The sequence below is a fragment of the Candidatus Tisiphia endosymbiont of Mystacides longicornis genome (assembly GCF_964031095.1).
GTDB lineage: Bacteria > Pseudomonadota > Alphaproteobacteria > Rickettsiales > Rickettsiaceae > Tisiphia.
In genome coordinates this window covers 1,095,760-1,211,102 of sequence record NZ_OZ035004.1, presented here as the reverse complement: position 1 = coordinate 1,211,102, position 115,343 = coordinate 1,095,760, and the positions used below count along the sequence as shown (strand labels likewise).

General features: G+C 33.4%; 112 protein-coding genes, 2 tRNA genes, 1 other RNA gene and 3 pseudogenes (2 of these 118 only partly in view). 53 read left to right on the top strand and 65 right to left on the bottom strand.

Annotation, left to right across the window (positions count from 1 at the left end; translation table 11 throughout):
* From fmt to ACQH6S_RS06135, 14 genes are all read right to left on the bottom strand, one after another.
* Positions 1–413: the start of a methionyl-tRNA formyltransferase gene (gene fmt / locus ACQH6S_RS06200; RefSeq protein WP_425360225.1), read on the bottom strand. Its footprint begins 541 nt before the window's first position; only the first 413 of its 954 coding nucleotides appear in the window; it begins with the start codon at positions 411–413; its stop codon lies off the left edge, out of view.
* On the bottom strand, positions 410–937 hold the full coding sequence (gene def / locus ACQH6S_RS06195) for a peptide deformylase (RefSeq protein WP_341748842.1): 528 nt from the start codon (positions 935–937) through the stop codon (positions 410–412). Before def ends, fmt begins: the two co-directional genes overlap by 4 nt.
* Before the next feature lie 131 nt (positions 938–1,068).
* Entirely contained in the window at positions 1,069–2,925 is a 1,857-nt protein-coding gene (locus ACQH6S_RS06190) for a patatin-like phospholipase family protein (protein WP_425364428.1), read from the bottom strand.
* Between the two features lie 234 nt (positions 2,926–3,159).
* Positions 3,160–3,606: a DUF2335 domain-containing protein gene (locus ACQH6S_RS06185; RefSeq protein WP_094649503.1), complete on the bottom strand. Its 447-nt coding sequence runs from the start codon at positions 3,604–3,606 to the stop codon at positions 3,160–3,162.
* On the bottom strand, positions 3,593–3,766 hold the full coding sequence (locus ACQH6S_RS06180; protein ID WP_250310584.1) for a hypothetical protein: 174 nt from the start codon (positions 3,764–3,766) through the stop codon (positions 3,593–3,595). Before ACQH6S_RS06180 ends, ACQH6S_RS06185 begins: the two co-directional genes overlap by 14 nt.
* A 141-nt stretch (positions 3,767–3,907) precedes the next feature.
* Positions 3,908–4,315: a phage BR0599 family protein gene (locus tag ACQH6S_RS06175; protein ID WP_094649507.1), complete on the bottom strand. Its 408-nt coding sequence runs from the start codon at positions 4,313–4,315 to the stop codon at positions 3,908–3,910.
* Positions 4,316–4,426: 111 nt separating this feature from the next.
* Positions 4,427–4,945, bottom strand: a complete 519-nt coding sequence (locus ACQH6S_RS06170) for an IS630 family transposase (RefSeq protein ID WP_425360021.1) — start codon at positions 4,943–4,945, stop codon at positions 4,427–4,429.
* A complete protein-coding gene (locus tag ACQH6S_RS06165; protein WP_425360020.1) occupies positions 4,930–5,280 on the bottom strand; it encodes an IS630 transposase-related protein in 351 nt (116 codons plus the stop codon). The genes ACQH6S_RS06170 and ACQH6S_RS06165 overlap by 16 nt, the downstream gene beginning before the upstream one ends.
* An 8-nt stretch (positions 5,281–5,288) precedes the next feature.
* A complete protein-coding gene (locus ACQH6S_RS06160; protein WP_425364427.1) occupies positions 5,289–5,606 on the bottom strand; it encodes a baseplate hub protein in 318 nt (105 codons plus the stop codon).
* Entirely contained in the window at positions 5,603–6,193 is a 591-nt protein-coding gene (locus ACQH6S_RS06155) for a phage distal tail protein, Rcc01695 family (RefSeq protein WP_341759021.1), read from the bottom strand. The genes ACQH6S_RS06160 and ACQH6S_RS06155 overlap by 4 nt, the downstream gene beginning before the upstream one ends.
* On the bottom strand, positions 6,190–6,342 hold the full coding sequence (locus tag ACQH6S_RS06150) for a hypothetical protein (protein ID WP_157905688.1): 153 nt from the start codon (positions 6,340–6,342) through the stop codon (positions 6,190–6,192). The genes ACQH6S_RS06155 and ACQH6S_RS06150 overlap by 4 nt, the downstream gene beginning before the upstream one ends.
* Positions 6,343–6,509: 167 nt before the next feature.
* A complete protein-coding gene (locus ACQH6S_RS06145) occupies positions 6,510–6,686 on the bottom strand; it encodes a nucleotidyltransferase domain-containing protein (RefSeq protein WP_239832752.1) in 177 nt (58 codons plus the stop codon).
* 126 nt (positions 6,687–6,812) lie between these two features.
* Complete coding sequence (locus ACQH6S_RS06140) at positions 6,813–7,058, bottom strand: Txe/YoeB family addiction module toxin (RefSeq protein WP_341759019.1); 246 nt, start codon at positions 7,056–7,058, stop codon at positions 6,813–6,815.
* Positions 7,059–7,063: 5 nt separating this feature from the next.
* Entirely contained in the window at positions 7,064–7,360 is a 297-nt protein-coding gene (locus tag ACQH6S_RS06135) for a type II toxin-antitoxin system Phd/YefM family antitoxin (RefSeq protein WP_341748838.1), read from the bottom strand.
* A 121-nt stretch (positions 7,361–7,481) separates the two neighbouring features.
* Here ACQH6S_RS06135 and ACQH6S_RS06130 point away from each other — a divergent pair, with 121 nt between their 5' ends.
* Both ACQH6S_RS06130 and ACQH6S_RS06125 read left to right on the top strand, forming a co-directional pair.
* Positions 7,482–7,853, top strand: a complete 372-nt coding sequence (locus tag ACQH6S_RS06130) for an IS630 transposase-related protein (RefSeq protein ID WP_425364376.1) — start codon at positions 7,482–7,484, stop codon at positions 7,851–7,853.
* Positions 7,817–8,335 (top strand): IS630 family transposase, encoded by a 519-nt coding sequence (locus ACQH6S_RS06125; protein WP_425364377.1) that lies wholly within the window; start codon positions 7,817–7,819, stop codon positions 8,333–8,335. The genes ACQH6S_RS06130 and ACQH6S_RS06125 overlap by 37 nt, the downstream gene beginning before the upstream one ends.
* Before the next feature lie 102 nt (positions 8,336–8,437).
* Here ACQH6S_RS06125 and gp17 read toward each other — a convergent pair whose 3' ends face one another.
* The 4 genes from gp17 to ACQH6S_RS06105 are packed head-to-tail and all read right to left on the bottom strand — an operon-like array spanning position 8,438 to position 11,445.
* Positions 8,438–8,872, bottom strand: a complete 435-nt coding sequence (gene gp17, locus ACQH6S_RS06120) for a tail completion protein gp17 (RefSeq protein WP_239832760.1) — start codon at positions 8,870–8,872, stop codon at positions 8,438–8,440.
* Positions 8,862–9,200 carry a phage head closure protein gene (locus ACQH6S_RS06115; protein ID WP_094649739.1) on the bottom strand — a complete coding sequence of 113 codons (339 nt, stop codon included), beginning with the start codon at positions 9,198–9,200 and terminating at the stop codon, positions 8,862–8,864. The genes gp17 and ACQH6S_RS06115 overlap by 11 nt, the downstream gene beginning before the upstream one ends.
* Positions 9,201–9,219: 19 nt before the next feature.
* Positions 9,220–9,756 carry a head-tail connector protein gene (locus tag ACQH6S_RS06110; protein WP_425360223.1) on the bottom strand — a complete coding sequence of 179 codons (537 nt, stop codon included), beginning with the start codon at positions 9,754–9,756 and terminating at the stop codon, positions 9,220–9,222.
* 18 nt (positions 9,757–9,774) lie between these two features.
* Positions 9,775–11,445: a phage major capsid protein gene (locus tag ACQH6S_RS06105; protein ID WP_425360222.1), complete on the bottom strand. Its 1,671-nt coding sequence runs from the start codon at positions 11,443–11,445 to the stop codon at positions 9,775–9,777.
* 458 nt (positions 11,446–11,903) lie between these two features.
* Between ACQH6S_RS06105 and ACQH6S_RS06100 the strand changes: the two genes are divergently transcribed.
* Positions 11,904–12,167: a hypothetical protein gene (locus ACQH6S_RS06100; RefSeq protein WP_425360221.1), complete on the top strand. Its 264-nt coding sequence runs from the start codon at positions 11,904–11,906 to the stop codon at positions 12,165–12,167.
* A gap of 712 nt (positions 12,168–12,879) precedes the next feature.
* Here the strand turns inward: ACQH6S_RS06100 and ACQH6S_RS06095 are convergent.
* Positions 12,880–13,680 (bottom strand): polysaccharide deacetylase family protein, encoded by an 801-nt coding sequence (locus ACQH6S_RS06095; protein ID WP_425360220.1) that lies wholly within the window; start codon positions 13,678–13,680, stop codon positions 12,880–12,882.
* Between the two features lie 294 nt (positions 13,681–13,974).
* Between ACQH6S_RS06095 and ACQH6S_RS06090 the strand changes: the two genes are divergently transcribed.
* The 3 genes from ACQH6S_RS06090 to cydB all read left to right on the top strand — a co-directional run bounded on the left by ACQH6S_RS06090 (position 13,975) and on the right by cydB (position 19,944).
* Complete coding sequence (locus ACQH6S_RS06090; protein ID WP_425364426.1) at positions 13,975–16,236, top strand: tetratricopeptide repeat protein; 2,262 nt, start codon at positions 13,975–13,977, stop codon at positions 16,234–16,236.
* A gap of 46 nt (positions 16,237–16,282) precedes the next feature.
* Positions 16,283–18,841, top strand: a complete 2,559-nt coding sequence (locus ACQH6S_RS06085) for a UvrD-helicase domain-containing protein (protein WP_425360217.1) — start codon at positions 16,283–16,285, stop codon at positions 18,839–18,841.
* An 83-nt stretch (positions 18,842–18,924) separates the two neighbouring features.
* Entirely contained in the window at positions 18,925–19,944 is a 1,020-nt protein-coding gene (gene cydB / locus ACQH6S_RS06080; RefSeq protein ID WP_341749476.1) for a cytochrome d ubiquinol oxidase subunit II, read from the top strand.
* A gap of 142 nt (positions 19,945–20,086) precedes the next feature.
* Here the strand turns inward: cydB and ACQH6S_RS06075 are convergent.
* From ACQH6S_RS06075 to ACQH6S_RS06065, 3 genes are all read right to left on the bottom strand, one after another.
* Positions 20,087–20,850, bottom strand: a protein-coding gene (locus ACQH6S_RS06075; RefSeq protein ID WP_425364712.1) for an IS5 family transposase whose coding sequence is annotated in 2 segments (ribosomal slippage) — positions 20,087–20,493 and positions 20,493–20,850 — 765 coding nt in all. Because the reading frame shifts where the segments join, the coding sequence is not laid out codon by codon here.
* A 51-nt stretch (positions 20,851–20,901) separates the two neighbouring features.
* A complete protein-coding gene (locus tag ACQH6S_RS06070) occupies positions 20,902–21,660 on the bottom strand; it encodes a 16S rRNA (uracil(1498)-N(3))-methyltransferase (RefSeq protein ID WP_425364425.1) in 759 nt (252 codons plus the stop codon).
* A 338-nt stretch (positions 21,661–21,998) separates the two neighbouring features.
* Positions 21,999–22,232, bottom strand: a complete 234-nt coding sequence (locus ACQH6S_RS06065) for a hypothetical protein (protein ID WP_425364424.1) — start codon at positions 22,230–22,232, stop codon at positions 21,999–22,001.
* 386 nt (positions 22,233–22,618) lie between these two features.
* Between ACQH6S_RS06065 and ACQH6S_RS06060 the strand changes: the two genes are divergently transcribed.
* Positions 22,619–22,855: a DUF2312 domain-containing protein gene (locus ACQH6S_RS06060; RefSeq protein WP_094649130.1), complete on the top strand. Its 237-nt coding sequence runs from the start codon at positions 22,619–22,621 to the stop codon at positions 22,853–22,855.
* 17 nt (positions 22,856–22,872) lie between these two features.
* On the top strand, positions 22,873–23,781 hold the full coding sequence (secF, locus tag ACQH6S_RS06055; RefSeq protein ID WP_425360215.1) for a protein translocase subunit SecF: 909 nt from the start codon (positions 22,873–22,875) through the stop codon (positions 23,779–23,781).
* A 186-nt stretch (positions 23,782–23,967) separates the two neighbouring features.
* Here the strand turns inward: secF and ACQH6S_RS06050 are convergent, their stop codons facing one another.
* Positions 23,968–24,432, bottom strand: coding sequence for a type II toxin-antitoxin system RatA family toxin (locus tag ACQH6S_RS06050; RefSeq protein ID WP_094649132.1), 465 nt, complete (start codon positions 24,430–24,432; stop codon positions 23,968–23,970).
* Positions 24,433–24,454: 22 nt separating this feature from the next.
* Positions 24,455–24,541: pseudogene (locus ACQH6S_RS06045) on the bottom strand (DUF1674 domain-containing protein); the annotation flags it as partial.
* A 527-nt stretch (positions 24,542–25,068) separates the two neighbouring features.
* On the opposite strand from ACQH6S_RS06045, the gene ACQH6S_RS06040 reads away from it, so the two are divergent.
* The 4 genes from ACQH6S_RS06040 (at position 25,069) to ACQH6S_RS06025 (ending at position 30,865) form a co-directional block, all read left to right on the top strand.
* Positions 25,069–25,953 carry a M15 family metallopeptidase gene (locus ACQH6S_RS06040; protein WP_425360214.1) on the top strand — a complete coding sequence of 295 codons (885 nt, stop codon included), beginning with the start codon at positions 25,069–25,071 and terminating at the stop codon, positions 25,951–25,953.
* Between the two features lie 764 nt (positions 25,954–26,717).
* Entirely contained in the window at positions 26,718–27,473 is a 756-nt protein-coding gene (locus ACQH6S_RS06035; protein ID WP_425360213.1) for a M48 family metallopeptidase, read from the top strand.
* Positions 27,474–27,623: 150 nt separating this feature from the next.
* Positions 27,624–29,810 carry a tetratricopeptide repeat protein gene (locus tag ACQH6S_RS06030; RefSeq protein WP_425360212.1) on the top strand — a complete coding sequence of 729 codons (2,187 nt, stop codon included), beginning with the start codon at positions 27,624–27,626 and terminating at the stop codon, positions 29,808–29,810.
* 341 nt (positions 29,811–30,151) lie between these two features.
* Positions 30,152–30,865 (top strand): HD domain-containing protein, encoded by a 714-nt coding sequence (locus ACQH6S_RS06025; RefSeq protein ID WP_425360211.1) that lies wholly within the window; start codon positions 30,152–30,154, stop codon positions 30,863–30,865.
* On the opposite strand, the gene ACQH6S_RS06020 is transcribed toward ACQH6S_RS06025, so the two are convergent.
* Together ACQH6S_RS06020 and ACQH6S_RS06015 are read right to left on the bottom strand one after the other, a co-directional pair.
* Entirely contained in the window at positions 30,759–32,117 is a 1,359-nt protein-coding gene (locus ACQH6S_RS06020) for an MFS transporter (RefSeq protein WP_425364423.1), read from the bottom strand. The two genes, ACQH6S_RS06025 and ACQH6S_RS06020, sit on opposite strands and share 107 nt — an antisense overlap.
* 431 nt (positions 32,118–32,548) lie before the next feature.
* Positions 32,549–32,776 carry a palindromic element RPE2 domain-containing protein gene (locus tag ACQH6S_RS06015; RefSeq protein WP_425364422.1) on the bottom strand — a complete coding sequence of 76 codons (228 nt, stop codon included), beginning with the start codon at positions 32,774–32,776 and terminating at the stop codon, positions 32,549–32,551.
* 284 nt (positions 32,777–33,060) lie between these two features.
* Here ACQH6S_RS06015 and ACQH6S_RS06010 point away from each other — a divergent pair, with 284 nt between their 5' ends.
* The 3 genes from ACQH6S_RS06010 (at position 33,061) to ACQH6S_RS06000 (ending at position 37,844) form a co-directional block, all read left to right on the top strand.
* A complete protein-coding gene (locus ACQH6S_RS06010; RefSeq protein WP_425364421.1) occupies positions 33,061–33,693 on the top strand; it encodes a hypothetical protein in 633 nt (210 codons plus the stop codon).
* Between the two features lie 8 nt (positions 33,694–33,701).
* Positions 33,702–35,813 (top strand): RAP domain-containing protein, encoded by a 2,112-nt coding sequence (locus tag ACQH6S_RS06005; RefSeq protein WP_425364420.1) that lies wholly within the window; start codon positions 33,702–33,704, stop codon positions 35,811–35,813.
* A 180-nt stretch (positions 35,814–35,993) separates the two neighbouring features.
* Positions 35,994–37,844, top strand: coding sequence for an AAA family ATPase (locus ACQH6S_RS06000; RefSeq protein WP_425364419.1), 1,851 nt, complete (start codon positions 35,994–35,996; stop codon positions 37,842–37,844).
* Between the two features lie 624 nt (positions 37,845–38,468).
* Here the strand turns inward: ACQH6S_RS06000 and ACQH6S_RS05995 are convergent.
* The 8 genes from ACQH6S_RS05995 to ACQH6S_RS05960 form a co-directional block, all read right to left on the bottom strand.
* Positions 38,469–38,918, bottom strand: coding sequence for a type IV secretory system conjugative DNA transfer family protein (locus ACQH6S_RS05995; RefSeq protein ID WP_425360206.1), 450 nt, complete (start codon positions 38,916–38,918; stop codon positions 38,469–38,471).
* A 118-nt stretch (positions 38,919–39,036) separates the two neighbouring features.
* Positions 39,037–40,797, bottom strand: coding sequence for an ankyrin repeat domain-containing protein (locus ACQH6S_RS05990; protein ID WP_425360205.1), 1,761 nt, complete (start codon positions 40,795–40,797; stop codon positions 39,037–39,039).
* A 348-nt stretch (positions 40,798–41,145) separates the two neighbouring features.
* Positions 41,146–42,057 carry a signal recognition particle-docking protein FtsY gene (gene ftsY, locus ACQH6S_RS05985; protein ID WP_375333293.1) on the bottom strand — a complete coding sequence of 304 codons (912 nt, stop codon included), beginning with the start codon at positions 42,055–42,057 and terminating at the stop codon, positions 41,146–41,148.
* Complete coding sequence (locus ACQH6S_RS05980) at positions 42,054–43,037, bottom strand: L-threonylcarbamoyladenylate synthase (protein WP_425364418.1); 984 nt, start codon at positions 43,035–43,037, stop codon at positions 42,054–42,056. Before ACQH6S_RS05980 ends, ftsY begins: the two co-directional genes overlap by 4 nt.
* Positions 43,038–43,229: 192 nt before the next feature.
* Positions 43,230–45,326: a glycine--tRNA ligase subunit beta gene (gene glyS, locus ACQH6S_RS05975; RefSeq protein ID WP_425360894.1), complete on the bottom strand. Its 2,097-nt coding sequence runs from the start codon at positions 45,324–45,326 to the stop codon at positions 43,230–43,232.
* A 44-nt stretch (positions 45,327–45,370) separates the two neighbouring features.
* Positions 45,371–46,252 (bottom strand): glycine--tRNA ligase subunit alpha, encoded by an 882-nt coding sequence (locus tag ACQH6S_RS05970; protein ID WP_425360203.1) that lies wholly within the window; start codon positions 46,250–46,252, stop codon positions 45,371–45,373.
* Between the two features lie 292 nt (positions 46,253–46,544).
* The gene (locus ACQH6S_RS05965) at positions 46,545–47,003 is read right to left on the bottom strand and encodes a DNA polymerase III subunit chi (RefSeq protein WP_425360202.1); all 459 of its coding nucleotides are present in this window, start codon (positions 47,001–47,003) and stop codon (positions 46,545–46,547) included.
* 184 nt (positions 47,004–47,187) lie between these two features.
* Positions 47,188–48,687 (bottom strand): Npt1/Npt2 family nucleotide transporter, encoded by a 1,500-nt coding sequence (locus ACQH6S_RS05960; protein WP_094649768.1) that lies wholly within the window; start codon positions 48,685–48,687, stop codon positions 47,188–47,190.
* A gap of 352 nt (positions 48,688–49,039) precedes the next feature.
* On the opposite strand from ACQH6S_RS05960, the gene ACQH6S_RS05955 reads away from it, so the two are divergent.
* A complete protein-coding gene (locus ACQH6S_RS05955) occupies positions 49,040–49,771 on the top strand; it encodes an outer membrane protein (protein WP_425360201.1) in 732 nt (243 codons plus the stop codon).
* A gap of 404 nt (positions 49,772–50,175) precedes the next feature.
* Positions 50,176–51,417, top strand: coding sequence for an MFS transporter (locus tag ACQH6S_RS05950; protein WP_425360200.1), 1,242 nt, complete (start codon positions 50,176–50,178; stop codon positions 51,415–51,417).
* A 17-nt stretch (positions 51,418–51,434) separates the two neighbouring features.
* Here the strand turns inward: ACQH6S_RS05950 and ACQH6S_RS05945 are convergent, their stop codons facing one another.
* The 14 genes from ACQH6S_RS05945 to ACQH6S_RS05880 all read right to left on the bottom strand — a co-directional run bounded on the left by ACQH6S_RS05945 (position 51,435) and on the right by ACQH6S_RS05880 (position 61,898).
* A complete protein-coding gene (locus ACQH6S_RS05945) occupies positions 51,435–51,671 on the bottom strand; it encodes a GapR family DNA-binding domain-containing protein (RefSeq protein WP_094649222.1) in 237 nt (78 codons plus the stop codon).
* A 42-nt stretch (positions 51,672–51,713) separates the two neighbouring features.
* Positions 51,714–53,111, bottom strand: coding sequence for a palindromic element RPE1 domain-containing protein (locus ACQH6S_RS05940; protein WP_425360199.1), 1,398 nt, complete (start codon positions 53,109–53,111; stop codon positions 51,714–51,716).
* 77 nt (positions 53,112–53,188) lie between these two features.
* Complete coding sequence (locus ACQH6S_RS05935) at positions 53,189–53,716, bottom strand: pyrimidine dimer DNA glycosylase/endonuclease V (RefSeq protein ID WP_425364417.1); 528 nt, start codon at positions 53,714–53,716, stop codon at positions 53,189–53,191.
* 142 nt (positions 53,717–53,858) lie between these two features.
* Positions 53,859–53,981, bottom strand: a complete 123-nt coding sequence (locus tag ACQH6S_RS05930; RefSeq protein WP_133062932.1) for a helix-turn-helix domain-containing protein — start codon at positions 53,979–53,981, stop codon at positions 53,859–53,861.
* Positions 53,978–54,133, bottom strand: a complete 156-nt coding sequence (locus ACQH6S_RS05925) for a hypothetical protein (RefSeq protein ID WP_157905664.1) — start codon at positions 54,131–54,133, stop codon at positions 53,978–53,980. Before ACQH6S_RS05925 ends, ACQH6S_RS05930 begins: the two co-directional genes overlap by 4 nt.
* The gene (locus ACQH6S_RS05920; protein ID WP_425360198.1) at positions 54,120–54,365 is read right to left on the bottom strand and encodes a type II toxin-antitoxin system RelE/ParE family toxin; all 246 of its coding nucleotides are present in this window, start codon (positions 54,363–54,365) and stop codon (positions 54,120–54,122) included. Before ACQH6S_RS05920 ends, ACQH6S_RS05925 begins: the two co-directional genes overlap by 14 nt.
* A 262-nt stretch (positions 54,366–54,627) precedes the next feature.
* On the bottom strand, positions 54,628–55,125 hold the full coding sequence (nuoE, locus tag ACQH6S_RS05915; protein ID WP_094649218.1) for an NADH-quinone oxidoreductase subunit NuoE: 498 nt from the start codon (positions 55,123–55,125) through the stop codon (positions 54,628–54,630).
* On the bottom strand, positions 55,122–56,297 hold the full coding sequence (gene nuoD, locus ACQH6S_RS05910) for an NADH dehydrogenase (quinone) subunit D (RefSeq protein ID WP_341748793.1): 1,176 nt from the start codon (positions 56,295–56,297) through the stop codon (positions 55,122–55,124). Before nuoD ends, nuoE begins: the two co-directional genes overlap by 4 nt.
* 218 nt (positions 56,298–56,515) lie before the next feature.
* A complete protein-coding gene (locus ACQH6S_RS05905; RefSeq protein WP_425364416.1) occupies positions 56,516–56,767 on the bottom strand; it encodes a DUF3035 domain-containing protein in 252 nt (83 codons plus the stop codon).
* Positions 56,768–57,367: a signal peptidase II gene (gene lspA, locus ACQH6S_RS05900; RefSeq protein ID WP_341749474.1), complete on the bottom strand. Its 600-nt coding sequence runs from the start codon at positions 57,365–57,367 to the stop codon at positions 56,768–56,770.
* 174 nt (positions 57,368–57,541) lie between these two features.
* Positions 57,542–57,775, bottom strand: coding sequence for a hypothetical protein (locus ACQH6S_RS05895; RefSeq protein ID WP_425360196.1), 234 nt, complete (start codon positions 57,773–57,775; stop codon positions 57,542–57,544).
* A gap of 101 nt (positions 57,776–57,876) precedes the next feature.
* Positions 57,877–59,013: a molecular chaperone DnaJ gene (gene dnaJ, locus ACQH6S_RS05890; RefSeq protein WP_425360195.1), complete on the bottom strand. Its 1,137-nt coding sequence runs from the start codon at positions 59,011–59,013 to the stop codon at positions 57,877–57,879.
* Positions 59,014–59,282: 269 nt separating this feature from the next.
* Positions 59,283–61,172 carry a molecular chaperone DnaK gene (gene dnaK, locus ACQH6S_RS05885; RefSeq protein ID WP_425364415.1) on the bottom strand — a complete coding sequence of 630 codons (1,890 nt, stop codon included), beginning with the start codon at positions 61,170–61,172 and terminating at the stop codon, positions 59,283–59,285.
* 27 nt (positions 61,173–61,199) lie between these two features.
* Positions 61,200–61,898: a hypothetical protein gene (locus ACQH6S_RS05880; protein WP_425360194.1), complete on the bottom strand. Its 699-nt coding sequence runs from the start codon at positions 61,896–61,898 to the stop codon at positions 61,200–61,202.
* 454 nt (positions 61,899–62,352) lie between these two features.
* On the opposite strand from ACQH6S_RS05880, the gene rnpB reads away from it, so the two are divergent.
* The 5 genes from rnpB (at position 62,353) to ACQH6S_RS05855 (ending at position 69,442) form a co-directional block, all read left to right on the top strand.
* Positions 62,353–62,751: RNase P RNA component class A (gene rnpB, locus ACQH6S_RS05875), an RNA gene on the top strand.
* 199 nt (positions 62,752–62,950) lie between these two features.
* The gene (locus ACQH6S_RS05870; protein WP_425360193.1) at positions 62,951–64,399 is read left to right on the top strand and encodes a palindromic element RPE2 domain-containing protein; all 1,449 of its coding nucleotides are present in this window, start codon (positions 62,951–62,953) and stop codon (positions 64,397–64,399) included.
* A 110-nt stretch (positions 64,400–64,509) separates the two neighbouring features.
* Positions 64,510–65,841, top strand: a complete 1,332-nt coding sequence (locus ACQH6S_RS05865) for a hypothetical protein (RefSeq protein ID WP_425360192.1) — start codon at positions 64,510–64,512, stop codon at positions 65,839–65,841.
* 273 nt (positions 65,842–66,114) lie between these two features.
* A complete protein-coding gene (gene recJ, locus ACQH6S_RS05860; RefSeq protein ID WP_341748802.1) occupies positions 66,115–67,908 on the top strand; it encodes a single-stranded-DNA-specific exonuclease RecJ in 1,794 nt (597 codons plus the stop codon).
* Between the two features lie 187 nt (positions 67,909–68,095).
* Complete coding sequence (locus ACQH6S_RS05855; protein WP_425360191.1) at positions 68,096–69,442, top strand: methyltransferase; 1,347 nt, start codon at positions 68,096–68,098, stop codon at positions 69,440–69,442.
* Between the two features lie 364 nt (positions 69,443–69,806).
* Here the strand turns inward: ACQH6S_RS05855 and ACQH6S_RS05850 are convergent, their stop codons facing one another.
* The 4 genes from ACQH6S_RS05850 to ACQH6S_RS05835 form a co-directional block, all read right to left on the bottom strand.
* Positions 69,807–70,472, bottom strand: coding sequence for an ABC transporter ATP-binding protein (locus ACQH6S_RS05850; protein WP_425360190.1), 666 nt, complete (start codon positions 70,470–70,472; stop codon positions 69,807–69,809).
* A complete protein-coding gene (locus tag ACQH6S_RS05845) occupies positions 70,465–71,712 on the bottom strand; it encodes a lipoprotein-releasing ABC transporter permease subunit (protein ID WP_375333659.1) in 1,248 nt (415 codons plus the stop codon). The genes ACQH6S_RS05850 and ACQH6S_RS05845 overlap by 8 nt, the downstream gene beginning before the upstream one ends.
* A gap of 2 nt (positions 71,713–71,714) precedes the next feature.
* Positions 71,715–72,887: an MFS transporter gene (locus ACQH6S_RS05840; protein ID WP_425360189.1), complete on the bottom strand. Its 1,173-nt coding sequence runs from the start codon at positions 72,885–72,887 to the stop codon at positions 71,715–71,717.
* 443 nt (positions 72,888–73,330) lie between these two features.
* Positions 73,331–73,564, bottom strand: a complete 234-nt coding sequence (locus tag ACQH6S_RS05835; RefSeq protein WP_133062952.1) for a hypothetical protein — start codon at positions 73,562–73,564, stop codon at positions 73,331–73,333.
* Positions 73,565–73,978: 414 nt separating this feature from the next.
* On the opposite strand from ACQH6S_RS05835, the gene ruvC reads away from it, so the two are divergent.
* The 16 genes and pseudogenes from ruvC (at position 73,979) to rpoC (ending at position 91,820) form a co-directional block, all read left to right on the top strand.
* Positions 73,979–74,449, top strand: a complete 471-nt coding sequence (gene ruvC / locus ACQH6S_RS05830; protein ID WP_425360188.1) for a crossover junction endodeoxyribonuclease RuvC — start codon at positions 73,979–73,981, stop codon at positions 74,447–74,449.
* Positions 74,450–74,483: 34 nt separating this feature from the next.
* Positions 74,484–75,215 carry an RNA methyltransferase gene (locus ACQH6S_RS05825; RefSeq protein ID WP_425360187.1) on the top strand — a complete coding sequence of 244 codons (732 nt, stop codon included), beginning with the start codon at positions 74,484–74,486 and terminating at the stop codon, positions 75,213–75,215.
* A gap of 197 nt (positions 75,216–75,412) precedes the next feature.
* Positions 75,413–75,799 carry a 30S ribosomal protein S12 gene (gene rpsL / locus ACQH6S_RS05820; protein ID WP_341748806.1) on the top strand — a complete coding sequence of 129 codons (387 nt, stop codon included), beginning with the start codon at positions 75,413–75,415 and terminating at the stop codon, positions 75,797–75,799.
* 19 nt (positions 75,800–75,818) lie between these two features.
* Entirely contained in the window at positions 75,819–76,307 is a 489-nt protein-coding gene (gene rpsG / locus ACQH6S_RS05815; protein ID WP_094648754.1) for a 30S ribosomal protein S7, read from the top strand.
* A gap of 8 nt (positions 76,308–76,315) precedes the next feature.
* Positions 76,316–78,391: an elongation factor G gene (fusA, locus tag ACQH6S_RS05810; protein ID WP_341748807.1), complete on the top strand. Its 2,076-nt coding sequence runs from the start codon at positions 76,316–76,318 to the stop codon at positions 78,389–78,391.
* Positions 78,392–78,716: 325 nt separating this feature from the next.
* Positions 78,717–78,792, top strand: a tRNA-Trp gene (locus tag ACQH6S_RS05805).
* A 19-nt stretch (positions 78,793–78,811) separates the two neighbouring features.
* Complete coding sequence (gene secE, locus ACQH6S_RS05800) at positions 78,812–79,012, top strand: preprotein translocase subunit SecE (RefSeq protein WP_094648770.1); 201 nt, start codon at positions 78,812–78,814, stop codon at positions 79,010–79,012.
* A gap of 5 nt (positions 79,013–79,017) precedes the next feature.
* A complete protein-coding gene (gene nusG / locus ACQH6S_RS05795) occupies positions 79,018–79,566 on the top strand; it encodes a transcription termination/antitermination protein NusG (RefSeq protein WP_204839942.1) in 549 nt (182 codons plus the stop codon).
* Between the two features lie 200 nt (positions 79,567–79,766).
* A pseudogene (locus tag ACQH6S_RS05790) lies at positions 79,767–79,922 on the top strand (palindromic element RPE1 domain-containing protein); the annotation flags it as partial.
* 58 nt (positions 79,923–79,980) lie between these two features.
* Positions 79,981–80,415 carry a 50S ribosomal protein L11 gene (gene rplK / locus ACQH6S_RS05785; protein WP_094648771.1) on the top strand — a complete coding sequence of 145 codons (435 nt, stop codon included), beginning with the start codon at positions 79,981–79,983 and terminating at the stop codon, positions 80,413–80,415.
* Between the two features lie 3 nt (positions 80,416–80,418).
* Positions 80,419–81,147, top strand: coding sequence for a 50S ribosomal protein L1 (gene rplA, locus ACQH6S_RS05780; protein WP_425364414.1), 729 nt, complete (start codon positions 80,419–80,421; stop codon positions 81,145–81,147).
* A 17-nt stretch (positions 81,148–81,164) separates the two neighbouring features.
* Positions 81,165–81,674, top strand: coding sequence for a 50S ribosomal protein L10 (gene rplJ / locus ACQH6S_RS05775; protein ID WP_094648758.1), 510 nt, complete (start codon positions 81,165–81,167; stop codon positions 81,672–81,674).
* Between the two features lie 32 nt (positions 81,675–81,706).
* The gene (gene rplL, locus ACQH6S_RS05770; protein WP_341759345.1) at positions 81,707–82,075 is read left to right on the top strand and encodes a 50S ribosomal protein L7/L12; all 369 of its coding nucleotides are present in this window, start codon (positions 81,707–81,709) and stop codon (positions 82,073–82,075) included.
* 22 nt (positions 82,076–82,097) lie between these two features.
* The gene (locus ACQH6S_RS05765) at positions 82,098–82,220 is read left to right on the top strand and encodes a palindromic element RPE2 domain-containing protein (RefSeq protein ID WP_133062913.1); all 123 of its coding nucleotides are present in this window, start codon (positions 82,098–82,100) and stop codon (positions 82,218–82,220) included.
* A gap of 1,015 nt (positions 82,221–83,235) precedes the next feature.
* The gene (rpoB, locus tag ACQH6S_RS05760) at positions 83,236–87,342 is read left to right on the top strand and encodes a DNA-directed RNA polymerase subunit beta (RefSeq protein WP_425360185.1); all 4,107 of its coding nucleotides are present in this window, start codon (positions 83,236–83,238) and stop codon (positions 87,340–87,342) included.
* 329 nt (positions 87,343–87,671) lie between these two features.
* Positions 87,672–91,820, top strand: a complete 4,149-nt coding sequence (rpoC, locus tag ACQH6S_RS05755; RefSeq protein ID WP_410525736.1) for a DNA-directed RNA polymerase subunit beta' — start codon at positions 87,672–87,674, stop codon at positions 91,818–91,820.
* Between the two features lie 277 nt (positions 91,821–92,097).
* Here rpoC and ACQH6S_RS05750 read toward each other — a convergent pair whose 3' ends face one another.
* The 4 genes from ACQH6S_RS05750 to rsfS form a co-directional block, all read right to left on the bottom strand.
* On the bottom strand, positions 92,098–92,406 hold the full coding sequence (locus tag ACQH6S_RS05750; RefSeq protein WP_425360184.1) for a DNA methyltransferase: 309 nt from the start codon (positions 92,404–92,406) through the stop codon (positions 92,098–92,100).
* A gap of 22 nt (positions 92,407–92,428) precedes the next feature.
* Positions 92,429–92,905 (bottom strand): SH3 domain-containing protein, encoded by a 477-nt coding sequence (locus ACQH6S_RS05745; RefSeq protein ID WP_425360893.1) that lies wholly within the window; start codon positions 92,903–92,905, stop codon positions 92,429–92,431.
* Between the two features lie 53 nt (positions 92,906–92,958).
* A complete protein-coding gene (locus ACQH6S_RS05740; protein ID WP_425364413.1) occupies positions 92,959–94,698 on the bottom strand; it encodes a cation:proton antiporter in 1,740 nt (579 codons plus the stop codon).
* Between the two features lie 190 nt (positions 94,699–94,888).
* A complete protein-coding gene (gene rsfS / locus ACQH6S_RS05735; RefSeq protein WP_094648763.1) occupies positions 94,889–95,218 on the bottom strand; it encodes a ribosome silencing factor in 330 nt (109 codons plus the stop codon).
* 107 nt (positions 95,219–95,325) lie between these two features.
* On the opposite strand from rsfS, the gene ACQH6S_RS05730 reads away from it, so the two are divergent.
* The 3 genes from ACQH6S_RS05730 (at position 95,326) to ACQH6S_RS05720 (ending at position 97,437) form a co-directional block, all read left to right on the top strand.
* Positions 95,326–95,571, top strand: a complete 246-nt coding sequence (locus ACQH6S_RS05730) for a BolA/IbaG family iron-sulfur metabolism protein (RefSeq protein WP_094648774.1) — start codon at positions 95,326–95,328, stop codon at positions 95,569–95,571.
* Between the two features lie 107 nt (positions 95,572–95,678).
* A tRNA-Arg gene (locus ACQH6S_RS05725) sits at positions 95,679–95,755 on the top strand.
* A 482-nt stretch (positions 95,756–96,237) separates the two neighbouring features.
* Positions 96,238–97,437, top strand: a complete 1,200-nt coding sequence (locus ACQH6S_RS05720; RefSeq protein WP_094648764.1) for an ATP-binding protein — start codon at positions 96,238–96,240, stop codon at positions 97,435–97,437.
* A gap of 38 nt (positions 97,438–97,475) precedes the next feature.
* On the opposite strand, the gene ACQH6S_RS05715 is transcribed toward ACQH6S_RS05720, so the two are convergent.
* The 4 genes from ACQH6S_RS05715 to ACQH6S_RS05700 all read right to left on the bottom strand — a co-directional run bounded on the left by ACQH6S_RS05715 (position 97,476) and on the right by ACQH6S_RS05700 (position 104,202).
* Entirely contained in the window at positions 97,476–98,372 is an 897-nt protein-coding gene (locus ACQH6S_RS05715) for an Rpn family recombination-promoting nuclease/putative transposase (protein WP_425360182.1), read from the bottom strand.
* A gap of 263 nt (positions 98,373–98,635) precedes the next feature.
* Positions 98,636–99,181, bottom strand: a complete 546-nt coding sequence (locus tag ACQH6S_RS05710; RefSeq protein WP_425360181.1) for a helix-turn-helix domain-containing protein — start codon at positions 99,179–99,181, stop codon at positions 98,636–98,638.
* Positions 99,182–99,610: 429 nt separating this feature from the next.
* On the bottom strand, positions 99,611–102,010 hold the full coding sequence (locus tag ACQH6S_RS05705) for a tetratricopeptide repeat protein (protein WP_425360180.1): 2,400 nt from the start codon (positions 102,008–102,010) through the stop codon (positions 99,611–99,613).
* On the bottom strand, positions 101,992–104,202 hold the full coding sequence (locus ACQH6S_RS05700; protein WP_425364412.1) for a tetratricopeptide repeat protein: 2,211 nt from the start codon (positions 104,200–104,202) through the stop codon (positions 101,992–101,994). The genes ACQH6S_RS05705 and ACQH6S_RS05700 overlap by 19 nt, the downstream gene beginning before the upstream one ends.
* A gap of 145 nt (positions 104,203–104,347) precedes the next feature.
* On the opposite strand from ACQH6S_RS05700, the gene ACQH6S_RS05695 reads away from it, so the two are divergent.
* A complete protein-coding gene (locus tag ACQH6S_RS05695; protein ID WP_341758049.1) occupies positions 104,348–104,596 on the top strand; it encodes a hypothetical protein in 249 nt (82 codons plus the stop codon).
* Positions 104,597–104,898: 302 nt separating this feature from the next.
* Entirely contained in the window at positions 104,899–106,008 is a 1,110-nt protein-coding gene (locus tag ACQH6S_RS05690) for an IS66 family transposase (protein ID WP_425364395.1), read from the top strand.
* Here ACQH6S_RS05690 and tnpB (ACQH6S_RS05685) read toward each other — a convergent pair.
* Together tnpB (ACQH6S_RS05685) and ACQH6S_RS05680 are read right to left on the bottom strand one after the other, a co-directional pair.
* Positions 106,005–106,358 carry an IS66 family insertion sequence element accessory protein TnpB gene (gene tnpB / locus ACQH6S_RS05685; RefSeq protein ID WP_341752109.1) on the bottom strand — a complete coding sequence of 118 codons (354 nt, stop codon included), beginning with the start codon at positions 106,356–106,358 and terminating at the stop codon, positions 106,005–106,007. The genes ACQH6S_RS05690 and tnpB (ACQH6S_RS05685) overlap by 4 nt on opposite strands.
* Entirely contained in the window at positions 106,346–106,591 is a 246-nt protein-coding gene (locus ACQH6S_RS05680) for a hypothetical protein (protein ID WP_425364411.1), read from the bottom strand. Before ACQH6S_RS05680 ends, tnpB (ACQH6S_RS05685) begins: the two co-directional genes overlap by 13 nt.
* 14 nt (positions 106,592–106,605) lie before the next feature.
* On the opposite strand from ACQH6S_RS05680, the gene ACQH6S_RS05675 reads away from it, so the two are divergent.
* Positions 106,606–107,031: a hypothetical protein gene (locus ACQH6S_RS05675; protein WP_341758053.1), complete on the top strand. Its 426-nt coding sequence runs from the start codon at positions 106,606–106,608 to the stop codon at positions 107,029–107,031.
* On the top strand, positions 107,019–107,372 hold the full coding sequence (tnpB, locus tag ACQH6S_RS05670) for an IS66 family insertion sequence element accessory protein TnpB (RefSeq protein ID WP_341752109.1): 354 nt from the start codon (positions 107,019–107,021) through the stop codon (positions 107,370–107,372). The genes ACQH6S_RS05675 and tnpB (ACQH6S_RS05670) overlap by 13 nt, the downstream gene beginning before the upstream one ends.
* Here tnpB (ACQH6S_RS05670) and ACQH6S_RS05665 read toward each other — a convergent pair.
* From ACQH6S_RS05665 to ACQH6S_RS05655, 3 genes are all read right to left on the bottom strand, one after another.
* Complete coding sequence (locus tag ACQH6S_RS05665; protein WP_425364395.1) at positions 107,369–108,478, bottom strand: IS66 family transposase; 1,110 nt, start codon at positions 108,476–108,478, stop codon at positions 107,369–107,371. The genes tnpB (ACQH6S_RS05670) and ACQH6S_RS05665 overlap by 4 nt on opposite strands.
* Before the next feature lie 302 nt (positions 108,479–108,780).
* A complete protein-coding gene (locus ACQH6S_RS05660) occupies positions 108,781–109,029 on the bottom strand; it encodes a hypothetical protein (RefSeq protein ID WP_341758049.1) in 249 nt (82 codons plus the stop codon).
* A gap of 138 nt (positions 109,030–109,167) precedes the next feature.
* Positions 109,168–109,518, bottom strand: a complete 351-nt coding sequence (locus tag ACQH6S_RS05655) for a DUF2628 domain-containing protein (protein WP_425364404.1) — start codon at positions 109,516–109,518, stop codon at positions 109,168–109,170.
* A gap of 104 nt (positions 109,519–109,622) precedes the next feature.
* Between ACQH6S_RS05655 and hslV the strand changes: the two genes are divergently transcribed.
* The 8 genes and pseudogenes from hslV to ACQH6S_RS05615 all read left to right on the top strand — a co-directional run.
* A complete protein-coding gene (gene hslV, locus ACQH6S_RS05650; protein WP_094648690.1) occupies positions 109,623–110,168 on the top strand; it encodes an ATP-dependent protease subunit HslV in 546 nt (181 codons plus the stop codon).
* A gap of 107 nt (positions 110,169–110,275) precedes the next feature.
* Positions 110,276–111,586 carry an ATP-dependent protease ATPase subunit HslU gene (gene hslU, locus ACQH6S_RS05645; protein ID WP_425364711.1) on the top strand — a complete coding sequence of 437 codons (1,311 nt, stop codon included), beginning with the start codon at positions 110,276–110,278 and terminating at the stop codon, positions 111,584–111,586.
* Positions 111,587–112,732, top strand: a complete 1,146-nt coding sequence (locus tag ACQH6S_RS05640; RefSeq protein WP_425364410.1) for a YifB family Mg chelatase-like AAA ATPase — start codon at positions 111,587–111,589, stop codon at positions 112,730–112,732. It begins immediately after the preceding gene.
* A gap of 8 nt (positions 112,733–112,740) precedes the next feature.
* A complete protein-coding gene (locus tag ACQH6S_RS05635; protein WP_425364376.1) occupies positions 112,741–113,112 on the top strand; it encodes an IS630 transposase-related protein in 372 nt (123 codons plus the stop codon).
* The gene (locus ACQH6S_RS05630; protein WP_425364377.1) at positions 113,076–113,594 is read left to right on the top strand and encodes an IS630 family transposase; all 519 of its coding nucleotides are present in this window, start codon (positions 113,076–113,078) and stop codon (positions 113,592–113,594) included. Before ACQH6S_RS05635 ends, ACQH6S_RS05630 begins: the two co-directional genes overlap by 37 nt.
* 30 nt (positions 113,595–113,624) lie before the next feature.
* Positions 113,625–113,882 (top strand): annotated as a pseudogene (locus ACQH6S_RS05625) (ATP-binding protein); the annotation flags it as partial.
* A gap of 174 nt (positions 113,883–114,056) precedes the next feature.
* Positions 114,057–114,305 carry a hypothetical protein gene (locus ACQH6S_RS05620; RefSeq protein WP_341758049.1) on the top strand — a complete coding sequence of 83 codons (249 nt, stop codon included), beginning with the start codon at positions 114,057–114,059 and terminating at the stop codon, positions 114,303–114,305.
* A 302-nt stretch (positions 114,306–114,607) separates the two neighbouring features.
* Positions 114,608–115,343, top strand: partial view of an IS66 family transposase gene (locus tag ACQH6S_RS05615; protein ID WP_425364395.1) — the 5' portion only. The gene runs 374 nt beyond the window's last position; the window shows 736 of its 1,110 coding nt (coding positions 1–736); its start codon is at positions 114,608–114,610; its stop codon lies off the right edge, out of view.

The window sequence follows — 115,343 nt, the reverse complement described above, 5'->3', positions numbered from 1 at the left end:
TGCATTATACATACAGAAGTTTCTAAATCACCTTCTATAATAGTACGCTGTAATGGAGCTGCCCCCCTATGACGCGGCAAACTTGACGGATGAATATTAAGACATCCATATTTTTTAGCTTGCAGGATAACTGTTGGTATTAAAAACCCATAAGCAACTACTACTATTATATCCGCCTCAATTGAATTAATTAAATTGGTTATTTCTTCGGTTCTTAAGGTCTTAGGAGTATAAGTTGCAATATTATATTTTGATGCCAAAAGATGTACTGGAGATTCCACCTCATTGAGTCCTCTCCCTTTAGATTTTGCAGCTTGAGTAAATACACCAACCACCTGGTGGTCGTTGCTGTTAATTAACTCCCTAAGAGTGGGTACGGAAAATTCTGGCGTACCCATAAAAATTACTTTCATAAATTATTATTTTTTAGCTTTTTTAATTTACGTAATGCTATATCCTTTTTTATATTACTCAAATAATCAACTAATAACTTACCGTCTAAATGATCCATCTCATGTTGAATAACCCTAGCAAGCCAACCATCAGCTTTTAATTCTTGCTGTATATTGTTATAGTCTAAGAACCTTATACTTATAGACTCAGACCTTGCTACTTCAACATGTTGCTCCGGTAAAGATAAACACCCTTCTAATGCTACAACTAACTCTTTAGATTTATCTATTATTTCTGGGTCTACAATAAATAACGGATAAAAACCCTCTGCTCTTTCTGTATCATCACTATTCTGTAAGTCAACCACTAATATACGCTTAACTATTCCAATCTGAATTGCTGCAAGTCCTACCCCATGATCATGATACATGGTTTCAACCATATCATCCATCAACTTTCTTATAGTATCATTGACTGTACCTACGGGCAAAGATTTTTGTTTTAATCTTGAATCCGGAGCAGTTACAATAGGTAACACAGACATAATTTTTAAACCACCAAATTATTTATAGTAAATTTAGGAGAATTGGCTAGCAGAGGCGATAAAGCAACGCCTATAATCAATAGGCGTCACTCGTCGCTCCCAGGAGACTAGCGACAATAACTAATTCAGCGTTATCCACCTTTAGCCCGCCCTACTCCTTTCCCTTGACTACTAATACGAAAAGCTTCACTTTTATTTTTGCTTAAAAAACCACTAAAATCTTCTTTCGTAAATTTAAACTCCGCAATATTCTTTGCTGGACTTTTTTCTGTATTCAATCTTTTATCTTGTTTTTTATCAATAGATAGTAATTGTATAAAATCTTCTTTAATTTTACTTGATGTTGTTGGAGAGTTTAAAGTCTTAATCAGCGATTCTAATGCCTTGGTATCATTTCTAACTTCTTTATTGCGGTTAGTTGCTGCAAGTATAACATAATCTTTTAAGGGACTCTTATTATCTTTTCCTTCCCAACGTTCTGAAGTACAAAAAGATAAAAGTGCCTCAGCTTTTGCTTGATGACTTCGAGTAGCATCACGATCTTGCCAACTTTTCTCAGTTGGCTTTGCCGGAATTATATGGTCTAACATTTTATGAGCAAATGTTTTATTCAAATTGTCATTATCATAAACCTCATAGACGCTTAGAAGGAATTTTTGCTGTTCAAAGTTTTTATCTACTCCCTTACCTAACTCGTAATTATCTAAATATTCCAACGTCTGAAAACGTCCTTTAATATGCAAGTAACCTGCATATTTCTGAGCATCATCAAAATCAAGAGTGGATATACCTTGAGTATCTAATGTCACCGTGTTTAATGCATTCTCACGTAAATTAGTAAGAGTAGCTTTATCAGTTTCCGTATATTTAAAATGTCCACCAACTTGAGCCAGAGTTTTATATACTACATCCATTAAAAATTTTATTAGAGCACTTGGACTGTCAAAAGGCTTGGCACTATATATTGCCACATTTGTTGAAGCATCCATACCACTACCAAAAGCAAGAGCCAGTACCCTACCCTGTTTTTTTGCTAGAGCAACATTATCAAAACCATCTAATTCTTCGGCAGAATCCACTTTACTCTCATTTTCAGGAAAATATCCAATAGGTACATTGTCCCTATATCCCCCATCAACATATTCAACCCCATCAATTGTTGCCGGTTGGAAAACTATAGGAATTGAAGCAGAGGCACGACAAGCTAAAGCAATTTCAACATCAGGGCTATTTTCCGCACTAAAAATTTGCAACGTACCATTATCTCGCCTTACTGCAGTAATTAATAAATCTTTAAATTGCTCTGAGTCAACAAGTCTTAAAAGAGCTAAATCCTTAAAAAGGATTTTCCCACCAGCTTGGCATTTTTCCATTAATTCACTGAACTCTTTACCATTAGAGTCTATGATAGTTTGAATTTTATCAAATTGCTTATTTAGCTGTTGTTTTTGAAAATCCAATCCTTGAATATTCTCATTTATATCACTAATCTGTTGACTATTATCACCATGTTGTTGTTTTAATTGTTCAATCGAGTTTAAAAGCTCTTGCTTTTTTTGCTCTAACTCTTCTTGCTGTTGTACAATCCTATCACGACCTGACTGACAAAGCTCCCCAAAGTTCTTGCCCTTCAAAAAATTAAATACCCCTGTTCTGATTGTTTTATCTAAAAGACCATATAATGGGGTACCATCCTTGCCAATCTGCACCGGACCAGCTGAAAATCCTTGCGTACCAAGTAAACCTTTAAGATTAGTCTCTTTTGAAATTTTCTCAAATTCTTCAGGGGGGATACCACAGGCAACCATCGCCGCACTTATCGCCCCAGCAGATGAGCCTGCAACCGCCTTAACCATTCCAACTGCTCCAGATTCTGCCAAGGCTGAATAAACACCGGAATATATTGCCCCTTTGGCTCCTCCCCCACTAAATACCAAATACTCAAAAGGAGTTTTTTGCCTTTCCAGCATTTCTTCTATATTACCCATAAATTTTACTCAATATTTAATTTTACCACCTTACTCATGACATTTACAGATCATGTATATCTCGTCATTGTGCATAAGCATCATTGCGAGGAAGCCCTTAGATCGACGAAACAATCCAAGAAAGTAATTAGCAATGGATTGCCACGCTCACATACGTTCGCTCGCAATGACGAGTTATAGACTTATAGTCATTGCAAGGAGTACGGAAACCACAATTTTTCAGGGTAGCTATTGTCATCTTCTATGATAATCTTTCTGCCTGGTAAATTTAGTAGAAGATATGAATAATCCAGCTCCTATAACTAAAAATACTGAAACAGTAAAAATACTAGCTATCATAAAATGCCCGAACATTGCTAAAATTAGCGTAGTAATACAGACCATTATCATAAATATAACCGCACTAACTCTCCCTTTTTTTGTTATGTTTTCATAAACCTCAATACTTTTAATATCCATTTGCTGTCTATGCGTTTGTTCTTTCTCTGCCATAACAATTAATTTTGCCAAGGTGCCTGGATGAAGATTTTCATATTCTTCCATTAAATCTATAGGCGGCATAACATGCTCAAACTTCTTACGATAGAAGCTATTATCTTTTTCTCTAGGATTATTGTTAATTTTTGAATATCCTTTATTCAATCTATTATTACTAGCAAAGAAGCTTTTACTCTCTTTCATATTCTTTTTTTATTTCTTGAAATGTTGAATTAATATATTTTTCTATTTTAACAAAATACTCAGACAAATCTGTCTCTGGCTTCTTTCTTATTGTTGTTTTAGATATTTTAAATATACTAAAAAAACCAGTTAGGAAATGCCTTACAAAATCTTTACTCATTTGGTTTTATTCATTTAATTTTCATATTTATTACGTCATTCCCGCCATTGCGAGACCATGTAATGGTCGTAGCAATCCACACTCATTAGATTGCCGCATCGCTACTAAAGTAGCTCCTCGCTAATAGACGATTAAATTCCTCTAAATCACTTTTATAAAATTATCATCAGGAATCAATGGCTCTCCTCTGAAATTTACTGCATTGTTGAATTTATTGCAACAAGTTATAAAGTTTTTATCACAACCTATAGTAAGATCAACCGTTTTATTACACTTCATACTATCAGGAATTAATTGATCCAATATAATTACATTTCCAGAATGACTAATTATCTTACTATAAAATTGACCATTAGCTAAAATAGCATCCCCATAATTAAAATAACCACTTTCTTTATCAATATCTGAAATGACTATAGTTCTGCCAAATATTTCCTGAATATTATATATCTGACTATAAACTGTTTTATCTATTTTGCATTTTAAATCTCCAAAATTAGCACGACATTTTTTACTAAAAGATTGCAGTAACGACTGATTATATCCCATATTTGGCTCTAAACGTAAAGTAAAATCTAAATCCCTTTTAGTATAAAGGCTACAGCAATAAGTAACAAAATGCTTATAAGAATCAGCACAACTATAGTTAAACCCATAAAATTAGGTGACAAAGAACATAGTAATAATTTCAAATAATTTGCTGGTTTCTGTTACCTTATTTTTAATCCATCGTTTCATATTAGCCCAAAACTTCTCTATGGGATTTAAGTCTGGTGAATATGGCGGTAAAAAAATAAGCTTGCAACCAACTGATTCTATTAATTCCTTTGTTTTCTTTGATTTATGGAAACTAGCATTATCCATCACTACAACTTGTCCTGCTTTTAACTCTTTAATTAAAAACTTCTCAACCCAATTATTAAATAACTCTGTATTGCACGTTCCATTAAAAACAAAAGGAGCTATTGATTGATTGTTTACCAAGCCAGCTATGATATTAGTTCTTTGATAGTGTTTCCCACTCTTCTTTCCAATCAGTAATTCTCCTGTTTTACTCCAGCCTCTATCTTGGCAAATACCTGTATCTATACCGCTTTCATCAATATGCACTATTTGCCCTTTATCATATTTATTGATCTCTTCTAAATATTCAGCTCGTCTGTCTACACTTGACTCCATGTAGGTAAAGGTTTTTTTTTATAACTAAAACCTAGCTGTTTTAATATCCTTCCAGTTTGAGACCTCGCAATTCCAAACTCTTTACCAATATCTTGTAATCTCATATTTGGATTATTTCTTACAAAATTTGCTAACTTTTGCTTATCAACTTTACTTTTAAAACCTACTCTAGCTTTTGCTAATATCGTTCCTTCCTTTCTCTTCCTTACGTTCCAGCGACTAATTGTATTTTTATGTATATCGAATATCTTGGCAGCCGCTCTTTGACTATTACCTTTTTCTATATAACTTATTACTTTTTTTCTTAAATCTTTACTATATGGGCTTGTTGACATTTTTTCTCTTATTTATACCATATAATGTCATCTAATTCAACGGGTTTAACTATAGTATAAATTCTGACCATAGCCTGGGTCAAATCATAATGTTGCTCTACTCCATTATTCTCAAAAACTCCTTCTAAGATAATGTAATTCTGTGCGGAATCATTAAAAACCCCTTCCTTTAAAGTTATTCCAGAATTTGGCATAAATCTTATCCCATCAATTGACAAAGATTTATCAGATTCAGTAAGATACAACTCCAAACCGTCTTGTAGCGTGATATGGAAACAATAAGTAAAATTATGTACCGCTATGGAATTATCAATATATTCTGTCATATAACCTCCATTAACTCTATTTGCGATAATTCTATTGACCCATCAGAAGAATACGAATATTCAAAACTATCATTAGCAAATCGTACAGCTACATCAAAAGTAAAACTACCTGTCAAAATTTGCTCCCTATCTAATGGGTTTGGTAAAGTTATTAATCCAGTATTATAATCAAGCTGAACATCCAAATTTACACCATTAACATAAAATTCTTCGCTACCAGCTACCGGTTTATTAATTGTTCTAGCATAGGGTAAAATTGGGTCATCATATAATTTAATCAGTTGATATTGGGTTAATTTTCCATCGCCTTCAGCAATGAATTGCCTTGATACTTGATGATCAACATTATCTCTGAAGCGAAAAGAAAAACTCCCTCCCCTTCTTGCTCTGAAGAAAGAGCTAAATTGCTCAAATTCAAAACTACTCAGACGACAATTTTTAATCAAATATCTTTGTCTAGCATATTCTCTATCTAAATTTCTTACTTCTCTACCTGATAATGTCATAGCACAAGAAATAGCAAATTCCGGTTTACCAACAGCAAAAGTTTCAATAAATTCCGGCATACGTATATCATGAAAATTCATAATTCAATATCCCTTGCTTTACCCTGAACTCTTTCAAATAATTTCTCCTCATCATTATAGTCAATTAATAAGAAGTTGGTGACGTCGTTGCTCCTGCTAGCCAATTCTTCTGAATTAAATATAGCTTCTTGTAATTGCCATTTTTTCATAATCTACCTTTGATTTTATTAATTAATTAGCGTAGGCAGTCTCCTAACCTATATCATTCTAATAGCATAAGATCATTTTTTATTAGCGACCTAAAATCCTTATCCATATCAACAAGCCATCTTTTTATATCCACTTTAATAGTTAAATCAGATTCCTCCAATTCTTCTTACAACTTACACAATTGTTGATCACTTACTGCTTCCATAATACAAAGGTCAAGATCAGAAAATTTTCTATGACGACCTTTAACACGTGAACCGTATGCCTTAAATGTATAAGGATATTTTTTAAGATAGATTGCAATATAGTCAATTGATGAGCAGTTGGGGACGTTGTTGCTCAATGCTCACCCATTATTTATAGGCGTCACTCCATCGTTCCTGCTACCCAATTCTCCTGAATTGAATTGACTATAGTTTCTATATCCTCATTCTTGGCAATAGAAGTTTTTCAAACTTATAGTTCTTAATTATCTCCATAATGACTCCACATGCGTAGTATCTTTATCTACCTCATAAAATAATCTATGTTGCAAATTAACCCTTCTCGAATAAGCTCCCAAATACATACCCCTTAACTTTTTAAAAGGTGGGGGATTTTGAAATGGATCATTGCTTATAATTTCTAGTAATTTGTATATTTGTTTCTGCAAAGGTGATTTCTTAATCTTTTTAAAATCTTTACAAGCATCGCTAGTAAAATACAAACTATACATTTAAGCTAATCCACCAATTTTGTCTTACAATCTTTAAAATCAGTAGTAAGACCTTTGATTATTGATTGACTTAATTCTTTATTTTTTGCTACCAATAATGTTTCTTGAATATCTTCCCAGTCTTGTTTTGAAATTAAAACTGCTGTATTTCTTTTGCCTTTTATTATTGTTGGCTCATGCTCCTCTGCTACCATATCTATTAATTTATATAAGTTCTTCCTAGCCTCACTAGCTACCAAATATGCCATAATTATTCCTATAAAATGTTGATTAACAGTACTATATATGGCACTGTTAATCAATAGACCTCTTGCCTAACTCTACTTCTGCTGGCAATTTGTACGTGATAGCGGTACTCTGCTCCTCACATATAGTAAATCAAATTGAATTAGGTGATAAGATGTGGTATAAATAAAGGAAAAAATGTCAACAAGTCCATATAGTCAAGATTTAAGAGAAAAAGTAATAAATTATATAGAAAAAGGTAATAGTCAAGAATCTGCTGCTAGAATATTTGCTATACATAAAAATACAATTAGCCGTTGGAACGTAAGGAGAAGAAAAGAAGGAACAGTGCTGGCAAGAGCTAGACTAGGATTTAAAAGTAAGATTGATAAAAAAGCATTGGAATATTTCGTAACAAATAACCCTAATAGTAAGCTACAAGAAATTGGTAAGAATTTTGGAATTACAGGTTCTCAAGTAGCTAATATATTAAAAAAGTTAGGATTTAGTTATAAAAAAAAACCTTTAGCTATTTGGAAGCAAGTGCAGAGAAACGATCTGATTATTTAGAAAAGATCAGTAAATATGATAAAGATAAAATAGTATATCTTGATGAAAGTGGTATAGATATGACAATTTGCCAAGATAGAGGTTGGGGTAAGATAGGAGAATTATTGATTGGCAAGAAGAGTGGGAAGCATTATCAAAGGACTAATATAATAGCTGGTTTAGTAAATAACAAACCAATAGCCCCTTTTGTTTTTAATAAAACTTGTAATACAGAACTATTTAATAATTGGGTTGAAAAATTTTTGATTAAAGAGTTAACAGCAGGACAGGTTGTAGTGATGGATAACGTTAGTTTTCATAAATCTCAAAAGACAAAAGAGCTAATAGAATCAGTTGGTTGTGAAGTTATTTTTTTACCCCCATATTCTCCAGACTTAAATCCAATAGAAAAATTTTGGGCTAATATGAAGCGATGGATTCGAAACAAAATAGCGGAAATTGGTACATTATCTAAAGCTATTTCTGCATTCTTTGTCACCTAATTCAATTTGATTTACTATACACTAGAGTACGCTGCGGTTCGAGGTGAAGCGTCTCCTTCAAATTCCTCAGCATAAGCGAGTTTTGCAAGAGGTCTAATATCTTTAACCCCCTTTATTGCAATTTTTGCTAATTCTGTTCTCCTTTAACAATGCTTTGTAATCTATGGTAAGCTTAGTAGTAATAAGGTCAGAACTACGCTGAAAATTTATATTACAAGCTTTCATACCAGCAACAATGTAATCTTGAAGAATACACGAATTAGCTGTTAATTTATTAGTAATTTTCTCCGCCAGTAAAGTTAAAAGCCCCTGATTTTTATCCCTAGCAAAAGCACTTATCTCAAATTCCACTTGGTAAATATCCTGCCCTAATCTTGAAATATTTTCAACTTTCAAAATATTTACTAGTAAGAACGGATATTTTGCATCTTGGACTACCGATATGTAAATCCGGTCAACACTAAGCCTAATATCCGGCTCCCCAGATAATAAGTTATATATGCTCATGTGAAAATCATGAATAAAATTAACAGACATATATTTCTAACCCTATAATATTCAAGAATTTACTTCTTTCTTCAACATTAATAATCCGCTTAATTTCAAATTGCCTATCTCTAAATGATATACGCATTTTGGTGGTAATGCCGGTGATAAATCTCATTTTAAACACATAAAACCCTTCAGTCATAATATGACCAAAATTCAAATGTTCTATCGAGGTAAATCGATTATCAGAAATAGGTTTTATTTCAGCATAAGTAGAAAGTTTCTCTTGCCATTTTTCTTGTTCTATCTCACTTACAGAAAAATTCTCTAGAATTTTCACCTGATGTTGTAAAGTACGTGCTATTGATTTTTTCATTCTTACCTTTCCAAAAGCCTTATATTCTTAATTGCCTATACGCTAGATATAGATTCTTAATTTCTGTTGATAAAGAAGTAGCATTTTGCCTTTCCCTATCATACATTTCTGCTATATGCATTAATATGCCATGCTTTATTGAAGCTGGAATATGCATTTTATCATAACCCACAATATATTCAACCATTAATTGATAATTTTCTAATTTTTTATTCAAACATAATAATGATCGATCGTGATCTAAGTAATATTGATCAGATTGCAGCTTCATAGATTGACTGTTATTTGTTAGAGTAATCTTCACTAATTCCTTTATCGGCTGGTATTTTAACTGAAAATTTTGTTGATTTTTAATATTACAAACAAACTCTACCCGCCTTGTTATTATTGTAAGTTTAGTAAAATTCTCAGCAGCCATAATTGCAGCATCTATCAAGCTGCTAATTAAATCATCATCATAATCGCCTTCTATTCTCATATAGTTCTTAACTTCCACTAGAGTCCAAATAGCCTGAGGCATTAATTCAGTAATCCTAAAAGTATTTTTTTTATACATATAACTACTTCACATAGGTTAACTAAACATAGCCAGCTTAATAGCACTATGATTCACTACGTCGCCCCCTACCCTTTTAACTGCGTAAAATTTGACAAATGGCTTATCAGTATAGGGATCTCTCATTATACTAATACCACCACGATCTATGATTTTATAGGCTGATTTAAAATCACCTATAGCAATTGCCATATTACCTTCCTTGATAGGCGGCATCTCAGAACAGCAAAGCACCGATATACCAAATATTGTTTGCTTTAAAGAATCAGACAGTGACTGTTGCCAAATAAACCGACCATTATTATCTTGAAGTTTTTGAATTTCTGATAAAGTAGTACGATTCATCAAAAAAGTAGCATTTGCCAAATATTCTTCATCAAGTAAATTAATGAAATCTAATAATTTTTCGGCAGTAACTTGTCCCCCCATCTCAAATAGCTCTATTTTATCACGAGCTCTTGATAAGATACCTCTTGGCTTTTTCTTACCGTCACCATTAATAAACGCCTCATTTTCTGCTTTAACAAAACTATCTCTTAATCGTTCTATCAGCCAATTCTCTATCCGAATAGCTGAGTCATCTATCAAAGTTTGACTAGCTTTTGGCTGAGCATAAAGCTCATGCACAAAGATTCTCTGTTGCTTTAGCCGAGAGGCAGTTGTTTCTTCTCTTGCTTGCAAATCACCAACCCAACCACTAGCAAAACTCCCCTCTTCAATTACTATATCAAGGGCATTACTAGAAATTGTTTCGATTGATGCTAATTGTCGCATAGGTGATCTAGCGTTAATCTCAGTAATGATACTATTATATAAAGCCGGTACTAACAATACTCCACCTTCCTCAGGTCCGCTATTTAAAGATTTTTCGATTAATTCACTTTGGCTACCTTTGCGAATATAATTATTAAAAGCAGTTTTATGCTCAATATCTTGCATCCCCCCTATTTCTGGACGAGATAGAAAATTTTCTAAATTATAAACTTTTTCTTGTAACTCACTAATTTTTACTTCATTGTTATTTTGTTTTGTTATTAATTCTGTATGCATTTTATTCTCCATTAAAATTGAATGTTTTACATTTTTTTGTTTTAAAGAAAAGCTATCGCAAATTTGCTGATTACTAGCCCGTTGCTTATTGCCCAAATTATAAATTGACGAGAAATCGCTCCTGCTACCCAATTCCCCTGAATTGACTATATTCAAATCATTTAAGTATCTTTGTTTAGTGATATGCGAAATTTTGGCATGGTAATTGGCTGGAAAAGTTACGATACTCACCTCAATTAATTCCGCTTCAGTGATTATTCTTTGGTTTAAGTTATTGTAATTTGCTAATTTTATATTAAAACCAATGGAAAGACCATCAACGGCTCCTTGGCGAACAAGCTCTATAGCTTCTTTACCTTTGTCGATTTTATTATTAATTATAGCTTCAACTTTTAAGCCGTAATCATCTTCCGTCAAAGACTTAATCACCCCTATTGGCTGTTGCCAATCATGTTGCCAAAGAAACTTGATACATAAATGATTGGCTGAGGCAAAAGCCCCTTTAGCAATTAGGTCATTATGCTGATCAGAAATATTATAAACACTAGCATAACCTGAAATAACTACGTTATTATCTGTAACAGATTTTATGATTAAATTTTGAATGGCTTGATTTTGCTGTAAGTTTTCAATATACATATTACCCCATAATTGCAATAACTATAGGTAATATATACTAAAAATCTCTAGCACTAAGTATTTTAGAAAAAAAATATTGATTTTTATCAAATATTTTTAAAATATATTCAATAAACGTTTATTAATAAGGAAAACTATAGAAGAAAAATCTTCTGCCTAAGGATGCCATCCTACTCGACTTATTGTCATACCTACTCTCCTGTCACCCCTGCTTTGGTGCGGGGTCTAGATTCCCGCCTACTCACATAAGCGTCAGCAATTAAGAAAACAACAATTGAAAAACCATCATTGCGAGGAGACCGTAAGGTCACGAAGCAATCCAGAAAAGTGATTAGAAATAGATTGCCACGCCACCTACGGTGGCTCGCAATGACGACTTATTAATAAAAATTAATCTTGTGTTTTTTACTAAATATTATACAATCTCTCTTTAACAATTATAATACGAGACTTTATATATGCGAAATAACACCAATAACTTACCCCTTCCCAATCATGTTACCCCAGCAACGCTTCTTGCTGCCTTAAGGATGGCTAATGGCATACGCCTACCTATACCAGTTAATAACAATTTGGATATGCCAAATCTTGATACCTCTGTTGTTAATAACAATTTAAACGTTACAACCTCTGATCTATCAACTCCAATCCCTAATAGTACCGCCCCTGATGCTCACCCACCACTGCTAGGAGCAGAAGTTCAGCAGCCCCCTACAGAGTAAGATAACTTCACCACTTCAAAAGCTGTTTTTACAGCTTTTGAAGTTTAGTTACAAATATTCAGTTTAATATTTAGCCTCAGCGTCATTGCGAGCTGATGTATCCCCCACAACTGTTGAAAGTTAGAAGAGGAAGCGGTTTTAGACCGGATAGTTTAAAAATCGTATGTGGTCAACGTCATTGCGAGAAAGACCTTAGGTCGACGAAGCAATCCATAAAAGTAACCAAAGATGGATTGCCACGACCACTACGTGGTCTCGCAATGACAGAAAACCTATCTAAAACCCGCTTTACCTTCTAACTTTCAACAGTTGTGATGTATCCCCACGAAATTGTTGCAAAATAGCAAGAATCGATAGAGATAGTAGGTTATGGATGTAAAAACAGTTTAAATCGAAGTAATAAAAGAACATTGTCCTTTTATACATAATAATCGTTTAAATGCGTTACTTGATGTTGCAGGAGACTTGACAGTAAAAGATAAAAAGATTTATTCGTATTTTATCCTTGGGAAATTTATTATTGAATTTAATTATTTGCATGCCATAAAACCATTGCTAGAACCCCTGGCATCTATTATAAAGACAGAGCTTTGTCATGCTTAATTTCGTGGGGATATATCAGCTCATAATGACAGTTTTTCAATTATTATTTTCTTGCTGACGCCTATGCACTCCATCGCTCCTAGCCCCAAATTCTCCTGAATTGACTATATCAATGGTTATTATAATTTCTAATGAAATCAAATTTATAATTCTTCTTGCGTAATGCATTAATTAGATTTCGTAAATTTTCTTTACCATTGAAGCAATCTTGGAACATCTCATCATGCATTAATAAAATTAATTTATTAGGTAATGCAGTATCTTTTTTTGCAAATTTAGCATCTATCTCTTCTACTAGACGCTCAACAGATTGTATAGGGCAACCATCATTATAGTGAGTCCATTCTAAATCCCATCCATATAGGTAAAAACCATTCTTGTACATAGCATTATCATCTATCTTTTCAACTTGATCTTCCTGTTTTGAAATATACGGATCATCTCTAGTTAAGTTAGGGAGACGGAATACATTCCTCCCAGGAAGTCTAGTATCAATATGGGAACCTTTTAAACCTAGCGTATCATTATTCTTTTTAAGATCATTAATTACCGATGGAATATCGCGATAAAATTGCTGATAGCGATTATAAGCATGAGAATAACTGTGATTCCCTATCTGAATAAAAGGACTCTTCTTAGCTAAATTCACAACACCCTTTGACCAACTACTAGAATCGTAGTGGAATCCTACCATAAACATGGTAACGGGTATCTTTTCTCCAGTCATAACCGCAACGACATTTTCTGTTCCTCTAAGCGGTCCATCGTCTGAAGTGATATAAATGGTATAACTAGCGTATGAAAAGCCAGCATAAAATATACTTGTTATAAATAACAATAAACAAAAATGGTTTAATCTTACAAGAGTTCTTAGTATGTTCATATATTCCTCAGTTAATCTGTTTGGCATAAAAATATAGCTAACCTTTAGTATTTATCTATAACCAACAGAAGTCATCGCAAAAAAGCATAAACCAACGAAGCAATGGCGTTAACCAAATATAGAATTACTTTTAGTTATTAGACCTTATATCACATTTTCAAGATATAAGGTCTATTGTAAGCAGCCTCCTATTGTACCAAAAGAAATATTGAATGTCTATACCAAATAATATGCAACCGTAGAATCAATAGTTGACAATAATCAAAGAGTATAGTTAAATAAATTGTGAGGCAACTATATAACTTATAAATAGCAAAAGAAATGAGTAAATATTTTATATTACTACTGATATTTATAATGCCTCTTAATTCATTAGCTCAACAACAAATATCTAACCAGGTATCTAATTTTGTTGCACCAGTTACTTATTTTGTCGATCATACTAAACAACTAAAGCTACTCAAACATAATTTAGATAAACATCGACAAGCAAGTATTATAGGAACTAGTGGTATGGGGAAAACCCAACTTGCTAGAATGTATTGTTATGAGAATCAAAATAATTATAAACTCATATGGTTTATTGACTGTAATTTAGATATTAATCAAGAGTTTCTAAAGCTAGCTCAAGCTATTAATAGTACTGCTAAATCTAATCTAGTATCAGAAGATATGAGGTTAGTACAACAAGAAGTAATAAGCTATTTATCGAATCAAGATAAATGGTTATTGATATTTGATAATCTGAAAGTCAGTGAAAATAAAAAAGTTCAAGAATTTGTTGATTGGGAAAATAACGGGCATGTTATATTTTGCTCCCAAGATAGTGAAAGATTACCTAATATAATTAAAATGACTGCCTTTACAAAAAGTGATGCGATTACACTTGCTAATAATATTCTAGAAAACAATGATCCAAAAATAGTAAAATTCTTGAGCAAAGAATTTGCTGGCTATCCTATCCTGATAGCACAAGGTGTACAATTATTAAACAATGTACAAGGTTTAGATATAACAGAATATAAGAAAAAAACCCAACGAGCAGCAGATAAAATTCAATTGAACATTATGTTAACTATCAATGAATTAAAGCCAAGTGCTAAAAAATTACTAAATAAAATAGCCTTAATAAATAATCAAGGTTTCTCGAAAGAATTTTTAAAAATTATTACTGATGATCAAAGTACATTGAATGATGATCTTTATCAATTGTCTAAATTTGCCTTAATATCTAACATTGATTCTAATGAAAATAATCCGATCTTTGAAATGCACGATGTTATTGCTGAGAAAATAGCTGAGATTAATTGTAGCGAAGGTAATAAAGCTTATTTAGAGGATATTATTACCAAATTAATAAATTGTATACCAAAGAGTGCATTACAGGCTCGTATTTTCAGAAGTGCTAAAACTATACAAGAAAATCTTGAAATAATTTTAAAAAATTCAGAGAAATATAACACAAATATATATAAAATTATGGCACTTAATTTACAATTAATAGTTCAGTACAATGATTCTCTTAATAGTTATTGTGCAGAAAAAAAGGTTAACTGGTTTAACAAAGCTAATCAAGAAGGAAAATTTAAATTATGGTTAATGAGTAATGATGAAAAGCGTACTTATGCAGGTTACTTACAATCAATAGGGGGGTATCATAGGTATTCTAATTATAAGATAGCAATAAAATATTATATAAGGGCGAAAGAAGTATTCGATAATGTGAAAGGGTATGAGTCTTTAAAAGGGAATCTATTTTTTGTTTTAGCAATATGTAATATTGCATTAGGACAGATTCAAGAAGCCGAAAAGAACGTTCAAATTATAGAAAAAATGTTTAATGAAGGTTTAATAGATAAAAATGACATAAGTTATATACATAGTGCTAAGGCAAGGTTATTATTTATACAGGGAAAATATATTGAATCATTAGAGCAAGTTAATAAAACTATAGAAACATGTATTAAAAATGGGCTAAGTCCTGATGACATAGTTCTTGTCCATCCTTATTTACTTAAAGCAGAACTATTAAATTATCTTAAAGAATACCCAGAAGCATATGTTCAAGTTGAGAAATTATACAATTTGTGTGAATCTTCCCAAAAAATACCTCCTGAAATATTAGGTCGCATTCTTACCCAAATGGCAAGAAGTGAATTAGGGCTAGGTAAGCTAGAGCAAGCCTCAGATCATGTTAATAAAGCCATTTCCATATTTTTAGCCGATGAACTAAGGAATCCCAAAGATGCAGATTATTCGGAAGATCCAGATTTAGCGGTTAGTTATGTAGCACAAGGTGATATTTTATTTGCTCAAGATAACATAAAAGAAGCTATGGAATCCTATAATAAAGCTTATACCATATATTATTATTTATATAGAGATAATCGAAAAAATGTGGCTCAAGTTAGTTACTTATATACTCAAGGAGCTAAAGCGGCATGTAAAGCAAAAGACTTATCTAATTATAAATTTTTTGGTAAACCGCAAGTAAAGGAGTTTGGCATAAATTATCCTAATACTGTATCTATGTTTGAGTATTGTAAACAATATGATATGGATTTATGGGCAAAAGAAAAATAAAAGAGCTGTATATTTTTGCTTTAAATAGTAGGACTCTTTTTATAAAATGAATGAATTACAACAACAAGCATCAGATCCCCAATATTCTGTTTGGGTTTCTGCCTCAGCCGGTACAGGCAAAACCAAAATTTTAACAGATAGAGTACTCAGATTGCTGATTGAAGGGGTGGCATTTAACAAAATTTTATGCCTAACTTTCACTAATGCAGCTGCCCTTGAAATGCAGAGTAGAATTAGAAATAAGCTTGCTAAATTTGCTGTAGATGGAACTGCTAAATTGACGAAAGAGTTAAGTTTATTACTTACTAGGGAGCCTTTAGAAAGTGAGGTGCAATATACCAAGACTTTATATTACAGACTACTAAACTCTGAAGATGGAATTAACATTTATACTATTCATGCTTTTTGTCAAAAGATGCTTAAATTATTTCCTTTGGAATCGAGTATCAATCCAGAATTTCAGATTCTTGATGATATTACAGCACAAGGGGTTATTAACAAAATAAGAAACCAAATCTATTTAGATCCAACTTATAATGAGCTGATTAGTTTCTTTTTGACAAACTTCCATGAAGTAACCATCAATGATATTTTTTCTGAAATAATCCAGCAAAAGATTAAGTTTAAGAAACTATTTGCCAAGCAAGTGGATTACAAAGAACATCAAACTATTAATTCTTATGTTCCTGAGCAATTATCAGAACTTTATAGCCATGCTCGGCAATTACTGGCAAAATACTCAATAGCTATTAACCTAGATCAAGAAATTCAACTATTTTTTCTTACTAAAGAAGGTACTAAGCGTAAGAATATGTTGCCCAAATCTATAGCAACAAACTATCCAAAATTATTGAATGAACTTGAATATATTCAAGAAAAAGTTTTTCAGTTAGGGCAGCAAACTAAAATGCAAGATATGGAAAATTATTCAAATTTGTTGTGTAATTTGGCAAAAATTTTTCTTGATAAATATGAGTCCTATAAAACTGAGAACAGCTTACTGGATTATGATGATTTAATTTATTTGACACAATTATTATTAACAGATGATACTACCAAAAATTGGGTGTCATATAAACTTGATGGTGGAATTGAGCATTTGCTTGTTGATGAAGCACAAGATACTAGCCCTGAACAATGGAGCATTATCACTGCAATTATAGCAGAGTTTTATTCTACCACTAAGCATAAAAAGAGTACTATTTTTGTTGTGGGTGATGAAAAACAGTCAATTTTTAGCTTCCAAGGAGCAAATCTTAGCTCTTTTAATTCTGTTAATGCAAATTTATGTAAAAAATTCTCTGAGGCAAATAAAAATTTCAAAAATATTACTCTTGAATGGTCATATAGGTCTACTGAAAAAATTATCGATATTGTCTATCTAATTTTACAACAAATTAAAAACACTACCCCTCAATTATTTACCTCTGAGAATCCTAAAATTTTACCATTTCGTCAAAATGATAAAGGTATAGTAGAACTCTGGCCACTAGTTAGAGGAGAGAAAGAGACTAAATTATTTTGGCCCTTACCAGAAGAGCATAATAAATCCAAATCTGCTCAGCAAGTACTTGCGGAACAAATCGCTAATTTTATAAAAAGCCAGATAGCAAGCCAAAGAATCTTACATGCCACTAATTCCGAAGTTAAAGAATCAGATTTTATGATTTTGGTACGTAAGAGAGATGAGTTGGTTTTTGAAGTTATTAATTGTCTTAAGCAACATGGTTTACAAGTAGAAGATGTTGACCGAATCACTTTAGATAAAAGTTTATCAGTATTAGACTTAATAGCCATAGCAAAATTTGTGCTACTACCTCAAGACGATTTGAATTTGATTGGTCTATTAAAATCCCCAATAATCGGCATGAGTGAACAAGAACTACAGTTGCTTGCAGTTTCTCGTGGCAAGAATTCTATATGGGAATATCTGCAAAATATACCAGAATATACAAATATATATAATAAACTATGTTATTTTCTACAGCTATACAAAGTTGCCAATTGTCGGAATTTTTTCTCATTGATTGTCGATTGTTGGGATATTAGAAAAATTCTAGTTGAATCTAATGGATTTGATAGTAATGATGTAATAAATGAATTGATATATTTAAGTGTAAATTATGCTAATAATATCGATAGCTCGCTGCAAAGCTTTGTTTATTGGTTTGAAAATAACAAAATTGATGTTAAAAGAAACTTAGAATCGTCAAGTAAGATAAAAGTCATGACTGTTCATGCTTCTAAAGGGCTACAAGCACCGATTGTTATCCTGTGTGATACTAGCTCAGTGCCAACTAACAGCAATAAATTTATTTGGGATCAAGATGGTAAGGTGTTCTCTGTCCCCCAATCATCTAATAGCCCAGAATTTTTTAAAGCTCTCAAGGAACAGGAACAACAAAAAGACTTACAAGAATATATCAGACTACTTTATGTGGCAATGACCAGGGCAGAAGATCATTTAGTGATATGTGGTTACCAGTCAAGTGGTAATAAGCTGCCACAAAATTGTTGGTATGAGTTAGTTTCTAGAGCAATGAATATGCATGGTAAGCTACATGATAATGGGATTATAGTTTATGAAATGGTTATTTCTGAGTAAAATTTTAACACAAGATAAAGGTAGCATAGGCTCTAAAATTCAGGTATAATAGCTGTTATAGTCAATTGATGAGAACAACAACCATGCTTAACTTTGCCCCCTATATAGATTTACCTTTAGTTTGGGGTGGACTAATTGTCATAGCAATATTTCTGTATGTATTACTAGATGGTTTTGATCTGGGGGTTGGTATATTATTTCCATTTGCTCCTACTCAAGATTGCCGCAATAAAATGATGAATTCCATAGCACCATTTTGGGATGGTAATGAAACTTGGTTAGTTTTAGGTGGTGGGGGATTATTTGTTGCGTTCCCACTGGCTTATGCAATTTTAATGTCAGCCTTCTATATACCAATTATCGCAATGCTTTTGGGCTTAATTTTTCGCGGGGTAGCTTTTGAGTTTAGATTTAAAGCCACTCCAAAGGATCGTTACATATGGGATTATTCTTTCCATTTTGGTTCTATCATTGCCGCCTTATTTCAGGGAATTATGCTGGGAGCTTTTATCCAAGGCATTAAAGTGGATGGCAGGGTATTTGCTGGCGATGCTTTTGATTGGCTCACCCCTTTTTCTCTGATGACCGGTATTGCTCTGGTATTTGGTTATGCCCTACTTGGTTGTACTTGGCTTATCATGAAAACTGACAAAGATACGCAAATATGGGCTCGTAAATCTGCAGCATATGTATTAATTTATGTTATGTTATTTATGGGATTAGTAAGTTTATGGGTACCATTTTTAAACGAGAGAATTCGTATATTTTGGTTTACTATGCCTAATTTTGCATATCTCTCATTCATTCCTATTTTAACTATTTTTACCTTATTTATGTTATTCACCACTCTTTATAAAAATAAAGAATACCAACCTTTTTGTTACTCAGTTTTACTTTTTACTCTGGGCTATTTAGGGCTAATTTTAAGCATCTGGCCTTTTACCGTACCATATCAAATATCTTTATGGCAATCGGCAGCAATAGCCGAATCACAATCTCTAATGTTGGTAGGAGCTGCGTTACTTTTACCGATAATATTAGGTTATACAATTTATTGTTATTATATATTCCGTGGAAAATCAACTCATCACCCAATGTATTAGTAAATTGAAAAAAATTTTTATTTCTCAGAAATGCAAACAATGGCTTTGGTTTGTAATTTTATACTTAGTGGGGCTAATATTTGTGCTATCATTATCCTGTATAATTAAAGCTATCTTTTTTATATTTGGCTAGGGTGTGTCGTCACGAGATTTTAGCCCACATTAGTAATCCCCTTAGACAAAGACCCGCCATGTATGATTTTGTGTTTTTAGCATATCTTGTTGCTATACCACGCCATTCTTTAAATTTTTGAAATGTATTTTCAATAATGTGCCTTAACTTATATAAATCCTTATCTATCTCTCTTTGAATCTTTCTGTTTCTTTTTGATGGTATTACAGGAATTATATTTGCTTGCTCAGCAAATTCTACGATGCTATTTGTGTCATAAGCTTTATCCGCTATAAGGTACTCTGCCTCTATATTTTGGGTTAATTCACAAGCTTGAGTACAATCGTTTCTGGAACCTTCTGTAACAATAATTCTGACCGGCATACCATGCGCATCCACGGCCATATGTACCTTTGTATTGATCCCCCTTTTGTGCGGCTAATCGTTTGATTCCCGCCTTTTGCCCCAAGCCCTGCTTTATGGGCTTTTACAAATGTAGAATCTATCATTAACCATTCGAAATCAGGATCATTTATAAAAATATTTAGTACATTCTCCCATACTCCATTATCTCGCCATCTACAGAATCTTCTGTGTACATTCTTCCAATTCCCATAATCAGGTGGCAAATCTCTCCATGGAGCTCCTGTCCTAAATATCCACATTACTGCATTTACAAAGGTTCTATTATCTCTTGCAACCCCTCCCCAACAACCTTCCCTACCAGGCAAATGGCTTTGTATTTTATTCCAAAGTTCATCGTTTATATCATGTCTTCTATGTGCTAGCCTCATAACTCTTATCCCTATTTCTATTACTATAATTAGTATAAACAACTTCACAATTTATTCAATTACAATCTCGTGACGACATACCCTAGGAAACTGGGTAAATAATTTAATCTGTGCTAGACACGCTGCTACGGCAGTTTCAGTTCGCAAAACATTCACTCCTAGACTTATTGATAAACTATTAGGTCTCAATGAAAGTATCTTAAGTTCATTCGGTGAAAAACCTCCTTCTGGATCGACAATAACTGAAATATTTGAGTATGATGTAGGCATTATTTTTAATAATGTATTATTTTCATCTTCATTTTCATTAGCATATATTATAGAATTATTTAGGTTCTGATCGAGGAAAAGACTAAGTGATGTTAATGGCATAAGAATGGGCGGGATCAAACGTTCGGATTGTTCTGTAGATTCAATAATACATTTCATCAATTTTTGATTATTAACATTACGAAATTGAGACCTTTCTGTAATTAATGGAATAATTTTTGTCACCCCAAGCTGTACAGCCATATCTATGGCATCTAACATTCTATCACTTTTAATAATCGATATCCCTAAAGTAAGCTCAGGTTCGATTATTGTTTTTCTTAAAATATTAGTAAGTTCAACATGTAAATTATTTTTTGTTATATCGGTAATTTGGGCTATAAACTCACCATCTATACCGTTAAAGATTCTAAAATGATCACCAATTTTTAACCTTAATACTGTTTTAAGGTAGTGGCTATGGTCTTCTGCAAGATTTAACGAATAATTTTCAATTAGTTTGATATTGCTATATATTCTATGAAGACGAGAAATTTTCATAATTTTAACTCCAATGATCAATTATCATAGTACTCTACAATTTTTTATTTATTTCCTTATGACGAGTAAAAAAGCTGACTACTAAGCGTCATTGCAACCTGATATATCCCCCACAACTGTTGAAAGTTAGAAGGTAAAGCGGGTTTTAGATAGGTTTTCTGTCATTGCGAGACCACGCAAGTAGGTCGTGGCAATCCATCTTTGGTTACTTTTATGGATTGCTTCGTCGACCTACGGTCTTTCTCGCAATGACGTTGACCACATACGACTTTTAAACTATCCGGTCTAAAACCGCTTCCTCTTCTAACTTTCAACAGTTGTGATGTATCCCCACGAAATTAAGCACGACAAAGCTCCGTCTTTATAATAGATGCCAGGGGTTCTACCAATGGTTTTATGGCATGCAAATAATTAAATTCAATAATAAATTTCCCAAGGGTAAAATACGAATAAATCTTTTTATCTTTTACTGTCAAGTCTTCTGCAACATCAAGTAACGTATTTAAACGATTATTATGTATAAAAGGACAATGTTCTTTTATTACTTCATTTAATACTGTTTTTACATCCATAACCTACTATCTCATCATTAAATAATGATGATATTCTATCAATTCTTGCTATTTTGCAACAATTTCGTGGGGATACATCAGCTCGCAATGACGAAGCACTTTTCTCAAACGTCATTGCGAGGAATAGCTTTGCTATGACGAAGCAATCCAAAATAAGTAGAAATGTATTGTCACAACCATACAGTGGTCTCGCTAATAGACAAAAATTTACTATGGATAAGTGCTAATCGAGTGCATTTTAAAGATTTTTCTAGCATTTATAGCAAAATTATCTATAAATTACTTAGTGGCTAATAAAAATAATATATACTATAGGTAAACCGAGAAGGGTTAACTAAATATATGGTATAATTATGATGTCTTGATAAACAAAAAAATTTAATTTTATGACAGAAGTGATAGCTAAAGAACAATTAGAACAATATATAAATCAAATAGAAGGGCTTGAACAAGAAAAAGCTGAATTATCTGAAGCAATAAAAGATGTATTTGATGCAGCCAGCTCCAGTGGTTTTGATACCAAGGCTATGAAGTCTGTGTTAAAACTAAAAAAACTTGATAGAAATAAGCTGGCTGAACAAGATGCAATCTTAGAATTGTACAGGCAAGCTTTAGGTATATAAATTAAAGATATTTAATAATGAAATTATATCCGTTAAGACTATTACCTGAGCAAGTTAATTTTGATTTTATCAGATTTAAAAAAGTAAGCTATACGATGTCCATTATTTTGTCTCTTGTGAGCATTATATGGATAGGAATTTATAAATTTAATTTTGGTATTGATTTTTCTGGTGGAATTGTTATAGAAGTACGGCTTGATCAATCGCCTGATTTAACCAAAATGCGTGAAGTACTTAATAACCTTAAGATTGGTGAAGTAGTATTGCAAAATTTTGGTAACCAGAATGATTTGTCGATACGAGTTGGTAGCAATAGTGAAGACACTTTAATGCACAATATTGAGCTGATCAAATTGACTTTAAGCAACCAATTTCCTTATAAATTTGAATATCGTAAAGTAGATTTTGTTGGTCCACAAGTTGGAGCTCATTTGATAAAATCAGGAATAACGGCTCTAATTCTTTCTTTTCTTGCCATAATGGCTTATACTTGGGCTAGATTTGAGTGGTATTTTGGGCTTGGTATACTGATAGCTTTGCTACATGATGCCATACTAAGTTTAGGTTTTATGAGTGTGATGAGGTTAGACTTCAATCTAACTTCCATAGCGGCTATTCTTACCATAATAGGTTATTCTGTCAATGATTCAGTAGTTATCTATGATAGAATTAGAGAAAACTTACGGAAATCATATCAGAAAACAATGCAACAAATTATTAATCAGAGTATTAATGAGACTTTGTCTAGAACCATTTTAACAGTTGTGACAACCTTGTTGGCAAACCTAGCTTTAGTAATATTTGGTGGAGAAGCTATTCATAGCTTTAGCTTATTAGTATTTTTTGGGATAATAGTTGGTACATATTCTTCTATCTTCATATCTGCTCCGATACTAATGTTATTTGTTGCCAAGAAATTTAGATAGCGAGAACAAGGAGGCAATGAATAGTGGATTGCTTCGTCGGCTTACGCCTTCTCGCAATGACGCTTGGGTTGCATACACGTCATTGCACATAGGCGTTAGTTTAAGAAAATAAAGTAGAAAAGTCGTCGTTGCGAGCCACCGTAGGTGGCGTGGCAATCCATTTCTCATCAATTGACTATAGTGATTTCAAGAATTGTTAGAACCCACCTTACTCAACATAGTATCGGCTCTTTTTTCAAATGCATCGACCATTTTTTCAGTAGCATCAGTAAAAAATATACCAACTAATTTGTCAACTATGGCAAACTTCATTTTGAAATCAATAAAGAACTCTACTTTACTACCAGTATCTTCTTGAGAAAATTGCCATAAATTTTTTAAATATTTAAATGGTCCGGAGATTGCCTCGACTTCAATGGAGTATCTCTGCTTATTTAAATCATTTGAGTAGATAATTCTTGATTGATAATTGTCTGAAAAACCTTTTAACTGAATTACTAACTCAGCTATAATTTGATTCTCATTTTCTGAGATGATTCTAGCAGCCCTACACCATGGTAAGAATTCAGGATATGACTTTACGTCAAGAACTAAGTGAAATAATTCTTGGGCATTATATGGTAGGAGTTTGATTTGATGAAAACTTGGCATAAATTAATTTACAATTGCAGCATTAAAAATCAGTTACCCTGCCTTTATGCTGCCAATCTCCATGGATAGTTGGTTCTTGACCTTTAAAACCACCTATTTCTTCTGGCTTTTCTTTTTTATCTTTTATGGTAGTATCTTTTTTGTTATCCATAAATGTACTAATCCTCTGTATTACGTCTTTTTATTTGTATAGTCAATTAATTTGAATTAGCAACGTTATAAATCCGATTAGTATTTAGCCTCAGCGTCATTGCGAGGAGCCACTTTAGTGGCGACAAAGCAATCCAAAAAACGATTAAAATGGATTGCAGGCTTACGTCTCCTCGCTAATAGACAGCACGATGGGTGCTTATTCAGCGCTAATTCAGGTTAATTGACTATATCTATACATGTTGAAACTTCAGTTGCCGATTTCTCCAATTCTTGCATTAGGTTATGCAAGAGGTCTATTTGCTAAGCCTGGTGCAAAAAAACCATCGGCTCCAACTGCTGCATAAGCTTTGCTTCTTCCTTAATAATATATTTTTACTTAAAGCACAATTTTAATTATCAAAATCTGTCGATAACAATAAGTGCTTGACTCTTTTATTGGGTTAGGATACTCTCAAGATACATTAACTAATTTTTGATACTATTATGTATAGATTGTTATTATTATATATTTTTTTTATAAATATATCGCAAGTAAATGCTGCTGATTTTACCATAGAACCTTTATCTGAATCATCGAAACAAGAGATGATCAAGAAAAAAGTGTGGCATGATGGATGTCCAGTTGCTCTAAATCGATTGAGAGTTATTAAATTCCCTTATTATGATTTTAATTCTGTAATACATCATGATGGAAAACTAGTTGTTTTTGATGCTGTTTCTGAGCGTGTTGTCGCCATTTTGAAAAAAATATATGATTTAAAATATCCTATTGCTAAAGCGCGTACTATTGAAGATTATGATGGTGATGATGACAGAAGTATGGCAGATAACAATAGTTCTAGTTTCAGTTGTCGTGAAATTACAGGAGGCGGTTTACCTTCAGTACATTCATACGGTCTTGCGATTGACATTAATCCAATTCAAAATCCTTATATTTCTATTCCAAGTGACATAAGTCAAGCAGGGCTTGTTACTGTAAAACCTTCAGAAGGATCAAGTTATCTCAATCGAACCAATATTAGACCTGGGATGAGTGAAGTAATAATTGATCTTTTCGCTGAAAATGGTTTTAGTGTTTGGGGAGGAAAGTGGAACACTCCTATAGATTGGCAGCATTTCCAAACGTCTCGAGCTATGGCACAATTATTAGCCATTATGAACTATAATGATGGGTGTACTCTTTTTGAGTTCTACACTAAAACCCCGCAAATGCTTAACAAAATTGATCCTAATAATAATCAATTTGTTGAGCTTTATAAAAAAGACTCTAAGATGTTTATGCAATGTTTAAAAAAATTACCAGAAATATTAAGCCTAACGCCAGATCAGGCATATGAGATTTTATCAAAATGTATTGTAAATAAGTGATTAATACAACCCTTTCTTCTTATTATAGAAATTTTGTTACTCCACTAAGTTAACTAAGAATTTTGTTAACTTAGTATAGGCAATTGAGAAGTTGGGGGTGTTGTCGTTCAATGCTCGCCTATTACTTATCATAACACCCTACAATTTTTATTCTATAAGTATAAAACAGCATAAAAACGTCATTGCGAGCTGATGTATCCCCACGAAATTCTTGCTATTTTACGCGAGTTGCCAATTAAGTTAGCTCATAAAACCTAGATGTCAAGCAGTTTACGAACTATTTGACACGTGAAAAGTATAATCAAAACGCTATGTATTTTAAAAAATTTCTAATTTTAAGAATTTATTGCATTTTTTGACCTGATTAAATGTTCTTGAAACCTTGTGAAGTCTAGGGTTTACTAAAATCAATTAATTGGCAACTCGTGTTATTTTGCAACAATTTCGTGGGGATACATCAGATTGCGAGGAGGTGTAAACCTCCGAAGCAATCCATAAATTGTCCCCTGTTCGACTCAGTGTTACCCCTGCATAAGCAGGGGGCTAGATTCCGTACCAAAGCGGGAATGACCGCTTCCTTTGTGGCTCTATTTTTTTATTTTATTTGTTGACAAATTCACTCGTCCATATATGACATTGAGTTAAGCAGGGATGACCAACTTATCATCGCTCACTATCCTCCCTTGAATTAACTATATATAGTCAATTCAGGAGGAGTTGGTGCTAGGAGCGATGGAGCGACGCCTATAAGTAATAGGCGAGCATTGAGCGACAACGTCACCAACTTCTCATCAATTGACTATATCTTAAATATGAATAATCAACCGCAACTAATACCAAATTTTATTACTTTAAATAAGCTCGGTCATGATATTGACATTCCAATAAGATGTAGTAATAAAGCTAAACGCATTGCCATTAGAATAAACCATAAAGGAGTTGAACTAGTTCTGCCTAATAAAAATTTTAATACAGGATATAAATTTTTACTAGAAAAAGAATCTTGGATTAGGCGAAAATTATCAGATGTTTCAAAACAAGAACCCATAGATAATAATACTATAACAGTCTTTGACAGAATATACTCATTACTACATATTGATGCAGATTATAATAAAGTGCAAATGGCAGAGGATATTATTCAGATATATTCCCCACCTTCTCAACATAAGAGTACCTTAATAAAATTCTTGAAAGATAGACTGTTACTAGAAGCAATAAACCTGGCTACTCTTCTGGGTAAAGAATATAATATAAACTTTAGTACAATAAAAATTACAAATAATAAGAACAAATGGGGAAGTTGTTCCAGTTATGCTGAACTTACTTTTAATTGGCGACTTATTTTTGCTCCAAAAAAAATACTGAAATACTTAGTGGTACATGAAATATGTCATATAATGGAAATGAATCACAGTAAACATTTCTGGCATTTAGTGGCAAAACTCTATCCTGATTATAAGTTGGCTAGATTATGGCTTAAGAAAAATGGCAATAAATTGCATCAATATCTACAATAAATGGTATCAATTTACAAATTGAGATTATAAAATAATCGCTTTATAAAAATAATATTTGCATTAATAATTACAGTTGATATAATGTGCGACATAAAATAATAGCCCGTTTAATACGGCATAAAAATTATATAGCCAAAAAAAGAACATTTCATGTCAAAAGAAAAAAAACTGCAAATAATACCAAGTTCAGAATTAAAGAATCCTTTGAATTCTCTGTTACTTATTGCACAATATAAAGAGAAAGATTTTACGGTTAAGAAATTTACTCCTAAACACCAAGAATTCTTAGAGCGTCTTTGTCGATATGGTCCAATTGATGATATAGTAAAAATATTTGGAAAAAATATACTAAAGGAGTATGAAAAATTTACAATGCCAGCCTTGCTTTATAATTTGTGCCTTTCACGAGAGGAAAAGAACGGAGTATACAGAGATTACGATAAGAATATTGCTAAAAATATTAAAGATATTTTTGGCATTAAAAATATTTGGGTACCAGATAATAACAAAACTCCAGGCATTATCTATCAAATGCCAGGAGAACATGTACAGAGAAAGATACAATGTGATGATAATATTAAGACTACTCAAATTGCTTGGGCAGCTTACACTAAAGCTAGTGGTATATTATATTTATACAAGATAGGAAAACCTATACCTTCACATAAGATAATAGAGTCATTTCTAGAACTAATAGCATCAATCGATCAAAATAGTTTTATAATAGAAATATTTTGTGATTACACTAACATTATTAAATCTATAACTACAGATATCTTAAATGCTATTGTTAATCAGCCATATTTTAAGAAATCAATGGCTCTCTCTCAGAAGATAACAGAATTTCTGATTAATACTGGTAATATAAAAGAAGCATATGATTTTTTAAATATTACATGTCAACTCATTAAAGATGCACAAGAAGATTCATCAAAATTAGACCCATTGGATAAAAAGTCTGATTTATCTGAATTTATTATGAATCATTATTGGAACTTAGGAATAATAAATAAGGCTCTAGGTAATTTACCAGATGCTGAGATATGCTTCAAGAGATATTATGAAAAAAATCCAAATTGTAAAGATGCTGTTCTAGAGTTATACGTTATCTATTCAAGGTTGGAGGATAAGGACAAATCACGAACTCTAGCTGAAGAACATAAGGATTCAGTACCTCACCTTTTAATAATAGACAAAATCATTAATAATGCAATATATCCTCCAAAATCATCTATTATACATCTTTCTTATCAGGAGAAAGCATATGTAGTAATTACTGCCTTTAATAAGGCTATATACTCAGATAACAAAGCACAAACCCAATATTACAAGCAAATAATATTAAAGGAGATACTGCGTGACAAAGAATTTAAAAATACTTGTTCTTTAGCAAAACAAATAAAAACACAAATTTTATGCGGAAGTATAAATTTTAATGCTGATATTCTAAAACAACTTCCTTCTGACGAGATACCTAAGCTACTTCTAGAACTATCTATAATGTATTCATCCCCCTCTACTTATAAGACGGCTTTAGAATATATCAACTTAGCTCGAGAATATGATCCCAATAATCTAACATACTTATTTCACCAAACGATACTAACTGTTGCTTTAAACCTTATTAATCAATATGAATCATTATCAATAGAATCTCAGTCATTAGTAGCAACTCTACCACCAGTAGTGCAAGATTTACCTACAGCAAATGCAGCAGTAGTAAACTCAGAAAATACATCAGCAATACCAGAATTAAGGCAACAAAGTTCAGTAAAATATTATTATAATATGCCTGATCTTATTGAAGCATGTAATACTGGAGAGCCAAATGCAATACATCAATACTTTCAAGAGATAAAACAAAAGTCTTTACATGGGAGTCTCGATCTATACCAATCGCCTGGGTGGTATATTAATGAAACAACCCCTATTAAGTCTTCAGAGGCAACTAATGTATTACATAATTTATATGCAATTATTAGCCCTACATTAAAAGAACAACTTAATGACGATGAATATACTAGATGGCAAACTATTTTAGAAAAGGGTTTTGCTAAGAACGACAAAGGTGCAGCAGGGATAAAATTTTTAAAAGGAAAAACAGGAAAAATTTATGAATTAAAAGACCCTTCAAAGGATGCTAGGTTAATGGCGGCGGAAATATATAAAAATAAAAGTGGTGAATCCCTAATATTATTTAAGGGAATAAAGTATCATGGTTATATAAGAGACTATTTGGACAGAACTGAGAGCGAAATAATCCCATGCGAAGATTATTATGAGTTAATGGGGAAGTCCAATCATCTATTGGATAATTTTGATATAATGGCATTGTAACGGGATGTAACTTAAATACTCACCTTACGCATGGCATTTAAAAGTCATATAGAAAATAGCTTGGCGTCATTGCATCAGCGTCATTGCGAGAAACCACTTTAGTGGGCGACGAAGCAATCTATATGTGGATTGCCACGCTCACGTACGTTCGCTCGCAATGACGTTTTGTACTTGTTCCGGAATTTTTAAATTGTCATGGGGTTTATGCGTAAGGTGAGTTAAATATAGCAAAGTATAAAAATCACTCTTTTTTTTAAACTAATATATAATAAACTATTGCAAGAATTTTTATTTTTAGTTATTATTTACTTTATTATTAAAATAATGGAATGGATACTTAAATGGAAGATATTAATGATTGGGAAGTCAAATACGAAAATTGTAAATATGCTGATAGGTTACTAACTAAACTAATGCAGATGAACCAGGAAGTAAACCGACCAATAGATATTAAAGAAGTCAAAAAAGCTATTTATTATGCAAAAAAATACCATGGTAGTCAAATGCGACAATCAGGTGAACCTTATTATTCGCATCCAATAGAGGTAGCGTATATGACTTCTGATTATCTTTTTAGAACTGATATTATTGTTACTAGCATACTGCACGATACTATAGAGGATACAGAACTTTCCAAAAGTATGATTGCAAGCATTTTTGGAGAACAGGTTGCTAGTCAGGTGGAAGACTTGACTAGGGTTAAATCATATGGAAAGATCAGTGCAGCAGAGACAATAGAGTTACTATTTCAACAAAAGAAAAAAGATATATTGTTGATTAAGTTATTTGACAGACTGCATAATATGCAAACTATTGGTGCCAAATCTCCTGAGAAGATTAAGAAAATTGTAGAGGAGACTTTAAGAGAGTTTGTAGTCCTCTCTATATATTTAGGGATGCCAGAAATAAAGTACCATTTTATAAAAATGTGCTTTCAACATCTAACAATCACACATTGTCCAACACCAGATTTATACCAGTTATTTTCTTTGGATAATTCCCAGCCTCTTTTTCCAACTTTTCAAAATGACGCAGACCCCAAGTGTATCCTATAATTAATGGTATTACTATAACTAATAACCCATAATTACCAAAAGTTTTTACAAGATATACAGTGCCAAAAGATGTAACAATATACATAGCAGTATGTGCTACTGCATATGTTACGTTGGCATAAGTAAAGCGTTTAAAAACCGGGAAATGCTTAAAGAATATTGGCATAGCTGGTGTTTGAGAAGGACCAAATACTATAGGTACTAATTGAATTAATAGTAGCATGAAAGGACTGGTGACATGATCTAATACATAAGGAGATATTAGTATTGCAATAGAAAATATTATTAATTTAACTCTAAGAATTATTAATGGATATATTATGTAGCTCAAATACACTAATACAAAGTAGCAAATTAATCCGATTATGGAAATAATAAAATTTTGATGAATAACTTGTTCAGCAGTGTAATTAAAAGACTTTTTTAAAATATTACCACAATGCATGTAAGAAAAATAAAAACATATTGGCCATCCACATAATGTTAAAAAATTAGCAATCACAGTTAATATATTAACTTTCTCTTGTACAATGGCATTAGTTTTTAAAGAATTACTTAGTCCACTCTTTTCTAATACATTTTTCATTTGTCTTTTTGCATCAGCAAATTCTGGGGTTTCCCGAAGAGCCGTTCTTGCAATAACACCAATCACTGCTATACCAGCACCAATCCAAAATGCCATACGCCAATTAAAGCCTTGCGAAGTAACCAATGACGCAATAGCTAAAGCAAAAGTTCCTCCTGCAGCAGATAAACACCCAATTAAGGTTACAGCTGGATATTGTATCGGTGGTTTGGTTATTTCAGTAATATAAATACTAGCTCCTACTTTTTCTCCCATTGAGGTAATACCCTGCAATATTCTACATGCTGTAACTATCCAAACAGCTCTAATACCAATTTCTTCATAAGTTGGTACATTAGCCATAATTACACAAGAGAGAGACATTAATACGGTGGTAATGATAACCGTAGATTTTCGCCCTATATTATCGCCCAGCCAACCAAAAAGAAAAGCCCCTAAGGGTCTAAGTGCATAAGTAGAACAAAAAGCAGCGGCAGATAAAAATGCTGCAGTATCAGGATCGGTTTTTGGGAAAAATAACCCGTTAAGCAGCACTGCCATATGAACATATAGCATTAAGTCAAAATATTCTAAAAATGTTCCAATTGAAAGCAATCCAATAGCTTCTTTTTGTTCTTTACGTAATGATGAAAATGTTCCGTCGCTATGTCTTACATATTTGGTCATCTTTAATTTGTCCTTTGATATTTCAAATTTTTAGAATATTTCATGAGTGATCTTTGAATTTAGTTAATTAAAATTGTTAACTTCAAATTATCCATACCACTCCGGTGATTATTTCCATCCGCTTGAATAAATTTACTCATAATTGACTCAAATAATTGTTTTTTACTAACTAGCTAAACCCTTACAAACAGCTATGCTCCTATGACTTAGAGGATAACCGCCACATTCTTTTGCCAATCTATCAAAATAAAAGGTAGCTGTAACCCCTATCCATGTAATGGTCGAAGCAATCTATTTCTAATTACTTTCCTGGATTGCTTCGTTGTGCGGTTTTCGCACTCCTCGCAATGACGTTTTTACCCTTAATAGTTACAATTATAATTAAATATAACCTGCTTTAAATAGTCAAGTAATTTTTTATTAAAATATTTTTATTTTATCCTATAAGAAATGGATCGGTCTAAATTTATGGTGGGTGTTATATAACAATGTACTCTATTATTAATTTGTTCAAGAATAATATAGTCAATTGATGGGAAGTTGGTGATGTCGTCGCTCAATGCTCGCCTATTACTTATAGGCGTTGCTCCATCGTTCCTGCTACCCAATTCCCCTGAATTGACTATAATTACTAAGTTAGGAAATGAAAAAATAAGCAATATCGCAAAAATAATGAAAACAGCTATTAGTGGAGCAAAAAAATCTGTTATATTATAGATATACTCAAATGATTTGAAGAATTGGAACGTAAAACAAGGGGTGAGCGAGCGAGCGTACAACTAGTACGTGAGTACGCGAATACCCCGAAGTTTTGCGGAGCCAATTCTTCAAAGCAGAAGAGTATATAACCGAATTTGGAATAACTTGTTATATCAAATTCAGGTTAATTAGGTTGCTGTAAAAGATTCAAGTACAGTTTTAAAATTCCAATAAGGTATTATCAATGAGTAAATCTAATTTTAACCTATATGCTAAGATGGGGTCAATCAAATTATGTCAGACCTTAAAAAATATTACAGATGTTAATAATTTGAAGTTAGCTCAGGACAGAGCAAGGGAAATTATGTGGGATCAAGCAGATGGTTATAAATATGGCTTTAACGCTCGTGGGCTTAGTACGATAATTACTATGTTCAGCAAGTTGGATTATTTCAAACCATCTGTAGATTTTTTGAAGGACTGGTGCTATACAGCTATCCGGTGCAGAGAAGAATTTACCCCTCAAGAATTGGCTAATAGTATTTATGCTTTTGGCACATTAAATATACAACCTTCAGAAGAATTTTTGAAAGTTTGGCAGATAGAGGCTGTAAATCAGATACGAAACTTTAATAACCAAAATTTGGCTAACAGTATTTATGCTTTAAGCAAGTTATACTCGAATGATTTAAATAATATGGACGACAATAAACAAGAGGTGAACGAGCCGAGTGTTAATTTAGTAGATGAACACTCAAATGCAAGTGCCTCAGAGTTTTATAGAACCAATTATTTAGATAATTCCAGTATAACTCTTTTAATAGAATTCTTGGAAGTTTGGAAAATAGCGACCATAAATAAAATGAACAAGAATTAGTCAATTCTTTGTCTGGTTTCTGTAAGTTAGATACATATTTGAATAAATCTCTTGCAAAACTCGCTGATGCACAAGGAGTTGAAGGAGATGCTTCATCTCAAGCCGCAGCACACTCTAGCTCTAGTGTATGCGGAGATTCTAGTACCGCATCATTGTCCCAATTAGTACCTGAGCAAGCAAATACTTCGGAACTTTGCGAGATTAATTCCTCAAAAAAATTTCTGAAGAGTTGGGAAACAGCAGCTATAAGAAAAATCTACCAATTTACCCCACAAGGACTGGCTAATAGTGTTCATGCTTTTAGTCAATTAAAAGACAGACAACCTTCACAAGAATTTTTGGAATGTTGGCAAAAAGAGGCTATAAATAAGATAAAATGCTTTAAAAGCCAAGAATTGGCTATTAGTATGAATGCTTTTGGTAAATTAAAGCTACAGCCTTCAAAAGAATTTTCGAAAGTCTTGCAGATAGAGGCTATAAATAAAATCAATGATTTTAATGCCCAGGGATTGGTTAATATTATCTATGGTTTTGGTAAATTAAAGCTACAGCCTTTAAAGAACTTTTTGAATAGTTGGGAGAAGGTGGCTATCAATAAAATTAACGAATTTAATACACAAGGACTGACTAATGCTATCTATGCTTTTACTCAATTAAAGGTACAGCCTTCAAAGAACTTTTTGAATAGTTGGGAGGCGGTGGTTATCAATAAAATTAACGAATTTAATACACAAGGACTGACTAATGCTATCTATGCTTTTACTCAATTAAAGGTACAGCCTTCAAAGAACTTTTTGAATAGTTGGGAGAAGGTTGTTATAAGTAAAATCGATAAATTTAATGCACAAGAGCTAACTAGTATTATCTATACTTTAGGTCAATTAGAGGAACAATCTTTAGAAAATTTATTGGAAGTTTGGTCGGAAGCGGCTGTAAAGCAGATGCAAAACTTTAGTAGCCAAAATTTGGCTGTTATTATCTGCGCTTTGGGTAAATTAAAAGTGCCGCCTTCAGAGGATTTTTTGGAAAATTGGGAAAAGGCGGCTATCAATAAAATTGACAAATTTAATGCCCAAGGTCTGGCTAATGCTATCTATGCTGTGAGTCAATTAGAGGATCAATCTTTAGAAAAATTCTTGGAAGTTTGGCAAGAAGCGGCTGTAAAGCAGATACAGACCTTTAACAGCCAAAATTTAGCTAATAGTATATATGCTTTGAGTCAATTAGGGGTTCAACTTTCAGCAAAATTCTTGGAAGCTTGGCAGGAAGCGGCTGTAAAGCAGATAACAACCTTCAATAGTCAAAATTTAGCTAATAGTATGTATGCTTTAAGTCAACTAAAAATACAACCTTCAACAGAGTTATGGGAAGTTTGGCAGGTAGCGACTATTGGTAAAATCAATGAATTTACTACACAAGAACTAACTAACAGTATTTATTCTCTTACTATACTCTCTGCGTTAACACAAAATAATTACCTATCAACAGTGAAAGTCTTACGAGATGCAATAAACAAACTTGACTTTAATCAGTTGTCTATAGAAGGGGTTATACAAATTTGGACAGGAACAAATTTGTTGCAAGCATTATTTAATGATCAATTATTAGAGGAAGAGAAGTATAAAAGTATTAGCGAAATAATAAATTCGAATCCATTAAATCCGATGACATCAAATTTACAAGAATCTATGTTTAAGGTTATTGCTAATAAATATAAAGGCACACCAACAAAAATCTGTTCAGAATACTGGATACCAGAATTAGCTACTAGAGTAGATATATGTGTTGTGTTTGAAAATAATGAAAAATTAGTAATACAGATAGATGGACCTTCTCATTTTATTGGCAATGGTAAGCAACATAATGCCGCAACAGAAATTAATACTCTCTTTTTAAACATACTAGGTTATACGACAGTAAGGATACCTTATTATAATGTGGATAATACAAATAATAGGACAGACATTCTAACGAAACTATTCCATTATCTAGATAATTTCACAACTTCTGAAGAAACAAAGTTTGACCAACATTCATTATCAAATAATTCTGAGTTATTTTCAGAAGTACCATTAAGTGCAGAAGATAGTTCTTATTTTGACAACAAAATTACCAATTAGATTAGGTTATGCAAGAGGTCTATTTTTTTATTTTGAATTTTCTCTACTATTTATAATTAATTGGGGCAATAATTTAAAAAATCTTACATGTGATATAAGAAATTTATTTTACGTAATCTACTGGCTATGCTAGCTTGTTTGTGTTATTATTTCCTAATAAAGTTTATAATAATTTTTAATATGACAGTAGAATTTTTTGATAATATATCAACCAAAAAAACTAATATTGTTAAAGATAACAATAAACCACCAAGAATGAGGATAGGTACCGATGAATTCTATGACTTGCTAGTTAATAGTGATGTCTTTGTTGATAAAAGTCTAATGATCAAAGAATTATTGGAAGATAGTGGTAAGGTTATATTGATCACCAGACCAAGACGATGGGGTAAGAGCTTGAATATGAACATGCTCCAGAAATTTTTTGAGATAGAGGTGGATCAAAATGGCGTTCCTTTACCTATAGAAGATAGGGTTAATCGCATTCTCTTTATCGGTGGGGAAATCAATTTAGGTATTAAAGGAAAAAGGACTTTAAAGCCTTTAAAGATTAACAGTAATGAATATGCCATGACTCAACAAGGTCAATTTCCGGTGATTTCCATAAATTTTAAAGATGTTAAAGGCAGTAATTACCAAGAAATTGAAAGTGGGATAAAAAATCAAGTAACTAATTTATTTACAAACCATCGATATTTAAAGCGTTATATAACAACAGATGAAAAATTACTAGATGAGGCACAAAAGGAAAAGTTAAATCGATATTTTACAGGAAAGCTTGATAAGGAAGACTTAAAAGATAGTTTACGGGTTTTGAGTGAAGTATTGTACAAACATTTTGGTCAAAAAGTTTATATATTGATCGATGAATATGACACACCGATCAATAGTTCGTACATTGAATTTGGTGATAAATTAAAAGAATTTGACGACGTACTAAAAATATTCCGTGGGATGTTTGGCAGTAGTTTAAAAACTAATCCTTATTTAGAAAAAGGGGTAATAACCGGCATATTAAGGGTTGCTAAGGCTAATTTATTTTCGGATTTAAATAATGTTCGTGAATATACTCTGCTAGATGAAAATTTTGCTAAATTTTATGGTTTCACTCAAGCAGAAGTTGATGAGTTATTAACCAAAGTACCACTTGACACAAGTCCTGAAAAAATTAAAGCTTGGTATAATGGCTATAGTTTTGGTGGTGAGGTAATTTATAATCCATGGTCAATTATGTTATGCTTAGATACTAGAGGCAAACTTGATCATTATTGGCTTGATAGTGGGGGGACGGCTCTTGTTGATAAAGCATTATTGTCAGATGGAATGCAGGAAGATTTACAGAGCTTAGCTGCCGGAAAGGCTATTATCTCACCGATTGTCAAACAAATTAGTTTTACTGATATCAACAAGCCAGTAGGATTATTTAGCTTGTTGTTATTTAGCGGTTATTTAAACCCTGTTGCTAAAAAACCAGAAGAAGATATTTACGAATTGTCGGTACCAAATAAAGAGGTACGATATATATATAATGCCAGAATGCTCCAATGGGTAACTGATCAGTTGCAAATTGATCATTTTCGATATTATTCTTTTGCTACTTTGCTGCCGGCAGGTAAAATAGAACAGTTTAAAGAAAGATTGCAAGAATTATTGTTAAATGCTACTAGTTTTTACCAAACTGGCGAGAAAAAAGCTGAGCTATTTTATAGTGGTTTTATGCTAGGTTTGATTAATACCTTAGCTTCTGACTACATAATAGACAGTGAAAGAGAAACCGGTAGCGGTAGGGCTGATATTATGTTGATACCTAGAGCTGGAAAGCAAGACAACGCCATTATTATTGAATATAAAATATGCAAGTCTCCAGAAGAGTTAGAATCTGTTGCCAGAGAAGGGCTAGAGCAAATAGCAAAAAAACGATATGAGGCTAAAATAAAAGAATACTCTCATGTTCAGAAAATCATCAAAATCGCTATGGCTTTTTGCGGTAAGGAAGTGGCATTAGAATACCAAATAGATAAGGTATCTTAGGCATATAGTCAATTGATGAGAAGTTGTGGACGTTGTCACTTGTCGCTCGCCTATTACTTATAGGCGTCGCTCCATCGTTCCTAGCCCCAAATTCCCCTGAATTGACTATATAGGCTTATACGTCATTGCGAGGAGACCGTAGGTCGACGAAGCAATCCAGTATGTCGTACCTGTTCTGCTTAGTACTACAGTTGTAGTTTAGATGTGAGCATTCACGATTTTTTTGTGATGAATAAAAAAACCTGATCACCAAGAGTCATTGCGAGGAGACCGTAAGGTCAACGAAGCAATCCATTTCTAATCACTTTCCTGGATTGCTTCGTCGGTCTGGCAACCTCCTCGCAATGACATCTTATACTTTAACCTTTTTTCCGTGAACACTCACATTCAATCTACAACTGTAGTATTAGTGTCATACCTGCGTAGGTAGGGGGCTAGATTCCCGTCGTTGCTAAGAATGACAATAGTGGACGGGAATAACAATTTATTGCTTAGTCTCTACCAAAGTGGCTCCTCGCTAATGACGGCATAATGCCAACCAAGTTAGCTCTACAAATCACCACAACACCGCTGGAGCAATAATTTTTTTCTTCATTTCCTCGTCATCATAATAGAAAACTTTTTTTAAATTACAGGTTGTTCTTTGTCCATTAAAATAATTTGAGAATCTACTGGCAAACTCATGACTTGCTCCCAGGATAGCAGTTCTGTATTTTTTTCCCGATCTTGGCATATTTCAGATATAAGATTTGCCGTTTTATAATTATTAGCCCCAAATGCTATTTTACACGGACAGTCTGATATAATATTTTTAGTTTCATTTTCACCATAAACTTCCTCTATTTTGCCAATATTTGACGATATCAAGAATAGTTTAATTTTGTAACCACGAAAATAAGGCAAACATGATGTAAACATTTCCAATTTGCCAACTGAATAAAACTCATCCATCAATAAGCATACCCCTTTACCAGAGCCATGTGGTGCTAGTAATAAAATATGTTGATAACCTTTGGCATATAGAGGTTTGCCATTTTCATGGTTACCTAAAAATATTGCATTTTCAGAGGACATTTTGTAAACCGGAATTAAAGATTGCAAGTAAGTAAAAATATCATACGAATTTTATTCGTCCACCCAAATATTTTAGGATATAAACTCGGGGGATAAAAGCAATCATAATCATGATCTATCACGATTTGATAATTTGATCTTCCTTATTTTTTATAGTTTTGATTGCTGATATTGGAGTTATTTTTTTTATATTACTATTATCATTCTTTACTTGATAATCTTTGCGGAGTTTTTGTAATTCAGTTATAATATTCTTGTCATTTAATATATTTTTAAATTTTTGTTCTCTCTTGTTAAAAAAGATTTTTGGCAATGCGTCCTTTATAATATCACCTATTTCTGCAATTTTCTGTTTCCAATCTAATTTTTTATCAGCAATTTTAGCGGACTTTCTAACTATCGATCCGGCAACTTCTGTAATATCATAATACTTTCCATTTTTTGTAATCATAGGAGATAATATCGCTATTACATCCTTTTTCATTTCATTCTGATGAGCCGTAGTAATAACTTCCTTACCTTCCATCTGTGTTTTAAAATATTTTGCTAATTGTTCTTTAGCTGATTCAAAATATTCTTTCTCTAGAATATTAACTGCTAAATTGTTGCCACGTCTATTAGCAATTTCCAAAGGAGTATCACCGTTAAAGTCTTTTTTGGTTAAAAGCTCACGTCCTACAGGATATTTTAGTATTTCAGTTATTATATCAGTATTACCAAATGCGGCTGATATATGCAAGACAGTCGGTATTAAGTTAGATGGTTGTTGTTTTAAAGATTCCTGCATATTCGGATTATTAAGCATCGTTTTTACAATATCTGTTTTACCTTGAGAAACGGCATAATCTAAAGGTCTCATTTCATAAAATTCTTTTCTATTGGTAATCCCAGAGTCCAATAATTTTTGCATAGAATCTGGTCTACCAGAATTTAGAATCGAAATTGTTAGATCAGATACACTATAAATTTTAGGCTTCTGTTCAGAATCGACCACGGATAGGCTAACCATTGGCTGCTTTAGCCCTTCTACTAATTCTTGTTGTTTTTCTTTAGTTAAATTTGCTATAATGTTTGGTAAATTCGCTTCATTACTAACAATCTTTATCGAAACAGCATTTTTTAGATTTTCTGTATATTCTTTTATTTGTTTAATTCTTTCATTTCTAAGTTCTTGATTTAGCGGTATACCATTAATAGTAGGTTTCTCCATCATTTCTAAAAATTCACTCATTTTCATATTATGAGTAGTTTTGTTATAATAGTTGATTTTAGAATCTGGAGTAAAAATTTCTGGCATTAATTTTTGTAATTTTTTAATTCCTCGGTACATATCTAATGGTTCAGGGGCATAATGACCACTATCGCTACTAATCATATCTATCTTACCATTCTCATTAATACTAATCGTTCCTGCCAATTCTGCTGGTCTACCACCTAAAAATGAAGCATGCGTTAGAGTAGGCTCTATTGGACTATATTGTCCTTTGTGGTTACCAATATAAAGCGATCCATCTTTTGCCATTACAAAAGCTTGAATGTTTTTAGTATTTTTACTTTCCTTACCAAGGGTAGTGGCGGTTTGATTGCTATTATCAACTAAACTATTCGATTGTGTATCATAAAATAGTTGATGATTTCTTAACTCAGTTTTGTTCATTCGTAGAATTGGATATTCATTACCGTCAAGAGTTTGCTTAGCTTGAGCAATTTCTTCAAGATATGGCATAATGCTATCTTGCTGTATAGTACCTGACACCCTTACTCTAACACAGTCAACTAATCCATCGTGATCATGTCCCTCAGGTATTATTGCTTGTTTAAACTTCCCTATTGCATCTTTCCAGCGTTGTTTAGGATTTGTTTGAATAGTATCTGCCACATTGTGCCTGTTAATTAGTAATTATATCGAATTAACTATAACCTGAATTCGATATAACAAGTTACTCTAAATTCGGTTATATCTATAATATAACAGATTTTTTTGTTCCACTAATAGCTGTTTTCATTATTTTTGCGATATTGCTTATTTTCTTTCATTTCCTAGGAGGTTGCCTGCAATAACTAATTAATTAGTTATCGGAGACAGCCTCCTAAAGCTAAGCAATCCATAAATTGTCGTTCCCGCTTCGGTGCGGAATCTTAGACCCCGCACCGAAGCAGGGGTGACATCTGGATTTTTGTTATGGATTGCTTCATTGTTCTAAAAGCTCCCCGCAATGATGCCAATTTAATTCCCTACTAAACTACTAGCAAATGCAGCCGGATCAAACGGCTTTAAATCATCTACCTTCTCTCCTATCCCTAAAAAACATACTGGTAAGGCGAATTTTTGCACCACACCAACCACTACACCAGCTTTTGCCGTACCATCTAATTTAGTAACTATCAGACTTGTTATATTAGCAATAGCAGTAAATTGCTCGACTTGGTTATAGATATTTTGTCCAGTAGTTGCATCAATTACTAATATACTATGGTGGGGAGCTGTATCATCAATTTTCTTAATAACTCTAACAATTTTGGCAAGTTCTTCCATCAAATTCTTCTTGTTATGTAACCTACCAGCTGTATCAATAAATAATATATCCACATCATTTTTTATGGAAGACTGCATAGCAAGATAAGCAACACTAGCAGGTTCAGCTGATTCTTCGCCGGTGATAAACATTGAACCACTTTTATCAGCCCAGCTAGATAATTGATTAACAGCGGCGGCTCTAAATGTATCACAAGCGGCAATTGCTACTTTCTTACCTTGTTTACGATAAATACTAGCCAGCTTACCTATGGTGGTAGTTTTTCCTGAACCATTAACGCCACAGACTAGTATGACATTAAGCTTTTTATCGTGTAATTCAAAATTTTTACTAGCCTTGATCAATAATTGCTCGATAATGTTGGCAAGCTGCTCTTTTATTACCAAGCTACTTACTTCTTTATCAAATTTGATAGTTCTTAGTTTATTGACCAGTTCTATTGCCACAGAAGCAGTTATATCTGCCGATATTAACAACTCCTCTAATTCACTTAAAGTTTGCTCATCTAGTTTTTTTTTATAAAATATTTGGTCAATGCCCGAAGATATTTTATTGGAACTATTGACTAATACCTGTTTTAATTTAGTAAATATAGAGGTCATTTTATTGCCGCTCTTTTAAGTCTGTCATTAATTGCAACACCGATACCAATTTGTGGGATAGAGGCAACGGCAATTGCTAATCCATTTAATTCTGCATAATTATCCAATATTCTAAGACTGGCAAATAAGTTGCTAGCAGCGATAATTAAGTCTCCAGTTAAACTTAAATTAAGCGAGAAATTGCCATCCAGCTTACTATTAGCAAAATTAAGACCTACCTCATTAGCTTCCAAACTCTCTGCATTCAGTCTCATTTTCACTTTTGGTGAGTAATGTTTATTGATCATCCCTGGGGCTTTAATTTGTATCAAGGAAGGAGCTTTGTCTATTTTCTTACCAAGAACCTTCTCTAACGCTTCCAACGTAATAAAACCGTCTCGCAAAATAGTTAAGTTATTAGTAGTACTATCTACTATGGTTGATTCTATACCATATTGACACTTATAATCACTCGAATTATCTTCTAAAATAAAAACATCTTTCTCACCTGAAAAATGCTCTTTTACATGATCTAGAGTAGTAGCACTAATGTAACCTGATGGGTTAGCACTAGGTGCCGCTATCGGTGTGTCAGATTTTCTTATTAGCTCCAAAGCAATATTATGCGATGGTATACGGAGTGCAACCGTTGTTAGTCCGGCTAATACTGATTTAGCGATATTGGCTTCACTTTTTAATGGCACAACAATCGATAAAGGTCCAGGCCAAAATACTTCACTTAATTTAAGAGCATCTGCATTAAATTCCCCGATAGTTTTAGCTTGGCTCATGGTTGCCACGTGAACAATCAGAGGGTTTATGCTTGGACGTTTTTTTACCTTAAAAATTTTCTGACAAGCTTGCTCATTACTAGCATCTGCTCCAAGTCCGTATACTGTTTCTGTGGGAAAGGCTACTATATTACCAGATTTAATAAACTTGGCAGCCTGATCTAATAGACTTGCTACATAACTCAATTTAGTGGGTAATTTTGTCGTCAACATTTATCTCCTTTCCCTAATTGCCTAACTTAAAGGTCATTGCGAGCGAACGTACGTGAGCGTGGCAATCCATGAAGCTTATCATATGGATTGCTTCGTCGCCACCAAAGTGGCTTCTCGCAATGACGATTGAACCAAAAAACGACTCCTCACAATGGCGTTTAAGACACCAATCTAATTCATTTGTACTAATCATAAAACACTAAATTTTGCTAATTTATTAAATAATTGTCTAACCATTTTTAATAACAATAAACGATTATTAGCAATTGTACGATCTTCATCTTTAACCATCAAATTATCAAAAAAATCATTGATAGGTTTCAACATTTCCAGTAGTCCTCTCAATGCTTTAGTAAAATCCTTTTCGGCAATGGATATGTCTATTTGCTTAGAAACGTTTCCCAACGATAAAAATAATTGTTGCTCATATGGTGAAATAAAAGCCTCCTGATTAACATCTCCTGCTATATTATTACCTTCTAATATATTATTTGCTCTTTTGTAAATAGTTAATAAATTCTTACCCTCAGATCCAGCTAGAAACTTTTGTAAAGCACTAAGCTTTATTTCGCTAATCATTAAATCTCCTTCAATATCAAAATCAAGCACGGCATTAATTAACGATAGATCATAATGATTTTTGAAATAATACTTGGCTCGCTCTTCTAAAAACTCTAAAATTATCTGACTACTTTTATTATATGTTATGTTCTCTTCAGAGTATAGCTGAATTACATACGCCACTAATTGCTTAATATTAATAGTTAGTTTATTAGCTAAAATTGTCCTAATAATACCTAATGCTTGTCGTCTAAGTGAGTAAGGATCTCTTGAGCCACTTGGTTCTTCTCCTATTAATATCAAACCTACTAAACTATCCAATTTATCGGCAATAGCCAATATTGCAGTATCCCCCATTGGTAAACTATCCGATGGACCTTGTGGTTTATAATGGTCTCTTATTGCCAAGGCAATCTGATCATTTAACCCTTCAGATTTGGCGTAATAATATCCCATAATACCTTGCAATTCGGGGAATTCTCCTACCATTTCAGTTGTTAGGTCGCTTTTACAAATTCTAGCTGCTATTTGCAAATCCTGACTTCCTGGATAAGTCGATCTAGTTGGTGATTTTGTCGTCGAAACTCGCCTCCGTTCCTCACGTACGTCTATGTACGCTGCGGTACTCGGCTTCGTTTCTCCTAAAAATCCCTCAACTATCTCTGACTTATCCAGGAAGTCTATTATATAATTACAAATATTAGCGATTCTCTCCGTTTTTTGTCTTATATTACCAATCTTTGCGTGGAAAGTTATCTGCTCAAGTTTTAATAATCTAGATTCTAAGCTGTTAGACAAATCCTGCTGATAAAAGTATAAAGCATCAGATAATCTAGCAGCCAATACCTTTTCGTTACCACTTACTATAATATTTTGATCATGTCGCATATTACTAACAAAAAGAAAATAAGGGGCGAAATTACCAGCCTGGTCAAAAGTACTAAAATATTTCTGATGGGTACGCATTGAGCTAATCAGTACTTCACTAGGTAACGTTAAAAATATCTCAGGTATTTTACCGACCATAACTACTGGCAATTCTACTAGCCCTGTTACTTCTTCTAATAATCTCTCATCATCTTTTATTACTAAATTAAGTGGTTTGGTTATTTCTGATAGCTGATTTTTTATTATCTCCTTGCGTTCTTGTTGATCAATAATGACATTACTTTCCCGTAGCTTATTCTGGTATTCAGAAAAACTGCCTATAACAATCGGTTCGGAACTAAGAAACCTATGCCCAAAAGTAATATTATTTGCCGTCAAATGCCCATATTTAATTGCTAGTATTTCACCATCAAATATACATAAAATATTCCTAACCGGTCTAATCCAACTTATATCATAATTCCCCCAATACATAGATTTTAACCAAATATACTTACTAATTGCTTTAGGAATTATCTCTTGCAATAATATTCGTATATCGGTTTCTGCGGTACTCTTTACTATTATATAATATAATTGCCCTTGCACTAATAGCGTAGACAATTTATTTTGCTCAATATTATTTGCTCGACAAAATCCTTCTATAGCTTGTTGTGCTGCCGAAACTTTTGGTCCTCTTATGATAATTTCTTTTGCTGGTATAAATTTCGGTAAATTTGTAATATATATAGCAATACGCCTAGGTCCAATAAATACCTGAACATCAGCAACAATCTCACTTTCCTGTAAGATTGTTGTAAATATAGTTTTATAAGCTTCGGCTGCATTTTTTTGCATCAAAGCTGGTATCTCTTCGCTAAAAAGCTCTAATAATAACTCACTCATATCAACTCTTCTTTATCTTCTAGTTCTAACCATTTATGACAGCATATTTTTGCCAAATTACGTATCCTGAGTATGTAAGAGGCTCTCTCTGTTACGCTAATTACTCCCCGAGCATTTAACAGGTTAAAAAGATGGCTAGCTTGAATACAATAATCATAGGCTGGTAACGGTAAATCTGCGGCAATTAATTCATTACATTGTTTTTCACTATCAATAAAATGCTGAGATAATATTGCTGTGTCAGCTAATTCTAGATTAAACTTAGAACATTGCTTTTCAGCAGCAAAATCTACTTCACCATAGGTTAAAGCTTTTTCTCCAACCTGACCATTCCAGTCAATATTTTTAACTTCATTGATACCTTGTATATAAAGTGCCAGACGCTCTAAACCATAGGTAATCTCACCAGCCACTGGGCGACAATCAATACCACCAATTTGTTGCATATAAGTAAATTGCGATACTTCCATACCATCACACCATACTTCCCAACCAAGTCCGGCAGCTCCAAGACTAGGAGACTCCCAATCATCTTCAACAAACCTAATATCATGTTTTTGCAAATCTATACCAAGACATTCAAGGCTTTTTAAATATAGTTGTTGTATATCGTCAGGAGATGGTTTTAGTATAACCTGAAATTGATAATAATGCTGCATTCTATTAGGATGCATGGCATATCTACTATCATGAGGACGCCGAGAAGGTTGAACAAAAGCTACAAACCAAGGTTTTTTACCAAGAGTTCGTAATACAGTGGCAGGGTGAAAAGTGCCAGCTCCAACGTGAGCATCATATGGTTGTAAAATTGCACAGCCATAATCCTGCCAATAATTTTGCAAGGTCATGATAATTTGTTGAAATGATAATTTTTGCATATTGGTAAATTTATTTGTTCCTTCAAAAAAATAATATAGCTAACCTGATTACTATTAGTTCGTCATTGCGAGGAGCCGCTTTGCGGCGACGAAGCAATCCAGAAAAGAGATTAAAAATGGATTGCTTCGACCATTACATGGTCTCGCAATGACGAATTATAGGTACATACGTCATTGCGAGGAGCTACTTTAGTAGCGACGCGGCAATCCTTTCTAATCTCTTTTATAGATTGACGCGTCGCCGCAAAGCAGCTCCTCGCAATGACGAACTAATACTAATCAGGTTAGTATATTAAATCTTACTCCACGTTCCCATTGGACTCTGTTTATAACAATCAATTATCGGTGTTGCAATAGTTAGTTCATTTATTGTTTTAATTATTAAACTTAAATTATCTAAAGCATCGTATATTATAATTACTCTCTGAAAATGTGCAAAATTTTTGTTATTAAGAATTTCTTGTATATCAAATGGGGCAATAATTATTAGGATGGTAGCCTGATTAGGATTCTCTAACTGGTGAGTAATATAGACTGGTTGCTTTTCTGGTAATGGATCAAGTTTACTACCATGCGGAATAAACTGTTTTCTAGAATAAGTCCATATCATCTTATTTAGTGATTCTTGTACTTCAATATCTGGAACTAAAACCACAATTCTCAAATTGCTATGGTAAGATTTTTCTACTAAAAGACAGCTTGTCTTATATATTAATCCTTCAGTAGTGTGATAAAAACTAAATTGTTGCATGATTTTTCTCTTTTAAGGCTTAGAAAACAAATCTTTTGTAATTATCCTAGGAGACAGTTTTCTAGCACCAAATTCCCATGAATTGACTATAGTATGCTGCGGTACTCGACTTCGTTTTTCCTAAAAATTCCTCAATTATCTTTAGGTTATGCAAGAGGTCTATTATATATAAGAACCTGATAGATTAGACAATTTTCTTATACTCAAAATATATTTTTCTTACCGAGTAAATCCAGGTAATACAAACAACGATAAATACTACCATTAAAAATGGTGAAATAGAACTAAAAGTTGCTGTTGGTACTAATGTAAAAATAACTGACTGTATTAATCCGCTCGAAGATTTACCAACTTTCGAGCTAATAACGTCAACAGCTGCTTTACCCTTGGTTTTTAGCTCCTTGTCTAGAGGGATATATAGCATCTCTTTAGAGGTATCCCAAATTGAATATTTAGTACCTTTCACTAGAATGTTCTGTAAAGCACCAATTGATACCGCAAGAGCAAGTGGGGTCATAAGAATAGCACTGTCAAATAGAGACAATATTTGATGGTCAAACACGATTAAAATAAAGAATAATGTACCAGTAACCATCATGATAATTGGCGAAATTACAGCCGCCACAAACCAGCTATGACTACGCATTATATTGTTGCCTATTATAGTCATTATCATGATAGTAACCCCAGTCCAAAGAATATAAAGACTATTAAATTCTGCATAACTATTAACAGTGGGGTATAATTCTTTTATTTTTGCTTTCCATACGGCTTCTACCAAATTCATTGATAAACCAAAAGCAGCAGAGCAAATTAGCATTAACCATAAATATTTTGATCTTATGATATATCTAAAACTTTCGATTAATCCCATTCCATCTTTAGTCGATCTAGCAGATTTAGCCTTTGCATAAAATGTTGGATTGGTAAAAACATTTTTGCTAATAAATCTTACAAGTAAATATGATATAACAGCTGCAACTACCACGAAACTTGTTGATATTTTTACCAATATAGTTTTATTGTCCGGTACGGTAAAAAAATACTTAGCTATAGTGTTAGCAGATGATAAGTTTGACATCAAAAAGCCAACAAATATTAAAGCAGAATTACCAAATAATGAAAAAAGAGTGTAAAACCTTTTTGCTTCTTCTGTTGTAGTAAGCTCATTAGCAAACTGCCAAAACAGTAAAACATAAAAGATATTCGGCCAAAGCTCAGATAATGTATAAAAAACCACATAACTCCAATTACCAATTAAAGCTATATACCATTTTAAATGAGGATAATTCCCCATAATTTGTTCCAGCGAACTTGGATTAATGTGGAAAATATGGACATTAGGATAAATGATGAAAGCAAAAACAATAAAGAAACTAATAAAAAAGGTAATTAAATAGCCATAAATCCTCTCAAAACTATAATGATTAAGCATCTTAGCATAGATTATAACGAATAGAGCCGCTGCAGGTGTTACACAATAAACTTTAGTGAAACTGACTACTTCAGCACTAATCTCTGAAATTAAAATACTATCTTTTAAAATTCTTAATATATTTTGGTTAAATAAGACGCAGAACATCAAACCACACATCGGTATGAATTTCCCGAGTTCATGATTATGGATAGGCCAAAAGATAGTTCTGAATTTGCTGCTAAATGAATTTGACTTTATAATAGTCATAATAAAGATTCCCTAAGACAAAAAAAAAACTCAACAGATATAGTCAATTCAGGAGAATTTGGGGCTAGGAGTGATGGAGCGACGCCTATAAGTAATAGGCGAGCGACGAATGACAACGTCTCCAACTTCTCATCAATTGACTATATATCAACTTAAAGAGTGATCTTTTAGTAAGCTGAAACTATTCTTAAGAGTTTTCCGTTAATTGCTTAAGGCTATCATGCAAAACATAAGGTTAAAGACTTATATACCATTAGGTTGCTGCTGTCAATCTATTTAGATTTAGCTTGCATAAAGAATTAAAAATTATATAATTTTTTTTTACAATTAAGAAATTAAATAATAAAAATATATGAAAAGATTATTATCAATTCCAGTTGTAACGTTTATTAGCTTGATTTCTAGCATATCATTTGCAAGTGAAGGGCAGCTTTATGTGAAAGCTGAGGTTGGTGCAGCTTTATTACAGAAAACAAGAGACAAAATCCTCGATATAAAAATGACCCCTCTGTTTGGGGGAGATGTTAATCTTGGTGTAGGTTATTATCTAACAAATAATGTTAGAGCTGATCTAACATTTGGTTTTACTAATCCAAGACTTGAAGGCTCTTCTACTAATACTAGTACTAGAACTTATAACGTATTAGGAGTTGAGAAAACAATTGACGCCCCTATAACTTTAAAAAGAACACATAGGGGGCAAATAACCTCAGTGTTGGTCAATAGTTATGTTGATTTAAATACTGATGCTAACTCTCCTTCTGTTTTTGTAGGAGCAGGTGTTGGGATGGCTCAAATAAAAGAAAAAATAACCACAGGTGAGGTATTGGGTCGTGATGCTCCGACTGCTGCAAATTTTGTTCCACTGCAAAAACATTCTTCAGTTACCAGGAAGGCTAATAATTTTGCTTATCAGCTAATTGCTGGAGTGTCTGTTAGTTTAAATGAAAAGGCAAGGATTGATGTTGCCTATATCTTGGCAGATTATGGGCAAACAAAATTTTCAAAATGTAATGATGTTGAAATAAATAAAACTAGTTATCGAACTCATAACATAATTGCTGGGCTAAGATTTGATATATAATATATAACTCACCCGCATAACAAACACTATTGCCATCCCCGTTCACTATTATCATTCCCGCTTCTTTCCCTTGTCATTCCCGCGTAAGCGGGAATCTACAATACCTCAGGGCATTTTTAGATACCTGCTTTCGCAGGGATGACAACCATTGTCCTATATTTTATTCAAATCTGCAAAAAAAAAACTTGATTATCGAGTTTAATTAACTTAATTGCAGATGTTATATTGAAATAAGAAGGAAATTGTGATATTTAATCTTCCAAGACTAACTATAGTTAATTCAGGAGAATTTGGGGCTAGGAGCGATGAGTGACAACGTCACCAACTTCTCTTGAATTAACTATATACATTAAACACTGAAGACTTGTTAGATAACTGTCCAAAAAGGTGGATATAACTCCGGAATGTTAACTAATCGCATAAGTTCTTATTTTATTTGTTTCTTCTTGCTAGGTATAGTGGCGGGGGGAAATTTTTCATTGGTCACATTTACTATTCATTACCAATTATCACAAGCAGGATATTCAACTGATATTATTGGCTTAATGTTTCTAACCTCTATGCCATATTGCCTAAAACCAATATTAGCACCATTTATTGATAAATATTCTGTACCTATTATATGTAAAAAATTTGGTCAACGTCGAGGATGGGCACTAGCTGTACAAGGATGTTTATTAGTTACTACTAGTGGATTTTTAATTATAGCTCCCCCTGTTAACATCGTTATTACTGCCATTTTAAATTTTACTATTTCCTGTTGTGCGGCAACTCAAGATATTATTTTAGATGCCTATCGTATAGAACGCTCTGCAACAAAGGAAGAGCTTTCAGTTGCTACAACTTTCAGTGGCACTGGTTTTCGCATAGGAATGCTGATTAATAGTACAGGAGCATTATATGTCTCTTGCTTCTTTAATTGGTACTGCGTATATCTATGTACCTTTTTTATAACAATGGCTGCCCCACTAATAATCTTATGCATGCAAGAGCCTGCTACAAAAAAAACTGAACATATTTTTACTAATTTAATTTCATTTAGCCAATATTCTAAAATCATTGGTGATAGCTTACTATTATTAAAACGACACCATCCAAATTGGATATTCATTATGCTGTTTGTCTTTCTATATAAAGCAAGCGATTCAATTACTATGGCAATGAGTTCTCCCTTATTTATTGACTTGTCCTTTACCTCCCAAGAAATTGCCTCTATTTCAAAAACCTATGGATTCATGCTAATGACCTTAGGGGGAATTATTAGCGGTATTCTAACTACAAAAGTAGGGATATCTCGAGGTTTACTAATATGCGGTATTCTACAATTACTATCCCCCTTAATGCTAATGTTTTTATCTATAGTAGGTCATGATCTAGTTATATTTACTATAACAATTACTGTACAGAATTTCTGTTGCGGACTTGGTAATACCACTCTTGTTATTTATCTTTCTAGTTTATGTAATGGCGAATTGATCGCCACGCAATACTCAATTATTTCTTCTTTTAGCTCCTTTGTACGTATTATTTTATCCTGTTTATCCGGTATTTGTGCAAACTATATGGATTGGTCCAATCTTTTTTTATTCACTACCTTATTTAGCATGCTATTTGTATTAGCCTTTTTAAAGATACGTAAAAGTTAATGGTTTGACTATAATTGTTAAATATTCAACGCTCCACGATATATCTCTATTAGGCTATCTTCTTCAGCAAGATCATCTTTGTCTTTTTTCTTAAGTTTCAGAACATGCTTAATTATCTTAATATCATAGCCTTTATGTTTAGCTTCTTCATAAGCATCCTTTATTAGATCAGTTAACTCGTTTTTCTCTTCCTCTAGCTTCTCAAGTTTACTGATAGTGTCAATTAAATCTTGTGAATCGATTATCTCTGTCATAATTATAAATATTATAAGTTTAGTAAAATGCCAATTACCAAATTATTTGTTAAAAAATAAATAATTAAAGTAACAAGCTATTCTCTTCAAAAATCCTACTTTGTCAATGGATTCTTTAGCAAGAAGAGCTATTTCTTGCACATCATTGTCAACAATTACAGTTATTTTACCAACAATATCCCCAGCCTTTAAAGGAGCTGAAACAGTTGGCGGTATCGATATTTTTATATCAATTTTTTCTTGGTTAGAACGTGGCACAACCATTGATAACTTTTCGGCTGCTACAAGTTGCACTTTATCCTTTACACCAAGCCATACATTAATTTCTTCTATTATATCACCTTTAGCATAAAACTTTTTGTGAATAAAGTTTTGCTTAATCCAATCTAATAGCATTAGAGATTCATCCGCTCGCTTTTTCATAGAACTAAGACCGTTAACAACCATAATATAACGACGCCCATCATCTATACATGATGCTACCATACCATAACCTGCATTATCAGTAAAACCGGTTTTAATACCATCGCATCCAATATCTTTGTATAATAAAAGATTACGATTTCCTTGAGTAATAGGTCGACCTTTTTGATCTTTACCGAAAGTAAAATATTTTTTACTATAAATATGATAAAATTCCGGGTGGTTTTTAATAAGAGCCATACTAAGTATGGCAAGATCATAGGCAGTGCTATAGTGATTTTCTGCTGGCCAACCACTAGCATTAACAAAATGAGTATCCTTCATACCTATTTTCTGTGCTTGTAAATTCATAGCCTCAACAAAATTTTCTTCCGTTCCGTACAATCCTTCAGCAGCTACAATACAAGCATCATTTCCTGATTGAACAATAATACCATTTAGAATATCTTCAAGACGTACCATTTCACCTAGAGGCATGAAAGACTTTGACCCTCCCATACGCCAAGCTTTCTCACTTACAATAAAATGCGAATCAAACGACACCTCGCCTTTCTGAATTTTCTCCTCAATAAGATAAGATGTCATTATTTTGGTCATTGATGAGGGAAACATATGCTCATCAGCATTCTTTGCCAACAACACTTTACCTGTAGCATAATCTATGACTATTGCTTGCTTTGCTTCAAGGGTTATTGCATTAGTATCAGGATGGCGAGTAATATTATTATTTCCCTCTGCGCTAGATGTCACTGCTTTAACAGGAGACTCTGCCTTAACAGTAACAATAGACCTCTTGCCTAACTCTACTTCTGCTGGTAATTTGGACAATGATGCGGTACTCGAATCCTCACGTACACTAGAGTAAGCTGCGGTTCTGCGTTCCGCGTCTCCTTCAAATTCCTCAGCATAAGCGAGTTTTGCAAGAGGTCTAATAGGTAATATTAAGAGACAAATTAATATCAAATATAGTGTAAATATCGGGGTTTTATAAATCTTGTTCATGTAATGTAATGCCATAATTATCAATTTTGTTTAAATATAGCAGATTTTTATACTACACTAATAGCTGTTTTCATTATTTTTACAGTATATAGTCAATTGATGAGAAATAGGGGGTTATACCATAAAGGTGGTTCTCTGTTAATCCATTTCGGTGGTAATTTATCATAGTGCCATTTTGCATTGAGATATTTTCTATAAGCTTCACAAGGATCGCTAATATGCTTAAAATCCACCTGCATACTTTCTGATTTAGTACAATTAGCAAATGGAGTTATTATGCCATCTTGAATATCAGCCCTATGTTCTAACAAATATGGTAATAACCTTGTAGTCGCATGTTTTTTGTTATAACGAAAACTATATTCTTCGCATAATGCTAAAAAATGCTGAAATAACCAGTCCCAATTGCCAATGTTCAATGCCGCCCAGATAGTACATGGGTGCTTCATGTGAGTTGGTTTGTAGATATGCTGATAAGTAACACCACTATTAATGAATATGGCGGTACTTAATAATTGGGCTGTCTCTAAAACCATTTTAACTACCCGTTTGTTATCCAAGGCTTGGGCAGATATTATAGGACAGTTATTGGTAACAAAAATATTCATAAATTTTATCAATAAAATAAATAGGTTTATATTAGCTATAGCATAGATTCCTCACTATAGTCAATTGATGAGAAGTTAGTGACGTCATCACTCGTCGCTCGCCTATTACTTATAGGCGTCGCTCCTGCTATCTACTTCTCCTGAATTGGCTATACTATGGTTGTACATGTAAATTAATCGGTTTATCTATTGCAATAGCATATCTATAAATTGTTTTTAAACTTGGAAAATGTTTACCGCTTTCTAAACGTGCTATTACAGATTGGGTGGTATTCATTTTTTTGCCACCTCTTCTTGAGTCATGTTAGCCTTAATTCTAGATAATATTAAAGCATAAGATATTTCATACTCTAGAGAAGATGCTTCATATTCTTTTTTTACTTCAGGATTAGCAAGTAATTTTTCTCTTAATGATTCATATTTTATCATAATTTATTTCCTTTATTCTTTGTTTTGCTATTAACAATGCTTTTCTAGGGGGCTTCTGAGTCTTTTTTATGAAAGTGTGAAGAATAACTATTTTTTTCTTATGAGCTAAAAAATAGATTGATCTTGCTATATTTACTTTTCCATTTAGCCTTATTTCCCACAAATTACCTTCAATAGGTTTGACATTAGATTGCTTCGTCGCTACTAAAGTAGCTTCTCGCAATGACGCCATGCATAAGGTGAGATACTAAGTTTTCTTCTTAGTACTACAGTTGTAGATTGAATGTGAGTGTTCACGGAAAAAAGGTTAAAGTATAAGATGTCATTGCGAGGAGGTTGCCAGACCGACGAAGCAATCCAGGAAAGTGATTAAAAATGGATTGCTTCGTTGACCTTACGGTCTCCTCGCAATGACGGTTTTTCAATTATTGTTTTCTTAAACTGACGCTTATGTACTCCATCGCTCCTAGCCCAAAATTCTACTCCTCAAGAGTTTAAGCAAGGCTATCAATTAACTTAGCCATGCCTTCTTCATCTAACTCTTCAAAAAAATCATCGTTGATTTGGACAACTGGTGCATTAACACAAGCACCCAAACATTCAACTTCTGTAAGGCTAAACTTTTTATCGCTGGTTAGCTCACCGAAATTAATAGCCAGTTTATTCTTACAGATAGTAGCAATTTTATCGCTCCCCCTTAGCCAACAGGGGGTAGTACCACAAATTTGTATGTGATATCGTCCTACTGGTTGTAGATTAAACATGGTATAGAATGTTGCAACTTCATAAGCTCTGATGAAAGGTATATTTAGAAAATTTGCCACATACTCTATCGATGCTTTAGGTAACCAACCATTCATTTGCCGTTGGGCAAGGTCAAGTAACGGTAGGATCGCACTTTTCTGTCTATTTTCAGGATATTTCTTAATAATATCTTGAGCTTTTTTTAAATTTTCATCATTAAAACTGAAATTTACTGGTTCATCATTCATCGATCAATTTCTCCAAAAACAATGTCAAGACTGGCAATAATAGTTACCACATCTGCCATCAAATGGCCTCTCGACATAAAGTCTAAACCTTGCAGATGAGCAAATCCAGGGGCTTTAATACGGCATCTATAGGGTTTGTTGCTTCCATCAGAGTATAAATATACCCCAAACTCGCCTTTTGGAGCTTCAACAAATCGATATATCTCGCCTTGTGGTACGTTATATCCTTCAGTATAAAGTTTAAAATGATTAATCATTGCTTCCATCGATTCTTTCATTTGCTTTCTTGATGGTGGGGCAATTTTAGGATCATCAGTTTTAATACTACCTTTCGGTATTTTTTCAAGACATTGTTGTATAATTTTAAGTGATTGGTACATTTCTTCAATGCGAACCAAATACCTATCATAACAATCACCATTTTTGCCAATTGGTATGTCAAAATCTAGTTCACCATATACATCGTACGGATTGGTTTTTCTAAGATCCCATGCGATACCTGAGCCTCGTAGTATTGGACCAGAAAACCCCCAATCCATAGCTTCTTTTTGGCTTACTACTCCGATATCTACTAGGCGTTGTTTCCAAATCCTATTGTCATTTAACAAGGTTTCAACATCTTGTAATTTTTTAGGAAATTGTTGAATAAAAATATGAATATCTTCTAATATATCATCTGGTAAGTCTTGGGCAACGCCACCAGGTCTAAAATAATTTGCATGCATTCTAGAACCAGATACACGCTCGTAAAATTCCATAATTTTTTCACGTTCCTCAAATAACCATAATAGAGGGGTAGTAGCACCAACATCTAGAGCTTGGGTTGTGATATTAAGGATGTGGTTAAGGATACGGGTAAGTTCAGAAAACATCACTCGAATAAATTGAGCTCGTCTTGGAACTTCGCAGCCAAGCAATCCTTCAACTGTTAAGGCAAAGGCGTGTTCTTGGCACATTGGCGATACGTAATCTAATCGATCAAAGTATGGTATAGCTTGTAGATATGTTTTATACTCAATTAATTTTTCAGTACCACGATGCAATAAGCCAATATGTGGATCTGCTTTATTGATCACCTCACCATCCATTTCTAAGATTAATCTTAAAACTCCATGGGTAGCTGGATGTTGTGGTCCAAAATTCAGTACAACATTTTTATTATTATCACTCACCTTATTTTAAACTCCGGCAATTATTGTCCTCTATATAGCTGCCCTGAATAGTACTGCTCAATTTGTCATTCCTGCTTCGGTGCGGAATCTAAGACCCCACACCAAAGCAGGGGTGACAGCCTTGTAATAGACGTCAATTTAATTATCTATATATTTTTGAGTATATACCAAAATTTCTGTCCACTAAGTGAAAAAGTGAAAAAATTATATAATTAATCTTATTTTTCTATTTCTTTTATCAAAGCCTGTTCACCCTCAGTAAGAGTTTCTGGAGAAGACGATTTAGAGTTTTCTTTATCTTTTACTTTAATAGCAGGTAAGTCATAGTGAGGAGGCATTTCTAGAGTTTTGTTGCGTCCTACCTTGTATTCATCAGATCCAGGGGTCACAATTCCTATTGTTTCTTTTACTTCTTTACTGCATGCAGATAACATTATTACAGTAGCAAATAACCAAAAAATTATACGCACTTAATCTCCTTTTAAATTTATATTTTCCTTAAAAGCAAGCTCACGGATCCTATCTGCTTCAGCTTGTATCATAGTGTGATTATATTTAATGTCTTGTTGTTGTTCAACAATTTTCTTAGTTTTATAATAATCATGTATCAAAAATATTACTCCTAATGAAATGAAACTATCAGCTAGATTAAATATTGGAAAACCAAAATCTTGATAATGAAAATAAATAAAATCAAATACTGCCCCATTAACAAAACGATCGATCAAATTACCGATAGCACCACCAATGACAAAACTATAACCAACAAAGCCTGTCATTGTCTTACATTTTAATAAGATATACCATAAATATATTATAACAACAGAATTAATAACTATAAACAACATATTGCTATACTGATAATAATTTCGGAACATTCCAAAACTAATACCATGGTTCCAGCTATAAACTATATCTAAAAAGCTTGTTACTTTCATGGTTAGACCAATTTTGCCCCTTAGATAATTTATAAACCACCATTTTACTAATTGATCTATAATTACCAATTTAATAACTATACGGCTATTTTGACGAATAATTAGTAATATTCTTTTTAATGTTAATGGTATATGCATATTACAAACAATCTTACCGCAAATATTGGTTATTAGATTCTAAACAGTCATGGCAATGTAAAAGTCATAGCAAAATGCTCGGGCTTTTTAAATTACCCGAGCTAAAACCACTTCCTCTTCTATTTTTCAACAGTTGTGACTAAAGAAACTACTCACTAATAGACGTGTTCATTCCACTGAATTATTAACGTTTGCACCAATTACAGTTAGACCAAGTTCTTCTAAATCACCAGAATGTTCAGCATTAAAAAGATTATTAGGTATAATAATTTCTTGAGGCGTATCATTTCTTAACGAAAAACCCCCTGGCAATGCTATCGTTGCTTCTGGAAAAATTGTTATACGCATTTGCTGCCCCCCTTCTGAATAATTAACTGTACTAAATTGCCTACTTTCTGCCATAAATCCCCTGTTTTTACATTATAACATACCCAAATACTACATTTGAATATCTACACTCATATAATACATTTTATAATACAATACCATCAAAAAATCAAATTTTATGACCATAAGTTTTTCATTTTGTTAAAAAAACTAGCATCATCTTCATCTTTGTCGCTTGACAATTCTGTATCTAGCATCTCTAGTAATTCTTTTTGTTTTTTAGTAAGATTTTTCGGTATCTCAATATGGATGTGGGCAAACATATCCCCTCTAATGGTTGATCTAACCTTAGACATACCTTTGCCTTTTAGTCTTAGTTGTTCGCCATTTTGTGTGCCGGCTGGTATTTTTAACTTTACCTTACCACCTTCTATGTCTGGTACTTCTACTTCTCCACCTAAAATAGCTTTAATGAAACTAATAGGTAGTCGACAATGCAAATTAATTCCATCAACTTTATACAGGTCATGTGGCTTAATAGTAACAAAAATATACAAATCTCCATTACTGCCTCCTCGCATTCCGGCATCTCCTTCACCAGTAAGTCTTATTCTTGTGCCTTCCTCAATACCAGCTGGAATATTTACCAATAAATTCCTATGTTGTGAATGACGCCCTTGACCATGACATTTTTTACATGGATTTTTAATTATTTGCCCTGTGCCTTGGCATTTTGCACAAGTTTGTTCTAAGGTAAAGAAACCCTGCTGTATCCTTGTAGCCCCGCGTCCTCCACAAGCATCACATTTGGTCATGCCAGTATCATTATTTTCTGAACCACTACCGTTACATGGTGAACACTTTACTTCACTAGTAAAGCTAATATTCTTCTCGATACCACGAAATGCTTCTGACAAAGTAACTGTGATTTCATATTTTAAATCTGAACCTCTAACGCTAGTGGACTGGTGCGACCTTCTTGCCCCGCCACCCATAAAATCATTAAAAAACTCACCAAATATATCATTCAAATCATGATTCCCCCCTCTAGAAGCCTGCCTTCCAGCTGACGATGCTGCTCCTGAATTATGAAAAGCCTCATGTCCAAAACGATCATATGCTGCTCTTTTCTGCTCATCTTTTAGTACATCATAAGCACTACTTATTTCCTTAAACTTTTTTTCTGCTTGTTGATCCTGTGAATTACGGTCAGGATGATATTGCATAGCTAATTTATGATAAGCCTTTTTTATTTCTGCTTGGCTAGCAGTTTTATTAACTCCAAGTACTTGGTAATAATCTTTTGTAGACATAATAAGGATATCTTATTTTAAATTTTATTTTTAGCCAAAACGTCATTACGAGCGAACGTATATGAGCGTGGTAATCCATTTTTTCTGGATTGCTTCGGAGGCTTACGCCTCCTCGCAATGACGCTTGAGATGCATACATGTCATTGCACATAGGCTTAAGAAAATAATAATTGAGAAACTGTCATTGCGAGGAGACCGTAAGGTCGACGAAGCAATCCAGAAAAAATGGATTACCACGCCACCTACGATAGCTCGCAATGGCATAGTAATTACTTATTACTTACATCCTCGTAATTAGCATCAACTACTTTATCGTCATCACTTGCCTTAGCTTCTGTATTACTATCATCTTCTGATGGAGATTTATACATAGCTTCTCCAATTTTCATGCTTGCTGCCATAAGAGTGTCAGTTTTCGCTTTAATTTCTTCAAGATTATCTGACTCTAAAGCTGCCTTTAACTCTGTTATAGCATTTTCTACTTGTTGTTTATCACTAACTGATATTTTACCATCATATTCTTTTAGAGTCTTTTCAGTTGAATAAATCAAGCTATCAGCATTATTTTTAGCTTCAATTAATTCACGACGCTTTTTATCCTCATCAGCATTTTTTTCCGCATCTTTGACCATTTGTTCAATTTCTGCATCACTAAGCCCTCCGGAAGCCTGGATAGTTACTTTTTGCTCTTTACCACTAGCTTTATCTTTGGCAGAAACGTGAACTATACCATTAACGTCGATATCAAAGGTTACTTCAATTTGTGGTGCTCCTCGTGGGGCAGGAGGAATACCATCCAGATTAAATTGCCCAAGTAGCTTATTAGCAGCTGCCATTTCCCGTTCACCTTGGAATACTCTAATCGTTACCGCATGTTGGTTATCGTCCGCCGTAGAGAATGTTTGACTTTTCTTGGTAGGAATAGTTGTATTACGATCAATCAGCCTAGTAAATACCCCCCCAAGAGTTTCAATACCTAAAGATAAAGGGGTAACATCTAGTAATAATATATCAGTAACTTCTTTGTTTAATACCCCACCTTGAATAGCAGCCCCTAGAGCTACGACTTCATCAGGATTTACTCCTCTATGTGGTTCGCGACCAAAAAATTCTTTTACCTTGTCAATAACTTTTGGCATTCTAGTCATACCGCCAACTAGCACTACTTCCTGAATATCTGAGGCTTTTAGCCCAGCATCTTTTAAAGCTTTCTTACATGGTTCTATTGTATCATCAATTAGCGTTGCCACTAAGGATTCTAATTTTGCTCTAGTAAATTTTATATTTAAATGTTTAGAACCTGAACTATCAGCTGTAATATATGGTAAATTAACATCGGTTTGCGGTACAGATGATAATTCTTTTTTAGCTTTTTCGGCAGCTTCTTTCAAACGCTGTAAAGCTAAAGGATCTTTGCGTAAATCCATACCACTTTCTTTCTTAAATTCATCGATTAAATAATCTAGAATTCTCGAATCAAAATCTTCCCCTCCAAGGAAAGTATTACCGTTGGTAGATTTAACCTCAAATACTCCGTTACCTATTTCTAAAATTGATACGTCAAACGTACCGCCACCAAGATCATAAACTGCAATTATTTTGCTTTCAGCTTTATCAAAACCATATGCTAAAGCTGCGGCTGTTGGTTCGTTGATTATCCGTAATACGTCCAAACCAGCAATTTTTCCAGCATCTTTGGTTGCTTGACGTTGTGCATCGTTAAAATATGCTGGTACAGTAATAACTGCTTGCGTTACCTTTTCACCAAGATAATTTTCAGCTGTTTCCTTCATTTTTTGCAGAATATAAGCACTAATTTGACTAGGTGAATATTTTTCTCCGTTAACTTCAACCCAAGCATCATTATTAGCAGCTTTTACGATTTGGTACGGTACAAGGTCTTGATCTTTTTTAACCATAGGATCAGAAAAACTTCTACCTATCAATCTTTTAATGCCATATAAAGTATTATTTGGATTGGTCACAGCTTGACGCTTTGCTGGTTCGCCAATTAATTTTTCACCACCGCTAGCAAATCCTACCATTGAGGGAGTCGTTCTAACTCCTTCGGCATTTGCTATAACTTTCGGTTCTTTCCCTTCCATTACTGCAACGCAGGAATTTGTTGTTCCTAAATCTATACCTATAATTTTTGCCATATACACTCCTAATTCCGATTAAACAATTCAACTTAACAAGTTCTGATATAGTAATTTACAATCTATTTTACAAGAGGTGGTGATGAAAAAAATCATGAGAATACCCACATATGGGAGTAGAGTAAGGCATTTGGACGAATCACCTATTTCACTTTGCACATTTCTACGATTTTGAATTCCCCTAACCTTTTCTTTATTAGAACCTTCTCTTACTTCGATTAATCCTTGCTCTAGATATTTTAACTTAGAACTTTCAGCATAAAGCCTCATATGCTGAAAAAATTTTGTAAACTTACCCACTAACTTATTACCACCATTCCAATAAAGATCCTCAATCATCAGCCTCTCGTTAGGTTTTAGCTTATCCCAAGACTTACCATAAATATTTTTTAGTTCGATTCGATTAGTAGCACTCTTATAGTCGTATATCATTCGAGATTGCTCAGTTGTAATAGTTTGCTGACCATTATAAACTTTATCAAATGATATCAACCCCTGAAATATTGCCTGCCAAACAATTTTTGCTTCGGGATTATCCATATTAAAACCTATCCCTATAGTCTTATTTCCTTTAATATCTTTATATATTTGTAATATTTCATTTTCATTGCCTTTAATAAAAGCAAGTGCCATTTCTTGATAAAATTGTAAATGTTCTGGCTTAAAAAGATTTAAACCATGTAATTTATCCCGTAACTCAGCGGCAAATTTTATACTTACTACCATAAATTTATAACCTTTATTATCTTGATAAAAATCAATATAGTCAATTAACCTGAATTAGTATCGAATAAGCACCCATCGTACTGTCATTGCGAGGAGGCGTAAGCCTCCGAAGCAATCTAATGAATGTGGATTGCCACGCTCACATACGTTCGCTCGCAATGACGAGCATTTTTACCAAAACGTCATTACGATGATGACGGGTTGTAGGTTTATACGTCATTGCGAGGAGGCGTAAGCCTCCGAAGCAATCCATTTTAATCGTTTTTTGGATTGCTTTGTCGCCACTAAAGTGGCTCCTCGCAATGACGTTTAGGCTAAATACTAATCGGATTTACAACGTTGCTAATTCAAGTTAATTCAATATAATAGCATCTTTTTAGCTAGCACTAAGTGATCTGGTAAAAAAATTTAGTAAAAAATCATTGACTAGGCAAATATATTAAAACATAATCACCTCGATGGTCGTGCAGTTGCGTAAAAATCTATACTAGAATTTACGAGGAAAGTCTGGACTCTACAGAGATATGGTGCTGGTTAACGTCCAGCGGGAGAGTAATCTTTTAGGGAAAGTGCCGCAGAAAATATACCGCCAAATTATAATATAGTTTGGTAAGGGTGAAATGGTGTGGTAAGAGCACACCGGTAGGTTGGTAACAAGCTACGCATGGTAAACCCCACCAAGAGCAAGATCAAATAGGCACTACAGAACTTACGTGTTCCTAGGCATCTCTGGCTAGAAGTAGTGCGGGTAGATCGCTTGAGGTAAATGGTAACATTTATCCTAGATAAATAACTGCAATAGATAATAGAAATATTATCTATACAAAATCCGGCTTACAGACCATCATTTTTTATAAGACTTTTACCCAAAGGTTATTGCGAGGAGATGTTTTAGTGGTGACGAAGCAATATGACAAGCTTTATGGATTGCCACGACCTACTTGCGTGGTCTCGCAATGACGCTTGAGATGCATATACGTCATTGCGAAACCATGCAATGGTTGAAACAATCCATTCCATAAGAATAGATTATCTCAAGGATTTTTAAGATTGTGAAAAATATTTTTTATACAGAATTTTGGCATAAATATTATCCTATAATTTTATGCTTCATCTTACTGGTTTTTCATTTTTTATCAGCCTATCCTGGTGGTATGTCATCTGATAGTTTTGATCAATATCAGCAGAGTATTAGTGGAAATTATAATTCTCATCACCCATCTTTAATGTCAATAGTATGGTCGTTAATTAATCATATCCATCAAGGTCCACAATTGATGCTATTGGTAGATTTAGCATTTTTATGGGGTGGAATACTACTACTTCTATATGCAGATCAACAAAATAAATATAGATATCTATATTTGGTAATTGCCCTTTCGCCTAATATATTGTCTCAATCTGCAACAATTTGGAAAGATGTAGTTTTTGCCTTAGGTACTTTCTTCTGCATAGCTACTTGTATTTTTTTTACTTATCGACAAAAAACAGCACCTTTCTGGGTGGTTGTTGGATTATTATTGATTTGCTTTTATATTGTTGGGGTTAAATTTCAAGCTAAATTTATTGTACCAATTTTGATTTTGTTTATATTGTCAGTTTATCTTAAAACTAATATTTTGATAAGAATAACAGCTACTAGTATTATTTCCGTAATAATCATATATGGTAATATTACACTTGCTAAATATTTTTCTACAGAGGGGCATTCAGAGCAATTACCTCAATTTTTTGATGTTGCTGGAGTGAGTGTTGCCATAAATAATGATGATTTATTACCAGACTATGTTAAAGAAGACAAAAATTTATATAGTTTTGAAAAGCTCAAGGCACAATATACTGCAAGGTGGGTTGATACATTAATCTTTGGTGATACTAGGATTTATAATTCAACATCAGACCCTATAAAATTGCAAGAGATGCAGTCTGCTTATATAAAAGCTATAATGTACCATCCTCTAATTTTTTTAAAACATCGAATGATTAATTTTGCTTTTTTAATGACCAACACGGGATTCTATCACTATGGCTTTATTGATTCTACCGAAGCTCAAAAACATAATATAGATATTAAGAATAATCACTTAAAAAAGGCGATAACAAAATATTTAAAAAAATATCCATGGATTTTAACAACCAACCTTATTAGTTTTATACTAATATTTGTTTATTTAACAGCTATTTTAACAAATAAACAATCTGATATAGTCAATTCAGGAGAATTTGGGGCTAGGAACGATGGAGCGACGCCTATAAGTAATAGGCGAGCATTGAGCGACGACGTCCCCAACTTCTCATCAATTGACTATAATCCTGAGAAGGTTATTTTAACTTATATTGTTGCGATAGGTCTTGTTTTTTCGGTAGTATTACTTTTTGCTACTATGGCATCTGATTACCGTTACTACTATGTAATAAGAGTGTTAACATTATTTAGTCTGCCAATTTATCTGAAGTTTAGACATGGAAGTAACAAATTTCATTTCCGTGTAGGCACGTAGTTCGTCGACCTAAGGTCTCCTCGCAATGACGGTTTTTCAATTATTGTTTTCTTAAACCGATGCCTATGCGTATAGGCGGGAATTTATAATATCTCAAGGATTTTTAAATTATGAAAAATATTTTTTATACAAAATTTTGGCGTAAATATTATCCCATAATTTTATGTTTTGCTTTAATGTTTTTTCATTTTTTATCAGCCTATCCTGGTGGAATGACGGTTGATAGCTTTTCTCAATATGAACAAAGTATTAGTGGAAATTATTTTTCTCATCATCCACCTTTAATGTCAATGATATGGTCGTTACTCAATCATATCTATCAAGGACCACAGATAATGCTATTATGGCATTTAGTATTGTTGTGGGGTGGGGTATTATTGCTTTTTTATGCTGATCGACAAAATAAATATAGATATCTTTATTTTGTAATACCATTTCTTCCAAATATATTAGCTCAATCCGGGGTAATTTGGAAAGATATAGGGTTTGGCTTAGGTAGTTTTTTTGTAATAGCTAGTTGTATTTTTTATAGCTATCATCAAAAACGACCATCTTATTTGGCAGCTATTGGATTGTTATTAGTTATTTTTTATGTTGTTGGTGTTAAATTTCAAGCACAATTTATTGCCCCAATTTTAATTTTGTTTGTATTATCAGTTTCTCTTAAAGCTAACTGGTTTATTAGGATAATAGTAACTATTATTCTTTCTTTAGTAATAATAGAGGGTAATAATTATCTTGCTAAGCATTTTTCTACTGATAGTCATGCAAAACAATTACGCCAACTATTTGACATAGCAGGGGTGATTGTTGCAATAGATAATGATGATTTACTACCAGATTATGTCAAAGAAGATAAAAATTTATATAGTTTTGAAAAGCTTAAATCTCTCTATACACCGACTTTAGTTAATGCTTTAGTTTTTGGTGATGATCGAATTTATAATTCAACATCAGACCCTATAAAGCTACAAGAGCTGGAATCTAGTTATGTAAAAGCTGTAACCCATTATCCACTAGCTTTTCTTAAACATCGTATAAAGAATTTCATCTTATTAATGAAGAGTGCAGAGTATTATAGTGACGATTTATTTATTGATCCTAATGAAGCTGAAAAATATGGCATTTATCTTAAAAAAAATCATGTAAAAGACCTAGTGATATTCTACTTAAAAGCATTTCCAAGGCTAATAACTAAGAACTTTATTAGTTTTATACTAATATTTGTGTATTTAGCAGCTATTTTAACAAATAAACAATCTAATAATCCTGAGAAGGTTATTTTAACTTATATTGTTGCGATAGGTCTTGTCTTTTCGGTAGTATTACTTTTTGCTACTATGGCATGTGATTACCGTTACTACTATGTCATAAGAGTGTTAACATTATTTAGCCTGCCAATTTATCTGAAATTTAGATATTGCAAAACATCGCAAAAATAATGAAAACAGCTATTAGTGGAGCATAAAAATCTGTTATATTATAGATATAGTCAATTAACTTGAATTGGCAATGTTATAAATCCGATTAGTATTTAGCCTTAGCGTCATGGCTCAGAGCCACTTTAGTGGTGACGAAGTAATCCAAAAAACGATTAAAATGGATTGCTTCGTCGGCTTACGCCTTCTCGCAATGACAGCGGTGCTTATTCGGCACTAATTCGGGTTAATTGACTATATAACTAGATTTTACACTTTTTAATAAGGTTACCCTACATGTCAATAGCACTAGAATCTAAATGTTCAGTAAATGGCAAAATTTGGCAGCAGCGATTAGTCAACGAGGATGCTGTTCTAGAGCTTTGTCGTTCTGTAGGAATTAGTGATTTTCTAGCTAGGGTTCTATCTCCTCGCCTGGAGAACTTAGCACAAGCGGCTGACTTTTTATCACCTAGGATTAAGAATTTACTGCCCAATCCTTTTCATTTACTTGATATGCAAAAGGCAGTAGATAGAGCTATAGAAGCCATTATAAATAAACAAAAAATCTGCATATTTGCTGATTATGATGTTGATGGGGCTACTTCTTCATCATTGCTTAAGAATCTATTTAGAGATTTGGGGCAAAATGTTGATATTTATGTTCCAGACCGAATTGCTGAAGGATATGGACCAACCCCAGCTGCTATGCAAAAAATTAAGGATAATGGAACTAAGCTGCTTATTACTGTAGATTGCGGAGCAATGGCACATGAGGCTCTGAAACATGCAGCACTAGTAGGGCTTGATGTGATAGTGATCGATCATCACATTAGTAGTGATATATTACCTGAGGCTGTTGCCGTTGTTAATCCAAATCGTATTGATGAAACCAGCGATTATAAGTATCTGGCTGCTGTAGGAGTATCATTTTTATTTGCTACTGCCTTATTATCTGATTTAAAAAAACAAAATTTCTTTGCCAATCACCATGACATTAGTGGTAGGGATGATATTACTATACCTAACTTAATGCAGTATTTAGATTTAGTTGCCCTTGGTACGGTATGCGATGTAATGAAGCTTGTTCACTTAAATCGTGCTTTTGTTACTCAAGGATTAAAAATCCTTCAGCAAAGAAAAAATTTAGGTATGACAACCCTATGCGATATTGCTGGCTTAAATGAAAAACCAAACTGTTATCATTTGGGATTTGTCTTGGGACCTAGGATTAATGCTGGTGGAAGAGTTGGTAAATCATCATTAGGGGCTAATCTTTTATCTACCGAATGTCCAATAGAAGCAAATAGATTAGCACAGGAGTTGGAGAAACATAATAATGAGCGGAAAGTAATAGAACTGATAATGATAGAGGAAGCTACTCAAATAGCTTTAACTCAGGAAAATGATAGCTCATTATTTATAATTGGTAAAGGATGGCATCCGGGTGTGATTGGTATTGTCGCTGGAAGATTAAAGGAAAAATTTAATAAACCGGTGTCAGTTATAGCTTTAAATGATGGAATAGGTAAGGCTTCTTGCCGTTCTATCAAAAATGTTGATTTTGGTAGTAAAATTATCAACGCCAAGACTAAAGAGTTAATTGTAGTTGGCGGGGGGCATTCAATGGCTGCTGGATTTACAGTATTAGAAGAAAAATTACTAGAGTTGCAAGAATTCTTAAATCACGCCTTTAAGAGTGATATGAATAATCAGAATGATCTTATAGGCGAAGAATATGATGCTGAGCTCACTACTAGTAGTGTAAATTTGCTATTAATGGATGAGCTAAGTAAACTTGAGCCATTTGGTCAGGGAAATCCTGAACCAATATTTAAATTCTCTAACCTTTTTGTTTTGAAAGCTGACATAGTTGGTGGTAAACATATAAAATGTTTGCTAGCACCTTCTAAGGAAGCTTTTGGCTCTAAAGCCCTTGCTGCTATTGCTTTTAATGCCGTGTCTAGTCCAATAGAGAATATATTGCTTAATGTTAAGTCTTATAATATTTCCGTGATTGGGTCATTAAAAGTCAATAGCTGGCAAGAACGTCATACTATACAATTACAAATAAAGGACTTGATAATATGATTTTTTCTACTAATATGAGTTTGTACATCTCCTGTCTTGAAAGTCATTGCGAGGAGCCACTTTGGTGGCGACGAAGCAATCCAAAATGATGAAAAAACATAAGAATGGATTGCTTCATCGACCTTATGGTCTCCTCGCAATGACGTTTAGATAAGGAGCATAATTAACCATTATATATAAGTTTTCTATGGCAACTAAGCAACTAAAAACACGGACTAATTCTTCTATCGAAGCAACAAGCGATCTTGCTGTAGTTCAAGAACATTATCAAGATTACCCCTATCCTTATAGAGATCCTGAGGATGAAACAAAAAGATTACTGGCTATTACTGGTGAATTTTTGGGGGAATTAAATCATTATTTATATCGAGGTAAAAAAGATTTTAACTCAGGTTTTCGAGTATTAATTGCTGGCGGTGGTACTGGTGATTCTGCTATATACATGGCAGAGCAGCTAAAAAATAAAAATGCTGAAGTGGTATATTTAGATTTTAGTAAGCCAAGTATGGAGGTCGCACAAAAACGTGCCGAGAAACGTGGTCTTACCAATATTAAATGGGTATATGATTCTATCTTAAATATCCCAAAGCTTAATTTAGGCAAGTTTGATTATATTAATTGCTCAGGAGTATTACACCATTTAAAAAGCCCTCCCGATGGTTTAAAAATTTTACAGGAATCTTTAACTGCCAACGGAGCAGTTGGAGTAATGGTCTATGCTAAATATGGTCGTACTGGACTATATCAAGTACAAGATATTATGAAAATGGTAAATCAGGGTGTTAACAATAGGGTAGAGGAAATAATGAATGCCAAAGCTGTTATGGCTGGCTTCCCTGCAACTAATTGGTATATACGTGGGCAAGAACTATTAAGAGACCATGTTTTTTTTGGCGATATAGGATTATATGATATGTTCTTGCATAAACAAGATAGGGCTTATTCCATTCCCGAGTTATACGAATTTATCCATAATGCAGGTTTGAATTTTGTTGAATTTTCTGATGTTAGTGAAAAATTAGCTCTAAGAATTGAGAATTATATTAGTGATTTCTCTCTTTTGCAAAAAATTAAGAGGATGGATATAATAACTCAGCAAGCAATTTGTGAATTAATGGTTGGCAATATCATTAAACATAGTTTTTTTGCTTCTAATGCAAAAGATACTATTGCTACTCTTGATGATTTGGATAATGTACCATATTTTTATGGTATTGCGGGTATTGCTAAACAAATTTATGATCACATGGAAGCTAGTGCTTTGATAGCTGGCAACGTCATTAATTTTACGTTAAATAATTCATTGTTAAAAGATGTCAAGATTACTATACCAGTTTCTAAATATACTAAATATGTTTTTAAACAAATGATAGATGGTGGTAAAAGTTTGCAGGAGATGTTTGATTTAATTAGAGAAAAATTGCAACAAGAAATTACTAACGAAGCATTATTGTTTGAAGTAAAGACTATATTTGATCCATTTTTTACTACAGGGATTATGTTGCTTCATGACAAATCAGTAAAACTTTCTTAAAGTATAGTCAATTAACTTGAATTAGTGCCGAATAAGCACCCATCGTGCTGTATATTAGCAAGAAGGCGTAAGCTTCTGAAGCAATCTAGTAATGGATTGCTTCAACCATTACATGTCATTGCGAGACCACGTAGTGGTCGTGGCAATCCATCTTTGGTTACTTTTATGGATTGCTTCGTCGATCTACGGTCTTTCTCGCTAATAGACGTTGACCACATACGATTTTTAAACTATCCGGTCTAAAACCGCTTCCTCTTCTAACTTTCAACAGTTGTGGGGAATTGGGTAGCAGGAACGATGGAGCGACGCCTATAAGTAATAGGCGAGCATTGAGCGACGACGTCACCAACTTCCCATCAATTGACTATAACAATTCACCATATTTTAATTGATATACTCTATGCATTTTACTTGCCATTTCATGATTATGAGTTACCACAATAATAGAAGTATTCTTTTGATTAACAGTTTTGAGTAATAAGTTAAAAACCTCATTAGCTGTATTAGGATCTAGATTACCGGTAGGTTCATCAGCTAAAATAATTTGAGGATTATTAATTAAACTACGGGCAATAGCTACTCTTTGTTGTTCGCCACCAGATAACTCACCCGGCATGTTATGTATTTTATTAGCCAGCCCTAACTCTACTAGCAACTCTTCTGCTTCCCTGAAAGCTGATTTATGATTATTACCAGCAATCAATTTCGGCATTGCTACATTCTCTAAGGCAGTAAAATCTTTGAGTAAATGATGTCGTTGATAGATAAAACCTATATTATGCAATCTTATTATATGAGCATAATTCTGGGAATAATTTATTGAATTTATTTCTACCACACCACTATTCGGGGTATCAAGTAAACCAGCTATATGCAGTAAAGTTGACTTACCACTACCAGAAGAACCTATTATGGCAACTAATTCTCCTTGCATTACAGTTAAGTTAACATTACTTAATACTTCAACAATAGATTTTCCCTGCTGATATTTTTTAGAAATATTTTTTAATGTTAATACAGCTTTATTCATAACGAAGGGCATCCACAGGATTCAACTTAGCAGCTTTATATGCTGGATAAATTGTTGCACAAAAACATAAAACTATAGAAATACTTGCCACTAATGTTATATCTTCTATTTTTACCTTCGATGGTAGACTATATAAATAATAAATTGCTGCTTCAAAAATTTTAGTACCAGTTATTTTTTCCAAAATATTTTTAATAGACTGAATATTATAAGCAAAGCTTGTACCCAATATTATACCTAAAACAGTACCTGGTACACCGATAAACATGCCGTTACAAATAAAAATAAGCATAATCTGCCGAGTACTTGCACCAATAGTACGCAGCACTGCAATATCTGAGGTTTTGTCTTTAACCAACATAAACAAACTAGAAACGATGTTAAAGGCTGCTACCATAATAATTAAGGAAAGAATAGTAAACATTGCTACTCTCTCAACAGCTAAAGCATTTAGAAACTGTAGATGCGATTTTTGCCAACTTATCACTCGTAATTTTGAGCCTAAAATATTTTGTATCTCCCAAGCATAAATTCCCGCGTTACTCGGTTCTATTGTTATTACCTCGATTAGATTAATAACTTCACCAAAAGACAAGAAATTTTGTGCGGCAATAAGCGGCATTAAAATAGTTGCCGCATCATAATCATATGCACCGCTAGTGAAAGTAGCCACAACCATGAACTCTTTAGATCTAGGCATACTACCAAAGGCAGTAGAAATTGAATTAGGAGAAATTAATTTTATTTTGTCTCCTGCTTGAATTCCTAGGTTATAAGCAAGTTCATTACCAATTGCCACCACATCTTTACCAGAAAAATCAGCAAAATCTCCGGTATTAACATTTTGTAAAATCTGATTTTTATATTTGAGTTCACTTAAATCTATACCTTTAATTACCGCACCACTATTTGCTCTGTTACCTAGGGCTAGAGCTTGACCCACAACGCTTGGAGAAATATGTTTTATATAATTTTTACTAAGTAACTTTTTGTTAATTTCATCATAATTTGCTATAAAACGTGATAATGGGGTTATGCTAATGTCACCATTAAGCCCAATAATGTTTTTAGTTAATTCATAATGAAAACCGTTCATAACGGACATTACCACGATCAATGCAGCAACGCCAATGGTTACACCGATCAAAGAAAAACCAGAAATAATAGAAACAAATTTCTCATTCTTCTTGGCTCTAAAATATCGGGCTGCTACTTTTAGAATAAAATTATTTTTTATCATTATTATAATTCAGATTCATTAAAAATCTTATCTTCTTGCAATAGTTTATAACAGAAAATCAATGCTATGACTATAGTGATACACATAACAATTGCTAATGATGTAAAATTACCCTGATAAAAATAGCTAGCCAATTGCAAACATATTGCTGTAATAATCAATCTTCCTGATACCAGTATAGCAGTAATCCTCCCTTTAGCATTTGGCACACTCTCTAATACAAGTATCCATAAAATATTACAAGGAAATATGCTACCAACTGCCACTAATTGTACTACTATTGTTATTGTTAATGGATCATTAGTTTTAAGTATAATCAAAATTATAGCAGCAATTATAAAAGCTACCAGTGCTGCAATACTAAAGAAAAAACATTTTTTCTGTCCAAACTTGTTTAATAAATACCCACTGCTAAAACTAAAAGCTGAAAATATTGCTGCCAATGCTCCTTGATATAGACCAAATTGTTGAATAGGTACCCCTAAATCTCGCATATACAAGACAGGGGCAATACCAATAAACACCCAATAAGCTTGAAATAAAAAAATCAGAGTTATTAGATAATAGATAGCTTTTTTAGACTTAAAGACTACGCTATATTCTCTTAGGGATATTTTTACATTATCATTTGCCTGCCCTTTGGGAATAAATAATATGCCGATTATCAAACACAAGACTCCCAATATTAACAGTATAGCAAAATTCCCTCGCCAACTAAGCAAAAAATTTACATAACTTCCTACTACCGGGGCAAAAGCCATAGCTAAGGTAACAGTACCAGTTAAAGTACCCACCATTTGTTGTTGTTGTTCGACCGAATATATATCAGCAAGTACTAGATAGCAAAGCACTGCTACTCCAGATATACCAGCCCCTTGCAGGAATCTACCAAATAATATCATATAATAATCGATGGCAAACAGACAAAATACACTGCCAATCACAAATATTACAAGACCTATAAGAATAATTACTCTTCTACCAAACCTATCTCCTAAATTTCCAACAATTAGAGCTGTGAAACAATGGGCTATAAGATTTATTCCTAGTAAAAATTCGACCTTAAAAGTAGAAATATTAAAGGTATCTTGTAAATCTGGAAAACTAGGGACAAATAAATCTACCTCAGCCCCAGCCAAAATTTCCATAATTATAATAGCAATAAACAAATTCATGCAAACACACTTTTGAATTTAAAAATGAATATATATTATATAACTCACCTTACGCATATAGTCAATTAACCTGAATTAGCGCCGAATAAGCACCCATCGTGCTGTCATTGCGAGGAGGTGTAAGCCTCTGAAGCAATCCATTAATAGTTTTTTTGGATTGCTTCGTCGCTACTAAAGTAGCTTCTCGCAATGACGCTAAACTATTTTCTATATGACTTTTAAATGCCATACGTAAGGTGAGTTATATAAAAACACTTCCAATATTTTTCAGCTTATTTTGCAGGTCTGTTTCCACAGAAATAACAAGAATTCGGTTATAACTAAAGAATGAAACGGGAGAATGACAAGAAGACGAAATGTCCAGAAATGATACCACTTTTTACAGTGTCGAAAGAAAGAGCTGGTATAGAAAATATCCTATACCAGCCTGTAGAATAAAGAAATTATTTCTTTTCTTCTTTCTTGTCGTCTTTTTTCTTCGTATTTGTTGTATCTTGGTTATCCGCATTTTCTTCTTGTTGCTGATCCGTAGCAGTTGAATCTTTTTTATCAGAAGACGAACCCGCAGCAAAAGCAGAAATAGAGAAAGCCAAAGTTAGAATAATAGTTAGTAAATTTTTCATAGTAAACCTCATTTTTTGTACTGGTGATTCTAGCTTAAAATGTATAATATTCAAGTCAAATAATAGATAAAATTGTTTTCTTACATAAAAATAAATTATTAATATGATAACTATGTGTCATTTTAGTTAATCTATACTTAATTTATATGATTTTTACTGGTATAGTTAATTGATGAGAAATTGGGGACGTTGTTGCTCATAAGCGTTAGTTTAAGAAAACAATAACTGAAAAACCGTCGTTGCGAGGAGACCTTAGGTCGACGAAGCAATTCAGAAAAGTGATTAGAAAAGATTGCCACGCCACCTACGGTGGCTCGCTAATAGACGACTTTTCTACTTTATTTTCTTAAACTAATGCCTATACGGCATCGCTCCTAGCCCCAAATTCTCCTGAATTAACTATATCAACTCAAATAATTTGAAGAATTAAATAATTTTTTATAAAAATCTATTAGTGGGAGAGTAATTTTGGTTATACTAGGAATTGACCCATCTTTAGCTGGTATGGGATGGGGAGTAATTGATACTAATCCTCTGAAATATTTAGCTAGCGGGGTGATAAAGACTAAATCAAGTGAGCTGATGCATAAAAGGTTAGCTTTCATTACGACATCCTTGCAAAAGGTAATAACGCAATATCAACCTGTTATTGTTGCGATGGAGGAGACTTTTGTTAATATGAATAGTGTATCATCTTTGAAATTGGGATATGCTAGAGGGGCGGTTATGTCACTTATTGGAGGATATGATGTTGCTTTTCAAGAATTTAAACCTAATGTTATTAAGAAATCAGTAGTGGGGTATGGACACGCCGAAAAAAATCAGGTTTTGCAAATGATTAAGCTTTTACTACCAGGGGCAGTTGCTATTAGTAACTTTGATGAAGCAGATGCTCTTGCGGTAGCCTATGTTTGCTTTGCTTACACCCCAAAAATTTGAAAAATTAATATATAATATAATTAAGTATTAGAATATGTCACGAAATCAAAAACATCCAGGCTCAAAAGATTTGAGTATGCCAATTATTATTTTAGTAGAGCCTCAAATGGGGGAGAATATTGGTGCCACTGCCAGAGCAATGAAAAATTTTAATGCTTCCGAGTTGAGAATTGTTACGCCTAGAGATGGTTGGCCAAACAAACAGGCACGTAGTGTGGCGGTATCAGCGATAGATATCATAGATGATGCTAAGATTTATGATAGTTTAGAAGCCAGTATCGAGGATATTGATTATTTATATGCAACAACTGTAGCATCACGTAATATCAATAAAGATTATGTTCTATCAGAGAATTTAAGTCAAGATTGTCCGGCAGGTCTTAAAGTAGGTATTATGTTTGGTCGTGAAAATTGTGGTTTGCAAAATAGGGAGATTACTTATGCCCATAAGATTATTAATATTAATACCGGAGATTTTAATTCTCTGAACATTGCCCAGTCGGTAATTATCATATGTTATGAGTTGTTTCGTAGTAAACAGTCGAGAGTAAATGTTAGTAATGAACAGGAGTTAGCGTCAAGAGGTGAATTAGGATATTTTTTTGAACATTTATTTACTGAATTAAATAATAAGAATTTTTTTAAAGTTCCTGAGAAGAAATTACACATGACACAAAATATTATGAATATTTTTACTCGTATAGATAAATTATCTAGTGCAGAATTGCAAACTTTAAGGGGGGTAATTGCAACTTTAAGTTCATAAAAATAGCTAATATAGTTAAGTTTATTAAAAACACTTTGCTTTTATGAAAAAATTAGCTATAGTTCCACCTGTTGCCTCTTAATAGTGAAAGTGGTAAAGTATATAGTTTTTCCATAACTTTAAGGATTTAGTATATAATCTTATCATTTTAAAAGTTAATAAACTAAGAGTCAAAAGAAATAATTTTGGAGTATTGGATGCCAACAAATAATCAATTAGTCCGTTTTGGAAGAAAGTCGAAGGTTCGTAGAACAAAATCCCCGGCTTTAGAATCCAATCCATTTTTGAAAGGTGTTTGTGTAATAGTGAAAACTGTTACTCCTAAGAAGCCTAACTCTGCTCTTCGTAAGATGGCACGTGTTCGCTTAAGTAATGGGCAGTATGTCAATGCTTATATACCTGGTGAAGGTCATAATTTACAAGAACACTCAACAGTATTGGTTAGAGGCGGAAGGGTTCCTGATCTTCCGGGTGTTAAGTACCATATAGTACGTGGTGCTTATGATACTCAGGGTGTAAAAAATCGTAAACAAGGACGCTCACGTTATGGTACGTCAGCGAAGCAGCAAGCTGTAAAAAAATAATTTGAAATAGAGAGATAAGATGTCACGTCGTCATGCCGCAGAGAGAAGGGTTGTCTTGCCTGATATGAAGTATAATAGCCCTTTGCTTGCTAGGTTCATTAATAATATTATGAGAGAAGGAAAAAAAGCTTTAGCTGAAAAGATAGTATATTCTGCTTTTAATAAGATAGAGAAAAAGCATAAGGTAGACCCTTATGAAACTTTCAATAATGCGATGAATAATGTTAAGCCATATCTTGAGGTTACGTCAGTAAGGGTAGGAGGGGCAAACTATCAAGTCCCGTCTCCTGTTGATGAGAAAAGGGGATATGCACTTGCATCGCGTTGGATTATTAATGCAGCAAATAAACGTTCTGAGAAGATGATGATTGATAAATTAGCTGAGGAACTATTTGAAGCGTCAAATAGTAGAGGCGTTGCTATTAAAAAGAGAGAGGATACTCATAAAATGGCTGAAGCTAATAAGGCTTTTGCTCATTTTAGTCCTAAAAAATCGCAACCAAGGTAATAAGCTATATGTCAACTACTGAATTTTCTCTTGCTAACACCCGTAATATCGGGATTTGTGCTCATATTGATGCTGGTAAAACTACTACAACCGAGCGTATTCTTTTCTATACTGGTAAATCACATAAGATTGGTGAAGTCCATGAAGGTGGTGCTACCATGGATTGGATGGAACAAGAGCAAGAGCGTGGTATTACCATTACTTCTGCTGCTACTACCTGTTATTGGCAAAATAAAAGAATTAACATTATCGATACACCAGGTCACGTAGATTTTACTATCGAAGTAGAAAGATCTCTGAGGGTTCTTGATGGGGCGGTAGCGGTATTTGATGGGGTGGCCGGTGTTGAGCCACAATCAGAAATAGTATGGAGACAGGCTGATAAATATGAAGTGCCTAGAATGTGTTTTGTCAATAAGATGGACAGAATGGGTGCTAATTTTTATCAATGCGTGGAAATGATTAAAGATCGCCTTGGGGCAAAACCTTTGGTCATTCAGTTGCCAGTTGGTATTGAAGAAAATTTTAAAGGAGTTATTGACCTAATTAAGATGAAGGCAATAATCTGGAAAGATGAATCTCTTGGTGCTGAATATTCATACGAAGATATTCCTAGTGATATGCTAGAAAAAGTTGAAGAATATCGTACTTTGCTTGTTGAGATGGTTGCTGAAATTGATGATAATTTAATGGAAAAATATTTGTCAGCCGAAGAATTTACTGAAGAAGAAATTAAATCAGCAATAAGAAAAGGAACAATTAATAGAGCCTTTTTCCCAGTATTATGTGGTAGTGCTTTTAAAAATAAAGGTGTACAACCCTTGTTAGATGCAGTGGTTGATTATTTACCTTCACCGGTTGATATTGGAACCGTTAGAGGAATAGAGGTTGATTCTGGAGAAGAAAAAGATTTTAAAATTTCAGCGTCTGAACCTCTTGCTGCTTTAGCATTTAAAGTAATGACTGATCCATTTGTTGGCTCTCTTACGTTTGTCAGGATTTATTCTGGTAAGATTAGTTCTGGTGTTACTGTGATTAACACGGTAAAGAATCAAAAGGAACGAGTAGGTAGAATGTTGCTGATGCATGCTAATGAAAGGGAGGATGTTAAGGAAGCTTTGGCAGGAGATATTGTTGCCTTGGCTGGTCTGAAGAATACCACTACTGGTGATACTTTATGTGGCATGGATAAGCAGGTTGTTTTGGAGAGAATGGAATTTCCTGAACCGGTTATTGAACTAGCTGTAGAACCAAAATCAACTGCCGATCAAGAAAAAATGGGAATGGCATTATCTAGGTTAGCTGCTGAAGATCCATCTTTTAGAGTGTCAACTGATCAAGAAAGCGGTCAGACTGTTATTAAAGGTATGGGAGAGCTGCATTTAGAGATCATGGTTGATCGTATGAAGCGTGAGTTTAAGGTTGAGGTTAATGTTGGAGCTCCACAAGTAGCTTATCGTGAGACAATTACTAGCAAATGTGAGATTGATTACACACATAAAAAACAATCTGGTGGAGCTGGACAATTTGCCCGGGTTAAAATAATATTTGAGCCTCAAGAAGCTGGAGAAGGCTTTCTTTTTGAAAGCAAAATCGTTGGTGGAGCTATACCAAAAGAATTTATTCCTGGTGTTGAAAAGGGTCTAAATAATATTAAGGATACAGGGGTAGTTGCTGGTTATCCAATGATTGATTTCAAAGCAACTTTGATAGATGGAGCATTCCACGATGTGGATTCAAGTGTATTAGCGTTTGAGATAGCTACTAAGGCTGCTTTTAGGGAAGGAATGCCAAAAGGTAATCCAAAGTTACTTGAGCCAATTATGAAAGTGGAAGTGATTACTCCAAATGAATATATGGGTGATATTATTGGCGACCTAAATAGCCGTAGAGGACAAATGCAAAGCATGGATCCAAGGGGTAATGCACAGGCGATAATTGCCAATGTACCTCTAGCTGAAATGTTTGGTTATGTTAGTACTTTGCGGTCTTTATCACAAGGTAGGTCTCAATATAGTATGGTTTTTTCTCATTATGAGCAAGTGCCGTTACAGGTAGCTGAGACTATTAAAGGTAAAAAATAAAAATATTTTTCACATAAAGTATTAGTGGATCATATATGATGTGATATTATAATTTATGGTAGTTTAAAGATTGTAGGGAAATAGTTAAAAATGGATTGCTTCGACCTACTTACGTGGTCTCGCAATGACGCTTGGGGTATGTTGTAAGCCTCAAATGTCATTGCGAGGAGACCGTAAGGTCAACGAAGCAATCCACAAAAGTAACCAAAATGGGTTGCTTCGACCTACTTACGTGGTCTTGCAATGACGTTGACTGTTTTTGCAATTTTTAAATTGTGATTGTAATTTATTAAGAAATAGTTTGATTTTTTAATAAGAATGTGATAGGAGTGTAGCTCAATTGGTAGAGCATCGGTCTCCAAAACCGAAGGTTGCGGGTTCGATTCCTGTCGCTCCTGCCAATAAATGAGTTTGTATAATATGTTAAAGGAAAATAGAGTTTATAAATTTTATGAGCAAGTAAAGCAAGAAGTTTATAAAATTGTTTGGCTCGGTAAGAAGGAATTGATAACTTCAACTATTATAGTAGTGGTAGCTGTATTTATTTTTAGTATAATTTGTTTAGTATTAGATTACGGTATACATAGTATAATGCAGATTTTACTTAATATTGGGAAGTAGAAAGAATAGGTTTAGGGAAAATTGTGGTGCAGTGGTACGTTATTCATACATTATCAGGCTCAGAAAAGCGTGTAAAGCAACTGATTCTTGATCAAATTGCCAAGCAAGGTATGTCGGAATTTTTTGAAGATATCGTGGTTCCGGTTATTGAAGTACCTGAAGTTAAGCGTGGTAAGAACGTTAAGACTGAAAAGAAATTTATGCCTGGTTATATTTTGATTAAAATGAAAATGACCGATGATACTTGGCATTTGGTAAAAAGTGTCACTAAAGTTACAGGATTTTTGGGTAGTAAAAGTATACCACAAGCTCTTAGTGAAAAAGAAGTACAAAATATTTTTAGCAAGCTTGAATCTGAAACTAAAGATGCTAGGGTTTCAAAATTATATGAAATTGGTGAAGCGATAATTGTTACTGACGGTCCATTTGAGACTTTCACAGGAGTTATAGAAGAAATTGATTATGACAAAAATAAATTGCGTGTGTCTATATCTATTTTTGGTAAAGCAACTCCTATAGAATTAAATTTTACGCAAGTTAGGAAAAATAGTTAGCTTGTTTTGTGGTGATTAATGGTCATTGCGTGAAGCCGACGAAGCAATCTAGGAAAATGATTAGAAATGGATTGCTTCGACCATTACGTGGTCTCGCAATGACTTATGATGTTATTGCAAGGAGCTACTAAAGTAGTTCCTCGCAATGATGTTAAGTTATTTTCCTTATGGCTTTTAAGTGCCATGTGTAAGGTAAACAAAGACCTCTTGCAAAACTCGCTTATGCTGAGGAATTTGGAGGAAACTCGGAACGCAGAATCGCAGCGTACTCTAATGTACGTGAGGACTCGAGTACCGCATTGACGTACAAATTACCAGCAGAAGTAGAGTTTTGCAAGAGGTCTAATAGACTAATTAGTAAATTATTATTAGATAATTACCAATTAGTGTTAAATGAATAAAAATAGGATTATAATGGCAAAAAAAATAAAATCTTATATTAAGTTAACGGTGCCAGCAGGTAAAGCTAATCCAGCTCCGCCTATTGGTTCTACCCTTGGTCAAAGGAAGCTTAATATTATGGAATTTTGTAAGGCATTTAATGCTGCTACTCAAGGCTTTGAACCAGGTATGCCTATTCCAGTGCTAATTACTGCTTATGAAGATAATAGTTTTACTTTTGTAACTAAGACTTCCCCAGCATCGTATTATTTAAAACAATTTGCTAAAATTCCTAAAGGTTCTAGTGCTACTAAAAAAGAGGCATTTGTTGGTAAGGTTACCATGTCAGATTGTATGGAAATTGCCAAAATTAAGATGGTGGATCTTAATGCTGATAATTTAATAGCTGCCGCTAAAATTATTCGTGGTACTGCTGAATCTATGGGGCTTGAAGTAGTAGGAGATTAATATATGATAGTTGATAAAAAGGATGTTGTGAATAATAGAAAGTTAACTGGTGGTAAAAAAATACGGGCAACGAGAAAGAATATAGAGTTGGCTAGCAACCGTACTTTAGCAGAAGGAATAGAAGCTTTGCAGTCGGCATCCTATACTAAATTTGATTCTACTTTGGAAGTGGTAATGAAATTAGGGGTAGATCCTAAACATTCGGATCAAATGGTGCGTGGTGTTGTGGCATTGCCAGCTGGTACCGGTAAAGTTAGTAGAGTTGCAGTGATTTGTAAGGATGAACAGATAGAAGAAGCTAAAGCCGCTGGAGCAGATATGGCTGGTTCTACAGAGATTATCGATGATATTAAGGCTGGGAAAATTAATTTTGACGTTTGTATTGCAACACCAAATATGATGTCAGCAATAGGTTCGGTGGCAAGAATTCTTGGGCCAAAGGGCTTAATGCCTAATCCAAAACTTGGCACGGTAACTACAGATATCGTAACGGCAATTAAAAATGCCAAAAGTGGTCAAGTAGAGTATAGGGTTGAAAAGGCTGGTATTATTCATGCTGGAGTTGGTAAATTATCATTTACTAAACAAGATTTAGTAAATAATGCATCAACCTTGATATCTGCTGTAGTTAAAGCAAAGCCTTCTGGTGCTAAAGGAAATTATTTAAAAGCAATATATCTATCTTCTACTATGGGTCCATCAGTAAAAATAGATTTAGCAACTATATCGTAACGACAAGGAGAGTTAAGGTGTTAAGATCAGAGAAACATGAGTTTGTCGCAGAACTTGAAGGAGTGTATCAGCGGTCAAACTCCGTGATAGTTACTCATTATCATGGGCTTACTGTTAGTCAAGTGACTACGCTACGTAGGACTCTTAAAGCAAAAAATGTGGGATTCAAAGTAGTTAAAAATACTTTGTCAAAAATAGCAGCCAATAAGGCTGGTGTTGATAATGTTGCACATTTGTTTGCTGGTCCCACAGCACTAGCATATTCTGAAGACCTTGTTGAAGCTGCAAAACTTATCGTAGAATTTGCAAAAACTAATGAATGTTTGAAAATAGTTGGTGGTTTAGTAAATAACCAAGTATTAGATGCAAGCTCTGTACAACAATTGGCAAAATTGCCTTCATTAGACGCACTCAGAGGCAAAATTATTGGGCTTCTACAAGCTCCTGCAACTAAAATTGCTGGCGTTATACAAGCTCCTGCATCTGGACTTGCTAGAGTTTTGCAAGCTTATGCAAATAAAAGTTAATTTAATAAAAAAGTTTTAAAAGGAAGAAAATTATGACAGACCTAGTAAAAATCGTAGATCAATTATCAACTCTTACAGTAATTCAAGCAGCAGAGCTTTCAAAAATGCTAGAAGAAAAATGGGGTGTAACAGCCGCCGCTCCTGTAGCAGTAGCTGCAGCTCCTGCTGCATCAGAAGCAGTAGCTGAAAAGACAGCCTTTGAAGTTGTTTTGGTTAGTAGTGGTGATAAAAAAATAGACGTAATTAAGGTCACTAGAGAGCTTACTGGTCTTGGTTTGAAAGAAGCTAAAGAATTAGTTGATGCTGCCCCAAAAACTATTAAATCTGGTGTAAATAAAGAAGAAGCTGAAAGCTTTAAAGAAAAATTAGAAGCAGTTGGAGCAAAAGTTGAATTAAAATAATTTTCATAATATCAGTTATTTTATGAGAATTATGGTCGATTCAGGAGCATTTGGGGCTAGGAACAATGGAGCGACGCCTATAAGTAATAGGCGAGCATTGAGCGACAACGTCCCCAACTTCTCATCAATTGACTATAGTGAATAACTTGAATTGGTAACGTTATAAATCCGATTAGTATTTAGCCTAAGCGTCATTGCGAGGAGTGTGGAAATCGCACGACAAAGCAATCTATAAAATTAACCAAAATGGATTGCCACGACCACTATGTGGTCTCGCAATGACAGATAACGTCATTACGAGGAGCCACTTTTAGTGGTCGAAGCAATCCAAAAAAACTATTAAAATGGATTGTTTCGGAGGCTTACCCCTTCTCGCTAATAGACAGTACGATGGGTGCTTATTCGACACTAATTCAGGTTAATTGACTATATGTATATTCTAATTCTTTAAATTATTGGAGTATACATTGATATATTTAGCGTTTTTAGTACTGAATCTAGGTTTGTATTGTTGATAATGGGAATAAACTTGTTGTGTGATATTCTATTTTGCTTAAGAGTTGTGGTGCTAAATATACTTTCGTGCCTGCAAAAACTATTGCATTTTATACAAAAATATAAACAAAAAGCTATTAAACTCCTAGGGCGGATATTTTTTGTCATGGGAGAATTTGGCGTTTGTTTATTCAAAATTCTAAATCAGCTGAAGATTTGCAACAGATTTATGCATTTTAGCTTCACAGAGCCTATTAATTTAAAGAATTTATTCATACTATTTAGCAAAAATAAAAATAATTTGAGATTATGCTTGAATAATTTAAAGCTTGAATAATTAGAGAATTGGTTTCGTAAAACTATAAACTGTGCATGGGCTTTTGTTCTGAATATGCATATGTCAGATTTCTTTTTTGTTTTATATGCCAATTCTCCAAATAATTCGAACATACATTACTTCTAAATTGAGTTCTTTAAGTGGCTTTTTGTTTGGTTTCAAAACAAAAATTATTGAAAGTTACAATTTTTATCAAAAATATGACAAAAAGTTATGACAGAAACTTTGTTCACAGCAACAAGTCTATTTTTTTCAAGATTACAGCCGAGTTACCAATTACATATATTGGCAACTCGCGTTAAGATATAGAAATTAATCGGGAGATTATATGACAACGCAGTCCTTATCAATTGGTAAACGCATAAGAAAGAATTTTGGTCACATAAATTTGGTAGCATCTATACCAAATTTGATTGAGGTTCAGAAAAATTCTTATGAAAAAGGTTTTTTACAATTTGGAGTTAAAGACTTTGAGCGAGAAAACAAAGGATTACAATCAGTATTAAGTTCAATTTTCCCGATTCATGATCCCTCTAATATTGCCTATTTAGAATTTGCTAAATATGAATTTGATAATCCTAAATATGATGTTGAGGAGTGTACACAAAGAGGTCTTAGTTATGCTGCTCCCCTTAAAGTTACATTGAGATTAAGTATTTGGGATATTGACGAAGATACTGGAGCAAGAGAAATTAAAGGTATTAAAGAACAAGAAGTTTATATGGGGGATATTCCCCTGATGACCAAAAATGGTACCTTTATTATTAATGGTACAGAAAGGGTAGTAGTATCACAGATGCATAGGTCACCTGGTGTGTTTTTCTACCATGATGAGGGTAAAGTTCACTCTTCAGGGAAGTTTTTGTATTCTGCTAGGGTTATACCATATAGAGGATCATGGTTAGATTTTGAGTTTGATGCTAAAGATGTTATGTACTTTAGAATAGATAGGAAAAGAAAGCTTTATGTTACTACTCTGCTTAGAGCTATTGGAATGTCTACTAATGAAATTATAAAATTCTACTATGATACGGTAACCTGTTTTACCAAGGATGGATGCTGGGCAACGAAGTTTATACCAGAATCTGTAAATGCTCATAGGCTAGTTACTGATTTAGTAGATGCAGATACTGGTAATATCATACTGGCATCTGGGCAAAAGATCACTCCTCGTTTGGCTAAGAAGTTTGCTCAAGATGGAGTGAAAAATATTTTGGTAGAAGGTGAGTATTTGGTAGGGAAATATTTAGCACATGATCTTGTTAATCCAGATAATGGTGAGGTACTAGCTACCATTGCTGAAATGATCACAATAGATATGCTAAATTCTATTATGACTCTTGGAATTTCGTCTGTCGACGTACTTGCTATCAATACCCAATCAGGTCCTTACATAAGAAATACCTTATTTGCTGATAAAAACCAAAATTATGAATCAGCATTGATCGACATATTCAGGGTATTACGACCAGGAGAACCGGCTAATATTGAAGCGGCTAAGATATTATTTAATAATTTATTTTTTGAGCCTGAAAGATATGATCTCTCGGAAGTTGGTCGTATTAAAATGAATTCAAGATTGGAACTTAACATACCAGAATCTACAGCTATTTTAACTATTGAAGATATTAAACATATTCTTAAAGTTTTAGTAGATCTAAAAGATGGCAAAGGTTCGATAGATGATATTGATCATCTTGGTAATAGAAGAGTTAGGTCAGTTGGTGAATTAATTGAGAATCAATTTCGGATTGGTCTGGTTCGTATGGAAAAATCAGTACTTGAAAGAATGTCTGTGGTTGATCTTGATGCGGTTATGCCTCATGATTTAGTAAATTCAAAAGTTTTAGTTTCTGTAGTAAAAGAATTTTTTAGTACATCACAACTTTCCCAGTTTATGGATCAAACTAATCCATTATCAGAAATAACTCATAAGAGAAGATTATCAGCTTTAGGACCTGGTGGAATTAGTAGGGAGAGAGCTGGATTTGAAGTGAGGGACGTTCACCCTACCCATTATGGACGTATTTGCCCAATCGAAACACCAGAAGGACAGAATATCGGTTTGATTAATTCCATGGCTACTTATGCTAGGGTTAATAAACATGGTTTCATTGAAACTCCTTATCGAAAAGTTGTAGATGGTCGTGTAACAGATGAAGTTGTTTACTTGTCAGCAATTGAAGAAGGAAAATATAAAATTGCTCAAGCTAATGCAGTTATCGATAAAAAAGGTTTATTACAGGAAGAGTTAATTAACTGTCGGATTGATGGTGGTAATTTTGTTATGGTTACCCCGGCAGAAATAGATTATATTGACGTTACTCCGATGCAGGTTGTTTCTGTTGCTGCATCACTTATTCCATTTTTAGAAAATGATGATGCTAATAGAGCTTTGATGGGATCAAATATGCAACGTCAGGCTGTACCACTTATTAGAAGTGATGCTCCTTTAGTTGGTACTGGTATTGAAGGAATTGTTGCCCAAGATTCTGGAGTTTCAGTTGTTGCCTTACATGATGGAATAGTAGAGCAAGTTGAATCGACTAGAATAGTAGTAAGGACTAAGGAGCAGAAAACAGATGGCTCACCTGGTGTAGACATTTATAATTTATTGAAATTTCAAAGATCTAACCATAATACTTGTATTAATCAGAAACCATTAATTAATGTTGGTGATTATGTCGCAAAAGGTGAAGTAATTGCTGATGGACCAAGCACCGATAATGGGGAGATAGCTCTTGGTAGAAATGTTCTGGTGGCTTTCTTACCATGGAGTGGTTATAATTTTGAAGATTCAATTTTAATATCAGAACGTATTGTAAAAGATGATGTTTACACTTCAATTCATATTGAAGAATTTGAAATAATTGCTAGAGATACTAGACTTGGGCCTGAGGAAATCACTCGTGATATCCCAAATGTTAGTGATGAAAGTTTACGTCATCTTGACGAAGTAGGTATAGTATATGTTGGGGCAGAAGTAAAACCAGGTGATATTTTGGTGGGTAAGGTTACTCCTAAAAGTGAGTCACCTATGACTCCGGAAGAAAAATTACTTCGAGCTATTTTTGGAGAAAAGGCTTCGGATGTTCGGGACTCTTCTTTACGCGTTCCTTCTGGAATCACTGGTACAGTGGTAGAGGTACGAGTATTTTCTCGTAGAGGAGTAGAAAAAGATGAGCGTGCTATAGCTATTGAAAAACAACAAATTGAAAAATTATCAAAAGACAGAGATGATGAACTTCGAGTCATAGAGCATTTTGTTTTTATGCGTTTAGAGAAGATTCTAACAGGACAAATAGTTGTTAGTGGTCCTAAATCGGTAAAACCTGGTCAATTAATTAGCGAGCAAACCCTTGGATCATTATCAAAGGGACAATTTTGGCAGCTAATTGTTGAAGATGCTGATGTAATGAATGAAATTGAGCAAATTAAACGTCATTATGATGAAAAGAAAGATAGACTCAATAAGTGTTTTAGTAACAAAGTAGAAAAACTACAAAGTGGCGATGATTTACCACAAGGGGCTCTTAAAGTTGTAAAAGTATTTATTGCGACTAAACATAAACTGCAACCTGGAGATAAAATGGCGGGAAGACACGGAAATAAAGGTGTTATCTCTCGTATTATGCCAGAAGAAGATATGCCATTTTTAGAAGATGGTACAGTAGTTGATATAGTTCTTAACCCACTTGGTTTACCTTCACGGATGAATATAGGACAGATTTTAGAGACTCATCTTGGTTGGGCGGCAGTAAATCTTGGTAAAAAAATATCTTCTATGTTGAAGCAAGTTCATAACAATAATCTTGATATAGAAGAGTTTAAATCTTTTGTATCGAAGGTATATGGCGAGAATTCAACGACAAAAGATATAAAGCAAATGTCCAATGAAGATATTATGGCATTTTGTCATAATATCGATAAGGGGGTATATTTTTCAACTCCGGTTTTTGATGGGGCAAAGGTTGAGAACGTAAAAGAAATGCTAGCTATGGCAGATCAAGATCCATCTGGTCAAATTAAGTTAATTGATGGTAGAACAGGAGAGTATTTTGATCGTACTGTTACAGTTGGCTATAAATATTTCCTAAAACTGCACCATTTAGCTGATGATAAAATTCATGCTCGTTCTATCGGTCCTTATAGTTTGGTAACTCAACAACCATTAGGTGGTAAATCGCATTTTGGTGGTCAGAGATTTGGGGAGATGGAATGTTGGGGCTTGCAAGCTTATGGTGCTGCTTATACGTTACAAGAAATGTTAACTGTAAAATCGGACGATGTGGTTGGTAGAATTAAAATTTATGAATCGATTGTTCGAGGTGATAATAATTTTGAATCTGGTATCCCTGAGTCATTTAACGTAATGATCAAAGAGTTTAGATCCTTATGTTTGAATGTCAAGCTTGAAGATACTACAACAGATTAATAATATAGTGAATTAACTTGAATTTGCAACGTTATAAACCAGATTAGTATTTAGCCTCAGCGTCATTGCGAGGAGCCACTTTAGTGGCGACGAAGCAATCCAAAAAACGATTAAAATGGATTGCTTCGGAGGCTTACACCTCCTCGCAATGACCTTTGGCGAGCAGATTTTTTATTTATTATTAAGCAATTTTGCAAAAATAATGAGAATGGCTATTAGTGTAGTATAAAAATCTGCTATATTTATAGATATAACCGAATTTGCAATAACTTGTTATATCGAATTCAGGCTAAACTAGAGCTGATAAAATTTTTTAAGGAAAAATCTTTATGACAACAGGAATGACAAATTTTTATGGGCAATTAAGCAGTACTCAGCAATTTGATCAAATAAGAATCAATATTGCTAGTCCTGACCAAGTGCGTTCATGGTCTTTTGGTGAAGTGATGAAACCTGAGACGATAAATTATCGTACGTTCAAGCCAGAAAAAGAGGGATTATTCTGTGCTAGGATTTTTGGACCAGTAAAAGACTATGAATGTCTTTGTGGTAAATATAAGCGTATGAAATATCGTGGCATTACTTGTGAGAAATGCGGTGTTGAAGTTACTACATCTAGAGTTCGTCGAGAAAGAATGGGGCATATTGAACTAGCAGCACCAGTTGCTCATATATGGTTCTTGAAATCTCTACCATCAAGGATTAGTACCTTGCTAGATATGACCATGAAGGATTTGGAAAAAGTTCTGTATTTTGAAAGTTATGTAGTTGTTGATCCTGGGTTATCTGATCTACACAAAGGAGAGCTTTTATCAGAAGATAGTCTGCAAAAGGCACAAGATGAGTATGGAGGAGATAATTTTACCGCTTCTATTGGGGCGGAAGTAGTTCGCCAAATGCTTTCAGAACTTGATTTACCTGAATTAAAGAAGAAATTACAAGAGGATTTATCAAGTACCTCTTCAGAAATTAAAAAGAAGAAGATTGTCAAAAGACTTAAGTTAGTGGAAGATTTTCTGGAATCCGAAAATAAGCCAGAATGGATGATTATGACCGTTCTGCCAATTATTCCACCTGAGATTAGACCATTAGTTATGCTTGATGGAGGCAGATTTGCCACTTCTGATCTTAACGAACTTTATAGAAGAGTTATTAATAGAAATAATAGATTAAAAAGACTACTAGAACTAAAGGCACCGGATATTATCATCCGAAATGAAAAAAGGATGTTACAAGAATCAGTCGATGCATTATTCGATAATGGTCGTCGTGGTAAGGTAGTAAAAAATACTAATAAGCGTCCATTTAAGTCGCTTAGTGACATGTTAAAAGGTAAACAAGGTCGGCTTCGTCAGAATTTGCTGGGTAAAAGGGTAGATTATTCTGGTCGTTCCGTTATCGTTGTTGGACCAGAGCTTAAGCTGCATCAATGTGGGTTGCCAAAGACCATGGCTTTGGAATTATTCAAACCATTTATTTATTCAAAGCTTGAATTACATGGAATTGCTACCACTATAAAAGCTGCTAAAAAAATGGTTGAAGCTGAAAAACCAGAAGTATGGGATATTTTAGAAGACGTTATACGTGAACACCCGGTATTGCTTAATAGAGCACCAACTTTGCACCGTTTAGGTATCCAGGCTTTTGAACCTTTACTGATAGAAGGGAAAGCTATTCAGCTACATCCTTTAGTTTGTGCTGCGTTCAATGCTGACTTTGATGGTGACCAGATGGCAGTGCATATCCCTCTTTCAATCGAAGCACAGCTTGAAGCCAGGGTGCTTATGATGTCAACAAACAACATATTGAGTCCAGCAAATGGTCGTCCGATTATCGTACCTGATAAGGATATAGTACTGGGTCTTTATTATTTAACTATGGCTTTTGATAATGAGCCTGGTGAAGGAATGGTATTTGCCAAAATGTCAGAGGTTGAGCATGCTTTGTATAATAAGGTAATAACTATTCACTCGAAGATAAAATTTCGTCGCGATATGCTTAATGCTGCAGGGGAAGTTGTAGCAACTATGGTCGATACTACCCTTGGTAGATTAATTATTGGAGATTTATTACCTCGTAATTATAATGTTGGGTTTAAGTTTGTCAATAAAGCCATGACTAAAAAGGATATATCGGGGGTAATTGATTTGGTATATCGCCATTGTGGTCAAAAGTCTACGGTGATTTTTGCTGATCAGCTAATGAAACTTGGATTTAAATATGCTTGTTCCTCAGGTATTTCTTTTGGTATGGACGATATGGTTGTACCAAAATCAAAAGATACTCATATTAATGCAACATTGACTGAGGTCAAAGAGTTTGAACAACAATATTCTGATGGTCTGATTACCTATGGTGAGAAATACAATAAAGTAATTGATTCTTGGTCGAGATGTACTGATAAAGTAGCAAATGACATGATGAAAGAAATTGCTACGATGCCGGTTAATGATAAACCTAATCATCAAAAAGTAAATGCTATATATATGATGGCTACTTCAGGAGCAAGAGGATCAGCAGCACAGATTAAGCAGTTAGCCGGTATGCGTGGTTTGATGGCTAAACCATCAGGCGAGATTATTGAAACTCCTATTATTTCTAATTTCCGTGAAGGTCTTACGGTTCTTGAGTATTTTAATTCTACACATGGGGCACGTAAAGGTCTGGCGGATACAGCATTGAAAACAGCTAACTCTGGGTATTTAACTCGTAGATTAGTTGATGTTGCTCAAGATTGTATAATTACCGATGAAGATTGTCACACTACAAAAGGTATAGAAGTTAGAAGTATTATTGATGGTGGTGAAGTTATTGTATCACTGGCAGAGCAGATTTTAGGTAGAACAGTGGCAATTAACGTCTATCACCCAGTGACTAATATGCTATTACTATCAGCTGGGGAATTAATTAACGAAGCAAAATTAGAAGAAATCGAATCTTCTGGTCTAGATTCAGTGCTAGTACGATCTGTTTTAACATGTGAGATTCCTGACGGAATATGTGTAAAATGCTATGGTAGAGATCTAGCTACTGGTTCATTAGTTTCAGTAGGAGAAGCAATTGGAGTGATTGCCGCCCAGTCAATTGGTGAGCCAGGTACTCAGCTAACCATGAGAACTTTCCATATTGGAGGAGCTGCGACAAAAGGTGCTGAAGTATCATCAATAGAAGCTTCTCATGATGCAAAAGTGAAGATTCTAGGGCGTAATGTGGTTATTGATTCTGAAGGTCGTAGGATTGTAATGGGTCGTTCATGTGAGTTATTATTATTGGATAGTAACAATAATGAGAAAGCAAGGCATAAAGTACCGTATGGGGCAAGATTGATAGCTGATGATTCAGATAATGTAAAAAAGGCACAAAAATTAGTAGAGTGGGATCCATATACTATTCCAATTATTACCGAGAAATCTGGTAAAGTTGTATTCAAAGATATGGTAGAAGGGGTATCAATTCGTGATATTACTGATGAAGCAACTGGTATTTCTAGCAAAGTTATAGTTGAATCAAAACAATATTTACGTGGAGCAGAGTTACGTCCTCGTATCCAATTAGTTGATGAGAATGGAGAAACCATTATGTTATCCAATGGTTTAGAGGCTAGATACTATATACCAGTAAATGCTATTTTAAGTGTTGAAGATGGGGCTAAAGTATCAGTAGGAGATATCTTGTCACGTATTCCAAGGGAATCAACTAAAACCAAAGATATTACTGGTGGTCTTCCAAGGGTGGGCGAACTTGTTGAAGCTAGACGTCCAAAAGATCATGCCGTTATTGCAGAAATAGATGGTAGAGTTGAATTTGGTAAAGACTATAAGTCAAAAAGACGTATTATTATTCAGCCAAGTGAAGGTGGTATGCCAATTGAGTATATGGTACCAAAAGGCAAGCATGTTGTGGTTAATGAGGGTGATTTTGTTAAAAAAGGCGATATGTTAATTGATGGTAATCCAGTACTACAGGATATTTTAAAAGTAATGGGAGTGGAAGCTCTTACAAGTTATATGGTTGGAGAAATTCAAGCAGTATATCGTTTACAGGGTGTAAAAATTGACGATAAACATATCGAGGTAATAATCCGTCAGATGCTACAAAAAGTAGAGATAACCAATTCTGGTGATACGACATTGATGGTTGATGAGAAGATAGATCATCGCGAATTTGCTGAAATTAATGAAAAAGCTATTAAGAATGGTTTAAGACCGGCGGAAGCTCAGGTAATTCTGCAAGGTATTACTAAGGCATCGCTGCAAACTAGATCGTTTATTTCAGCGGCTTCTTTCCAAGAAACAACGAGAGTTTTAACGGAATCGGCTATAGCTGGAAGAGTTGATAAGTTACGTGGACTGAAAGAAAATGTCATAGTTGGTAGATTAGTGCCGGCAGGAACAGGCTTTTACATGAATAGGATGCGTAAACTTGCCGCTAGGTTAGATCAAGAAGAGATTAATTATCAAAAAACTTTAGAGAATTAATCTTATCTTTACTCCGTTTATAGTCAATTTTTGTCATTCCCGCGAAGGCGGGAATCTAGATACCTGCCTTCGCAGGTATGACACTTAGTTAAGCAGGGGTGACAAGAAAGCACGGAAATGATATATGGATTGCCACGCTCACATATGTTCGCTCGCAATGACAAGTTATAGATTTATACGTCATTGCTTCGTCGCTACTAAAGTAGCTCCTCGCAATGACGCTTAGCAGTCAGCTTTTTTATTCATCATAAGGAAATAAATAAAAAATTGTAGGGTACTATGCTCTATAACACTCATTGATGACTTCTTTTTGCCAATTATAATATTTATTAATATCTAATTTTTTTTCGTATTCCTTACCTATGTTATATGGCGGTGATGTTATTATTAAATTTATACTGTTATCTGAAATCTGTTTTAATAATTTCATACAATCACCTTCAAATAGAATTGCTTGATTATTTAAATCAAAACTATTTTTTAAGATATTATGTTCTTGTTTTTGACAAGGCAATTTATTCACAAATTCACTAAAACTATAATTCTTTTCCTGTATTTCAGGTATTTTAATTGCTTCTTGTGTCATATTTTAGAAAATTAAAGTTTTATTAATATTCATCCTTATAGACTCCCCACAATATTTTTTTAGGTAGCCACCCAGTATAATTTTTACAACGCACTTGGCAATGATCTTTTTTGCATTTATTAAGTAAGCAACGGACTTGATTACTTACTTTTACAATAATTTTATTTTGATCATCAGGCACTTTAGTAAGTGCTACCAACTCTGGGCTTACCACAATCACCGATCTTTTACCGGATAATACGCTGGAATGCACCCAGCCACCTTCTCCTTTTATGTCCTGAATTTGCCTCCATTGTTCATATTCTGCAATAATTTCTACAGGTTCCCCTTTTTTAATAAATACCCATTCTATAGGGGCTCTTATCGTAGGACCAACTCTAGCATTTACCTCATTAGCCTTTATCGAGGCAAATCTAGGTATAGGTAACCTTTGATCATCGGCATTTGTTAGCAAAGGTATAGTGGCTAAAATAAGCCCAATCCAAATATATAGCCCCATATATAGTTTTTGTTGTAATAGTAGCAATAATTTGATCGCCATGAGTAACACACCTAGTATTTCTCTGAATCACTTTCTTCTAATTCATGCAATGCATCATCTCGCTTAGCTGTTACATAATTACCTGACCTAAATTGCCCTTTGATACGATTTATTTCATATTCACTCAAACCAATAAATTTTAGAATAGTTCCACCAAGCTGTAACCCAGTCTCATAATTTTCTGGGATGATTGTGGTTGCTCCAGCATCATAAAATTCTCTAGCATTTTGTAAATTTTTTAATCTTACAATAACCTCAAGATCTGGAAAATTACTTGAGATTGTTCGAAGAGATTTTTTGATAGTAACCTTATTATTCATTGTAAGCGCTAGAGCTAAAATCCTTTCTGCTCCGACGGCTTTTAACGTATCAATTTGTGATACATCTCCCCTAAAAACTGGAAATCCATTAGCTGTTTCTTCTTTGACAATTTCGTCATTAACATCTAATGCTATATAATTGATTCCTTCAGCTTCTAGCACTGATGCTACCATCTTACCAACGCTACCAAAACCAGCAATTATTATATGATTTGTTAAATCTCTTGCCCCAAGTTCTATAATTTGTATTGGAGTTTTCCCAAGCTGCTTATCAAGTTTTTCAGCAAGTTTTCTACCTAAAATTGCTAGTAATGGAGTCAATGCCATGGTACATGTCACCACTAATAAAAGCACATTGGCAGTACTCTCTTCAATAACCCCAGTTTCTTTACCAAGGCCAAATAAGATAAAAGCAAACTCTCCGCCTTGTGACAATAATAAACCGGCGTGCAATGCCACTCCCCGATTAAAACCAAATAAGATACAAAAGGCGGTAATAATTAATGTTTTTACCATGATCAAGGCAACAGTGCAAGTTAGGATAGTTGATATTTGAGCATATATTTCTTGTGCGTCGATATTCATACCAACGCTCATAAAGAATAGTCCTAACAATAAGCTTTTGAAAGGATATATACTTTCTTCCGCTTGCAATCGAAAATCTGTTTCTGCAACCAAAACCCCCGCAACAAAAGCTCCTAAAGCAAGTGATAGACCAAAATATTCTGTTGCCCAAGCAGCTGACAAAACTACCAATAAAGTCATGGAAATTGGCAGCTCGTTTATATCACCATTTTCTGATGAAATGAACCCAAACAAAGGTCTTAGCAATACCCTACCTGCAACAAATATAGCAAATAGAGCTATAATAGCCTTAAGCAAAGCTATCCCTAGAGCTGATACTAAAGAAACTTTACTATCGCTAGCAAATAGCGGTACAATAACTAGCAGTGGTACAACTGCTAGATCTTGTAATAACAAAATAGCTAGGGATATACGCCCGAGTTGAGTCGCTTGGCTACGGCTTTCTTCAATAACTTGCATAACAAGTGCCGTCGAGGATAAAGCAAGACCACCCCCAATAATAATTGCAGCACCACTATTACCGCTAATTAGAGCAACAGCAGCAGCAATTATTATAGCAGTTGTTAATACTTGCAGTGAGCCAAGACCGAATACATACCTCCTCATTACCTTTAATCTTTCAAAAGATAATTCCAAACCTATAGCAAAAAGCAAAAAAACTACTCCTAATTCTCCTAATAATTTTGTCTGATCATAGGTTACAATCCTAAATCCATTATCACCAATTACCGCTCCGGCAATTAAATATCCCAAAACAGGACTGAGATTAAGACGTTTCAGTATTGCTACAACAAATACACCAGTTCCTAATAAAATTATAATATTGATAAGAATATGTTCTTCCATTTACACCTTTTCTTTAGAAGTTATTTATATATAGTCAATTGATGAGAAGTTGGTGACATCATCATTCAATGCTTGCCTATTACTTATAGACACTGCCCCATCGTTCCTAGCCCAAATTCTCCTGGATTGACTATACATTATTTTTTAACTACACTAAGTAGTTTTCAGTAAAAAATCTAATATTTTTAATTTATTTTTTTCCCCACATCTCTTCTAACTTAAAATGCTCTCTAGTTTCTGGGTAAAAAATATTCACTAATATATCTCCAACGTCTATTAACACCCATTCAGATTTTCCAAGCCCTTCTATATTAGTACTGATATTAGCTTGATTCTTTAGCTCTAAAGCTAAATATTCAGCAATTGCTCCGACATTTTTAGTTGAACGTCCGCTTGCAAGAATAATATATTCAGCTAAGGTAGTTTTTTGCTTTATATCTATTACAACTATATCTTCTGCTTTTTTTTCTTCTAAACATTTAACGACAAACTCTTTTAATAGTTCAATATTTTTTATCATAATTATCCTTTTGTTTTTTTCGAATCTAAGATGATGGCTTTTTTGTAAAGAATTAATTATTGCAGGCTATAAATTTTTGCTATATTCTGCATAAAAAGTTTAAAAAAATGGCAATATCTATTACAGAACTTGAAAAGATTATACGTTATAGTTTTCCAAATGCCAAAATAAAAATCATTGATCTAGCTGGGGATCAGGATCATTATTCCTTAGAAATACAAGATGATGCTTTTTGGGGAATCAGTCTCATTAATCAGCACAAGATGGTAAAAAAAGCTTTAGCAGAAATATTGGATAATAATAAATTACATGCTATCACTATCAAAACTATCAATTCTCCATTAAATAATTAGTTATCGTAAGTAGCCTCCTAGTATTTAAAAATTTAAAATTCGGTAGCACTTCCCAAGCTTTTATAATATAATGCAGCTAATGATAAATGTATATAGCAATAAATTAAGCATTCGTAGCTCAGCTGGATAGAGCGTTGCCCTCCGAAGGCAGAGGTCGTTGGTTCAAATCCAATCGAGTGCACCACATTCCCGCTTCGGTGCGGAATCTAACCCACAACTGTTGAAAGTTAGAAGAGGAAGCGGTTTTAGACCGGATAGTTTAAAAGTCGTATGTGGTCAACGTCATTGCGAGAAAGACCGTAGGTCGACGAAGCAATCCATAAAAGTAACCAAAGATGGATTGCCACGACCACTACGTGGTCTCGCAATGACAGAAAACCTATCTAAAACCCGCTTTACCTTCTAACTTTCAACAGTTGTGGAATCTAAACCCCTGCTTATGCAGGGTGACAACCATTGTCTTATATTTTATTCAAATCTGTAAAAAACTTGATTATCGAGTATAAAGTAATAGGTAAGCGACGAGTAACGACGTTACCAACTTCTCATCAATTGACTATAGCAGGAAGGGAATATGTTGAGGGAAGCTAAGATTAACAAATAAAATCTATACTTTATTCCTAAATAGGGTTACTATTTAGGTTCTTATTCCTAAATAGTAACCCTATGTATACAAGATATTTAAAATTGAACTTAAGTAACAGGCAAACAGCTTTTTTATGGGGAGCTAGGAAGGTAGGGAAATCAACTTATTTAAAAAGTCTGTATCCTAATTCGATATATTATGACCTATTAAAAACTGATCTATACATTAAGTATCTAAAACAACCTTCAAAATTTAGAGAAGAAATATTAGCATTAGATTTAGCTAAACTCACCTTTCCTATAATAGTAGATGAAGTACAAAAAGTTCCAGCATTACTTGATGAGATACATTGGCTTATAGAGAATAGTGATAGTTATTTCATTTTATGCGGTTCAAGTAGTAGAAAATTAAGAGCCTATGGTACAAATTTATTAGGTGGTAGAGCGATAAAATATAATTTCTATCCATTGATATATCCTGAAATACAGTCAGAATTTAATCTTCTAAAAATATTTAACAATGGCTTAGTTCCATCACATTTCATTAGTAATAATCCTCGTAAGTTACTAAAAGCTTATGTTGAGGATTATTTAACTAATGAGATTCGAGCTGAGGGATTAGTAAGAAATATAACTGCTTTTAGTAGATTTATAGATAGCACAGCCTTCTCTAGCGGTGAACTATTAAACTATTCTAACATAGCTCGGGATTGTTCTATTGATGCCAAAACAGTTAAAGAATATTACCAAATACTAGTTGATACTTTAGTAGGATATTTAGTTTATCCATATCAAAAGAAAATTAGTAGAGAAATTATATCATCTCACCCCAAATTTTATTTTTTTGATGTAGGAGTTGCAAATAGCATTAGTCAAAATCGTTTTGATAATATCAAAGGTTCAGAAGCAGGAAGAGCTTTAGAGCACTACGTATTTACTGAGTTACAAGCATATGTAAACCTAAATGATTTAGATCATCGTATAAATTATTGGCGTACTAAAACCGGTTTAGAAGTTGATTTTATAATTAGCACTATTACCAGCCAACCATTACCAATTGAAGTAAAAATATCTTCAAATGTCCACAAAACCGAATTAAAAGGTATAAAATCTTTTATGGAAGAACATCAAATAGATAAAGGTTATTTAGTTTGTTTAGAAGATACTTCTAGGAAGATAATTTGGGGTAATCAACAAATTAACATATTGCCAATAGAAGAATTTTTAACAAAATTATGGAATCATACGATTTTTAAGTCGTATTGGGGAAATATCCACTGAGGAAACAGTATAGTCAATTGAATTTATTTAATTAGTAATCATAACTTATCTGATAATCCGCCATTTAGGGTTTTCAGTAGTTCATTGATCTTAGCGACAGATAGTTTGGTTATTTTCGCTACTTCCTCAATAGAACTGCCATTTTCTATCATCATTTTTATTAATTCAGCTTTACCTTCTACTCTACCTTCTTCTTTGCCTTCCCTTCGTGCTTTCTTGAGAGTGTTAGCTTCAATACATAGCCATTTCAGGTGTTCTTCATATGAATCACGTTCTTCTTTAGTGAAATTCATCACATCCAGAACTGTCAGGGCTTTTTTTAGGCTAGCATCATTTAACTCTTTAGGTAAATTATCTTTGTTCAGCAAATCATGTCTAGTTAAAAAAGTACTCCATCTATCAAGAGAGGTTTTTACCTTCTTTACTATGTCCGTCAGCTGTTCCTTCGGATTATTAGTAAACTTATTTAGCTCAATAGTATGCAATTCTAAATCTTTAAAATATAACAAACCACTATCTTTTTCTACTATATGAAACACATTATGATATTTATTTTCATGTAAAATAGAGGTAAAGTTTAATATGTGAATACCAATGGCTTTCGATAAAGTAGCATAATCCTCTGCATTCTTTAATTGCTCAGTATATAACTTTGCCCAATAATATAGAGCTCTTTTGTCATAATCATCCGCATCAGTAATTTGCATTTCGATATTAAATCTTTTGCCATCTTTTCCTTGAGCTTTAATATCTAAAATTGACAATTTATCGCTCTTGAAATTTTTTGGATTATATGGATTGAGAAGTTGTACTTCTGTTACTTGGTCTTCTCTAGATACAATCGAATTGATCAGCGAAATAAGCAAATCCTTATTCTCTTCAACTCCGAAGATTTTTTTAAAGGCAATATCAACCCTAGGACTAATATTTGACATAAATCTAACTCTATATTTATTTTTTACAAATGGTTATATCTATAAATATAGCAGATTTTTATGCTCCACTAATAGCTGTTTTCATTATTTTTGCGATATTTTTTTATTCCCTGATTTGTAGATTGCCATTACCCATAGAGGTATTAATCTTACAGGTGAAAGTTCTGTTATGGAAGGAGTAGCTGGAACACAAAGGTAATTTTTAATAATGCCCCCTTAAATCTTGTTAATTTATAATGATGCCTTAGGTTTTTAGTATATCATTATCTTGGTTCAACATCACAATTGGAGTTTTGTTGAGAAGATTGATCATTACAAGAAGTATTAGGATTAATTCTGCCTACAATTTCATCTAATGACACTTGAAAATAATCTGCTAGGGCTACGGTAACTGCACTACCTAAAGTTTTTTGTTTACCATTATCTTTCATAAATTGAGGTAGAGTTTCTTCACTAGACCCAATATTCTTAGATAAGACGTATAGGTTAAGTTTTTGCTGCTCCAATTTTTTTTTGACAAATTCCCTTAAGTTGGTACTAACATCCTTAGGAGATACGTTGAGAAATTCTTGTGTTTCTTGATGAGATAATGCATAATCATCCCTTCCTACAATTTCATCCATAGAGCATTTAAAATAATTTGCAATTTTTAATATATTTATTAACTCTGGATTATCTCTTACAGCATTAATAATCTTAGATATAGTAGAATACGGAATGTCAGTTTTATATGCTAAATCTTTTCTTTTTAACTTCGTTTCTTCTAATTTTTTCTTTAAAAATCCTTGTATTTGGTGAACAAGAGCCATGTATTCTCATAATAAATTATTTTAACAAAATACCCAAAAAACAGGTAGTTTTTTCTTGACACCTCAAAAAAACTATATTAAACTACAAAAATAGAATGAAATTATAAAAAGAAATCAGTACTTACTGACTAATTTTTTAAAACCAAAAAGACATTTTGGTAAATCTCATACTAAAAAAGCCAGGGTAACACTTAAGTATCGAGCTTATTAATCAGGCTAGAGCTTGAATGTCACATTTGGAGTTATAAACTAGTAAGTACTTAGAAATTTTCCGAACTCGAAAGTACTTACTAGAGAAATTAATTCAACAGTATTGCTATTAAATTGCAACCTTTATTGAGGTGTTAACTATCAGCATATACCAATTTTTTCAACTAGTCAAACCCCATTATTTCTTTGCAGGTTTAATTAGTTATCGCAGTCAACCTCTTAGTTTCTTTTTGCCCATAAATCCATATCATATTGTTTACAATACTCAAACATAGATACAGTATTAGGATGATTTATGCCAAACTCCTTGACTTGCGGTTTACCAAAAAATTTATAACTAAATAAGTTTTTTGCTTTACATGCAGCTTTTGCTCCTTGACTATATAAATAACTAACATATGCCATATTTTTACGATTATCTCTATATAAGTAATAATATATGGTATAAGCTTTATTATAGGATTCTATTGCTGATTTTATATTATCTTGGGTAAATAGAATATCACCTTGCACTACATACATAGCAGCTAAATCTGGATCTTCCAAATAATCTGCATTTTTGGGGTTTCTACGCTCATCGACTAAAAATATGGAGATAGCCTTGTTAACATGTTCTGAGGCTTGATTTAGCATGCCTAATCCTAATTCACTTCTTGCCATTACACTATAAATACAACCAAGTGCTTCAGTATCTTTGCAATGTTTACATAAATTATACAATTTCTTAGCTTGCTCATATGCTTCTTGGTATTTTCCAAGATAATTTAATATTTCTATTTTAAGTGTATAAAGAGGTATAAAAAATAGATCATCAGGACTTAGACCATTTTTAATAAAATTTTCTATAGTTTTACTATTTTGTTCTAATGACTCAGTATACTTTCCTTGTATAAATAATAACTGTGCTTTAAGTATATGTATATAGCTTAGTTCACTTTGATCCATTAAACCTTCACTAGACATTTTTTCCATAATTTGAATGTTTTTTTCGGCGTCTTGAACCTGCCCTAAAATAATATTACATATTGCTAAATTATAGAATAAAGTCCATTTGTAAGATTCATAACCTTCAACATTCTCAAATATTTCTTGGCCTCTTATAAAACATTCTCTTGCTGCCCTATAATTAGAATAACTTATATGATAAAGACCTATTGTCTGCATATACCTTATATATGCATATTTTTCATCATTATTCATTAACCATAATTTAAATTTTCCTTCCTGATCGGCTTTATTAAACCAAATAGCCTTCTTTGCTACAATAGAATAATTAAGAGAATTATGATGTTGAACCATTATTTGCAAATTAAGAGCCATAATTTTATATATATTTATATTATACTTTTCTGAATTTCTTAAAATTATTTCAAAATTTTCTTGTATAGTTTTAGCATTTCTAAAAATACGAGCTTTTACTGCATTCTTTGGTATATAATTCATTAATTTGGTAATAATATCCTCTAAATAAGATTTATTATTCCTGCTACCATTAATCTCTGCTATTTTTTGGACTATAATATCATGCGTTTCAAAGATCGGATTAGCTTCCTGTGGGTCAATATTAGATATTAAGGCAAATTTAGACAATTCATAAATATCATTATTCAATGTACGTTGATCATCAGTAATAAAACTTAGTAATTCTTTTGAAAAACCTTGATTATTTATTAAGGCGATTTTATTTAGTAAATTTCTAGCACTTGGTTTTAATTGATTGATAGTTAATATAATGTTCGATTTAATTCTATCTGTTGATTGTTGAATTTTTTTCTTATATTCGGCTTTATCTAAACCTTTTACATTATTTAATAATTGTATCCCTTGTACTGTCATGATAGGATAACCAGCAAATTCTTCGCTCAAGAATTCTACTACCTTTGGATCATTATTTTCTAAAATATTGTTAGCAAGAATACTGACGTCGTTTTTTGCAAGGGCAGTCATTTTGACTATATTCGGTAATATTTCACTATCTTGGGAACAAAATATAACATGCCCATTATTTTCCCAATCAACAAATTCCTGAACTTTCTTATTTTCACTTACCTTCAGATTATCAAATATTATTAACCATTTATCTTGACTCGATAAATAGTTCATTATTTCTTTTCGTACTAATACAATATCTTCTGGTATTAGAGTAGATTTAGTAGAGTTATTAACTGTACTATTAATAGCTTTGGCTAGCTTTAGTAGTTCTTGATTAATATCTAAATTACAGTCAATAAACCAAATAAGCTGATAGTTATTTTGATTTTCATAACAATACATTCTAGCAAGTTGGGTTTTTCCCATGCCGCTGGTGCCTATAATACTTGCTTGTCGATATTTAGTTAAGTTGTTTGTAAGCAAAGCTAGTTGTTTGACATGATCGACAAAATAAGTAACTGGTGCAACAAAATTAGATAGCTGGTTAGCTATTTGATTCTGGGCAAATGAATTAAGAGGCATTATTAATAATATTAATATTATTAAATATCTATAGTCAATTGATAAGAAATTGGGGACGTTGTCGATCAATGCTCGCCTATTAATTATAGGCGTCGCTCCATCTCTCCTAGCCCCAAATTCTCCTGAATTGACTATATATATAAAATCTAGTTTCCTTTTGCCCATAAATCCATATCATATTGTTTACAATACTCAAACATAGATACAGTATTAGGATGATTTATGCCAAACTCCTTGACTTGCGGTTTACCAAAAAATTTATAACTAAATAAATTTTTTGCTTTACATGCAGCTTTAGCTCCTTGGCTATATAAATAACTAACCTGAGCTACATTTTTACGATTATCCCTATATAAGTAATAATATATGGTATAAGCTTTATTATAGGACTCTATTGCTTCTTTTATTTTATCTTGAGCAAATAAAATATCACCTTGTATTACATAACTAGCAGCTAAATTTGGATCTTCTGAATAATCTGCATCTTTGGGATTCCTACGTTCATCAGCTAAAAATATGGGGATAGATTGGTTAACATGCTCTAAGGCTTGGTCTAGTTTACCCAGCCCTAATTCACTTTTTGCCATTTGACTATAAATACGACCTAATATTTCATGAACATCTTTCTCGGTGGATTGACACAAATCATATAGTTGTTTAACTTGAGTATATGCTTCTTGGTATTCTTTAAGATGATTTAATATCTCTACTTTTCGTACATAAAGCTCTATAAGAAATAGGTCTTCAAGACTTAATCCACTTTTAGTGTCTAGTTCTATAGTTTTATTATTTTGCTCTAATGCTTCATTATACTTCCCTTGTAGCAATAATAACTCTGTTTTAACGCTATGTATATAAGATATATCATATTTATCCATTAAACCTTGATTAAGCATTTGTTCTATAATTTGAATGTTTTTTTCTGCTTCTTCAACCTGTCCTAATGGGATATTATACATTGCTAAAGAATAATATAAACTCCATAAAGATTCATAACCTTTTATAGTGTCTAATATTTCTTTTGCTCTTGTACAATAATTTATTGCTACCCTATAATTAGACCAATTAACAGCATATTGCCATGCTATTACTTGTAAACACAATGCATATGCATATTTTTCATCATCATTCATCGACCATAAATTAAATTTACCAGCCCCATTTTGATCATTCTCATTGAACCAATTCATTACTTTTTCTACATTAAGGTAATCGACAGAATTCACATATTGCATCATTAGCTGTGCATTCAATTGCAGAAGTTTATATATACTTGAATTATATTTTACCGCATTCCTAGTAAGAATTTCAAAATTTTCAAGTATAGTTCTCGCTTTTCTAAAAAGCTGAGCTTTTACCGAGTTCCTTTTTGGCACAGATCCGACTAATTTAGTAACGATATCCTCTAAATAAATTTTATTATTCTGATTACCATTAATTTCAGTTATTTTTTGAGCAACAACATCGTGCATTTCAAAGATCGGGTTAGTTTCCTGTGGATCAATATTAGATATTAAGGCAAATTTAGACAATTGATAAATATCATCATTTATGGTACTCTTATCATCCGTAATAAAACTTAATAAGTCTTTTGAAAAACTTTGATTATTTATTAAAGCTATTTTATTTAATAATTTTCTAGCATTTGGTTTTAATTCATTGATAGTTAATAGAATGTTCAATTTAATTCTATCTGTTGATAGTTGAATTTTTTTCTTATATTCGGCTTTATCTAAACCTTTTACATTATTTAATAATTGTACCCCTTGTACTATCATGATAGGATAACCAGCAAATTCTTTGCTCAAAAATTCTGCTGATTGGGGATCGTTATGTTCTAAAATATTGTTAACCAGAATACTAACGTCACTTTTTGTAAAGGCAGTCATTTGGACTATATTCGGTAATATTTCACTATCTTGGGAACAAAATATAACATGTCCATTATTTTCCCACTCAACAAACTCTTGAACTTTCTTATTTTGACCTACCTTTAGATTATCAAATATCAATAACCATTTATCTTGATTTGATAAATAATTCATTAGTTCTTTCCGGACTAATATTACATCTTCTGATATTAGATTAGATTTAGTAGAGTTATTAGCCGTACTATTAATAGCTTTTGCTAGCTTTAGTAGTTCTTGATTAATATCTAAATTACAGTCAATAAACCAAATAAGTTTATAGTTATTTTGATTTTCATAACAATACATTCTAGCAAGTTGGGTTTTTCCCATGCCGCTGGTGCCTATAATACTTGCTTGTCGATATTTAATTAAATTATTCTTAAGTAGATTTAATTGTTTGACATGATTAACAAAGTAAGGTATACTTGCAGCAAAACTGCGTAACACTATCTAATTTCTTTGCTAGTATGAATTTATTGTATAAATTTGGATTTCTACTATGCAAATATCACCGATTAATAAAAAACAGATTAATAAAAAAACTAGTTGAAAAAGTAGCAGTCATATTATAATATTTGAAATATTAATAATAATGATAATTAATCAAATGAAAAAACCAAAAGTAGCGACCTTAAGTGCTGAAGAACGAGAAGAACTAATACAGCATGTCAAGGAAAGTTCATTAACGGGAGATGAACAGCAAACGATAGTAGAGCTTGTGAAATTTTGTAACGAGCTAATAGACAAGCTAGCATCATCAAATATCAGTATAAATAAGCTTAAGGAAATGCTGATTGGTTTTAAGGCAGATCACAAAAAAAAGATAGTTCAGATTCATTAAAAGAACCGCCAGGTGAATCTGATAACGGGAATGGTGGTAATGAAGGAGAGTGCGATAAGCCCAAAAAGATAGATCGTAGTAATTGGCAAGGTAAATATGGGTTTGATGATTATAAGGATGCGAATACCAGCTATTTAACTCCTGAGAATTTTTGTAGTGGTGATAGCTGTCCTCACTGCTATAATGGCAAACTATATAATAGTGAAGCTAGAAAATTGCTACAATTTACAGGTAATGCTCCAATTACAGTCAACAGATATGTAAAGAAAACGTTACGCTGTAATGCTTGCGATTATACAGTTATGAACAATAAAAATATCAACAAATGGACAAATAGTAGCAGAAGTGCAATAGTGTTACAAAAGACCTATGGTACTCCTTTCTACCGTTTATCTAGGCTACAGAGTTTAAGCGGGGTTCCTATAGCATACAGCTCGCTCTGGCAACAATATTTAGATGTTTGGCAAGAAGGTGGTGGAGCTGAAATTTACGGGGTATTATTGGAAATGGCTGCCGAATGTAGTTCACTGAACCTTGATGATACTAGAGCTAGGATTTTAGAAATTACTATAGCCAATAAAAAATTACGTACTCAAAATAAGAAAGGACGCAGCTGTTATACTACTACAATATGTGCTAAGACTGCAAATAATGAGGTAATAGTTTTATATTTTACCGGTAATAGGCATGGTGGAGAAAATATAGGTAACGTACTAAAGAATCGTAAGAATAGAACAGATTCTATCCAATTAATGACTGACGCAAGTAACAATAATAACCCGGTATTATCAGAAGCAGATAAAGAATTACTGGCAATAATAGTGATGATCAATTGTTTGTCACATGGTCAGAGAAAATTTACAGAAAATGAACTATATTACCCTGAAGAATGCGGATATTTTCTCAAACAAACACGTGGGATTTACCACAATGAACATCAATGTAAAGAGATGAGTCCTGAAGAGAAACTTGGGTATCATCAGGAACATAGCAGTAAATATATAGAAAACATATATAACAAAATAGACGAATTATTTAACGACAAGAAAGTTGAGCCTAATAGTAGGCTTGGACAAGCTATGAAATATTGGATAAATAATAAAGAAGGTTTGACCCAATTTTTAAAAATCCCAGTTAGCAATCTTGATAATAATTGGGCTGAGAGATCACTGCGTACCATTATTTTACAAAGGAAGAATTCATTATTCTTTAAAACAATCAATAGTGCTGAGATACATAGTGGTCTGTATAGTATAGTAAAGACTTGTAGTGAGAACGAGATCAATGCCTTTAAATATTTAAATTGGCTACAAGAGCATAGTAGCAAAGCAAAGAAGCATCCTGAGGATTATACGCCTTTTGCCTATGCAAGATATATGAATAATACGGAATTAATCGAGACAGCAGCTTAAACGACAGGAAGCCAATCATTAGAGAATTTGGCAGAACTAGGATCGCCATTATGAATAAGAATGTGTAAGGTTCTATAACAAATTTGGTAAGATGAATTATCAGATGGGAAAAGTTTTGCCGTAAATTTACCTTTGGATAGGCGTTTAGAGCATAGCCAAAAGCCTTGACCGTCAAAGGACAAAATTTTAATGGCAGTTCTGTTTTTATTATAGAATAAAAACAAGGAACCATTAAGAGGGTCAGAAGAAAGTTTTTGTCTACAAACAGCGATTAAGCCATCGATACCCTTGCGAAAATCGATGGCAATAGTGGCAACAAAAATAACTGACGCCGGGGTTAGTTGCAGCATAAAAATGTCTGAATTATAGTTTTTGGCTCTAGTGTTTGGATAATAAGCTTGGTACCATTTGGTTTAATAATGTGACAAGTATAGTGATTTTGCTTGGGAGCAGCTACAGGATCGGTATCTATAGAATTTACTAGTTGAAATGGGAGAAAATTAATATTTTGTTGTAGGGTATACTTGCAGCAAAACTGCATAACTTTATCTAATTTTTTTGTTAGTATGAATTTTTTATACATTTGGGTTTCATACTATGCAAATACCATCGATTACTATTGAGCAAGTAGCTCAGCAATTTAAAGCTTGGCGTCAAACTAAAACTAATAAGTTTGATCCTATACCAAACCATCTAAAGGAATTAGTTCACCAATTACTCCATCATTATTCTTACCAAGAGATAGCTAAACATCTTAATATTAATAAAGCAACAATTAGTTCAACTAAAAAAGCCCATGAACCTACCATCAAAACTTCTTCTGTCTCAACTTCAAATCAATCCCTACAACAAAATATTAATTTTCTCCCATTTCAACTAGTAAATTCTATAGATACCGATCCTGTAGCTGCTCCCAAGCAAAATCACTATACTTGTCACATTATTAAACCAAATGGTACCAAGCTTATTATCCAAACACTAGAGCCAAAAACTATAATTCAGACATTTTTATGCTGCAACTAACCCCGGCGTCAGTTATTTTTGTTGCCACTATTGCCATCGATTTTCGCAAGGGTATCGATGGCTTAATCGCTGTTTGTAGACAAAAACTTTCTTCTGACCCTCTTAATGGTTCCTTGTTTTTATTCTATAATAAAAACAGAACTGCCATTAAAATTTTGTCCTTTGACGGTCAAGGCTTTTGGCTATGCTCTAAACGCCTATCCAAAGGTAAATTTACGGCAAAACTTTTCCCATCTGATAATTCATCTTACCAAATTTGTTATAGAACCTTACACATTCTTATTCATAATGGCGATCCTAGTTCTGCCAAATTCTCTAATGATTGGCTTCCTGTCGTTTAAGCTGCTGTCTCGATTAATTCCGTATTATTCATATATCTTGCATAGGCAAAAGGCGTATAATCCTCAGGATGCTTCTTTGCTTTGCTACTATGCTCTTGTAGCCAATTTAAATATTTAAAGGCATTGATCTCGTTCTCACTACAAGTCTTTACTATACTATACAGACCACTATGTATCTCAGCACTATTGATTGTTTTAAAGAATAATGAATTCTTCCTTTGTAAAATAATGGTACGCAGTGATCTCTCAGCCCAATTATTATCAAGATTGCTAACTGGGATTTTTAAAAATTGGGTCAAACCTTCTTTATTATTTATCCAATATTTCATAGCTTGTCCAAGCCTACTATTAGGCTCAACTTTCTTGTCGTTAAATAATTCGTCTATTTTGTTATATATGTTTTCTATATATTTACTGCTATGTTCCTGATGATACCCAAGTTTCTCTTCAGGACTCATCTCTTTACATTGATGTTCATTGTGGTAAATCCCACGTGTTTGTTTGAGAAAATATCCGCATTCTTCAGGGTAATATAGTTCATTTTCTGTAAATTTTCTCTGACCATGTGACAAACAATTGATCATCACTATTATTGCCAGTAATTCTTTATCTGCTTCTGATAATACCGGGTTATTATTGTTACTTGCGTCAGTCATTAATTGGATAGAATCTGTTCTATTCTTACGATTCTTTAGTACGTTACCTATATTTTCTCCACCATGCCTATTACCGGTAAAATATAAAACTATTACCTCATTATTTGCAGTCTTAGCACATATTGTAGTAGTATAACAGCTGCGTCCTTTCTTATTTTGAGTACGTAATTTTTTATTGGCTATAGTAATTTCTAAAATCCTAGCTCTAGTATCATCAAGGTTCAGTGAACTACATTCGGCAGCCATTTCCAATAATACCCCGTAAATTTCAGCTCCACCACCTTCTTGCCAAACATCTAAATATTGTTGCCAGAGCGAGCTGTATGCTATAGGAACCCCGCTTAAACTCTGTAGCCTAGATAAACGGTAGAAAGGAGTACCATAGGTCTTTTGTAACACTATTGCACTTCTGCTACTATTTGTCCATTTGTTGATATTTTTATTGTTCATAACTGTATAATCGCAAGCATTACAGCGTAACGTTTTCTTTACATATCTGTTGACTGTAATTGGAGCATTACCTGTAAATTGTAGCAATTTTCTAGCTTCACTATTATATAGTTTGCCATTATAGCAGTGAGGACAGCTATCACCACTACAAAAATTCTCAGGAGTTAAATAGCTGGTATTCGCATCCTTATAATCATCAAACCCATATTTACCTTGCCAATTACTACGATCTATCTTTTTGGGCTTATCGCACTCTCCTTCATTACCACCATTCCCGTTATCAGATTCACCTGGCGGTTCTTTTAATGAATCTGAACTATCTTTTTTTTGTGATCTGCCTTAAAACCAATCAGCATTTCCTTAAGCTTATTTATACTGATATTTGATGATGCTAGCTTGTCTATTAGCTCGTTACAAAATTTCACAAGCTCTACTATCGTTTGCTGTTCATCTCCCGTTAATGAACTTTCCTTGACATGCTGTATTAGTTCTTCTCGTTCTTCAGCACTTAAGGTCGCTACTTTTGGTTTTTTCATTTGATTAATTATCATTATTATTAATATTTCAAATATTATAATATGACTGCTACTTTTTCAACTAGTTTTTTTATTAATCTGTTTTTTATTAATCGGTGATATTTGCATAGTAGAAATCCAAATTTATACAATAAATTCATACTAGCAAAGAAATTAGATAGTGTTACGCAGTTTTGCTGCAAGTATACCTTCTATCTCAGATTTTGCTAATATTATTTCTGTTAGTCGGTATTTTTTTTGTTTCAAATCATATTCTCTCATGTCAGCAGCAAAAAAACCAAATATTAACATAATAGCTATTCGACTGGCAAAGGTAAGATAAGTAAAACCTAAGCTTGATATAGCTACACTTATTATTAAAGTAATTATTAGTGCTAACCACATTCTGTGATATAATGCCCAAAATATATTAAAAAATGCAGCAAATAACGAAAAACCCTGTTTGATAATAATAAAATCATTATCTTTTTTTTGAGGATTAACATATATTGAATAAATATTCATAGGAGAGTCTTGTAATTATGATACTGAATGATTACTTAAACATCATAATAATAAACAAACAACTAAACATCAATAGCTAAACATCAATATTTAGAAGATTATTTATGTCAGACAACTCATTACACGGGACTACTATACTGTGCTTAAGAAAAGGCGGAGAAGTCGTGATTACCGCTGATGGTCAGGTTTCCCTTGGTAATACAATTTTAAAATCGACAGCCAAAAAATTAAGAACTATGTTCAATAATAGTATTATTGCAGGCTTTGCTGGCTCTACTGCCGATGCTTTAACTTTATTTGAAAAACTAGAATTAAAGCTAGAAAAACATTCATACCAGTTACTGAGAAGTGCAGTAGAATTGGCAAAAGAGTGGCGTAGCGATAAATATTTACGTAAACTTGAAGCAATGATGATTGTTGCAGATAAAAAAAATATATTAATTCTAACTGGTAATGGTGATGTAGTTGAACCTGACGGGGATGCTGCTGCCATTGGTTCTGGTGGATTATATGCCCTGGCAAGTGCTAGGGGATTAATGTCTTTTGATAATAACCTAACTGCAGAAGAGATTGCTTTAAAATCAATGCATATTGCAGCTGACATTTGTGTTTTCTCTAATCATAACATTATTTTAGAAAAAGTTATATGAGTACTAGTATTAAGAAAAAATCCGCGGGAACTCCTGCTAAATCTGTTAAAACTTCGGTTAAACCTGTAAGAACTCCACCTAAATCAGTGGAAATTCCTGCTAAATCTATGGGATTAACTCCTTCTAAAATCGTAGCTGAGCTTGATAGATTCATTGTTGGACAATATAAGGCCAAAAAAGCTGTGGCGATCGCTTTACGCAATCGCTGTAGGCGTAGAAATGTAGCCGAGCCACTTCGTCAAGAAATCGTTCCAAAAAATATTTTAATGATTGGATCAACTGGCGTAGGTAAGACTGAAATCGCTAGAAGGCTTGCTAAGCTTAGCGGCTCACCTTTTCTTAAAATAGAAGCCACTAAATTTACTGAAGTAGGATATGTTGGACGAGACGTTGAGTCAATAATACGAGATTTAGTGGAGATAGCTGTTAATACCCAAAAAGCTAATGCTAAAAAAGAAGTTATTGCTAATGCAACTTTAAAAACTGTAGAAAGAGTATTGGACGCTTTAGTAGGCAAATCGGCATCAGTTGAGACTAGAGAGAAATTTCGTCTTAAGCTTGAAAAAGGTGAACTCGATGATAATGAAATTGAGATCAATATAGCAGATTCAGGTAGCATATTTGGTAGTAATTTTGAAATTCCTGGTATGCCAGGAGCGGCTATGGGTGTGTTAAATGTTTCTGATATGATCAGCAAAGTCATCGGTACTAGTAAAACAAAAAACAAAAAAATGCTAGTTAAAGATGCTATGTTAACTATCTTGGCTGAAGAGTCAGATAAATTGATTGATCAAGAAAAAATTACTCAAGATGCATTAGTGCTAGTACAAAATGATGGTATAGTATTTTTGGATGAGATTGATAAAATCACTTCAAGACCTGAGGGAAAAAGCTCAGAGATTAGTAGAGAAGGAGTACAGAGGGATTTATTACCTATTATTGAGGGTACAACAGTTAATACTAAGTATGGTCCTGTAGAAACTGCTCATATATTATTTATAGCATCAGGGGCTTTTCATTTATCAAAACCATCTGATTTATTGCCCGAGTTGCAAGGAAGGCTACCTATTAGAGTAGAGTTAAACTCACTCACTAAGGAAGATATGGTGAAAATCTTGGTTGAACCAGAATCAAGTTTAATAAAACAATATTCAGCCTTAATTGGCACCGAAGGGGTAGAATTACAATTTACTGATAAGGCAATAGATAAGATTGCTACTTATGCAGCAAAAGTTAACTTAGAAATTGAAGATATTGGAGCAAGAAGATTGCATACTATTTTAGAAAATTTATTGGAGGATATAAGTTTTAATGCAAGTGACATGAAAGAAAAAAAGGTAGTTATGGAGGAGCATTTTGTCGACCAGCAATTATCAAAAATTATCAAAAATCTGGATTTAGTAAAATTTATTTTGTAAATGATAGTTCATCTTGGCAGTTTAACCTTTAGTGGTATAGACATTATTGATGTCGATGTGCAAGTACAGATATCGCCAGGTATACCTAATTTTACTATAGTAGGGCTAGCGGATAAAACCATTGGTGAGTCTAAAGAAAGGGTTAGGGCAGCTCTGTCTTCCATAGGTCTTGCCCTACCTGCCAAGAAAATACTTATAAATTTAGCTCCAGCCGATTTGGTTAAAGAGGGTAGTCATTTTGACCTTGCTATTGCTTGTGCTATACTTAGCAGTATGAAAATTTTACCAGCTGGAGAAATGCAAGAATATCTAGTAATAGGGGAATTATCTCTAGATGGTTCTATATTACCTGTCAGTGGAGCTTTGCCTGCTGCTATTGGTGCTGCAGCTAGAAATAAAGGGCTAATTTGTTCAAAACAGAATGGTCAGGAAGCTGCCTGGTCTGGCAATAATAATATTTTGGTAGCAAGTAATTTAATAGAGTTAGTTAATCATTTTAAAGGTCTGCAAATATTATCATCACCAGAATTGGAAATTGACACTAGCATCATAAATTACCCTGACTTTAAAGAGATCAAAGGGCAGAAAACAGCCAAGCGAGCTTTAGAAATAGCAGCTTCAGGTAGCCATAATCTATTAATGTTTGGTCCACCTGGTACTGGGAAATCGATGCTGGCACAATGTATACCTGGGATATTACCCAAAATGCGACCCGAAGAAATATTAGAGTGCAGTACTATAGCAAGTGTTGCTGGCAAGTTAGCAAATGGCAAACTATCAAGGGTTAGACCCTTTCGTGCTCCTCACCATTCCTGCTCGATAGCAGCAATGGTCGGTGGTGGTGTGGGTAAAAGAGTAAAGCCAGGTGAGATTTCATTAGCCCATAATGGGGTATTATTTTTAGACGAATTACCAGAGTTTCCACCTAATGTTATCGAATCTCTAAGGCAACCAATTGAAACTGGGGAAATACTAATTGCTAGATCAAATTCGCATATTAAATATCCAGCTAACTTTCAGCTAATAGCCGCAATGAATCCTTGTAAATGCGGTTATTTAAGCGATCCGCATAAAGCATGTTCAAGGGCTCCAAAATGTGGTATAGTAAATCAAATTGAATTAGGTGATAAGATGTGGTATAAATAAAGGAAAAAATGTCAACAAGTCCATATAGTCAAGATTTAAGAGAAAAAGTAATAAATTATATAGAAAAAGGTAATAGTCAAGAATCTGCTGCTAGAATATTTGCTATACATAAAAATACAATTAGCCGTTGGAACGTAAGGAGAAGAAAAGAAGGAACAGTGCTGGCAAGAGCTAGACTAGGATTTAAAAGTAAGATTGATAAAAAAGCATTGGAATATTTCGTAACAAATAACCCTAATAGTAAGCTACAAGAAATTGGTAAGAATTTTGGAATTACAGGTTCTCAAGTAGCTAATATATTAAAAAAGTTAGGATTTAGTTATAAAAAAAAACCTTTAGCTATTTGGAAGCAAGTGCAGAGAAACGATCTGATTATTTAGAAAAGATCAGTAAATATGATAAAGATAAAATAGTATATCTTGATGAAAGTGGTATAGATATGACAATTTGCCAAGATAGAGGTTGGGGTAAGATAGGAGAATTATTGATTGGCAAGAAGAGTGGGAAGCATTATCAAAGGACTAATATAATAGCTGGTTTAGTAAATAACAAACCAATAGCCCCTTTTGTTTTTAATAAAACTTGTAATACAGAACTATTTAATAATTGGGTTGAAAAATTTTTGATTAAAGAGTTAACAGCAGGACAGGTTGTAGTGATGGATAACGTTAGTTTTCATAAATCTCAAAAGACAAAAGAGCTAATAGAATCAGTTGGTTGTGAAGTTATTTTTTTACCCCCATATTCTCCAGACTTAAATCCAATAGAAAAATTTTGGGCTAATATGAAGCGATGGATTCGAAACAAAATAGCGGAAATTGGTACATTATCTAAAGCTATTTCTGCATTCTTTGTCACCTAATTCAATTTGATTTACTATAGTGATTATCAGATGCGTATTTCTGGTCCAATCATGGATCGATTTGATCTACATATAAATGTAGGCTCTATCGATTCATATAATTATAATTTAATAGGAGATGATACAGAAGAAGGGTCTGAACAAATAGCCAATAGGGTCGAAATAGCTCGCAATATTCAACAAACTAGATATGAAGGATATAATATCAAAACAAATAACCGTTTGGATGGGCAACTGCTTATTGAATATGCACTACCAGTTGATGATGGAAAAGATTTACTTAACGAAGGTATACTTGCAGCAAAACTGCGTAACACTATCTAATTTCTTTGCTAGTATGAATTTATTGTATAAATTTGGATTTCTACTATGCAAATATCACCGATTAATAAAAAACAGATTAATAAAAAAACTAGTTGAAAAAGTAGCAGTCATATTATAATATTTGAAATATTAATAATAATGATAATTAATCAAATGAAAAAACCAAAAGTAGCGACCTTAAGTGCTGAAGAACGAGAAGAACTAATACAGCATGTCAAGGAAAGTTCATTAACGGGAGATGAACAGCAAACGATAGTAGAGCTTGTGAAATTTTGTAACGAGCTAATAGACAAGCTAGCATCATCAAATATCAGTATAAATAAGCTTAAGGAAATGCTGATTGGTTTTAAGGCAGATCACAAAAAAAAGATAGTTCAGATTCATTAAAAGAACCGCCAGGTGAATCTGATAACGGGAATGGTGGTAATGAAGGAGAGTGCGATAAGCCCAAAAAGATAGATCGTAGTAATTGGCAAGGTAAATATGGGTTTGATGATTATAAGGATGCGAATACCAGCTATTTAACTCCTGAGAATTTTTGTAGTGGTGATAGCTGTCCTCACTGCTATAATGGCAAACTATATAATAGTGAAGCTAGAAAATTGCTACAATTTACAGGTAATGCTCCAATTACAGTCAACAGATATGTAAAGAAAACGTTACGCTGTAATGCTTGCGATTATACAGTTATGAACAATAAAAATATCAACAAATGGACAAATAGTAGCAGAAGTGCAATAGTGTTACAAAAGACCTATGGTACTCCTTTCTACCGTTTATCTAGGCTACAGAGTTTAAGCGGGGTTCCTATAGCATACAGCTCGCTCTGGCAACAATATTTAGATGTTTGGCAAGAAGGTGGTGGAGCTGAAATTTACGGGGTATTATTGGAAATGGCTGCCGAATGTAGTTCACTGAACCTTGATGATACTAGAGCTAGGATTTTAGAAATTACTATAGCCAATAAAAAATTACGTACTCAAAATAAGAAAGGACGCAGCTGTTATACTACTACAATATGTGCTAAGACTGCAAATAATGAGGTAATAGTTTTATATTTTACCGGTAATAGGCATGGTGGAGAAAATATAGGTAACGTACTAAAGAATCGTAAGAATAGAACAGATTCTATCCAATTAATGACTGACGCAAGTAACAATAATAACCCGGTATTATCAGAAGCAGATAAAGAATTACTGGCAATAATAGTGATGATCAATTGTTTGTCACATGGTCAGAGAAAATTTACAGAAAATGAACTATATTACCCTGAAGAATGCGGATATTTTCTCAAACAAACACGTGGGATTTACCACAATGAACATCAATGTAAAGAGATGAGTCCTGAAGAGAAACTTGGGTATCATCAGGAACATAGCAGTAAATATATAGAAAACATATATAACAAAATAGACGAATTATTTA

Excerpts from the sequence above, each read along its gene's own strand:
- ACQH6S_RS05930 (WP_133062932.1), bottom strand. The coding sequence starts at position 53,981 with ATGAATACCACCCAATCTGTAATAGCACGTTTAGAAAGCGGTAAACAT.
- ACQH6S_RS05855 (WP_425360191.1), top strand. The coding sequence starts at position 68,096 with ATGGCAACTAAGCAACTAAAAACACGGACTAATTCTTCTATCGAAGCA.
- ACQH6S_RS05960 (WP_094649768.1), bottom strand. The coding sequence starts at position 48,687 with ATGACTATTATAAAGTCAAATTCATTTAGCAGCAAATTCAGAACTATC.
- ACQH6S_RS06165 (WP_425360020.1), bottom strand. The coding sequence starts at position 5,280 with ATGTCAACAAGCCCATATAGTAAAGATTTAAGAAAAAAAGTAATAAGT.
- secE (WP_094648770.1), top strand. The coding sequence starts at position 78,812 with ATGTTAAAGGAAAATAGAGTTTATAAATTTTATGAGCAAGTAAAGCAA.
- rpoC (WP_410525736.1), top strand. The coding sequence starts at position 87,672 with ATGACAACAGGAATGACAAATTTTTATGGGCAATTAAGCAGTACTCAG.
- ACQH6S_RS05955 (WP_425360201.1), top strand. The coding sequence starts at position 49,040 with ATGAAAAGATTATTATCAATTCCAGTTGTAACGTTTATTAGCTTGATT.
- ACQH6S_RS06155 (WP_341759021.1), bottom strand. The coding sequence starts at position 6,193 with ATGAATTTTCATGATATACGTATGCCGGAATTTATTGAAACTTTTGCT.
- gp17 (WP_239832760.1), bottom strand. The coding sequence starts at position 8,872 with ATGTCTGTTAATTTTATTCATGATTTTCACATGAGCATATATAACTTA.
- ACQH6S_RS06030 (WP_425360212.1), top strand. The coding sequence starts at position 27,624 with ATGTCAAAAGAAAAAAAACTGCAAATAATACCAAGTTCAGAATTAAAG.
- ACQH6S_RS06000 (WP_425364419.1), top strand. The coding sequence starts at position 35,994 with ATGACAGTAGAATTTTTTGATAATATATCAACCAAAAAAACTAATATT.
- ACQH6S_RS05920 (WP_425360198.1), bottom strand. The coding sequence starts at position 54,365 with ATGGCGTCATTGCGAGAAGCTACTTTAGTAGCGACGAAGCAATCTAAT.
- ACQH6S_RS06050 (WP_094649132.1), bottom strand. The coding sequence starts at position 24,432 with ATGCCAAGTTTTCATCAAATCAAACTCCTACCATATAATGCCCAAGAA.
- ACQH6S_RS05895 (WP_425360196.1), bottom strand. The coding sequence starts at position 57,775 with ATGGCAGAAAGTAGGCAATTTAGTACAGTTAATTATTCAGAAGGGGGG.
- ACQH6S_RS05680 (WP_425364411.1), bottom strand. The coding sequence starts at position 106,591 with ATGTATAAAAAATTCATACTAACAAAAAAATTAGATAAAGTTATGCAG.
- ACQH6S_RS05745 (WP_425360893.1), bottom strand. The coding sequence starts at position 92,905 with ATGGGGCTATATATTTGGATTGGGCTTATTTTAGCCACTATACCTTTG.
- ACQH6S_RS06025 (WP_425360211.1), top strand. The coding sequence starts at position 30,152 with ATGGAAGATATTAATGATTGGGAAGTCAAATACGAAAATTGTAAATAT.
- ACQH6S_RS06115 (WP_094649739.1), bottom strand. The coding sequence starts at position 9,200 with ATGAAAAAATCAATAGCACGTACTTTACAACATCAGGTGAAAATTCTA.
- ACQH6S_RS06070 (WP_425364425.1), bottom strand. The coding sequence starts at position 21,660 with ATGAAAATTTCTCGTCTTCATAGAATATATAGCAATATCAAACTAATT.
- ACQH6S_RS05825 (WP_425360187.1), top strand. The coding sequence starts at position 74,484 with ATGTCACGAAATCAAAAACATCCAGGCTCAAAAGATTTGAGTATGCCA.
- rplA (WP_425364414.1), top strand. The coding sequence starts at position 80,419 with ATGATAGTTGATAAAAAGGATGTTGTGAATAATAGAAAGTTAACTGGT.
- ACQH6S_RS06020 (WP_425364423.1), bottom strand. The coding sequence starts at position 32,117 with ATGACCAAATATGTAAGACATAGCGACGGAACATTTTCATCATTACGT.
- ACQH6S_RS06185 (WP_094649503.1), bottom strand. The coding sequence starts at position 3,606 with ATGAAAGAGAGTAAAAGCTTCTTTGCTAGTAATAATAGATTGAATAAA.
- ACQH6S_RS06130 (WP_425364376.1), top strand. The coding sequence starts at position 7,482 with ATGTCAACAAGTCCATATAGTCAAGATTTAAGAGAAAAAGTAATAAAT.
- ACQH6S_RS06140 (WP_341759019.1), bottom strand. The coding sequence starts at position 7,058 with ATGTATAGTTTGTATTTTACTAGCGATGCTTGTAAAGATTTTAAAAAG.
- ACQH6S_RS06110 (WP_425360223.1), bottom strand. The coding sequence starts at position 9,756 with ATGTATAAAAAAAATACTTTTAGGATTACTGAATTAATGCCTCAGGCT.
- rpoB (WP_425360185.1), top strand. The coding sequence starts at position 83,236 with ATGACAACGCAGTCCTTATCAATTGGTAAACGCATAAGAAAGAATTTT.
- ACQH6S_RS05635 (WP_425364376.1), top strand. The coding sequence starts at position 112,741 with ATGTCAACAAGTCCATATAGTCAAGATTTAAGAGAAAAAGTAATAAAT.
- recJ (WP_341748802.1), top strand. The coding sequence starts at position 66,115 with ATGTCAATAGCACTAGAATCTAAATGTTCAGTAAATGGCAAAATTTGG.
- ACQH6S_RS06065 (WP_425364424.1), bottom strand. The coding sequence starts at position 22,232 with ATGGATGTAAAAACAGTATTAAATGAAGTAATAAAAGAACATTGTCCT.
- ACQH6S_RS05840 (WP_425360189.1), bottom strand. The coding sequence starts at position 72,887 with ATGAATTTGTTTATTGCTATTATAATTATGGAAATTTTGGCTGGGGCT.
- rplL (WP_341759345.1), top strand. The coding sequence starts at position 81,707 with ATGACAGACCTAGTAAAAATCGTAGATCAATTATCAACTCTTACAGTA.
- ACQH6S_RS06160 (WP_425364427.1), bottom strand. The coding sequence starts at position 5,606 with ATGACAGAATATATTGATAATTCCATAGCGGTACATAATTTTACTTAT.
- ftsY (WP_375333293.1), bottom strand. The coding sequence starts at position 42,057 with ATGACCTCTATATTTACTAAATTAAAACAGGTATTAGTCAATAGTTCC.
- fusA (WP_341748807.1), top strand. The coding sequence starts at position 76,316 with ATGTCAACTACTGAATTTTCTCTTGCTAACACCCGTAATATCGGGATT.
- ACQH6S_RS05950 (WP_425360200.1), top strand. The coding sequence starts at position 50,176 with ATGTTAACTAATCGCATAAGTTCTTATTTTATTTGTTTCTTCTTGCTA.
- ACQH6S_RS05865 (WP_425360192.1), top strand. The coding sequence starts at position 64,510 with ATGAAAAATATTTTTTATACAAAATTTTGGCGTAAATATTATCCCATA.
- def (WP_341748842.1), bottom strand. The coding sequence starts at position 937 with ATGTCTGTGTTACCTATTGTAACTGCTCCGGATTCAAGATTAAAACAA.
- ACQH6S_RS05655 (WP_425364404.1), bottom strand. The coding sequence starts at position 109,518 with ATGAATATTTATTCAATATATGTTAATCCTCAAAAAAAAGATAATGAT.
- ACQH6S_RS05665 (WP_425364395.1), bottom strand. The coding sequence starts at position 108,478 with ATGAACAATAAAAATATCAACAAATGGACAAATAGTAGCAGAAGTGCA.
- hslU (WP_425364711.1), top strand. The coding sequence starts at position 110,276 with ATGGGATTAACTCCTTCTAAAATCGTAGCTGAGCTTGATAGATTCATT.
- ACQH6S_RS06150 (WP_157905688.1), bottom strand. The coding sequence starts at position 6,342 with ATGAAAAAATGGCAATTACAAGAAGCTATATTTAATTCAGAAGAATTG.
- ACQH6S_RS06085 (WP_425360217.1), top strand. The coding sequence starts at position 16,283 with ATGAATGAATTACAACAACAAGCATCAGATCCCCAATATTCTGTTTGG.
- ACQH6S_RS05715 (WP_425360182.1), bottom strand. The coding sequence starts at position 98,372 with ATGTCAAATATTAGTCCTAGGGTTGATATTGCCTTTAAAAAAATCTTC.
- ACQH6S_RS05880 (WP_425360194.1), bottom strand. The coding sequence starts at position 61,898 with ATGGTAGTAAGTATAAAATTTGCCGCTGAGTTACGGGATAAATTACAT.
- ACQH6S_RS05750 (WP_425360184.1), bottom strand. The coding sequence starts at position 92,406 with ATGACACAAGAAGCAATTAAAATACCTGAAATACAGGAAAAGAATTAT.
- ACQH6S_RS05850 (WP_425360190.1), bottom strand. The coding sequence starts at position 70,472 with ATGAATAAAGCTGTATTAACATTAAAAAATATTTCTAAAAAATATCAG.
- ACQH6S_RS05705 (WP_425360180.1), bottom strand. The coding sequence starts at position 102,010 with ATGGGCAAAAGGAAACTAGATTTTATATATATAGTCAATTCAGGAGAA.
- rpsL (WP_341748806.1), top strand. The coding sequence starts at position 75,413 with ATGCCAACAAATAATCAATTAGTCCGTTTTGGAAGAAAGTCGAAGGTT.
- ACQH6S_RS06175 (WP_094649507.1), bottom strand. The coding sequence starts at position 4,315 with ATGGGATATAATCAGTCGTTACTGCAATCTTTTAGTAAAAAATGTCGT.
- ACQH6S_RS05740 (WP_425364413.1), bottom strand. The coding sequence starts at position 94,698 with ATGGAAGAACATATTCTTATCAATATTATAATTTTATTAGGAACTGGT.
- glyS (WP_425360894.1), bottom strand. The coding sequence starts at position 45,326 with ATGCAAAAAAATGCAGCCGAAGCTTATAAAACTATATTTACAACAATC.
- cydB (WP_341749476.1), top strand. The coding sequence starts at position 18,925 with ATGCTTAACTTTGCCCCCTATATAGATTTACCTTTAGTTTGGGGTGGA.
- dnaK (WP_425364415.1), bottom strand. The coding sequence starts at position 61,172 with ATGGCAAAAATTATAGGTATAGATTTAGGAACAACAAATTCCTGCGTT.
- ACQH6S_RS05640 (WP_425364410.1), top strand. The coding sequence starts at position 111,587 with ATGATAGTTCATCTTGGCAGTTTAACCTTTAGTGGTATAGACATTATT.
- ACQH6S_RS06095 (WP_425360220.1), bottom strand. The coding sequence starts at position 13,680 with ATGCCAAACAGATTAACTGAGGAATATATGAACATACTAAGAACTCTT.
- ACQH6S_RS05965 (WP_425360202.1), bottom strand. The coding sequence starts at position 47,003 with ATGCAACAATTTAGTTTTTATCACACTACTGAAGGATTAATATATAAG.
- rsfS (WP_094648763.1), bottom strand. The coding sequence starts at position 95,218 with ATGATAAAAAATATTGAACTATTAAAAGAGTTTGTCGTTAAATGTTTA.
- ACQH6S_RS06180 (WP_250310584.1), bottom strand. The coding sequence starts at position 3,766 with ATGAGTAAAGATTTTGTAAGGCATTTCCTAACTGGTTTTTTTAGTATA.
- ACQH6S_RS05695 (WP_341758049.1), top strand. The coding sequence starts at position 104,348 with ATGATAATTAATCAAATGAAAAAACCAAAAGTAGCGACCTTAAGTGCT.
- ACQH6S_RS05720 (WP_094648764.1), top strand. The coding sequence starts at position 96,238 with ATGTATACAAGATATTTAAAATTGAACTTAAGTAACAGGCAAACAGCT.
- ACQH6S_RS05995 (WP_425360206.1), bottom strand. The coding sequence starts at position 38,918 with ATGTCCTCTGAAAATGCAATATTTTTAGGTAACCATGAAAATGGCAAA.
- ACQH6S_RS06190 (WP_425364428.1), bottom strand. The coding sequence starts at position 2,925 with ATGGGTAATATAGAAGAAATGCTGGAAAGGCAAAAAACTCCTTTTGAG.
- ACQH6S_RS05925 (WP_157905664.1), bottom strand. The coding sequence starts at position 54,133 with ATGATAAAATATGAATCATTAAGAGAAAAATTACTTGCTAATCCTGAA.
- dnaJ (WP_425360195.1), bottom strand. The coding sequence starts at position 59,013 with ATGTCTACAAAAGATTATTACCAAGTACTTGGAGTTAATAAAACTGCT.
- nuoE (WP_094649218.1), bottom strand. The coding sequence starts at position 55,125 with ATGAATGATGAACCAGTAAATTTCAGTTTTAATGATGAAAATTTAAAA.
- ACQH6S_RS06100 (WP_425360221.1), top strand. The coding sequence starts at position 11,904 with ATGCGAAATAACACCAATAACTTACCCCTTCCCAATCATGTTACCCCA.
- tnpB (WP_341752109.1), bottom strand. The coding sequence starts at position 106,358 with ATGCTGCAACTAACCCCGGCGTCAGTTATTTTTGTTGCCACTATTGCC.
- secF (WP_425360215.1), top strand. The coding sequence starts at position 22,873 with ATGAAATTATATCCGTTAAGACTATTACCTGAGCAAGTTAATTTTGAT.
- ACQH6S_RS06090 (WP_425364426.1), top strand. The coding sequence starts at position 13,975 with ATGAGTAAATATTTTATATTACTACTGATATTTATAATGCCTCTTAAT.
- ACQH6S_RS06010 (WP_425364421.1), top strand. The coding sequence starts at position 33,061 with ATGAGTAAATCTAATTTTAACCTATATGCTAAGATGGGGTCAATCAAA.
- ACQH6S_RS05710 (WP_425360181.1), bottom strand. The coding sequence starts at position 99,181 with ATGGCTCTTGTTCACCAAATACAAGGATTTTTAAAGAAAAAATTAGAA.
- ACQH6S_RS05620 (WP_341758049.1), top strand. The coding sequence starts at position 114,057 with ATGATAATTAATCAAATGAAAAAACCAAAAGTAGCGACCTTAAGTGCT.
- ACQH6S_RS05730 (WP_094648774.1), top strand. The coding sequence starts at position 95,326 with ATGGCAATATCTATTACAGAACTTGAAAAGATTATACGTTATAGTTTT.
- rplK (WP_094648771.1), top strand. The coding sequence starts at position 79,981 with ATGGCAAAAAAAATAAAATCTTATATTAAGTTAACGGTGCCAGCAGGT.
- ACQH6S_RS06105 (WP_425360222.1), bottom strand. The coding sequence starts at position 11,445 with ATGTATATTGAAAACTTACAGCAAAATCAAGCCATTCAAAATTTAATC.
- ACQH6S_RS05675 (WP_341758053.1), top strand. The coding sequence starts at position 106,606 with ATGCAAATACCATCGATTACTATTGAGCAAGTAGCTCAGCAATTTAAA.
- rpsG (WP_094648754.1), top strand. The coding sequence starts at position 75,819 with ATGTCACGTCGTCATGCCGCAGAGAGAAGGGTTGTCTTGCCTGATATG.
- ACQH6S_RS05690 (WP_425364395.1), top strand. The coding sequence starts at position 104,899 with ATGAACAATAAAAATATCAACAAATGGACAAATAGTAGCAGAAGTGCA.
- ACQH6S_RS06170 (WP_425360021.1), bottom strand. The coding sequence starts at position 4,945 with ATGGAGTCAAGTGTAGACAGACGAGCTGAATATTTAGAAGAGATCAAT.
- ACQH6S_RS05765 (WP_133062913.1), top strand. The coding sequence starts at position 82,098 with ATGAGAATTATGGTCGATTCAGGAGCATTTGGGGCTAGGAACAATGGA.
- ACQH6S_RS06040 (WP_425360214.1), top strand. The coding sequence starts at position 25,069 with ATGTATAGATTGTTATTATTATATATTTTTTTTATAAATATATCGCAA.
- ACQH6S_RS05945 (WP_094649222.1), bottom strand. The coding sequence starts at position 51,671 with ATGACAGAGATAATCGATTCACAAGATTTAATTGACACTATCAGTAAA.
- ACQH6S_RS05970 (WP_425360203.1), bottom strand. The coding sequence starts at position 46,252 with ATGCAAAAATTATCATTTCAACAAATTATCATGACCTTGCAAAATTAT.
- tnpB (WP_341752109.1), top strand. The coding sequence starts at position 107,019 with ATGCTGCAACTAACCCCGGCGTCAGTTATTTTTGTTGCCACTATTGCC.
- ACQH6S_RS05845 (WP_375333659.1), bottom strand. The coding sequence starts at position 71,712 with ATGATAAAAAATAATTTTATTCTAAAAGTAGCAGCCCGATATTTTAGA.
- ACQH6S_RS05940 (WP_425360199.1), bottom strand. The coding sequence starts at position 53,111 with ATGGCATTACATTACATGAACAAGATTTATAAAACCCCGATATTTACA.
- hslV (WP_094648690.1), top strand. The coding sequence starts at position 109,623 with ATGTCAGACAACTCATTACACGGGACTACTATACTGTGCTTAAGAAAA.
- ACQH6S_RS06060 (WP_094649130.1), top strand. The coding sequence starts at position 22,619 with ATGACAGAAGTGATAGCTAAAGAACAATTAGAACAATATATAAATCAA.
- ACQH6S_RS05660 (WP_341758049.1), bottom strand. The coding sequence starts at position 109,029 with ATGATAATTAATCAAATGAAAAAACCAAAAGTAGCGACCTTAAGTGCT.